The sequence below is a fragment of the Halomonas cibimaris genome (genome assembly GCF_055379665.1).
Window position 1 is genome coordinate 1707978 of the sequence record NZ_AP043828.1, and the last position, 115343, is coordinate 1823320.

Below are 115343 nucleotides of genomic sequence, written 5' to 3' on the forward strand. Positions count from 1 at the left end.
CGCAATTTCGCGCTGCAGCAGCGCGGCGTCAAAGGCGGGCAGGCTGGTCGGGGCCACGCGGTTTTGCAGCTCGGCCAACAGCGCAATGGCGCGGCGGTGCTGGTGCATGACGGCTGTCTGATCGGTAAAAAGCGCCTGCAGCGGCGTGTCGCCCAGGTCTTGTAGCAGCAAAAAGCCGTCGTCAAGGTTGACGGCGTACAGAGCCGGCACCGGAAGGCCCGCGGCGGCAAAGCGCCGGGCCACGGCCACAAACGCGCTGCTGTCTTCCTGCGCGGGCGGGGCGTCCATAACGATCTGGCGAGTGTTGTCCGGCAGCGTCAGGCGAAAATAGCGCCGAGCGCTGGCGTCGCCGCCGGCGGGTGTCAGGTCAAGCTGCGCGGGCGGTACGCCGTGATGGCGCGCCACCCAAGCGGTCAGCTGCGTCCATCTGGAAAGCGGAAACCGGGAAGAGGACATGCAAGCTCCTTGCTGGTCGGGCATCATGCGGGCTGTATAATACGCCTTCTCGACGCCAAGGATAACGAACATGGGCAAGCGATTAATGCGCAAAGCGCCAGTTACGCAAACGCTCGCCGGCAGTGTACTGGTCGGGGCAGCGCTTACGGCGCATGCCCAGAGCGAGCCGCTGGCGGCCGAGGCGCTGGACTGGCAGCCGTGGCGTGGCGAACAGGCCGCCGGCCGGGTGTGCAGCGGGCGCTATGTGATGCCGGCCTACCGGCTGGAAAAACGGGCCGATCCCGACGAGATCGCAGTCGAAACCCGCCAGTCCGACTACTCCGCCGAGGGCGATGCGCTGCTGCGCGGCGACGTGGTGCTGCGCCAGGGAGACACCCAGCTGGAAGCCGAGCGCGTGTTCGTGCCAGGCAGCCGCGAGCGGGCCGACGCCGAGGGCAATCTCGCCCTGCGCGACGGCCGCGCGCTGGTGCGCGGCAGCGAAGCCACCCTCTCGCTTGTCAGCGATCGCGGCCGGGTAGAAAACAGCCACTACGTGCTCTACGCTGAGCGCCTGCGCGGCCAGGCCGAGCGCCTTGAGCAAATCGGCGAGCAGCAGTATCGCCTGCGCGATGCAAGCTTTACCACCTGCGCGCCGGGGGAAAACACCTGGCAGCTGGTGAGCAGCGATATCCGGCTGGATCAGAAAAGCGGCGTTGGCACTGCAAAGCACGCGCGGCTGGAAATCAAGGACGTGCCGGTGCTGTATTCGCCGTGGCTGCGTTTCCCCCTTGACGATCGCCGCCAGACCGGCCTGTTGACGCCGACCATCGGCTTTTCCAGCGACCAGCTGGACATTGCCCAGCCGTTTTACTGGAACATTGCCCCGAGCCGCGACGCCACTATCATCCCGCGCTGGATCAGCGACCGCGGGCTGCTGCTTGGCGGAGAGTATCGCTACCTGAACGAAAACAGCCGGGGCAAGCTGGAAGGCGCCTGGCTCAGCGATGACCGCGGCGGCTCCGGCGGCGATGCCAACCGCTACGAAGGCGAAGATCGCTGGTACGTTGAAGCCCGCCATGCCGGGCGCGTCTCGCCGCGCAGCCGCTATCAGCTGCGCTACGGCGCGGCCAGCGACGGGCGCTACTTTGACGACTTCGGCAGCAAATTCGGAGACAGCGACCGCTACGGCATGGAGCGGCTGGCGCAGATCGACTACCGCGGCGACACCTGGCGGCTTGACGCCCGAGCCCAGGGCTATCAGCGCCTGGATGATCCCTTAAGCGACAGCGACAAGCCCTTTTATCGCTTGCCCAGCCTCACCGCCGACGCCCGCTGGCAGCTGGGCCACGGTTTTTATAGCCAGTGGCACTCCAGCGCCACCTATTTCTGGCGCGACGTGGATGAAACCCGGGTGCCGGTGCGCGAAGCCGCCACCGGCACCCGGGTGCATCTGGCCCCGGCGCTGGGCGCACGCTTTGAGCGCCCCTGGGGCTATGTGGAACCGCGCACTGAGCTTTGGAATACCGCCTATACGCTGGACTACGGCCGGCGCGAGACCCGCCGCGATACCTCGCCCACCCGCAGCGTGGCCGTCAGCTCCATCGACGCCGGCCTGACCTTCGAGCGCGAGCTGACCCTTGGCGGCAACGGCTATCGACAAACCCTTGAGCCGCGGCTGAACTACGCCTTCGTGCCGCGCACCGACCAGCGCGACCTGCCCGAGTTCGACAGCCGCGAGCGGGCGTTTTCCTGGGGGCAGCTGTGGTCGCCCCATCGGTTTTCCGGCCAGGACCGCGTGGGCGATCTCAATCGCCTGTCGCTGGGCCTGCAAACGCGCCTGCTTGAAGACGATAGCGGGCGCGAAAAACTGTCCGCCGGTATCGGCCAGAGCGTGTATTTCGCCGACCGCCGGGTCGGGCTTGACGGCCGCGACGACGCGGTGCGCCCGGTAGAGAATGCCGATGACAATGCCCAGCGCGACTACTATCAGGCCACGCGCGACCGCTCGCCGCTGGTTTCGCGGCTGGACTGGCAGATCAACGGGCGCTGGAGCACCGGTGCCCAGTGGCTTTACGATGACCATCGCGACGCCACCGAGCGCTCAAGCGTCGATGTGCGCTATCGCCACCCGGACGGCCACGTGGTCAACCTGGGCTATCGCTGGGAGATCGAAGGCTTTGATCCCGGCATTGAGCCCGGCGACGACGCCTATAACGACTACGACCGTGAAGAGTGGGATCTTTCCTTTGCCTGGAACGCCAGCCCGGCGATTGATTTGATTGGCCGCTACCTGCACGATCAGACCAACGACCGCCCCCTTGAACAGCTGGCCGGCGTGCAGTGGAACAGCTGCTGCTACGGGCTGCAGGTTGTGTGGCGCCGCTGGGTGGACGACAACGATACCGCACGCATCCGCGACGACTTCAACGACCGCGGGCTGTTTCTGCGCTTTGTGCTCCACGGTCTGGGCGGGGCAGGCCAGAACGCCGACAGCTACTTTGAACGAACCATTCCGGGCTATCGCCCGCCGGCGCTTTAGTCCCGGCGGCCAGGCCCCAAGAGAAAAATACGCTATGACCAAGACAACGCCCCGGCGTCTGCGCGCCGCTTTGTGTATGACAACGCGCCCGGCTTTGCTGGCGGGTACGCTTTCGCTGTGCCTGGGCGCCGGCGGCATGCTCGTGCCGCAGTCCGCCGGCGCCCAGCCGCCAGCGCGCGACGCCCCGGCCAGCACCCAGCGCCAGCAGCTGGACCGCGTGGTGGCCGTGGTCAACGACGGCGCGATCATGCATAGCGAGCTTGAAGATCGCCTCGCCCAGGTGGCCCGGCGGGCCCGGGCTCAGGGCGGCGGGCTGCCGCCGCGTGACGAGCTCAAACAGCAGGTGCTGGAGCGTATGGTGCTGGAAGAAATCCAGCTGCAGATGGCGGTCGATGCCAATCTGAGCGTCGACGATACCCGGCTCAACCGCCAGCTGCGCGGCATTGCCGAGTCCAACGGCTTGACCCTTGACGGCTTTGCTGATCGGCTGGAGGCGGAAGGTTCAAGCCTGGGCCGGGTGCGCGAGCAGGTGCGCCGGGAGATGCTGATGCGCAAGGTGCAGCAGCGCCAGATCGGCCAGCGGGTGTCGATCAGCAACCGCGACGTGGAGCGCACGCTGCAGCGCCAGGGCAGCGAAAGCGGCGTCGTTGAAGAAGTCCGCGCCCGGCATATCCTCATCGAAGTGACGCCCCAGCGCAGCGAGCGCGCCGCCCGAGCGCTGGCCGACAAAGCGCGCCGGCGCATTGCGCAAGGTGAAAGCTTTGCCGCGGTGGCCCGCGAGCTCAGCGATGACGACGGCAGCGCGCTTAACGGCGGCGAGCTTGGCTGGCTGCGCCCGGGCCAGACGGTGCCCGCCTTTGACGATGCCCTGGGTTCGCTGGCAAAAGGCGAGCTCTCTCAGCCCGTGCGCTCCCAGTTCGGCTTTCATCTAATCGAAGTCGAAGACCGAAGGCGCCAGCGCGTCGACCCGCAAGCGCAGCGAGATCAGGCGCGCCAGGCCATCTTTCAGCGCCGCGCCAATGAAGAGCTCAGCACCTGGAAGCGCGAGCTGCGCTCCCGGGCGTTTGTCGATATTCGGCTGTAGGGGGGCGCCATGGCAGAGTCGACAGATGCGCCCTTGCCGGTGGCGATTACCACCGGCGAACCGGCAGGCATCGGCCCGGAGCTGACGCTTTCGCTCGCCGCTGACGCCGCACTGCCGGCGGCAAGCGTTGCCGTGGGTGATCCGGCCATGCTCGCCGAGCGCGCCACCGCGCTGGGGCTTGAGGTAACGCCGGTAGTGTGCCGCCCGGGCGAGCCGCTGCCCGCAGGCCCGGGCGTGCTGCCGGTGTGGCCGGTGGCGCTTCGCGCGCCGTGCACGCCCGGCGTGCTCGACCCGGCCAACGCCGGCTATGTGATCGCCACGCTGCAGGCCGCGGTGGCTGCCTGCCGCGCCGGCCAGGCGGCGGCCATGACCACAGCCCCCCTGCACAAGGGCGTGATCATCGACGGCGGCTTTAGCGGCTTTACCGGCCATACCGAATGGCTGCGCGACGCCTGCGGCGTACACGAAGTCGTTATGCTGCTGGCAACCGATCGCGCTCTGCACGCCAGCCGCGCCGACGGCGGCGGGGCCGATTTGCGCGTGGCGCTGGTCACCACCCACTTGCCGCTGCGCGAGGTGGCCGACGCCGTCACCGCTGAGCGCATTCAGCGCGTAGCGCGGATTCTGGCGCACGACCTGCGCGATCAGTTCGGCATTGCCGCGCCGCGCATCGCGGTGTGCGGGCTCAACCCTCACGCCGGCGAGGGCGGCCATCTGGGCCGTGAAGAGCTTGACGTGGTGATCCCCGCGCTTGACGCGCTGCGCGCCGAGGGGCTGGACATCCGCGGCCCCTATCCGGCGGATACCCTGTTTACCCCGCGCCATCTGGCCGGCGTTGACGCGGTGCTCGCCATGTATCACGACCAGGGCCTGGCGGTGCTCAAGTACGCCGGTTTCGGCAACGCCGCCAACATTACCCTGGGCCTGCCGCTGGTGCGCACCTCGGTAGACCACGGCACCGCGCTGGACCTTGCCGGCAAGGGGGTGGCCTCGCCGTCGAGTCTGGGCGTGGCCGTGGCTCTGGCGCGCCGGCTTGCCGATCAGCGCGCCGGCTGATGCCGGCCCGCTTATTTTTATCGCTATCGTTTATTACCCCGGGAATTTCGCTTCATGTCATCAGCGCTGCATCACCGCGCCCGCAAACGCTTCGGGCAGAACTTTCTCCGCGACACCGGCGTCATCGAGCGCATTGTCGGCGCGATTCATCCGCGCGGCGAAGACCGCCTGGTGGAAATCGGCCCCGGTCAGGGCGCGCTTACCCAGCCGCTGCTGGATGCCGCCGGCAAGCTGGAGGTGATCGAGCTTGACCGCGACCTGATCCCCGGCCTTCGCGTGCAGTTTTTCAACTATCCGGGCTTTGTCATCCACGAAGGCGACGCTTTGAAGGTTGACTTCGCCGAGCTCAAAGGCGACGGCCCGGCGCTGCGGGTGGTGGGGAATCTGCCCTACAACATCTCCACGCCGCTGATTATCCACCTGCTGGGGGCGGGCAGCGCGATTGCGGATATGCATTTTATGCTGCAAAAGGAAGTGGTCGAGCGGCTGGCGGCCGTGCCCGGCGGGCCGAACTGGGGCCGGCTTTCGGTGATGGCGCAGTACTACTGCCGGGTAGAGCAGCTGTTCATCGTCCCGCCCGAGGCCTTTGTGCCGCGCCCGGCGGTGGACTCCGCCATTGTGCGCTTTACCCCCCATGCCGAGTTGCCCCACCCGGCACACGACCCGGCGCTGCTGTTTGATCTGGTCAAGCAGGCATTCGGCCAGCGGCGCAAGACGCTGCGCAACAACCTCAAAGGCCGGGTCAGCGCTGAGACGCTGGAAGCGCTGGGCATCGATCCCGGCCGCCGCCCCCAGACGTTGACGCTGGAAGAGTTTGTGCGGCTGGCCAACGGCGTGGCCCAGAGCGCCGCTCAAGGAGGCCGGCTGTGAACGCCAACAGCGCAGCCAAAGGGAACAGGGCTTCGGCCGGCGCGTCGATTCGCATTAGCGTGACGCCGCGCTACCGCGAGCAGCTGTCCAGCGCCGCCGAGGCGCGCTACGTCTTCAGCTATACGGTGACCGTGCGCAACGAAAGTGACCGCAGCGTGCAGCTGCTGGCGCGCTACTGGAAAATCACCCAGGGCAGCGGCGAGGTCCACGAAGTGCGCGGCAAGGGCGTTATCGGCCAGCAGCCGCTGATCGGCCCCGGCCAGCGCTTTCGCTATACCAGCCGCGCGGTGCTCGACACGCCGGTAGGCACCATGGAAGGCGCCTATACCCTGCTGGACACCACCACCCAGCGGCCCTTTGATGCGCCGGTGGCGCTGTTTCGCCTGGCCCAGCCGGCCGCGCTTCATTAACCCGGCGCTTAGGAGCGATATTACGTGAGTACCTATGTCATCGGCGATCTGCACGGCTGCCACGCATCGTTTGTAGCGCTGCTGGAGGCGCTGTCGTTTGATCCGCGCCGGGATCAACTGTGGCTGGTGGGAGATCTGGTCAACCGCGGGCCGGACTCGCTTGCCTGCCTGCGCGAAGTCAGCGCGCTGGGCGATTCGGTGCGCTGCGTGCTGGGCAACCACGACCTGCACTGCCTGGTGGCGGCGCGCAGCGGCAACGTCAAGCCGCACAGCGCCTTTGGCGATATCGTCGGCGCCGGCGACGGTGCGGCACTGCTGGACTGGCTGCAGTCCCAGCCGCTGACGGTGCGCCAAGACAGCCGCCTGATGGTGCACGCAGGGATTATGCCGGCGTGGAGCCTGGATCAGGCCGTTGCCCTGGCCGCCGAGGTGGAGGCCGCGCTTGCCGGCGAGCAGGCCGGGGCGTTTCTCGCGCGGCTGTTCGGCGATGAGCCGCGGCGCTGGCATGAAGATCTTGAGGACATGGACCGGCTGCGCTGTATCGTCAACGTCACCACGCGCATGCGCTTTATCAGCGCCCGGGGCGAGCTGGACTTTACCGGCAAGCGCGGGCTGGAAAGCGCGCCGCCAGGCTATAAGCCGTGGTTTCAGTTTCCCCGGGATGATAACGCCACGCTGCTGTTCGGCCACTGGGCCGCACTGGAAGGCCAAACGCCGGGGGCGCGGGTGGACGCCCGGGCGCTGGATACCGGCTGCGCCTGGGGCGGCACGCTGACCGCCCTTGAGCTGGAAACCGGCCGGCGCACCGCGGTGCCCGGCCATCACCGCCGGGAGACAACCCCGTGAAGCCATCACCCTCAGCGCGGCAAAAGCGCCCCGAAGACGGGCTTGAGGTGTACCGGGTAGGCGGTGCCGTGCGCGACGCGCTGCTGGGCCGCCCGGTGTGGGATAACGACTGGGTGGTAGTAGGTGCTACGCCCCAGGCCATGCGCCGGCGCGGCTTTACGCCCGTGGGCAAGGACTTTCCGGTGTTTCTCCATCCGGACACCGCCGAGGAGTACGCGCTTGCGCGCACCGAGCGCAAGGCCGGCCACGGCTACTCGGGCTTTACCGTCTACGCAAGCCCTGATGTCACCCTGGAAGACGACCTGATCCGCCGGGATCTCACCGTCAACGCCATGGCCGAAGCCCCGGACGGCACGCTTGTCGATCCCTACGGCGGCCGCGACGATATCGACGCGCGGCTGTTGCGCCACGTCTCCGCGGCGTTCAGCGAAGACCCGCTGCGCGTGCTGCGCACCGCGCGCTTTCTGGCCCGCTACGCGCCGCTTGGCTTTGCCATCGCCCCGGAAACTCAGACGCTGATGCAAGCCGTCAGCCAAAGCGGCGAGCTTGAACACCTGGCCGCCGAGCGCGTGTGGGTCGAAAGTGAAAAAGCCTTGGGCGAGCCGTGCCCTGAAGCCTATTTTCGCGCGCAAAACGACTGCGGCGCGCTTGCCGCCTGGTGGCCGGAGCTGGCCGCAGCCGGGCTTGAAGCCTGCCTTGGCGCCATGCAAACCGTGCCCGACTGGCCGGCTGTGCCGCTGGCCCACTGGCGCTACGCCAGACTTGTCACCCCGCTTGAAAAACGCGCGCGCGAAGCCCTGGCCGAGCGGCTGAAGCTGCCCCGGGCGGTGAGCGATCTGGCCCGCCACAGCGCGGCCACCGCGCGGCTGGTGGCCCGCCCGCTGGCGGCAGAGGACGTGATGGCTTGGCTGGACGGCCAGGACAGCTGGCGCCGGCCCGAGCGCGCCCGGGCCCAGCTTGCGCTGGTCAAGGCGCTGGCACCCGAGCGCCACGCAGCGCTTGAGCAGGCCTTTGAGCAGGCCGCCGCGGTCAGCCCCCGGGCGCTGATGGCCGAGGGCTACAAGGGCGCGGCGCTGGGCAAACAGATCGGCGTGAGCCGGGGCGAGGCCGTGGCCCGGGCGCTGGCCCAAAGCTCGGCGTAGGTTTCACCGCTACGGGGGTGGCGGGCGTGGGGCACAAGCTCCGCCAGCGGGCGCAGCACAAAGGCGTACGCGGTGATTTCCGGGTGGGGCAGGGGAATGGCCCGCCCGCCGGGCCCGGCAAACTCGCCGCACAGCTCGCCCACGGCGAGCAGGTCAATGTCGATGGGATGGGTGGCGGCCCCGGCGCTTTGGGGTAGCCGCCCCTGGGCGCGCTCCTGGGCCTTGCTCCAGCGTTTGATCTCCGCCGGCTCGGCGTCGCTTTCAAACGCTACGGCCATGTTGTGGAAGATCGGGCTGTGAAAGGCCGGCAGCGAGCTCGCCTCAACGCTATTGATATCCGCGCTTTGATACACCGTTGACGCCCGAACGTTGCCAAAGCGCGTCTCCAGGGCGTCCAGGCAGCGGCGCAGATTGGCAAGCGCATTCTCGTTGCTGCCAAGGCCCAGCAGTACCCGCCGCGGCTCGCTCACGCGCCGTCTCTTTCAGATGGAGCCAAGCGGCCCCGGGTTATGTTCAGCCCCACGTTGGCCGCCGCCGGCACCGCGCCAGGCTTGCGCAGGGTAAGCGCCATGCCGGCAATGCCGAACTCTTCGCGCAGGGTGGCGACCAGGCGCTCGGCGAAGGTTTCCACAAGCTCAAAGTGGTGCTCGGCGGCAAAGCGCTGGATGCGCTCGCTGATCGCGGCGTAGTCCAGCGTCAGCGCCAGATCATCGGTGGCCGCGGCGGGGCGGATGTCGGTGGCCAGCTCCAGATCCAGGCTCAGGCGCTGCTTGATGGTGCGCTCCCAATGGTAGACGCCGATCACGGTGTCCACTTCCAGCGCTTCGATCAGTATGCGGTCCATTAGCGCGTCTCCGCGGCGGGGGCGCGCTGCGGGGCGCGTAGCTGCTCCAGCGGCCAGCGCGGGGTGGCCTGCATCTGCCCGGTCTCGTCGCGTTCGCCGGCGGCCAGGCGCTTGGCGCCGACGTAGGCGATCATCGCGCCGTTGTCGGTGCAAAAGCGCCCGCGCGGATAAAACGCGGTGGCCCGGCGTTTGGCGCAGGCGTCATCCAGCCCCTGACGCAGGCGCACGTTGGCGCTGACGCCGCCGGCGACCACCAGCCGTTTAAGGCCGGTTTGATCCAGCGCCCGGCGGCACTTGATGGTCAGCGTATCCGCCACGGCGTCTTCAAAGGCCCGGGCGATGTCGGCGCGGCCCTGTTCGGTCAGCTCGCCGGCGGCGTCCAGCTTGCGGATGGCGGTGAGGGTGTGGGTCTTCAGCCCCGAGAAGCTGAAGTCCAGCCCCGGACGGTCGGTCATCGGCCGCGGGAAGCGAAAGCGCGCAGGGTCGCCCTGCTCGGCCAGCGCGGCCACGCGGGGGCCGCCGGGGTAGGGCAGGTCGAGCATCTTGGCGGTCTTGTCGAAGGCCTCGCCGGCGGCGTCGTCCACGGACTCGCCCAGCAGGCGGTACTCGCCAAGGCCGCGCACCTCCACCAGCTGGGTGTGCCCGCCGGAGACCAGCAGCGCCACAAAGGGAAAGGCCGGGGCCTTTCGCTCAAGCATCGGTGCCAGCAGGTGGCCTTCCATGTGGTGTACGCCAAGGGCGGGAATGCCCAGCGCCCGGGCCATGCCGTGAGCGGTCGCTGCCCCCACCATCAGCGCGCCCACAAGCCCGGGGCCGGCGGTATAGGCAACCCCGTCAAGATCGCCGCGGGCCATGCCGGCCTCACCGAGCACCTGCTCGATCAGCGGCAAAAGCTTGCGCGTATGATCGCGGGAGGCCAGCTCCGGCACCACGCCGCCGTACTCGGCGTGCATGGCGACCTGGCTATACAAGGCGTCGGCCAGCAGACCGTCGCCGCCGTCAAGCGCGGTGTCGTAAACGGCCACGCCGGTTTCATCGCAGGACGTTTCAATGCCCAGTACGCGCATAGCGGATTTTCCTGTGACGTAAAGATCAAAAGGCAAAGGCGGCGAGTCTAGCATTTTCATGCCTTTTCGTTGAGTGAAAACGTCGGGCGCGTTTGCAAAAAACGGGTGTCACTACTAGAATACGGTGCGCTGTAAAACCAGATCGTGCACGAAAGGTGTCTAACGCGCCTTGCGCGTGTACGGACTATCCGAAATCAAGACTCCTTAAGGTAGGTGAGTGCTTAATGCCTTCTGTAAAAGTACGCGATAACGAGCCGTTTGACGTCGCCCTGCGTCGTTTCAAGCGTTCCTGCGAAAAAGCCGGCGTTTTGTCCGAGGTCCGTCGTCGCGAAAGCTACGAAAAGCCGACGGCCGAGCGCAAGCGCAAGGCGGCAGCCGCGGTCAAGCGTCACGCCAAGAAGCTTCAGCGTGAGCGCAAGCGGTTCGAACGGCTCTATTGATCCGTACGGCAAGGGCGCGCTCTGGCCGCTCTTGCCTGGAAGGACTGCGAACGGCCGCCGCTCGGCGGCCGTTTGTATTTACCCGTCAGATGTAATACGCATAATTCCCCGCCGACGGGCTGCGGTGATGCCATGGCGTTCCATGTGGCATCCCCCCAGCCCGGCTGCTTTTATTTTTCACGCTGCTATGGCGCAAACCGGCGTCGCAACGCTTGGAGGCAAGAGTCCATGGCGGGCCGTATTCCTCAGCATTTTATCGACGACCTGCTTGCCCGGGTCGACGTGGTCGAGGTGGTCGGCGCGCGCGTGCCGCTGAAAAAAGCCGGCCGTAATCACGCCGGTCTATGTCCGTTTCACGAGGAAAAATCGCCGTCGTTTACCGTCAGCGCCGACAAGCAGTTTTATCACTGCTTCGGCTGCGGCGCTCACGGCAACGCCCTGCGCTTTGTGATGGAGTACGAGCGGCTGAGCTTCCCCGAGGCCGTAGAGCAGCTGGCCTCAAGCCTGGGCCTTGAGGTGGCGCGCGAAGGCGCCGACGACCCGCACGCCCGCCAGCGCGAACAAAAGCGCAAGCAGGGCGTCAACCTGCTGGAGCTGGCGGCGAGTTTCTACCGCGAGCGCCGTGTGATGTCCGAAGGCCGCCGCGCGCGAAGCTATCTGGAAGAGCGCGGCCTGTCGCCGGAGGTGATCGACGCCTACGGCATCGGCTACGCGCCTGACGGCTGGGAAACGCTCAAGCGCCATCTCACCGAGCGCGGCATAAGCGAGGCGGTGCAGATCGAGTACGGGCTGCTGATCCACAGAGAAGACACCGGGCGCACCTATGACCGCTTTCGCAACCGGGTGATGTTTCCCATTCGCGATTTGCGCGGGCGCACCGTGGCCTTCGGCGGCCGCGTGCTGGGGGACGGAAAGCCCAAGTACCTGAACTCGCCGGAAACCCCGGTATTTCACAAGGGGCGCGAGCTGTACGGCCTGTACGAGGCGCGCAAGGCGCCGGGGAAGCTCGACCAGCTGGTGATCGTTGAGGGCTATATGGACGTGGTGGCGCTGGCGCAGTTCGGCGTTAATAACGCCGTGGCGACGCTGGGTACGGCCACCACCGAAGAGCACTTGAAGCGTCTGTTCCGTATGGTCAGCCGGGTGGTGTTTTGCTTTGACGGCGACCGTGCCGGGCGCCAGGCCGCCAGCCGAGCGCTGGCCACCGCGCTGCCGCAGATGCTCGACGGCCGCGAGGCGCGCTTTCTGTTTTTGCCCGAAGGCGACGACCCCGATGACCTGGTACGCCGGGAAGGCGCCCAGGCATTTACCGACCGGGTGACCTGTGCGGTGCCGCTGTCGGAGTTTTTGTTCGAGCAGGCGGCCGACGGCCAGGACCTGCAAACGGTGGAAGGCCGCGAGCGTTTTGCCAACGATGTGCTGGCGGCGTTGAACCAAATGCCGGACGGCATGCTCAAATCCCTGCTGCTGGAAGAGCTTGCCGAGCGCAGCGGGCTGCGCCAGGCGCGGCTGGAGGCGCTGCTGGCCCGGCGAGATGCGCCGGCGTCTTCGCCTGCCGACGCGCCGAGCGGTGCCTCGCCGGCGCTGCCGGCCAGCGGCGACGATGCCGATGCCGACGGGCACTGGGTGCTGGAGGGGCTTTCGCCCGAGGGGCGCGTGCTGCAGCTGTTGCTGCATGAGCCGCGCCTGGTAGAGACCTTGCCCGACGCGCTGGAATGGCTGCCGGGAAGCCCGGAAGGCCGGCTGTGCGGCGAGCTGGTGGCGCTGCTCAGGGCGGGGCGCTATCGCAGCCCACAGGTGGTGCTGTCGCACTTTCAGGGCAGCGCCCAGGGGCGCACGCTCGCTGCGCTGGCGCGCCGGGAGCTGTTGATTCCCCGCGAGGCGCGCAAAGCGGAGCTGGACGGGCTGGTGGCGCACCTGCGGCGTACGCATCAGTCGCGCTCGCCGCAGCAGGAGTACGAGGATCTGCTGGCCCGCGAGCGGGCCGGTGAGAAGCTGGACAAACCACAGAAACAGCGCCTGGCAAGCCTGCTGGTCGAGCTTGCCGGTGCGCGATGAGCAGCGTGGCCGCGCGGTGCGGGGTTGAATTTACCCGCCTTTGCTACCATATGAGCAGGCAAAGACGCCAAACGCTGGTCTAACCGAACAAATTAACACACCTGAACCGCCGCGCAACCGTACGACGCTGGAACGCGCCCGCCGCCAACGCTATACTCTCTGGCTTTCCGGGCGCTTTTGGCACGTCGTTTGCGCGTCAGGTGCTTCATTCTTCTTCGTCGAGATAGGGTTTCTATGGCTGGAAATGCGCAGCAGCAGTCACGTCTGAAGGAGTTGATCGCGCGGGGTAAGGAGCAGGGCTATCTTACCTATGCCGAGGTCAACGATCATCTACCCGAGGACATCGCCGACCCGGATCAGGTGGAAGACATCATCGGCATGATCAACGACATGGGCATCAGCGTCGTCGAAGTCGCGCCGGATGAAGACACCCTGATGATGTCGGATCAGTCCACAGACGAATCCGCGGCCGAAGAGGCCGTAGCGGCGCTGGCCGCCGTGGAAAGCGACGTGGGCCGCACCACCGACCCGGTACGCATGTATATGCGTGAGATGGGCACCGTCGAGCTTCTCACCCGGGAAGGCGAAATCGAGATCGCCAAGCGCATCGAAGAAGGCACCCGCGAGGTGATGTCGGCGCTGGCGTATCTGCCCGGCGCGGTACGCTCGATTCTCGACGCCTACGATGCCACCCAGGACGAAGAGGCCCCGGGGCGGCTGTCGGATCTGTTTTCCGGCTTTATCGACCCTGACGGCGGTATCCCCGACGTCGCCGAAGCCGAAGAGCCCGAGCCTGTGGTCAGCGACGACCCGGACGCCGAAGAGGAAGAAGAAACCAACGAAGGCGGGCCCAACCCGGAAGAGGCGCGCGCCCGCTTTGAACAGATCCGCGAGCACAACGCCCTGGTGGAAGCCGCGTTTGAGCGCTACGGTGCCGGCAGCGCCGAGCTCAAGGCTGAGCAGGCACGGCTGGCCGAGCTGTTCTCACCGATCAAGCTGGTGCCCAAGCACTTTGAGCGGCTGGTCGGCCAGGTGCGCATCAGCGTCGAGCAGGTGCGCGCCCAGGAAAAGGCCATCATGCAGCTGTGTGTGAAAAAGGCCAAGGTGCCGCGCAAGACGTTCATCAAGGCGTTTCCGGGCAACGAATCGCGCAAGGACTGGCTGGACGACTTTCAGCAGGCCGCACCGCGCTATGCCGACCGCCTGGAGCCGCTGCGCGCCGATATTCGCCGCTTGCAGCGTAAAATCGCCTTTGAAGAAAACATGGTGCGTTTAAGCGTCGGCGAGCTCAAGGAAGTCAACCGCAAGCTCTCCATCGGCGAGGCCAAGGCGCGCCGGGCGAAAAAGGAAATGGTCGAGGCCAACCTGCGCCTGGTGATCTCGATTGCCAAGAAGTACACCAACCGCGGCCTGCAGTTTCTCGACCTGATTCAGGAAGGCAACATCGGCCTGATGAAGGCGGTGGACAAGTTCGAATACCGCCGCGGCTACAAGTTCTCGACCTACGCCACCTGGTGGATTCGCCAGGCGATTACCCGCTCGATTGCCGACCAGGCGCGCACCATCCGCATCCCGGTGCACATGATTGAGACGATCAACAAGCTCAACCGCGTGTCCCGGCAGATGCTCCAGGAAATGGGCCGCGAGCCCACGCCGGAAGAGCTGGGCGAGCGCCTGGAAATGCCCGAAGACAAGGTGCGCAAGGTGCTCAAGATCGCCAAGGAGCCGATCTCCATGGAGACGCCCATCGGCGACGACGACGACTCGCACCTGGGCGACTTCATCGAGGACAGCACCATGATGCTGCCCATTGATCTGGCCACCGGCGAGGGGCTGGTGGAGTCCACGCGCAACGTGCTCGGCGGGCTGACGGCGCGGGAGGCCAAGGTGCTGCGCATGCGTTTCGGTATTGATATGAACACCGACCACACCCTGGAAGAAGTCGGCAAGCAGTTCGATGTGACCCGCGAGCGCATTCGCCAGATTGAAGCCAAGGCCCTGCGCAAGCTGCGCCACCCGAGCCGCTCAGAGCCGCTGCGCTCCTTTTTGGACGAGTAGCGCAAAGCCACCGGCCACGTACAAAAGCCGGGAGCTTTCCCGGCTAGGCCTCCCGGCAAGAAGCCCTCTATCTATTAAGCCCTCTATTCACAGCGCCTGTGGGCGCCCTTCGCGCACGAAAGTGCGCTCCCACCGCCGCGTTTCGCCTCCCTGCGCCCGGGGGACGCCAGAAGCCATGTGCCTTTGCCGCGCCCGGCGAGGCTGCGTCAGCTGCTGGATGTGGCCTGCAGGCGAGCGCGATAGATGCGGCGTGCCAGCAGCAAAAGCTCAATCATGGCGAAAAGAATCAGGGCATAGCCCATCAGTTCCACCACTTCTTCTGCCATGCTTTTGATGCTGCCCAGGTAGCGCTCCTGCATGACGGCCTGCCAGACTTCCTTGCGACCGTAAAGCCGGGAGAACGCATAGGTGGTAAAAAAGCCGGCGGTAAACAGCCCCAGCGAGAAGCTGTTGGCGTACTGGCCAAGCTCGACGGCAAAGCGGCGCCAGTTCATGGCGACCCGCGTCATGCTGGGCAAAATGATCGCGGCAACCAGCACCTTCCAGGCATGTTCGGCCACGTAGGCATCCAGAAAGGCGTCCTGTTCGCGAACCAGCGACGCGCCGAGAAAGGCCAGCAGCAGCAGCGTGACGTTGGGCCAGACGTTCAGGCGCTGGCGCACGTAGAGCAAAATGCCGCAGGCAAGGGTGAGAAAACCTGTTTGAGTGAGCTCGGTAAAAGCCAGTTCGGAAAAGCGCAGATCCGGCAGGTAGGCCGCTTCCAGATAGGCGCCCTGGGCAATCGCGCCGGTTATCAGCAGGTAAAGCGTAGCGCGTAGAAAAAGCGCGCCGATACCGATAGGCCATGCAGAAGAAGTGTGGTGCATCATACGTCCTGACATGCACGCCGGTAAAAGCCGGCGCGCCTTGGTTCATGGATAGGGTTAGCTTTGGTTCATGGGCTAAACATGCAAAGATGTATGCCAGTATATCGCGTTGTATTCGGGCATGCACCACGCGTGCCCAGCAGGGCGATGGGCAACGCCGCAGCCATCGGCGATGAAAGGGGGAGTCATGGCGATTAGCGTATTTGATCTGTTCCGGGTGGGGATCGGTCCGTCGAGTTCGCACACCGTGGGGCCGATGCGCGCTGCGCGTGCCTTTGCCTGTGCCTTGCGCGACCTTGATATCGAACGCATCAGGGTAACGCTGCGCGGCTCGCTGGCCGCCACCGGGGTGGGCCACGGTACCGATCGCGCCGTGGTGATGGGGCTGGCCGGTGAAACGCCGGAGGGCATCGACCCGGACGGCATCGATGCGCGCCTGGCCGCGCTGGACGCCGGCGAGCCGCTGGTGCTGGCGAACGGTCAGCGCGTAGCGTTTTCCCGCCGCGACGATATCGGCTGGGACGACCGCTGCCTTGCGTTTCACCCCAACGCCATGCAGCTTGCTGCCCTGAGCGGCGCTCGCGTAGTGGCGAGCGAAACCTACTACTCGCTGGGCGGCGGCTTTTACATCGATCAGGCCGGCGCCGACCACGGCGGCGCCGGCGACGACACCACCGCGCTGCCCTACGCCTTCGCCAGCGCCGCTGAGCTGCTGGCCCTGTGCCGCCGCCACGGCATGCGCATCAGTGAGCTGATGCTGGCCAACGAGCGCACCTGGCGTGGCGAGGCTGATATTCGCCGCTCGCTGCTGCATATCTGGGCGGTCATGCGCGAAAGCATCGACAACGGCCTGGCCGCCCGGGGGCATCTACCCGGCGGGCTTAACGTGCGCCGCAGGGCGCGCCAGCTCCACGAGCAGCTTCAGGCGCCCCAGGATCAGCGCCTGATCGTTTCCAGCTTTTCATTGATGGACTGGGTCAACCTGTTTGCCCTGGCGGTCAATGAGGAAAACGCCGCGGGGCGGCGCATGGTCACCGCGCCCACCAACGGCGCGGCGGGCATCGTGCCGGCGGTGCTGGCCTACTATCTCAAGTTCGAGCCGGACGCCGGCGACGATGACATCGTCAACTTTCTGCTGACCGCCGGGGCCATCGGTATTCTGTGCAAGGAAAACGCTTCGATTTCCGGCGCTGAGGTGGGCTGCCAGGGCGAGGTAGGCTCGGCCTGCGCCATGGCGGCCGCCGGGCTTGCCGAGGTGCTGGGCGGCAATATCGATCAGGTGGAAAACGCCGCGGAAATCGGCCTGGAACACAACCTGGGGCTGACCTGTGACCCGGTCGGCGGGCTGGTGCAGGTGCCGTGTATCGAGCGCAATGCCATTGCCTCGGTCAAGGCCATCAACGCCGCGCGCATGGCGCTGCACGGCGACGGCGAGCACTTTGTTTCGCTGGACAAGGTCATCCGCACCATGCGCGATACCGGCCGCGATATGCAGGACAAATACAAAGAAACGTCCAAGGGCGGGCTGGCCGTTAACGCCATTGAGTGCTGAGGCTACAAACCTTGCAAGATGTTGTAATATATACGAGATATCACGGAGACAAACCACGGCGCCCGCGCCGGGTCGATAAGCAAGAGGAGTGAAACGATGAAATCACGTGCTGCGGTGGCGTTGGAAGCAGGCAAGCCGTTGGAGCTTGCCGAGATCGACGTAGAAGGCCCGAAACACGGTGAGGTGCTGGTGCGTCTGGTGGCGACCAGCGTGTGCCACACCGACGCCTACACGCTGTCCGGCGCTGATCCGGAAGGCAACTTTCCGGCCGTGCTGGGCCATGAAGGCGCGGGCATCGTGGAAGACATCGGCCCCGGGGTCAGCAGCGTCAAGCCCGGCGATCACGTCATCCCGCTTTATACCGCCGAGTGCGGCCAGTGCAAGTTCTGCCTGTCGGGCAAGACCAACCTGTGCAGCAGCGTACGCGCCACCCAGGGCAAGGGGGTGATGCCTGACGGCACGTCGCGCTTCTCGCTGGACGGCAAAAAGCTGCATCACTACATGGGCTGCTCCACCTTCAGCGAATATACCGTGCTGCCGGAGGTGTCGCTGGCGGTGGTGTCCAAACAAGCGCCGATGGACAAGATCTGCCTGCTGGGCTGCGGCGTCACCACCGGCATCGGTGCGGTGATGAACACCGCCAAGGTCGAGCCGGGCGCGACGGTGGCGGTATTTGGCCTTGGCGCCATTGGTCTGGCGGTGATTCAGGGCGCGCTGATGGCCAAGGCCAGCCGTATTATCGCCATTGACGTTAATCCGGAGAAGTTCAAGCTGGCCGAGCAGTTTGGCGCGACCGACTTTGTCAATCCCAAAGACTACAGCGCTTCGATCCAGGAAGTCATTGTCGATATGACCGACGGCGGCGTGGACTATTCGTTTGAGTGCATCGGCAATGTTAACGTCATGCGCCAGGCGCTTGAGTGCTGCCATAAAGGCTGGGGCGAGTCGGTGATTATCGGCGTGGCCGGCGCCGGCGAAGAAATCGCCACGCGGCCGTTCCAGCTGGTGACCGGTCGGGTCTGGAAAGGCTCGGCGTTCGGCGGCGTCAAGGGCCGCACCGAGCTGCCCGGCTACGTCGATCAGTACATGAAAGGCGAGATCAACATCGACGATTTCATTACCCACAATATGGCGTTTGAAAAAATCAACGAAGCGTTTGATCTGCTGCACGCCGGTGAAAGTATTCGCACCGTGCTGCACTATTGAGCGTAGCGGCTACAGCCACCGGTGCTTGCCTACAAGCGCAAGTATCAGTTTCAATTGCGCGGCTGCAGGCCGCGCACCGGGCGCCAAGGCGCCAGATATCAACGGGAGCCTGCCATGAGTATGAGTGAAACCCTGGAGTTGGTGTCGGAAAACCGCAGTTTCGGTGGCTGGCATAAACGCTATCGCCACTACTCGCGGGCGCTTGATTGCGACATGATCTTTGCCGTCTACCTGCCGCCCCAGGCCGAAGACGGCCGGGTGCCGCTTTTGTGGTGGCTTTCGGGGCTGACCTGCAACGACCAGAACTTCATGGAGAAAGCCGGCGCCCATCGGGTCGCAGCAGAGCTTGGCGTGGCCATCGTCTGCCCGGATACCAGCCCGCGGGGCACCAACCTGCCCGGCGAGCACGATAGCTTTGATTTTGGCTCGGGCGCGGGCTTTTACGTCAACGCCACCCAAGCGCCGTGGAACGCCCACTACCGCATGTACGACTATCTGGTGGAAGAGCTGCCGTCGGTAATGCGCCTGCAGTTCCCGGTCAACGGCCGGGAGTCCATCAGCGGTCATTCCATGGGCGGGCACGGCGCGCTGACGCTGGCGCTGCGCCATCCCGGGCGCTTTTGCTCGGTCTCGGCGTTTGCCCCGGTGGTCAACCCCATGGCATGCCCCTGGGGGCAAAAGGCATTCAGCCATTATCTGGGCGAGGATGTCTCCCGCTGGCGCCAGTACGACGCCTGCGAGCTGGTGGCCAACGGCGCATCGCGCCAGCGGCTCTTTATTGACCAGGGCGAGGCCGACCCGTTTCTTGAAGAGCAGCTCAAGCCTGAAAACCTGGAAGCGGTGTGCGAAAAGCACGACCATCCGCTGACGCTGCGCCGTCAGCCGGGCTACGACCACAGCTACTTCTTCATTGCCTCGTTCATTGAAGATCACCTGCGCTATCACGCCGAGCAGCTGTATAAATAAACCCAAGCCGACACTGCGGCGCGCCGGACGCTCGTCGGGCGACGGCGCGCACCGTTTTTCCGCTGGCCGGCAGGGCGCAACGCCTTGCCGGCCGCGTTCACGTCTGCATCTGGCGATAGCGCGGCTATGGCAGCGGGTAGCGCAGCTTCTATGGCGCTTGGCGCTGGCGTTTGTGCTGGGGTCGCTGGCCCTGGTGCTGGTGTTTCGCGCGGTGCCGCTGCCGGGCTCTATGGTGATGGCCGAGCGCAAAGTGCAAAGCTGGATCACCGGCGAGCCGCTGGATATCGACTATCGCTGGCGCGGCCCAGAGGCGCTCAGCGATGCGGCACGCATGGCGGTTATCGCCGCGGAAGACCAGCGATTTCCCACCCACGGGGGCTTTGATTTCGTTGAAATTCGCCGGGCGCTTGCCGCGCGTCTGGGCGGCGGGCGCCTGCGCGGCGCCAGCACGCTGAGCCAGCAGACCGCCAAGAATGTCTTTTTGTGGAGCGGGCGCAGCTGGCTGCGCAAAGGACTTGAGGCGTGGTTTACGCTGCTGATCGAAATTTTCTGGGGCAAGCAGCGCATTCTGGACGTCTATCTTAACGTAGCCGAATGGGACCGCGGCGTGTTCGGGCTGGAAGCCGCCGCACAGCACTACTTCGGCGTGCCGGCAAGCCGGCTTGACCGCCGTCAGGCAAGCCTGCTGGCGGCGATTTTGCCAAGCCCCCTAACGCGCAGCGCCGCTAGGCCTGCGCCGCGCGTTGAGCAGCGCAGCCGCTGGATTCGCCAGCAGATGCAAAACCTTGGCGGCGCGCGCTACCTCAAGGGTTTGGCCGACGAGTAAGCGCCGGGCTGCCCGGCACTACGCGTACTTGTCGTCGGCGATGTTGGCGATGGCCTCAAACGCCGGGCGCGCAAAGTAGAATCCTTGCTGTATCGGCATGCCCAAATCCGCCAGGCAGCGAGATTCATCGCGGGTTTCCACGCCCTCGGCAACCAGCCCAATGCCCAGGCTCTTGGCCAACATGGCCACGCTGCGCAGCAGCGCCTGGCGGCGGATGTCCGTATCACAGCCCATGACCAGCTCGCGGTCTATCTTCAGCGTGTCCGGGCACAGCTCAGTGAGCAGGTCAAGATTGGCATAGCCGCTGCCGAAGTCATCAAGGGAGGTGGAAAAGCCCATGGCGCGGTAGCTATCGATAATGCGGCGCATGTGCGCGCGATCCTGCATCCACTCGGTTTCGGTAATTTCAAAATTGAGCCGCTCGGTGGGCCAGCCTACCTGCTGTGCGGTGGCAAGCGTCGCTTCGATGCAGGCGCGCGGTTCGTACACCGCGTTGGGCATGAAGTTGATCGACAGGCGCTCTTGTATGCCCAGCCGGCTGGCGAGCTCAATGGCCCGGATACGGCAAGCCTGGTCAAAGCGATACATCAGCTCATCGGTAACCTGGGCGAGTATGCTGCCGGCCGATTCGCCATCGGGGCCGCGGACCAGCGCTTCGTGATAAACGGTTTGACGCTGGTTGACATCCACAATGGGCTGAAACGCCATGCTAAACGTAAACGGCAAAGGCATATCGCAGCGGTTGCAGTGGCCGGCGACGCGTGCGCAATGATGGTTGGACATAGGGAAAACTCGCAGTGAAGGCGCCGAAATATCGTCGGCGTCGATGGTTATCTATTGTTTACCGGCGCCGGTGAGGCCCGCGCGACAAGAATCACGCCGCCGATCGCGATGGCCATACCGACCAGGCCCGGCCAGGGCAGGCGTTCATCAAACAGCCACCAGGCTTGCAGCGCGGTGACCGGCGGTACCAGATAAAACAGGCTGGCTACGCGGGAGGCTTCGCCTTTTTTGATCAGGGCCATCAGCAGCACAATGGCGGCGATGGACAAAACCAGCACCAGCCAGCCAAGGGTTAGAACGAACGTGGGTGTCCAGACGATTTGGCGCGTTTCAAAAAGTCCTGCCCCCAGGGTGAATAGCGTGCCGGCGGCCAGATACTGAATCACCGCCCCCGACAAAAGCGGCATTCGGGTACAAAAGCGTTTCTGGTACAGCGTTCCCAGCGTGATGCCCAGCAGGGCCATGATAACGCTTGTCAGCGCCCCCGGGCCAAACCCCTTGAACAGCGAATCGCTCAAATCGAGCTTGCTGCCCAGCACCAGCGCGATGCCGATAAGCCCCAATAGTAGCCCCAGCCACTGGCGTTTGCCCAGCCGCTCGCCCAGCAGCGGCCCGGCAAAGGCGGCGGTAAGCAGCGGCTGCAAGCCTACCAGCAGCGCGGTCAGGCCGGCGGGCATGCCCAGCGCGATGCTGTAAAACACCCCGGCCAGATAGGCGCCGTGCACCAGCAGTCCGGATACCGCGATATGCCCCCAGAGCCTGGCGCCGGCCGGCCAGGAGGCGCGCATGACCAGCACCAGCGGTAGCAAAACGGCCAGGGTCAGCGCGCAGCGCAGCCATAAAAAAGTAAACGGCTCTGCGTAGGGCAGGCCAAATTTGGCGCCGATAAAGCCGGTGCTCCACAGCAGCACGAATACCGCCGGCATGCTTGCCAGGCCGAGCGCGCCGGGTTGGCGCAGAGGCTGCGTGTTCATTGCGTGCCTCGCCGTAAACGCGCCGGCGTCAAGCGCCGGGTGTGCGGGTAGGCGTCGGTGACGCCGGTCGTTGTTACATTTCGAAACATTAAAACAGGAACCTGTTGGCCAGCGGGTCGTCACACAGAGACATTCATCATGCACCCGTGAGGTTTTATTTCATGCCACGTTTTACTGCATTGTTCTCCGCTGCTTTGCTTGCCACCGGTTTGATGGCGGGCACGGCCCAGGCGCAGCAGTCAACGGACACGGCCCAGAGTCAGGCACCCAGCGCCGAGTCTCAAGCGCAGGACTTCAGCGATCAGCAGCTCCAGCAGTTCGCCGATGCGTCTCAGGAAATCGCCGTGGTGTCCCAAGAGTATACCGAGCGCCTGCAGTCCGCTGAAGGCGAAAAGGCCCAGCAGGAAGTGCGCGCCGAGGCCAACGAGAAAATGATCCAGATCGTCGAGAATAGCGGTCTGGACGTTGACACCTTCAACGCCATTGGCCAGGCCATTCAGCAAAACCCGGAAATGATGCAGCGCGTACAGAAAATGGCAAGCCAGTCGTAACAGCCTGGCGCTTTGGTTGCCCCGCGCATCGGCCATTGCCGGTGCGTAAAGAGCGCACCGCGAAAGCAACGCAGCCAAAGCTGCCCCTCAGGGCGCAGCAGATCCCGGCGTAAAACGCCGGGATTTTTTTGTCGATACAGGATTGCGCTTTACCGGTGTCGGCAGGCGTTCCAGAATACCGGCCTACACCGCAACCGATAACGCCCAGGAGGCCGCATGGATGCCGAGCTGATGGAAGTTCGCCAGCACATGACCCAGTTTCCGCCCTTTGATGCGCTCAGCGAGACGCTGCTGGATACGCTGGCCGGCCAGGTAGAAGTGCGCTACTTCAAAACAGGCAGCGCTATACTGCAGCTTAACGCCAGCGTGCACGAGTTTTGCTACATACGCAGCGGGGCGGTGGAGGTCTATCGGCGGCAGGGAGACCTGTACAACCGCTTGGGCGAGGGCGATATTTTCGGCCATTTCCACTTGCTGCGCGATCACGTAGTGCGTTTTCCGGCCAAGGCCATTGAAGATACGCTGATCTACTTTATTCCCGACGCCGTGTTTCAAAAGCTCTGCAGCGCAGACGAGCATTTCGCCGACTTTGTCGAGCTGGAGCGCCCGCGGCTGGAATCCGTGGCCGAAGAGCAGCGTCAGTCCAACGATATGATGGTCACACGGGTTCGTCGCCTTTTGTCTCGCGGGCCGGTCATGGTCAGCGAAGAAACCAGCGTACAGGATGCCGCCCGGCAAATGAGCGAGGATCAGTCGTCGGCGCTGCTGGTGACGCGCCCCTGCACACAGGATACGTCGCGCTGCTTTTATGACGGCAGCGAAATGCGCCAGATCTGCGGGATCATGACCAACAGCGACTTTCGCACTCGCATCGTCGCCAAGGGCGTGTCGGCGCAGACTTCCGTGGGAGAGGTGGTGTCCCAGGTGCCCATCAGCGTGCAGGCGGACGTGTCGATTAACGAAGCCATGCTGACCATGCTGCGCTATAACATCCACCACCTGCCGGTGCTGCATCGCCAGCGGCCCCTGGGCATTGTTCATCTGTCCGATATTATCCGCTACGAAACCCATAGCGGGCTTTATCTGGTCAGCAACATTTTCAGCCGGCTGAGCGTAGAGGGGCTGGCGCGGCTGGCGCCGGACGTGCGCGCCGCTTTTGTGCGCATGGTGCAGGAAGGCGCCAGTTCCGAGGTGATCGGCAGCGCGCTTTCCACCATCGGGCGCAGCTTCACACGCCGGCTTTGCGAGCTTGCCGAGGCGTCGCTGGGCCCGCCGCCGGTGCCCTATGCGTTTATGGTCAACGGCTCCATGGCGCGCAACGAGCAGGGCATTGTGACCGATCAGGACAACGCCCTGGTGCTTGACAATACCTTTGACCCGGCGCAGCACGATGCGTATTTCCGCCGCCTGGCCGCGTTTGTCAGCGACGGGCTGGACGCCTGCGGCTACACCTACTGCAAGGGCAACATCATGGCGACCAACGCCCGCTGGCGCCAGCCGCTAGCGGTGTGGAAGCGCTATTTCCACAACTGGATCCACGCGCCGACCGCAGAAACGCTGCTGCACAGCTCCATCTTTTTCGACCTGGACAGTGCCTACGGCGAAGCCTGGCTGGTCGAGCAGCTCCAGGACCTGGTTGCAGAGCAGGCGCCGCGCTCCCCGCGGTTTCTTGCCGCCATGGCGCGTAACGCGCTCAATCGCACGCCGCCGCTGGGGTTTTTCCGCACCTTTGTGATGGAAAAGGACGGCAAGCACAACAACTCCATCAACCTCAAGCGCCGCGGCACGGCCCCTATGGTGGATCTGGTCCGCATACACGCGCTGGCCTGTGGCTCCAGCGCCCAAAACACCTTCGCGCGCCTGGACGATATTCACCGGGCGCGGGTACTGGCCTCGGGCGTGAGCGATAAGCTGCGCTATGCCTTTGAATTTTTGTGCATGTCGCGGCTTCGCCATCAGGCGATTGATATCGAAAAAGGCCGAGACGCGGATAACAACATCGAGCCGGAAAACGTTGAAAGCAGCGAGCGCCATACCCTGAAGGATGCGTTTCAGGTGCTGAGCAACGCCCAGAAGTTTCTGAAATTCCGCTATCCCATGCCCTCTAGCCAAACGGAGCGGCGCTGATGTGGGGAGTTCGGCCGCGACAGAAAATCGTTCGGGCCGACTGGGCCGGATATATGCGCTCGCGCGCCGCCGCGGCCCAAAATGATGCCGTCAAGGCGTTTTTCGCCACGCCGGTGCCGGCACCGCAAACCCCCATCGCTGACGTGCCCATGGTCGCGCTGGATATGGAGACCACCGGGCTGGACGAGCGCCGCCATGCCATTGTAAGCGTGGGCGTGGTGCCCTTTACGCTGGCGCGCATCCCGCTGGCGCACCGGCGCTATTGGGTGGTAAAGCCGTCCCGGCCGCTTTCCGGGGCGTCTATTGCCTATCATCACATTACCCATTCGGAAATTGCCGGGGCGCCGGACTTCGAGGCCATCATCGATGAGCTGCTGCCGGCCATTGCCGGCCGGGTTGTGGTGGTGCACTTTCGCAATATCGAGCGCCCCTTTCTGGAAGCGGCGGTGCGGGTACGCCGCGGGGAAGGCGTCGTGTTTCCCATGATTGACACCATGTCGCTGGAAGCGCGGCTGTACCGCCAGAGCCGCTGGGCGCGGTTTCGCCGCTGGCTGGGGCGCCCGCCGGTATCCATTCGGCTCAACGCCAGCCGCGCGCGCTACGGCCTGCCTGCCTATCAGGGCCACCACGCCCTGGTGGATGCGCTGGCGACCGCCGAGCTTTTGCAGGCGCAGGTTGCTACCCACTACCATCCCGAAACGCCGCTGAGCGCGCTATGGTGCTAAGGCAGCGCAGATTGCGCGGCCGATATACGCCGGTGCCGCAATAGAAAAGGGCAGCCCGAGGGCTGCCCTTTGCTTGCTTTTTCAATCGCTTTTTTGCTGCGCTACTGCAGCGGCGTTATACGGAACGCGGCTCGCTCATCAGCGCTTTGATCAGCGTGTAGCAGCCAAATAGCAGCACGACCGTAAACGGCAGGCCGGTAGAAACCGAGGCAGCCTGTAGCGCGCTCAGCCCGCCGCCCAGCAGCAAGGCAATCGCGATGCCGCCTTCAATGATCGCCCAGAAAATACGCTGGGGCTTGGGCGCATCGATCTTGCCGCCGGCGGTAATCGAGTCAATGACCAGCGAACCGGAGTCCGACGAGGTCACGAAAAACACGATGACCAGCACGATGCCCACAAAAGAGGTGATGGAAGAAAGCGGCAGCTGGCCCAGCATGGCAAACAGCTTGAGATCCAGCGTGGCGTCTTGCACCTCGGTGATGCCCTGCGCGACGACCTGATCAATGGCTGTACCGCCGAAAGCCGTCATCCACAGAACCGAGACCAGCACCGGTACCACCAGCACAGCGATCAGGAATTCGCGTACGCTGCGGCCGCGGCTGACCCGGGCAATAAACATGCCGACAAACGGTGACCAGGAGATCCACCAGGCCCAGTAGAAGGCCGTCCAGCCCTGTACGAAGCCGGCATCCTCACGCGCGAAGGGGTTGGCCAGGGCAGGAAGCTTGGTGATGTAGGTGCCAAGGTTAGTGAAAAAGCCGGTAGCGATTGCCATGGTGGGGCCTACGACAATAACAAAGGCCAGCAGCAGAAACGCCAGCGCCATGTTGAGCCGCGACAAGCGCTGTACGCCCTTGTCCACCCCGGCGACGACCGAAAACAGCGCCACCGCGGTGATGCCCAGAATCAGCACCACCATGGTGGTGTTGGTGTTGGGAATCCCGAACAGGTAGTTAAGCCCGGTAGAGGCCTGAGTGGCGCCCAGGCCTAGCGACGTCGCAAGACCAAACAGCGTGGCAAACACGGCCATGATGTCAATTACGTGGCCCGGCCAGCCCCAGATGCGCTCCCCGAGAACGGGGTAGAAAATCGAGCGCATGGTCAGCGGCAGCCCTTTGTTATAGGCAAAGATGGCAAGCGACAGGCCCACAATGGCGTAGGCGCCCCAGGGGTGTAGCCCCCAGTGGTAAATGGACGCGGCCATGCTCAGCGACGTGGCCGCTTCGGGGTTGCCTTCCGCGCCGCCGAGCGGGGCGCCGTCGGTGCCGCCAAGCGATGTGCTGAAGTGGGAAAGCGGCTCGGCGACGCCGTAAAACATCAGCCCGATGCCCATCCCTGCGGCAAACAGCATGGCAAACCAGCCGGCGTAGCTGAAGTCGGGCGTGGCCTTGGCGCCGCCGATGCGTACCTTGCCCAGCGGGGAGAGCACCAGGCCCAGCGCGACCAGCACGAAAATGTTGCCGCCGAGTAGAAATACCCAGCTCAGGTTGCCGGTCAGGTAGCTGAAGGTGCCGTTGAACAAAGGCGCTACCTGATCCTGAAGTGCCAGCGTGACGACGACAAACAGCAGTATAATCAGCGAAGATACGCTAAACACGACGCTGTGAAGGTCAATGGGAACCCCGAGCCGCTTGGTCGCAATGTTATCCTGGCCGACAACGTAGTCGGTATCGATCAGGTTGGCCGCGCCCTCCGGGGCGGGCACACCTTCCGAGGCGGTTTGTTCGTGCGCCTCTGGGTTATCGTGATTATTAGCCACAGGCTAATCTCCCTTGCAGGTGTCAAAGATGACGTTTATGACCAACGGTGGCTGCTTAGGCGCCGGTATCGGTTATTTCCGGCGTGCGTACCAAAAAGATGGAAGTATGCGTGCGAGAGGCGACTCTGTCCCCGTTGGCTGGAATAATCGCGTCCAAAGACTTGGGCAGGTGTGTCGCCATGATCACCAGATCGGCACCGACGTCGTCTACCGCCTCGATCAGCAGGTCGTTCAGGTTGGCGACCGGGTCAGGGGAGTGGTAGACCTTGCCGGCGACGGGGCGGCCGTGAACGGCATGCCGCTGCTGGGCAAAGTCGTCAAGCTTTTTTTGATATTCTTCAGGCGTGCGCGCAATGCTGCTGGGCGTGCTGGTGGTGACGCCCACGTAGGTGATCTTGGCATCGTAGTGGCGTGCCATGTCGGCAACCACCTGCAGTGCCGGTTCCAGCGTTTTCATGTGTGCAAGATCTACCGGCACCATAATGTGCTTGAACATGATGTCTCCTTGGTTGGCTCACATACGCTTGTGGTATCAAAAGAGGCCACGCCGGCAGACGTGGCCTGATACAGCGTGAACCGGGTTTAGCCTTTAAGCCACTCGCTGACCGTTTCCGGGTTGTTTTCGACCCACGTCCTGGCGGCCTCGTAGGGATCGTCGCTGCCTTCCTGCATCAGCATCACCTCGTTCATGTCGTCTGATGACCATTTGAAGGCTTCAAGGATCGCGTAGGCGCGGGGCATGTCTTCTTCGAGCCCCTGGCGGGCGATGGTATGAATCTGCTCGGTGCTGCCATAGGTTCCCTTGGGGTCGTCGAGGAACTTGAGGTCCCAGCGTGCAAGCATCCAGTGCGGAGTCCAGCCGGTAACGGCAATGTTTTCGTTGTTGTCGATGGCGGACTTGAGTGCGGCGGTCATGGTGGCACCGCTGCCGCTGACCAGATCATAGTCCAGGTCGTATTCTTCGATGGTTTTTTCGGTCAGGCGCATCACGCCGGCACCCGGGTCGATGCCGGTAATCTTGCCTTTGAAGCTGTCGGCATGGTCGTTCATGTCGGCGATGGAGTTCACGTCGCTGTATTCGGGAACCACCATGCCGAGCTTGGCGCCTTCAAGGTTGGCACCGACGTCGACCAGGTCATCCTTGAGCTTGGCGTAGTAGTCTTCGTGCGTTGCCGGCAGCCAGCCGGCGAGAAAGGCGTCGGTATCGCCGGTGGCAACGGACTGCCACATTGCGGCGGCGGACAGCGAGGAGGTTTCAACCGTATAGCCGGCCTGTTCCAGAACGACTTTCATCACCTCGGTGGAGGCCACGGTAGAGGCCCACTCAACGTAGGAGAGATTGATCGTTCCCCTGTCCTCGGCATAGGCGGATTCGGCGCTGAGGGCAGCGCCGGTGCCCAGGGCCTGAGCGGTGCCGGCGAGAAGAACCGCGCCGGTGGCAAGGGTCATGCTGGCAAAACGGATGTGTCGATTAAGCAGATGCTTCATGGTGCGTTTTCCTTTTAAGCAGTATGTGAACTGGTCTAATTGGAGCGGACACCCCGGTAAGCCTCATACTGGAGGCATTGGAGGTGTTCATGACCAAGAAGACGCGACGTCGGTACTCTGACGAATTCAAAGCTGAGGCGGTCAACATGGTTCGAGGAGAGGGTTATGCCATCTCCGAGGCTGCCAGGCGGCTGGATATCGATCGCAGCCTGCTGGATCGCTGGTGTCGCCAGCAACGTGACCGGGAGGATGGTGTGACTGACGGCCAGGCAGATGAGCGGGATGCCGAGATCAAGAAACTTCGCGAAGAAGTTCGTAAGTTGCGGATTGAAAAGGAGGTTTTAAAAAAGGCCACGGCCTTCTTCGCGAGAGAGTCGAGCTGAGATACCAGTTCATCGAGTCGGAGAAGGCCTCCTTCCCAGTGGCGGTGCTGTGCCGTGTCATGGACGTCAGCCGCAGTGGCTTCTATGCCTGGCGTCAGCGTGAACCCGATGAGCAGCGCCAGTGCCTGCACCGGGAGGTCAAGGACATCCATGAGCAGAAACGTGGTAGCTATGGGAGCCGGCGAATGGCCAAGGAACTCCATCGCAGAGGTCACACGATCGGTCGTTATCAGGCGCGTAGCCTGATGCAGGAAGCCGGTGTCGCCTGCCGACAGCGTCGCCGCTACCGGCATACGACGGACAGCGACCACGGGCTGCCAGTGGCTCCCAACCTGCTCAAGCGGCAGTTCATGGTGCCTGAGCCCAATCAGGCGTGGGTGGCCGACATCACTGCCATCTGGACTCTGGAAGGCTGGTTGTACCTGGCGGCCGTGCTGGACCTCTACGACCGACAGGTCATCGGCTGGGCCATGGCCGACCATATGAAGACATCACTCACCCTGGACGCCCTGGAGATGGCCATTGGCCGCCGACGGCCTCCCCGGGGAGTGCTCCACCACTCGGATCGTGGCAGCCAGTATGCCTCTCGTGCGTATCGCGAACGACTGGCAAAGCACGGGTTCCAGGCCTCCATGAGCCGGAAGGGGAACTGTTGGGACAATGCGGTCATGGAGCGCTTCTTCGGCTCTCTAAAGAGTGAATGGCTGGAGGGACAGCGGTACTGGACCCGCCAGTCAGCGAGGCGCGACGTCGTGACCTACATCGAGATGGAGTACAACAGCTGCCGGCTCCACTCGACCCTTGGCTACCACGCGCCGAGGGAGATCGAGAAAATCGCGGAAGCAGCTTAATAAAAGTGTCCGCTACGACTTGACCAGAACAATGTACGTCAAGCAGTAGGTACGTTGAGCGGCCTGCACTTTACGCCGTGCGTGCTTTAGACAGTGCGCGCTTTAGACCGTACGCGCTTTAAACCGTATGTACTCTAAACAGTACTCGCGATGCACTATGCACTTTGGCTGCTTATTCCCGAGGTTTCAAGAAAGCGGCGTGCAGCGCCGGCTTCGCCCGGCGGCGCTGTGCGCGTGCTATTTGCGCAGTGACTGGGTCAAGCGATCCAGCAGCATGGCCAGGATGACCACGGCAATGCCGGCCTCAAAGCCATCCCCCGGACGCAGGCGCTGAATGGCGCGCCAGACTTCGCTGCCCAAGCCGTCGGCACCGATCATCGCCGCGATGACCACCATGGAAAGCGCCAGCATGATGGTCTGGTTGATGCCCGCCATCAGCGTCGGCAGGGAAAGCGGCAGCTGCACTTTAAAAAGCTTCTGGCCCCGGGTTGCCCCGTAGGCATCCGCCGCTTCGATAAGGTCTACCGGCACCTGGCGAATGCCCAGGGTGGTAAAGCGGATGGCCGGCGGCATGGAGAAAATCACCGTGGCAAAGATCGCTGAAACCGAGCCGATGCCGAAAAACGGAATCGCCGGAATCAGATACACAAACGCCGGCATGGTCTGCATGAAGTCCAGCAGCGGCATGATGGTCCGATACAGCCGTTCAGACAGCGCCGCGGCGATGCCTACCGGCAGCGCGATGACCACAGCCACCAAAGTGGCGATGACCACCAGGGTCAGCGTCTCGATCATCGGATCCCAAAGGCCCATGTTCCAGATCAGCGCAAGCCCGGCGGCGGCGCCGATGGCCAGGCGAACGGAGGAGGCGCGCCAGCACAGCGCGACAATGATCGCCATCAGCGCCCACTCGGGCAGCCACATCAGCGCGTCGTTCAGCCCGTCTATGCCGGTTTGGGTGATGCCGGAAATGCCCCGGGTGACCACGGAATACTCGCTGGTCAGCCAGTTCAGCCCGCCCTCGATCCAGCCCCCAAGGGGAATGCGTACGATATCCATCATTGCTCTCCTGCCCGTGCGAGTTCGTTCAGAACGCCACCTTTCACCACTACGCCGAGAAGACGCTGCTGGTCATCCTCCACGGCAATGGGGAAGCTTTTCTCGCTGAACATGGCAAACAGGTTCTGCAGCGGCTCATCGGGCTTGACGCGGCGGAAGTCCTGAGTCACGTACTCGGCGATGGTGTCGGCACCCTGATCGGCCGCCTGGCTGGCAGCATCCACTTCCAGCAGGCCCACCAGTTTGCGGTTGCGGTCAGTGACGTAAATGGAGTCAATGCTGTTTTCGCGCATCTTGTACAGCGCGGTGCGCGGGCCGTCGCTTTCCCGAGCGGTTTCACGCACCCGGCGCATGGCGCTTTCTGCGGTAAGAATGCGCGACATGTCCACCCCTTCGATGAAGCGGCGCACGTAGTCGTCGGCAGGGCGGGTCAGGATTTCTTCGGGCGTGCCGATCTGGACAATTTCGCCGTCTTTGAGCAGCACGATGCGATCGCCAATGCTTAGCGCCTCATCCAGATCGTGGGTGATAAACACCGTGGTCTTTTTCGTCTTGGCCTGCAGCTGCATGAGCTCTTGCTGCATGTCCTTGCGAATCAGCGGATCAAGCGCAGAAAAGGCCTCGTCCATCAGCAAAACGCTGGCATCGTTGGCCAGCGCCCGGGCCAGGCCTACGCGCTGCTGCATACCGCCGGAAAGCTGGTTGGGGTAGGCATCTTCCCAGCCGTCAAGCCCGACCTGGTGCAGCGATTCTCGGGCCAGCTTGTGCCGCTCGTCTTTGCTCACGCCGCGAATTTCCAGGCCGAACTCGGCGTTTTTCTGCACCGTGCGGTGGGGGAAGAGGGCAAAGTTTTGAAACACCATGGAAAAGTGCCGGCGACGACACTCCAGCAGGGCCTTGTCGCTTAGCGTGGGGATATTCTCGCCGTCGATGACGATTTCCCCTTCGGTGGTTTCAATCAGGCGGTTGAGACAGCGGATCAGGGTGGATTTACCGGAGCCTGAAAGCCCCATGACCACCAGCAGCTCTCCTTCGTGAACGTCGAATTCGATATTGGAAAGCCCCAGCGTTTGGCCGGTTTTTTCCAGAATTTCCGGACGTTTAAGGCCTTGGTTGCGCAGTTCCAAAGCTTTTTGGGGGTTTTTGCCAAAAACTTTGCTTAACCCGCGCACCTTAATCTTGACGTTTTGTTTGTCGTCCATCGGCGATGCCTGGTTGGTGAGAAGAATACACGCTCATGACAAAAGCACGATCGCCGCCTGCTGAGCCGGATAACCGGTTCAGCCCGACTGGCGCCGAAACCATAATGAAAAAGGCGTGCAATACGTAAGTATTATTAAATTATATTATACACCAATATTTACAGGCTGTCACAACGCCCGGCCGGCGGGGCCTGGCGGCCCTGAATGTAGAGAATAAACGCCGCACTTTGATCGCTGATGTCTAGCCTCGGTTTCATGCATCCGGTATGATGCGCCTCGCACACGGGCCTATAGCTCAGTTGGTTAGAGCAGGGGACTCATAATCCCTTGGTCGGCGGTTCGAGTCCGCCTGGGCCCACCAATAAGAGCAATATCGTACGCCACCATCGTCAAAACACCCTCCGTTAGCTTGAAAGCCGTCACTTGCCATAAACGTCTGGCCCGCTTTTGCTTGCCTATGCCACGTTAAAATAGCGCAGAGAGCTCGTTTACGCGCAGTAAAGCGTGTCTTTTCGCTGTTTTTGCCTTGTCTGGCTTAGGCCCGTTTCTTTTCAGGCAAAGCCCAGTACGGCAGGGGGATTGCATATAGTTAAGGTTTTTCTTATATGATTCTGGCCCCCCTGCATCGCTGGCGTCTTGCCGGCCCCGGGATTGCGCTCATCAGCCTTGTGGGCATCTGGCTTGCCAGCACGCTGGGCGTTTTTCAACTTCCCGATGCCTGGGTGCAGGGGCAGTATCATCGACTTACCCCCGTAGGCAGGCCCACGCCTCGGGTCGTGCTGGTGGAAGCCGACTTTGAACAGCGCCGGCAACCGGCGTGGCGTGCGCTTGTCGAGCGGCTTGAGCGGCTTGACCCGGCCGGCATCGGGTTTTTGCACCCGCCTGCGACGCTTTCCGAAACACAGCGTGCAAGGCTGCGCGAATCTGGCGTGATTGTCGGACAGACGACAGCCCAGACATCAAGCACGGGCAGTGTTCTGACGCTGCCCCCGGCCCAGAGCCTGAGCCGTATGAGCGTGCACGTGCCCCGTATTGTTGAAAACGGCGAGCGCTACGTTACCACCGAGGCAGCGCTGGCGAGCCGTGCCCTGGAGGCAAGAGCGGCTGAGGACGCCTTTCTGATCGATTTTCGTCCGGGGATGAACTATCTGCCGGTACTTCAGACCGAGCGGGTGCTGCGCGGCGATATCACCCGCGACCTGGTTGCGAACCGAGCGGTGCTGATAGGGCGGCGCATGGATCCGACCAATCCGACGCTGTTCACCCCCTTGCCGCAAGAGGCGAGGGTTTCCCGGCTGATGTATGCCGGCTATACGGTGGATACGCTGATGCGCGGCCGGCCATTGCAGCGCACCGCCTGGTGGCAAAATATATTGCTGTCACTCACCGTGCTGGGCGTCTCGGTGCTGTTGTATTTTCGGCTTGGCGTGCGGCATTCTCTGGGGGTTTGTATCGGGGGCGGCCTGCTTTTGCTGGTGGCCGGCTGGCTTTCGCTCCATTTTGTAAGTCGCGTTTTTCCGGTGATTGAGCTGATCGCTTATCATCTGCTGCTTTGGTATTTGCTCTCCCGACGTGAACAGCGCCACGAATCCGCAACCGTGCATACGCTTTTGCGTGCCAGCAGCGGCCGCCTGCATGATCGTTTGCTGCCTTCGGATTTCAACGCCAGCCAGGACCCCTGGGGGCAGATTATTCTGCTGACCACCCAGATACTCCACCTCGACCGCATTATCCTGCTGGAGCGCCGGGGCAGCGCCAAGCATCTGCGCGAGATAAAGGCGTATCGCTGCTCTATTGAAGATATTGACGAGCGCCGTCGCGATTTCGAGCGCACGCCTTACTCGACTGCACTGGAAGAGGGCGGGCCGATTATTCTGTCGAAAACCTTTTTGAAAAACCCCATGCCGGGCGGGCGGCAGTTTCTGGTGCCGCTGGAGTTTAACGGCCAGCTGCTGGGTTTTCTAAGCGGAGAAGTGGACGAACCAACGCTTGACAGTAATCCGCTGTTTTTCTCCTTGCTGCGGGATATCAGCAACCAGATCGGTGAGCTTGTTTATCAGCGTCAGCGCTGGCAGCTTTTTCAGCAGAGAAAAAAGAGCCGCTGGCAGCGCCTGATGCGCCTTGATGCGGTGGAAAGCGAATACGAAGCGCTGGGCGAGACGCTGCAGGTTTTTTCGCGCAGGCTTGCGCTGTTGGAAAATGTTTTCAGCTTGCTTCACACCAGCACGATTCTCTATGACCTTTTCGGGCAGGTCATACAGGTCAATCGCAAAATGGAGGCGCTGGTTACGCGCTCCGGGCTGTCCGTTTTCACCATGACCGCCGCCGATGTTCTGGTCAAGTCGTAGCGGACACTTTTATTAAGCTGCTTCCGCGATTTTCTCGATCTCCCTCGGCGCGTGGTAGCCAAGGGTCGAGTGGAGCCGGCAGCTGTTGTACTCCATCTCGATGTAGGTCACGACGTCGCGCCTCGCTGACTGGCGGGTCCAGTACCGCTGTCCCTCCAGCCATTCACTCTTTAGAGAGCCGAAGAAGCGCTCCATGACCGCATTGTCCCAACAGTTCCCCTTCCGGCTCATGGAGGCCTGGAACCCGTGCTTTGCCAGTCGTTCGCGATACGCACGAGAGGCATACTGGCTGCCACGATCCGAGTGGTGGAGCACTCCCCGGGGAGGCCGTCGGCGGCCAATGGCCATCTCCAGGGCGTCCAGGGTGAGTGATGTCTTCATATGGTCGGCCATGGCCCAGCCGATGACCTGTCGGTCGTAGAGGTCCAGCACGGCCGCCAGGTACAACCAGCCTTCCAGAGTCCAGATGGCAGTGATGTCGGCCACCCACGCCTGATTGGGCTCAGGCACCATGAACTGCCGCTTGAGCAGGTTGGGAGCCACTGGCAGCCCGTGGTCGCTGTCCGTCGTATGCCGGTAGCGGCGACGCTGTCGGCAGGCGACACCGGCTTCCTGCATCAGGCTACGCGCCTGATAACGACCGATCGTGTGACCTCTGCGATGGAGTTCCTTGGCCATTCGCCGGCTCCCATAGCTACCACGTTTCTGCTCATGGATGTCCTTGACCTCCCGGTGCAGGCACTGGCGCTGCTCATCGGGTTCACGCTGACGCCAGGCATAGAAGCCACTGCGGCTGACGTCCATGACACGGCACAGCACCGCCACTGGGAAGGAGGCCTTCTCCGACTCGATGAACTGGTATCTCAGCTCGACTCTCTCGCGAAGAAGGCCGTGGCCTTTTTTAAAACCTCCTTTTCAATCCGCAACTTACGAACTTCTTCGCGAAGTTTCTTGATCTCGGCATCCCGCTCATCTGCCTGGCCGTCAGTCACACCATCCTCCCGGTCACGTTGCTGGCGACACCAGCGATCCAGCAGGCTGCGATCGATATCCAGCCGCCTGGCAGCCTCGGAGATGGCATAACCCTCTCCTCGAACCATGTTGACCGCCTCAGCTTTGAATTCGTCAGAGTACCGACGTCGCGTCTTCTTGGTCATGAACACCTCCAATGCCTCCAGTATGAGGCTTACCGGGGTGTCCGCTCCAATTAGACCAGTTCATTTTGCTGGCGGTGCACGGCTTACTGAAACTTCCGTGGTTTGCCAATAGCAACGTATCCGGGGCGCGCAAGCTTTTCTTTTTCTTCAGCGTAGGGTTTGTTTACAAGCTTTTACTGGGTTACGGTCTGCAGCTTTTTGCGCCCTGGGCAAAAGGCAGTGACTTTTTTGCTTTTGGCTATCTTATTTCGACGCTGCTTGCGCTCAAGATCCATGACAAGGAAATCGGTATCCGGGTTACCCGGGCCACGCTGCAAACGTCGCTGACCGCTGTGGTGGCGGCCAGCTTTGTGGGCTTTGTCTTGAGTTTCATTCCGGCGCAGCGCATGGAAAGCAACGCCGGCGGCGAGGCGCTTGCGGTGGAGCCGGCCGCTGAGGCGACGCTTGGGGATCTGCTGCTGCGTCAGCGGGTGGTGGACTACGGTGTCATCGGCCGGGAGCGCCCGCCGCAGCCAAGCGGTACACAGCTTGCTGAATTCAAAACGGCGCTGCTGGCCTTGAAAAGCTATCAGCGTGAGGGGGCATCAGCGCAGCTGCAGCAGGCGCGACGCCGACTTCGCCGGCTGAACTATACGATTTCCCGAATCGAGGAGCGCTATCTGGTTGTCCGCGAAGTCGGCGTATCGCGCGGGTGGGGCACCTATATCATCGACGTGCGGCCGGAAAGCCGGCTTGTGGTGGAGATACCGGCGGCCATTGAACAGCGGGGCCTGATTGAAGCGGGACTTGCGCTGTTTCGCGATCAGCAGGCGTCGGCCCTTGCCGTAAGCAGCGTGCAAGCGCTTGAAAATAGCGCCGGTCGCATTGATGTGACGCGCAACCCGGGCAGCTTTTTTCATCAGCTCCATCAGACCTTCGGGGCCCGCCATGCGCTGCAGGTGCAGTTGATCACGCGGACGACAGCGCGCGAACTGCCGGGCAGCCGAGCGCCCGAGACATCCGGCCCGCCGGGGATGCCAAGCCAGCTGTTAGTCAAGCAGCAGCTGCCGGAAGACTTGCGGCTGCAAAACCTGGAGCGGCTGCTGGGAGAGGTGGCGCTGCGCTGGGAGTCGCCGGGCATCCCCAACGTGCAGCGTGCCCGCAGCCGAGAGGGCTTTGCTGAACTCTATCTCAACCCTGATGCGCTGCGCCCGCTGCTGGCCCGCAGCCATGGCCAGCGTGGGACTCCGCTGCGTCTCGACAGCCGCGACGGGGCTTTAAGCGACTACCTGTTGGAAAAAACCGCGCTGATTCGCACAGCGGCAGGCCTTGATTTTCGTCAGCCGCGCCTCGACGAGCTGCTGTTTTTTGATATCGAGGTGCTGGGTCCGCTTCTTGAGCTGGCAGCGAGTGGCTCCATCAGCGAGTGGTCGGAAGACGCGCTCAGCGAGCTGCGCTATCTCAACGATCTGGCCCGAGGGCTTGGCTATCACATCGTTCGGTTTCACGATCGCGCCCGCGATCAGCACTATCTGATTTTGGAAAACACGCCGGGAGTGCGGCCATTTCAGCCCTGGGGAACCGTGGTAATGGCCCCGGGCGGCGCGTCATCCCACTTTGTTCAGGTGCCGCGACCGCGCTACGAGCGCCAAACCCTTGAGGCCGGCACTCAGCTGTTCCAGCTTCTTGGCGCCAGGGCGCTGTTGATCGCCGGCAGCCACCCCTTTGTTGACCCGGAGGGCGGCTCGGACGTGCTGAGCCCGCGCAATCAGCGCAGCCTGTTCAATCTTGTGCATCAGGTGTTTGTGCGTGAAGCCCAGGGAACCCCTTTGCTGGTGACCCAGGTACGCGGCATGGGATATCAAGCCGGCATTTCCACGCCGAGCCTGCTGGCCTTCAGGGACGGCCTGCGCCCGGGCGCGCCACCCCTGCCCCTGCGCGAGCGGCTGCGTGACACCCTCAAGGCCATGGGGCTTGACGCCCAAACCGTCCTCGGCGGCGAAGCAACCGCCGGCTACGAGGTGGGCAGCAACGCCCAGACCCGCTATCTGGATGTCGCACACGGCGCGGATTTCGCGACCGTCTGGATCACGCCTGCGGCGCGAGAGGCTTTCCAGCTGCCTTTTGCTAATCGACAGCAGCAGCTGAAATTCCAGGCTTTGCACATCGACACCCTGCACGCGGCGCTAGGCGAGCAGCTAAAGCGCTACAGGGTTTCCTCGGCCTCCTTGCCGGAAAGCGTCGAGACGCTGCTTGAGCATTACGTGGAAACCGGCAATATCGTGGCGTTAAGCGCGCTACAGCGCCGGGGCCATCACCTCGTGCGTGTGCTGGATTCTGCGTCTCGCCAGGCGTTTTTGCTGGTGGCACAGGCCGGCCAGCCCAGCTCGATCATGGCCGTTGCCAACCTCAACCCCATCGGCAAACACGTCGTCGAGTCCACACCCGAGCGTTTGCAAGCGCAGCTTGAGCGCTTTGTCCGCCGCCGGGCCTTTCTACTGCGCGTAAGAGGCGATACATGAGAATACTGGGTCGTCTCCTGGCTGTGTTGCTGTTTGCCGTTGCGGCAGCGTTTGTTTATCAACCCCTGCGTTTGCTGTTTCAGCCGCCGCCGCCCACGCCGGCTGTCGCCCAGCAGCTTGATCTGAAGGCCCGTCCTTCTACGGTCTATTTTCTTCCCCAGGAGGACTGGCTGACCTTTCCCGTTATTGGCCAGGCGGCGCGGCTGCGTATCTTGACGCATGCCGGGGTTGATCCCGAAGCCGAGCGGGACGTGCTGCTGCGCTATGCCCTGGAGTACCAGCTTCTGGACAGCGACATGACGCCGCTGCACAAGGGGCACTACACCCAGCAAACCCGGGTGCCGACGCCGCGGGTCAAGGAAGGCGTGCCGATTGTGCGCAACCTCTATACGGATAGAGCGCTTGCCGTGGCGGCGGGCCAATCGTTTCACGTCCGGCTGGATGGGTTGGCGCGCACGGCCTATGTTCGACTGCGGCTGGCGCCGCTATCGCCGCCGCTGAAAAACGTCGCCGTGCGCGTCTATTACGAGGAGCGGATGAGTGAGCGCCAGGCGTCTGTGGCCTGGGAGCGACTGAGCCGCGCCCAGCAGCAGCGCCTGTCCCGAGGCGCCCTTTATCCGCCGGAGCTGCTGACGCGCCAAGAGCAGCTGAATTTGCTGGAGCGGCAGTGGCAGCCCGTCGGCCCGCTGGGGGTCCATCCTGCCCAGGACACCTTGTTCAACATTGAAGATGCCGGGGTTGAGCGTGATCCGCGGCGGATGCCGCCGCCGCCGGGCCTCTATGCGGGGCCGGATCGGCTGGGCATAGTGCCCATCAAAAAAGCAGGGCGCTATCGCATTCACTTCAAGCCTTTGGAGGACAAGGCGCAGAAAAGCGAGCTGGCGCTTCGCTATGTCACCGAGCAGTTCGAACCGCCTCGGGAAGAAAGGCACCGCTTTGACGGCGAGTCGGCTACCGTAACGCGTGATCTCTTGCCCGGGCTTGTGGTCGTGACGCCGAATCAGCCCGGCATGCTGGATATCCGGCCGGTCAATGCGCCAGAGCAAAGCGCTCTGCCCGAACCGCGTTTTCTGCGTGCGTGGCGAGTAGAGGCCGGCCAGAGCGTCACTTTTCCCCTGTGGCAAAGCGACGATGTGGGCACTTCTCTGCGCTTTGACCTGCGCGCTTACGCCGACGGCGTGCCCTTGCCGAAAGAAAAGCTGCTTCAGGCCGAATATCGACTGCTTGATGCCCAAGGCAGCGCGGTGCAGCAGGGCCGGCTTGAATCTATTGTGAAACCTTCAAGCATTGACCGCATGGCTGATACCCAGCCGGTGGCCGATCTTTCCGACCCGGCGCATTTCTACCTTCGTTTGCCGCCCGAGGCGGCCTCGCTGGAGGTGGCCGCCCGGCAATCGCTGCTGGTTACTGCGTACACCCGCCCGGATGACCTGCCGCATCGCACGCGGGTGCCGGCTGACTACTACGCCTGGCAAGGCGATGACAAAGGCCAGCCGAGCTGGTTTCTTCTGCAGCCGCCCAAAAGCCGTGCGGCAACCTCGCCGCCTCGCCCGGTGCTGCACGTTCAGTCACGCCCGCCGAAGAGAAATCCCGATCTTTTGGCCGGGCGCTACCAGTGGGAAGCCCTTGAGCCTCAGCGGGCGGCACGCGGCGGGCGCATTCTGATGCCCGTGCGCGGCGAGTCGCGTCTGCGCCCGCAAGGGCTGTCCGGCTACTTTCAGCCCCTGACGCCTGGCACCCAGACAATAGACCTGGAAGCGCCCGGCGCGGCTCGTAGCCTTGAGCCACAGCTTATCTATCTGCGCGAGCTGTCCGATCCGTTTCGCCTGGCTTTGGATATCGACGGCCGCACGGTGCGCCATGAGCGCATCGGCAGGCGCGGCGAAATTGACCTGCCGCGGCTTGAACCGGGCCGGCATACCGTCACGCTGCACACCCGCAGCGCAGGCACCTGGCTGATGAACTATCGCTACCCTGACCGGTCGGGTTTTCTGCGCCGCACGGCCTTTCGGCTTGACGATACGCCGCTGCGCTATCGGGTGGAAAAGCGAACGGCCAGCCAGCTTTTCGGTGCGCGCTTTTACTCACTTGGCCGCGCCGGCGATGCAAGCACGGTGCGGGTGCGCGTTATGCCGGAGGCGCGCACAGCCCAGGTGACCCAGGAATGGACGCATCTTGAGCGGCTCTACCGGGTAACGCCTACGGCCGAACAGGCCGGGGTCGGCTACGTGCTCGACCAGCAGCGCGAGCGCCTTGCCTATCCGCAGCCGCTTTTGATGGATCTGGGCGGTGATGTGCCCGAAGGGCCGGTGACGGTTGAGTTTTCGCTGCAGCAGGGGGCGCCGGGCTATCTGATTTTCCACGAAGTGCTGCCGGGGGAGCATGAGCGGGCGCAGGGTTTTCGCGAGGAGAGACAATGAAACAGGGAACGTACACGATACAAGGCGCATTGCTGGGCGCTGCGCTGCTGGTAATGCCCGTTGGCGTGGCGCCGGCCTTTTCTGATGACACGCTCGACGCACGGCTCGACCGGGCGCGCAGTGCCTCGTATGCCTTGCCCGCCGGGGATGCGATCCTGCGGGCGCAAAACGCCTTTACGCGCTGGCTGAAAGCGCCGGACCGGCTTGAGGCGGCGCGCCGCTTGACGCGCACGGGGTTCGACGTTTTTGGCCTTGAGGCCGTGGCGGTCTCAAGGCCGCAAAGCGTTGTACTCATCGAAAAACCGCAAGCCCGCGATGGGCGCGGCCTTTTTGCCACCCGCATTGAAGGGGGCATGCCGCTGCTGATTCAGGCGCCTCATCAGTACTTCGATCGGCGAACGGGCACCCTGGCGCGCCGGCTCTTTATGGAGAGCACGGCCGTCGCTGCGGCGTGGAATACCGTTCACCGCTACCATGGCGACGACACCGACCTTGTGCACATAGCCGATAGCTATCTGCATGCGCTGAGCCGTGCCTTTGCCGATGTGTACCCTGATGGGCGCATACTGCAGCTTCACGGCTTCAGCCGCGACAAGCGCGATACGCCTGCCGGCCGTAGCGCACAGGCCATTCTGAGCGACGGGAGTCGTTCCCCGCCCGAGGCGCTGGCGCGCCTGGCCGGCTGTTTGGCCGACCGGCTGGATATCCAGGCGCGGCTCTATCCTCGGGACGTGCGCGAGCTTGGCGCCACCACCAACACCCTGGCCGCTGATGTACGCCGCCGGGGGTTTAACGGGTTTGTGCATCTGGAGCTTGATGCCTCGCTGCGCAAGCGCCTGATCCGCGATGCCGCGGCCAGAGCGGCGCTTTTGCAGTGCGTTGCGAAGTTCGACTCATGAAGCGGCTGATCATGTTTTTCGCGTTTGTACTGCCTGTAAGCGTGGCGGGCCAAAGCGTGCCCGAGCTGTATCCTTACGGGGCCGATCCGCTTGTTGCGCGTGAACGCGCAGGCCAGGCGCCGCGGCTGATCTGGGAGCATGCAGCGCGGCTGGATCAGGTGAAAAACGCCCGGGTGAAGCTCAGCGCCGGCGAGACGGCGACGTTTGCACTCGACGCGCAGGGGCATTTGCGCCTGCAGACACAAAACGATCAGCCGCCGCCCTTGCTGTGGCTCTCCCGCGATGGCCAGCTTTGGCGGCAAGCGGCCTGGACGCCCAGCGGCGAGCGCGACGAATGGCTTCACGTGCAGGATACCCCCTCGCCGCTGCTTGCCCGCCTGGAGGCCGAAACGGCCTTGAACGGCCGGCTTTTTGTCGCCGCGCTGGATGCGGCCGACCCACCTCGCACTTTTCACGACATTGCGCCGTCTTCCTCTGCTGCGTCGCAGACGCTTGTCGATGACGATGGCCAACGCCGTACTGTTCAGCGCCTGGTGCCAGGCGAGGTGCTTGAGTGGCCCGTGGAAGGGCTGGCGGTGCTGGCCGTGGCCAGCCGGCCCCTGCAGCCGACAGATCAAGCGCAGTATGTTTTGCAACAGTATGTTCTGGAATGGGCAGTGGACGGGGCGCCATGGCAGCCTCTGCGCGTGGATCGAGCCGGGGTAAGCGCTCGTTACCAGATCGCCGACAGCGTCCGGCTACACGGCGGCATGGACCGATACTACCTGGCGCTCTCTGAAGGCGCGCATCGCCTCAAGCTCAAGGCGTCGCAGCCGCTGCTGGTCCGCCTTGAGCAGGCTACGGGGCGCTATGCGCTTGATGCCAACGTGCCCGGGCCGACGGCCGCTGCGCTGGCCCGCGGGCTTGTGCAGTCTCCTCTGACGGCTCACGGCGAGCCGCTTGCGGCAGTGGACGCCCTGCGACGATCGAACCATATTGAGGGCGCGGCCGGCACTGCCCTGGGGTTTCTTCAGCGCCCGCGCCTTGAGCAGGGGGCAAACGCTTTTCCCGGCGCCAGGCCCGAAGGGCCGGGGCAGGCCCTGTCCCGAAATATCGAGCGCCGCCAGCGTTTTTTTCGCAACCTCTATCCCGATGCGCACGCGCAGAAGGCATCGCGCACCATGCACACCGCATGGTTTGCCACCACCAGCCCGCTGGATATCGCAAGCGAGGCGCGCTACTACCTCAGAGAAGGCGTGCTTGAGCGGCTAGGGCACGGCCTTTTCACCACGCTGGATACCGCGCCGCGTGTCTATCCTGTGCCTGCGCGCGCCGGCCCTTCGCGTCTGCGCCTTGCCGTGGCGCGCCTGATGCCCCCCTGGATGCCGCAAACAGCAACGCTATGGGTCCAGTTCGACGATGAGCCGGCCCAGCGGCTCAGCCTGACAGCGCCGGCGTGGCCGGTTGCTCGGCCCGGGCCGGAAGACGCTGCGCTGTCACAGTGCAAGGGCGCGCTGAATATGCCTCCGACGCTGGGAGGCCGCTTTACCGCTGAGCGCACCCCCGGCCACTACTGGCCGACCGCCAGCGTGACGCTGCCCTTGCCGGCGCGTATTGACAAGGTGCGTGTCTGGAGTGATACCGCGCTGCCCGTTGCGCTTCAGTATCGCGCCGGCCAGCCTTTTGCAGTCGGTGAGCATGCCTATCGCACGCTCGTGGAAAAGCGGCCTTCCCGCTCGCTTGTCGAGCGCTTGCATCAGGCACTGCTGGCTGTACCCAAACCGGATAGCGCCCCGCTGCCTTTTGCGCCGACACCGGCGCGCGCGTTGGAAAACCAGTGGTATCCCATGCTGCGCTATCTGCATGCCGCACAGGCGGCTTATCTGGACGGTGCCCGCGCCGAGGCCCTGCCGGCGGCTGCCCGTCTGGATGCGCGCTTGTCGCAGGCGCAACGACAGGCCGCGCGTGAAAACTGGACCGGTGTCATCGAAGCGCTCGGTCGAGCCGGCTACGGCCAGCACCCCCAGGCCTATCGGCTATCGCAACGCGCGCTTGAAAAACTCGGCGAGCACTACCTGGCCGGGCAGCAGCGCACGGCCACGGCGGTCTTTGCGCCAAGTGCCCCGGCAAAGCGCCAGGCAACCGAGGACTTGCTGGCAGAATACGCCGGCTCCCAGGCGTGGGCCCGTCAGGTGGCGCTGCTGGCGGCGCGTTTTCTGCGCGAAGGCGACAGCGCGCTGCTGGCCCCTTTGGGGCAGGCGCTGCATCGCGCGGGAAATTCCCTGTGGGCCAGCCAGCTGGGTGTGCTGATCGCCCGGGAAGGGAAGGCCCCGGCCTGGCTGCCGGAAGCCGCCGAGGCGGCCGGCTGGATACATACCGCCGACCGCGCCGAGCGAACCGTCTCTCGTCAGGCGCTGCGCCGGGGTAACCGTGCCGCGCGGCGCGGCGATGCCGCCAAGGCCATGGCGCACTGGCGCAGGGCCGGCGCTGCAGGCCGAAAACGCATGGCACGCATGCGCAAGGCCCGGGCGATTGCCCGGGCGCTGGGCAGCGCGCAGCCAACCTGCCGTCTTGCCGGCGTTGCGCGCTGGCTGGAGTGGTCGCTGTCTGCCGAGCAGAGCTTTGCCTGGGCGTCGCTGAATCAGCGCCTTGAGCGCAGCCAAGGCTTCTCGACGCTTTTCAGCGAGGTGACGCGCAAGCCCCTGGCCCTGCCGCACGCCAGTGCCGAGGCGCCCTTGGAGCTGGAGGTTGTCGGGCCGACAGTGCTGCGCGCTCAGCTGCGCCGGGTGGCGCCGAAAAGCCGCGAGGCCGGAGAGATCGACTGGCTTTCCGTGGAGCTTGTTGATGCCGCGGGAAAAACGACAGCGCGTAAAAAGCCGCTGCTGGCGCAGGCGAAAAATGCCTATCTTGCGCCGATCAACCGCAACACCGAAATCGCGATCGGCGAGGACACGCTGATCAACGTGCCCCCCGGCCTGCACCGCGTTCGCCTGCGACCGCAAGCGCATGCGTATCTGACTCGGCTTTGGCAGTGGCGGCCCACCCACCCCTGGGCTGTGCTGCCGCCGGTGACGCCTCTGGCCCTTAAGCACCTGCTGCGCGCCCCTGCGGAACAGGCCCGCTTTGTGGCCGCCACAGAGCCCGGCTATTTTCAGGTTCAAGGCGGCGACATCGCGCCGTTGCCGATTATGCCCCCGGCTCAACGCTATACGCGCGGGCTTGCCGATTCTGAGGCGGCTGATCTCAAGGGCATGCTTGCATCGCTTGTTTTTCCGGACCCGGCCAAGGCCGCCGGGCCGGCGGCGGGGCCGACACGTTGGCCGCCGGGCAGCTACGCCGTACCGGTGGATGAGGCGGTGACTGCTGACGTTCCCGAATCTCCCGCACAGGCGTATGCCCAGGCCGTGACATGGCTCTGGCGCCTTGAGCACAGCCCTGACCTGCTGGACCTGGCGATTGCGCGCCTGGCCCAGCTGGCCGAGGCCCACGCCGAAGTCGCGGCCATTCGTCAGCTGGTCAACAGGCGACTCCAGGGGTATCGCTGGGAGCGCATGACAAGCAGTTTCGAAAGTGCCGGGGTGCGCCGGATGCCGCTGCAGGCGCAGATGTATTCGCCGTTCAGGCGCGTGCGTCAAGCCTTGTTGCCCGGGTTTTCCCCTTCTGCGATGCTGTTGAGCGGCAAGGACATCGAAGGCGCGGCGTTTTTTACGCCAGAACCTACCACCGTTGAAGTGCGCCTGGCTCAGCGCGTTTTGCCTCATGCGGCCACGGCGCCCGCCGCGGTGCTCATGCAGCTGGACGACCGCACACCGCGGCGGGTGCGTTTAGCGTCAGGCGAGCGCGTCCAGCGCATTCACGTGGACGCCGGACAGCACGCCTTGCGGCTATGGCTTGATACCCCGCGCCAGCAGCAGTTCGTCACGGCAAAACTCACTCAAGGTGAGCGCCGGGCACCGCTGCTGGACGAACAAACGCGCCGCTACCACATCGCAGCGCCGGGCCGGCCGGCAAGCTTCTACGTTCAAGGGCCGGCCTGGGTGCGGGTGGACGAGTGGTCATCGCACGGCCGTGCGACGTCCTATCGTTTTGTGGCACCCGGCTGGCAGTCTTTGTCTTTCCGCGCAGAAAAGCACAGCGATCGCTACTATCGCCTGTCTGTCTTGCGACAAGCGCCGGCGCCGGGGCCGCTTGAACCCAGCGTACTGCAAGCCCGTCTTGCAGCCCCGGCGAAGGGACCGGCGCCGCCGCCGCGGCCGGCCCCGCCGGTAACGTGGCAGCTACAGGATCACGCTTCGCCCGGTGCCGGCCTCAACAGCTTTGGAGGCTATGTGAGCATGGCCGAGCGCATTGGCACCCCCGAAGGCGACGTAACGCCGGCGCAGGCGAGCCGTGCCGTTGAAACAGGGATTCGCTATCGATTTCGCCAGCCCGAACGGCGGCTGTTCAGCCGCAGCGATCTGCTCCTGCGCCGGCGCGAGGGGGGCGGGGAAACGCTGGGCGCAAAGCAGTGGGTGGACTTTTATCCCGAAGATAGCCGCTGGCAGCTGGGTTTTTTCGGCGAAGCCTACCTTCAGCCCGGCCGGAATGATCCAGGCACCGGCGATTATCCCTGGTCGGCACGGCTTCAGGGCAGCGCCGAGCGCCTCTTTCGCCTCTCGCCCACGCTTCGCCATAAAGCCGGTATCGCCCTGCATCAGCGCTGGCTAAGCCTGGATGCGGTGCCGGAAGACGCGTTGGCGGACATCGATATTGATGTGTTTTCTCCGTATAAACGCGATCACATGCGCCGCTTGAAGCTGTCCGACCGCCTCACCTGGTCGCCCCGTGAAGATCAGCGGGCCTATCTGGAGGGGACGCTTGTCAGCAATGCGTCGCTGAATCCTTTTGATCCGGATTACGCAGAGATCAGTGCCGGTGCGCGGCAGCTGTTTGGCGGCGTATCCGGCGAGGCCGGGGTGCGCTGGCGGCACTATTTCAACGACGCGGATCGCGATGCCAGCGCTGACCGGCAGCGGCTTTTTGTGGGCACCCGCTTGCTGAGCTTTAACCGGGGAGCCAATGCGCTGACGCTGCGCGCGGAGGGCGTTTACGACGTGGAGCGCGGCGCATTCGGGTTTCAGCTGGGAATCGAATTTGAAGCCAACGAGGGACGCTTAAGCCCGGCCAGACGCCCGGATGAGCTTGCGTTTTTGCCCTTGCGCCGCGCGTTGCAGCGTGAGCGTGTGGACGTTAATCGCCTGATACCGCAGTACCGATCCGAGCGCGCCCCGTCTGAGCGTGCCACGGGTACACGCGACGCAGTGCCTGCGTTTCAAAAGGCGCCAAAAACGGGCGCTGCGGTTCAACAAGACGAGGTGCCGCCGGGCAAAATGTGATGAAGCCAAACGCCAAGTGGGAACTCAAAGACGTGCTGACCGAGGAGCTGCAGGCGCCCTGGCAGCGGATGAATCGGCGCCAGATTCAGGCCATTTTGTCCTTTGTGGCTCGAAGCGAGCGCCGCATGCCCAAAGAGGAGCCCGACGTTCGCCATCGGGTGCTGCTGGATGCGCTGCTGGACTGGATCGAGGTGCAGCGCCGTGACCTCGCCCGCCTTCATGCGAACCATCGCGAGTTTACAACGCGCCTGGCAAGCGCCGGGTCGAAGGACGAAATACGCGGGCATGTGCTTGACTATGCGCGCACGCTGGGCGCAAGCCGGCGCCAGCTGCGCGGAGATCAGCGCGCTTTCAGGCGATGGTTTGACATGGATGCGGTCAGCGAGCGCTATCACAAAAAGTTTGCCGACTGTGAACGGCATCTGAGCTTTAGCCTGGAGCGTCTGGGTGTTTTGAGCGCACGCTATATCCGCACGCAGAGCACAGCGCCGAAAGAAAGCATCCGGCGCTGGCGAAAGCTCAACCTTGAAGCGTGTATCGGTGAGCTGCTGGCCTATGAGGGGGATCTGCGCGTGCGCCTCGCCGCTTTTCACGGTCTGGCCCGGGCGGCGCGTTCGCTGCCGCCGGGCGAAGGCGGGCGTTATCTAAGCGATAGCACGCTGACCTACAGCTATCGTCTGGCCATGGACCCGCAGCAGCCGGTGTGGCTGCAGACCGAGGCGCTCTCGCTGCTGAGTGTGCTGGGCTATCCCGCCGTGCTGGACATCATCGAACGCCGCCTGGCCGGCGCTGCCGGAAGCGACGATTTTTTTGTGCGCCAGCATACGCTGCAGGTGCTGGGGGAGCATCGCGAGGATCCGAGATTCGAGTCGCTGCTGAAGACCGCTTTTCAGGACCCAAGCCCGACGGTGCGCCAGGCGCTGGTGGATCTGCTGATCGAGCAGCGCCCGGCCTCGCTTATGCAGCACTTGGCGGGGCTGGCCCTTGACGACAGCGCCCGGGAGGTTCGCGGCTATGCCGTTCACGGTCTGATTCGGCTGGTGGAAAACGATGCCGCCCAGGCGGGCCGCTGCCTTGCGCTGGTCCAGCGCGGGGCCCGCCAGGAACGTCAGCCGATAACGCTGCGTTTTTATTGCCACGTCATACCGGCCATCGCGGCGGTGCTGCTCAGCAAGGGCGAAGAAGCGCCGTTTGCGCACTGGTCAGACACCGGCTTTGCGCTCCTTACAGCGCTGCATACGCAGGCAGACGACCTGCGCGTGCGCCGCTGGGCAGCGCAGGCGCGGGAAAACCTGTGGTGCATGATGGACCCCGAGGCGCGCGCGCTCTACGAGCAGCTCCGCCCCCGGATTGCCGGCGCGCCGCTGCGCAAGCGCCGGCGTGTGGCCGTGCCCGGTGCGGTGAGCGATGACCGGGTGGGCCGAGTGCTTGGCGCCCTGGCTCAGAAGGATTTCGGGCTGGATGCCGACCGCTGTTCGGGCAGGGTTGAGTTTCGCCGCTGGGAGCGCTTTCGTTTTCGCTTCTGGCGGGTTTGGCATGAGCTTCTCCATGCCGTCCCGGACAAGCGCCAGGCGGGCCACCACACGATCGGGCGCGTCTATTACGGCCTCTTGCAGGCCCCTTCAGCGCGGCTGTCGGAGCTAAGCCCGACGCGGGTGCCGGGCGAGCCGCTGCACATCAGCGACGAGGGCGGGTGGCGGCCTTATCTGCCGCTGGTGGACCAGGTGATTTCAAGCCTTGATCAGTCTTGGCCGACCCGGCCGATGAACATTTATACAAGCGAGGGGGTGACCGAACTTACCCCGCCCGGCGGGCTGGTTGCGCGGCTGCGCGCGCGGCTGACGCTTACCTTTCGTTTTGCCCATTACGCACGGCTGCGCAACTGGCAGGCCGACAGCGGAAGGGCGGCGAACGGCTATATGACGGCCCTGCAGGGCCTTGGGTTCACGGTGCGCTTTCGTACCCATACCGATCCGAAGGCCCGCCCGCTGCCCGAAGATCCAGCGGTGCGCCGTTTTTTCCCCGCGCTGGCTTTTCCGCCGCTGCTGATGGGGTGGTGGCAGGAGTACACCGGCTATTTTGTATCCGTCTATCAAAACACCCTGCGTCAGTTGAGCTTCTTTCTGGGAGGGATGCTGGCGCTGTTCGTCGGACGGCACATTTACATCAACCTGAGCACCCGCCGTGCGCGCGACAAGCTGCCGCTGGTTATCGGCGGCTGGGGCACGCGGGGCAAATCGGGCACCGAGCGGCTCAAGGCTGCGCTGTTCAACGGCCTCGGTTTCCACGTCATCTCCAAAACCACCGGCTGCGAGGCGATGTTTCTGCACGGCTATAGCCATCGCGAGCTTCAGGAGATGTTTTTGTTCCGCCCCTACGATAAAGCGACAATCTGGGAGCAGGCGGATCTGGTGAAGCTGTCGCAAAAGCTCGGCGCGGACGTGTTTCTCTGGGAGTGCATGGGGCTCAACCCTTCCTACGTGCGCATACTGCAAAAGCAGTGGATGCGCGACGATATCGCCACCATTACCAACACCTACCCCGATCACGAGGATATACAAGGGCCGGCGGGGGTGAATATCCCGCTTGTCATGACCGAATTTATCCCCAAAAACGCAACGCTGATTACCAGCGAAGCGGAGATGCTGCCCATCTTGCAGCAGGTATCGCAGAAACTCGGTACCGAGTGCCATCATATAGACTGGATCGAGGCCGAATTGCTGCCCGGCGATACGCTGTCGCGCTTTTCCTACGCGGAGCATCCGGCCAACATCGCGCTGGTGCTGCGCATGGCCGATGAATTTCGTATTTCGCATCTTTTTGCGCTCAAGGCCATGGCCGATCATGTCGTACCTGATCTTGGCGTGCTCAAGGTGTATCCGCAGGCCCGCGTTCGCGAGCGGACCCTGCAGTTTACCAACGGCATGTCGGCCAACGAGCGCCTGGGGGCGCTGGACAACTGGAACCGACTGGGCTTTGATCGGCAAAACCCGGAAGCTGACCCCGGTATCTGGGTTTCGACGGTGATCAACAACCGCGCTGATCGGGTGGCGCGTTCGCGGGTATTTGCCGATATTCTGGTCAATGACATCAGCGCCGATCGCCATTTTCTTATTGGCACCAACCTTGAAGGCCTGATGGGCGATATCGAAGCGTCCTGGGCGGCAAGGCGCGAAGACATCACGCTCTGGCCACGCGCTCAGGACCGTCCCGACCCTTCCGTGGAGTGGCACCGCCTGGCCCGCCAGATGCGCGTCTGTGTCACAGAAAAGGCCGTGCTCGGACGGCTGGCGGCCATGCTGGAAGGCTTGGGTATCCCTTTTGACCGCCCGCTGCTGGCGCAAAACCTGGCCGATCCCGGCGCGTATCTTGCCACGCTTTTGCCGCCGGACAGCGCCGAGCAGAACACACCGCTTTTCCGCCATTTTGACGCCGTTATTGCCCAGCATCAGAGGTATTACCGCGAGTGGCAGGCGTTTCGCGCGTTCGATGAGCAGCTCACCGGCGACCCGACACCGTGCGCTGCGCGCAATGCGCAGGCATGCGACATGCTCTGGCACTGGTTTCGCGCGCGCATCGAAACGGTGCGCTCGCCTTTTGTGTCCGGCGAACAGCTGATCAATCTGGTGTGCGATCAGACCCCGCCGGGCTACACCAACCGCATACTTGGCATGCAAAACATCAAAGGCCCGGGGCTTGACTGGGTGTACCGCTGGCAGGCCTGGGACAAGGTGTACACCGCCGGCGAGATGACGCTGAACGGCAACCGCGCCGAGGCGACTCGCGGCCTGCAGTTTCTGGCCAGCTTCCAGGAGTATGGCCTGCTTTCCGCTGAATATATGCACGACGTGCTGGCCCGTGCACGAGCGCTGCCGGTGGCGCAAAGCGAGAGCTTTCAGGCCGAGCTCAAACTGATTGCAGCCAAGCTTGAGGCGTACAGCGGCGCCAAACAAGAAGGGCTTGCGCCCGGTGAGTCTCCTGGCGGTTTCTGGCTGACCCTTGTAAGCGGGGTGGAAAAGTTTCTCGATGTGGGGGATGCCGTGCGCCGCCGGCGCAGGGCCGATCGCATCTACCGCGATATGGTCTGTCAGCGTATCAGTACGGCCCGCGCCGCCGATGAGCTGCAATACCTGACCCGGCGACAAAAGGGCGGCTGGCTGCTCCGGCGCTGAGGGCTTTTCTAATCGCGTCGAGCCGCTGCGGCGTGCAACGGGCAGGCGTCGTTTCCCTTTCTGGCATGCGGTTTTTGACGTAAGATGCGCGTTTTTCGGCGGCGAACGCTCGCGGCCCGGGGCGCCGCTGCGACGGCGCGAAAGCAATCCGCCCGCTTGATGTGCCCGGCCAGAAGACACCGGGCCTGCCTTGAGGACGTAAAGGAGTTGTCATGAAAGAACGACCGGCCGAGCCGCCGAAGCCCGGCATGCGCAATGTGCTGATGTTTATACTGCCTTCGCTGCTGGGCATTTTTTTGTTCATGACGCCGGTCAGCTATCACGGCGATCTCACCATCATGATCGCGGTGCTGGCCAAAAGCCTGCAGGCGGTGCTGGCCGGCGCGCTGCCGAGTATTGTTACGGTATTGATCGTGGCCTCAGCGGTGCTGTCGCTGCTGGTTACGCTGTTCAGGCCAAAGCCGGTGCTTGCCCATCCGTTTTTGAATACTCTGTTCAACGTAAGCCCGGTGTGGCTGGTCAGCCGGCTGGTGGGCGCGACCTTTGTTGTGCTGGTCTACGCGCAGGTCGGCCCTGAGATTTTATACGGCGGCGATACCGGCGGGCTGGTGCTCAACGATTTATTGCCCGTGCTGTTTGCCGTGTTTGTGTTCGCCGGCCTGCTGCTGCCGCTGCTGCTGGATTTTGGCCTGCTGGAGTTTATCGGCACTTTGCTTACCGGCATCATGCGCCCGGTGTTTCGCCTGCCCGGGCGTTCTGCTGTGGACTGCATGGCCTCCTGGCTTGGCGACGGCAGCGTGGGCATTTTGCTCACCAGCAAGCAGTACGAAACCCGCCACTACACCCAGCGCGAAGCGGCGGTGATCGGCACTACGTTCTCGGCGGTATCGATTACCTTTAGCCTGGTGGTGCTGGCGCAGGTAAGGCTGGAGCATCTGTTTTTGCCGTTTTATTTTGCCGTGTGTCTGGCCGGTGTTGCCGCGGCCATTGTCGTGCCGCGCTTGCCGCCGCTCAGCTTGAAAAAGGACGTGTTCATCAACGGCGAACCTCGCCTGCCCGCCAGCGAAGCCACGCCGCAGGGCCATTCGCGGCTCAGCCACGGCTATGCGCTGGCCCTTGCCCGCGCCAACAGGATCGACAGCCTGGGGCTGGTGGTGCGCACCGGCATTCACAATGCCCTGGATATGGTGCTGGGCGTGCTGCCCGTGGTCATGGCGTTTGGCACCACCGCGCTGATCATCGCCGAAACCACGCCGCTGTTTGGCTGGCTGGGCCTGCCGTTTGTGCCGCTTTTGGAATGGCTGCGCATCCCCGAAGCCGCCGCCGCCTCGCAAACCATGGTGGTGGGTTTTGCCGACATGTTCATCCCGGCCATTCTGGCAAGCTCCATCGAAAGCGAGATGACGCGGTTCGTTATTGCCGCCCTCTCCGTCACCCAGCTGATCTACATGTCGGAAGTGGGCGCTTTGCTGCTGGGCAGCAAGGTGCCGGTCAACGTAGCCGAGCTTTTCGTGATTTTTCTGCTGCGCACCCTGGTGACCCTGCCGGTCATCGCGCTGGTGGCGCACGCGGTGTTTTAGCCGCTGAGCGCTGCCTGAGCCTTCAAACCTGCCGACAAACCCGCCCTGCGCGGGTTTGTTGCGTTGGAGCGGTGAAAGCGCGTGCGTGAATTTGGTTCATGGTTACCGTGGCGTCTCAATACGGCCGCATCATTTTACCGTTTACCCTGCTGCGGCGGCTTTTCCGTCAACGGGAGAGCGGCGGCATACTGTGAAGTATGTCGATTGTTGCGCTTCAGGGACACGCCGGCGGCTCGGGGTTGGCGGACAGGCCCAGCCGGGTAAACCAGGCAGTGGCGTCGCCGCCGGCGTTGTCGCCGTCGGTCATCAGCGCCAGGCCGTCAATGCTTGCCGGGCGGCTGGCGAAAAGGCGCTCGTAGTCGTCGCGTACGTTGCGCACTTCAGCCACCCACTGGCCCGCTCGGGCACTGCCGCTTTGCAGGGCCAAAAGCTGCGCGCGGGAGGTAAAGGCGTTAACCCAGCTGGCCCCGGCAGGCTGGGTGGAGGCCCAGACGTAGTTCACCGATTCCACCTGCCAGGGCAAAAGCCCGGTCTTGCGCGCCACGTAGACGCGAGCGGGGTAGTCGTCGCCGGATTTTTGCGTTTCGTCAAGGCCCGGATAAACGCCGGATACCCGCCAGCACCAGTGCAGGTAGGGCGTTTTGCCAAGGTCAATCTCGCGCTTGAGATACTTGGCCGAGGCTTGTTGGCGGGCCCGGGCCTGAAGCAGCGGCGTGCCGTTTTCTTCCACTACTTGATATGCGGTTTCACCCTCAAACGAGCGCGTGGGCCAGGACACAATGTCGTCGGGTGAAAACGTCAGCGCATCGGCGGCCAGTGCGGTTTGAGCCAGCGCGGCGCCGGCCAGCGCGATGCCGGCCAGCAGGGTGAAACGGCATACGGACGCGGAGGGTTGCATGAGCATATGCTCGGTTAAGCCTGAAGTAGCGGCTCGGGCGTGTCGCGAATCACTTTTCCGCCCAGCACGTTGGCGACGTGTTCCAGGGCAAACGCATGGCCGGACGGGTTGAAGCTGGCCACGCCTTTTTCGTGGATCACGATGTCAAAGCCTTTGTTGTAGGCATCAATCGCGGTGTGGAGGATACAGATATCGGTGCATACGCCGACCAGGTGCAGCTCGGTGATGCCGCGCTCGCGCAGCTTGGTCTCAAGCGGGGTGCCGACAAAGGCGCTGTAGCGGGTCTTGTCGAAATAGTGAACGTAGGCCTTGTCGCGATGCCGGGCGTACACCTCGGCCAGTTTGCCGTAGAGCGCCCGCCCGGGCGTGCCGATGATGTTATGGGGCGGAAAGAGCTTGGCTTCCGGATGATACGGGTCGTTTTCTGTGTGGGCGTCGATGGCGAAGAACACCTCGTCACCGGCTTCAATGAAGGCGTCGGTGATATGGACGATGGCGTCTTCCAGCGCCTGGCCCGGCGCGCCGCAGGAAAGCTTGCCGTCGTCGGCGACGAAGTCGCGGGTGTAGTCAATGTTGAGCAGTGCCTGATGGCGCATCGTGGCAGATCTCCTGCGTGGTCTTGTGTCAGCGTGCCCGCCGTTTGCCGGTGGTTTCAGCTACCGGCCGGGGCCAGGCGATACTCTAAAATGTTCTGCGATTGACGCAGATGCGCGGCCAGCCGGGCAATGTTTTGGCGATCGTGGGTTTGCAATACCATATGATAGTGAAACAGCCGGCCGTTTTCGCTGAGCCGATAGCTCATGGTGTTGACCTTGCAGCCGTAGCGGGTAATCAGCTCGCGGACCTTGTCTTCCGGCTCGACGTTGTCGATGGGGTAGCAAAGCTCGTGATCGGCGAACAGCTCGCCTGGAATAAGCGACTCCACCCAGCGAAAAAGCGACAGCGTTAAAAGCGTGGTGACGGTGGCAATCACCGCCGGCAGCATAAAGCCCACGCCGTAGAGAATACCCAACGCCGAGGTCATCCAGATCGAGGCGGCGGTGGTCAGCCCGTGCACCGTCAGCCCTTCCTTGAAGATGACCCCGGCACCCAGAAAGCCAATGCCGGTCATGATGCCCTGTGCCATACGCGTGGGATCTGCACGGATTGACGACATCGGCAGGTCAGGATCCAGCCACTGGCCCTGATGGATGGAAAGCAGCATCAGCAGCGCCGAGGCGGCGCAGACCAGCGCATGGGTGCGAAATCCGGCCGGGCGCCCGTGAAAACTGCGCTCAAGGCCGATCAGGCTGCCCGCCAGCCAGGCGGCGCCAAGGTGAATCAGTAGCGTTGTGGTGTCGTCGGACATGGCCGGCTCCTGAAGCGCGTGCAACAGCGTTACCCAGAAGGTAACGGGCTTTCCTGCAAAGCGTCCAGCATAGTGCTGTGTCAGCCAAAGTGCCATGTCGGCTCAAGTGCTGCGTCGGCCAAAGCGCTGTGTCAGCCGTGCCGCCAGGCCCAGACAAAACGGGCAGCCTTGATGGCTGCCCGAGAAAAACGTGAAAAAAGCCCGGTTACGGCGAGGGCGTCATCGGATTCGGACGCGGCGTGTCGTCGGTGCTGGGCGGCAGTTCAGGGTAGGTGATGCTGGGCATTTCCCCGGTCAGCGTATGCAAAAAGGAGGTGATGTCGGTGACTTCGTCCTCTTCAAGCTCTGTGCCCAGCTGGGCGGTGCCCATCACGGCGACGGCGTCTTCCAGACGCCAGACGGCGCCGGAGTGGAAGTAGGGAGCCGTCAGCGCGATGTTACGCAGCGGCGCGGCGCGGAAGACGTATTCGTCCGAAGCGGTTTCGGTGACCGCAAAGCGCCCCTTGTCGCCGCTGGGCAAAATCTCGCCGCCGGGGCGTGTAACCAGGCCGAACGGGTAGTAGTTCTGCCCGCCCAGGTTGGTGCCGCTGTGGCAGGCGACGCAGCCTTTGTTCATGAACAGGGAAAGTCCGCGCTGCTCTTGTTCGTTGAGCGCATCGGTATCGCCGCGCAAAAACTGGTCGAAGGGCGCATCCGGGGTGATCAGCGTGGCCTCGTATGCCTCGATGGCCGTTGCCATGTTATCAAAGCTGACCGGATCATCCTCGCCCGGGAAGGCCTGGCGGAAACGCTTGACGTATTCCGGCATGCTGCGCAGCGTGTCTTCCACCCGCTGGGGCGTGCTGCTCATTTCCACGCCGGCCTGCACCGGGCCTTTGGCCTGTTCGGCCAGATCGGCGGCGCGGCCGTCCCAGAACTGGGCGACGTTGAACACGGCGTTATAGACCGTAGGCGAGTTGCGCGGGCCTTTTTGCCAGCCGTGCCCGATGGAGGTGGGCAGGTAGTCGTGGCCGCCCATACCGACGTTGTGGCAGGTGTTGCAGCTGATGAGATGGCTTGACGACAGGCGCGGCTCGAAAAACAGCATCTTGCCCAGCGTGACCTTGGCTTCGGTCATTTCGTTGCCGTCGATCACCGGCGGATACTGGGGAATGGGATTGAACTGCTGTGCGGCGCGCTGCTGCAGCTCGTTAGCGCTGGCGCCGGCGGCGACGGCCAGCAAACCAGCGGCGGCCAGCGTGCTTAAAGTGCGGTATACCATGGTGGATCCCCTGTTGATACGTCACGGTCGTGCTTTACGGTCTTTTGCGATACGACGGCTCGCCCGGTAACGACCGGGGCGATGGCCGCTTTGAAATATGGCCGTATTGTTGTAACGGCTGCGCAAGGGTTGCTGTGAAAAGTGGCGGATAGTGCGACGGTCATGCCGGCCTGTGTGGCGGCTGACATGGTCGCCTTTGCGGCCGCTTTTCGCGTTGATGCCCAGGGCAGCTTTAATGACCATGTAACTCTGAAGATAACCCAAAAGAGGTAGGGCCTGTTGACGTTTGATGACAGGAAGATTTGGCAGGATAGAGGCAAGCTCGCAGAATAGTAACTATTCAGGTGGCGTCGGGTGAGACTCGCCAACCCGCTGTTCCTTCAGGCATAGTACCGTCATTCGACTCCCCCACCCAGCAGGCAACATGACCATCAGAGATATCAACGTCGACGAGGCCCTCGAGCGGGTCCGGCAGCAGCTCAAGGAAGACCGCACGGTCTCTCCTTCGCTGCGCGCCGCGATCGACGTCCTGATGCTGCTGGTCAAGCTGATGGCGGACCGGCTGGCGACCAGCAGCCGCAATAGCAGCAAGCCGCCGTCACAGGACCTCAACCGCCAACGCCGCTCCCGGGCAAAGGGCGAGCGTCGCCCCGGCGGGCAACCGGGTCACGAAGGCAGGACGCTGGAGCCGGTTACCGACCCGGATGAGGTCGTATCGTTGCGCGTCGATCGCCGCACTCTGCCCAACAAGGGGAGAGCGTATCACTCGGTCGGCGTTGAGAAGCGTCAGGTCCAGGACATCGTGATCCAGTCGGTGGTGACCGAGTACCAGGCCGAGGTGCTGGAGGATGATCGGGGCCAACGCCATGTAGCGCCGTTTCCCGACGGCGTGACCCGCCCGATCCAGTATGGCCCGCGTCTCAAGGCGCATGCCGTCTATCTCTCCCAATACCAGCTGCTGCCTTATGCGCGCATTCGGGAGCTGCTGACGTCGCAGTATGGCCTGTCACTGAGCACCGGCACCCTGTTTGCCTTCAACCAGGAGGCCTGCCGACGAGCCGAGCCCTTTGCCGAGTGGGTGATCCCGGCGCTACGTGAAGCGGCTACCGTGCATGCCGATGAAACCGGGATGCAGGTCGGTGGCAAGCGCTACTGGCTGCACTGCGCCTCGAATGAAGCCTTGACCTACCTGGCGCCTCATGCAAAGCGCGGCCAGGAGGCCATGGACGCCATCGGCATCCTGCCTTACGTCCAGGGAGTACTGGTGCATGATCATTGGAAGCCCTATTACCGCTACCACGATTGCCGGCACGCGCTGTGCAATGCCCATCACCTTCGCGAACTGACCGGCGTCCGGGACAACGACCAGCAAACCTGGGCGACGTCGCTGCATGATCGGCTGTTGGCCATGAATCGCGCCGTCGATGAGGCGGGAGGCTGCCTCCCGGCAGACGAGGCGCAGCGCTGGCGAGTTCGCTACCGGGACTGCCTGGCGGAGGGTGAGGCCGAATGTCCGCCACCGGCCAGGCCACCCCCCGGAACCCGTGGGCGCACCAGGCGCACCAAAGCGCGCAACCTGCTCGAACGCCTCCGGGCGTATGAGGATGACGTGCTGCGCTTCCTCGAGGATCCTGCCGTTCCCTTCACCAACAACCAGGGAGAGCGCGACCTGCGGATGACAAAGGTCCAGCAGAAGATCTCGGGCTGTTTCCGCTCGTGGGAAGGGGCGGAGATCTTCTGTCGGATGCGCAGTTTCCTCTCGACGGCCGTTAAACAGGGCCTGGCGGCGCACACGGCGCTGGAGCAACTGTTTGCCGGTGAGGTGCCTGCCTTCATGCGAGAGGACGAGCTGGATCAGGCAGCATGAGCTAAATAGTTACGCAGAATAAAGGTTCCTACGCCAACAAACTGCAAGCCTGCCATGCCCCGACAAATGCTCACGGATGAACACTGGTCGAAGCTAAAACCTATCCTGCTTCAACAAGGTATTTATGACAAGGCCGACCTGCGTACCACGGTGGAAGGCATCCTGTATCGGATGCGCACCGGCTGTCCGTGGCGGGACCTACCGGAGGCGTTTGGCCTCTGGAATACGGTCTACAAGCGCTTCAACGCCTGGTCAGCGAGTGGAAAGTTGATGAGGATTTTCAGCTCTCTGGTGGAAGATCCTGATGTCGAGTGGCTGTTCATTGATGGCTCTTACGTCAAGGCACACCAGGACAGCACGGGGGCTGCCACGGAAGACGCCGAAGCCATTGGTAAAAGTCGTGCAGGCAATACCAGCAAAATCCATCTGACCGTTGATGCCTATGGGCTGCCGATTGCCTTCAGGATAACGGGCGGTGAGGTGCATGACAGCAGGGAAGCGTCGGCGTTGATTGACGACTTGCCGGCGGGTGATGCGTTGGTGGCTGACAAGGGCTATGACAGCGAGCGTATCCGTGAGCAGGTCGAAGCCAAGGGCATGGCTGCCGTGATTCCGCGCAAACGCAACTCGAACAAAGGAAATGCCAACCTGGACAGAGGATTATATCGCTACCGGCATCTGGTTGAGAATGCCTTTGCTCGATTGAAGCCGTATCGTGCTATCGCGACGCGTTACGATAAGCTCAAGCGAAACTACGAAAGCATAGTGGCCTTGGCGTGCAGCTTTTTATGGCTGCCAATGTGAAACGTCAACAGGCCCTAGACCGGGCGTTGTCAGCAGGCATAATCCGTCGATTTCTTGACACACATCAATTCATGGCGCTTATACAAAGGGAGATACCGCGGGCGGGCGCGCGCTCGCGTGGCGCACCGGCGGTTGACTCTGCACTAGGCGTCTGCGAAATATGAACGGCCATAATAAAGCTCAATTCATTAAGGGAACCTGCTATGAGTGCAGTCATTGCATTAGCGCTGGGCCTTGGCCTGATGGCGCTCGGGTACTTGGTGTACTCGAAGTTCATCGCCGAGAAGATTTTCCGGCTGGACCCGGATTTCAAGACGCCGGCCCACGAGTTCGAGGACGGCGTGGACTTCGTGCCCACCAACCGCTACGTGCTGTGGGGCCACCACTTCACCTCGGTAGCCGGGGCCGCGCCCATTGTGGGGCCGGCGATTGCGGTGATCTGGGGCTGGCTGCCGGCCTTTTTGTGGGTCAGCCTCGGCACCGTGCTGTTTGCCGGCGTCCACGATACCGGCGCGGTCTGGGCCAGCGTGCGCAACAGGGCCCGCTCGATCGGCGCGCTCACCGGCGACGTGGTGGGCAAGCGCGCGCGCAGCGTGTTCATGATCGTGATTTTCTTGCTGCTGCTGATGGTCAACGCGGTGTTTGCCGTGGTCATCGCCGGGCTGATGATGAAATACCCCAGTGCGGTGGTGCCGGTATGGGGCGCGATTGCGGTGGCGCTGGTGATCGGCCAGCTGATCTACCGGCGGATTCTGGGCCTGGCCGTGGTCTCGGTGATCGGCGTGGTGGCGCTGTACGCGCTGATCGGCATCGGGCCTTCCGTACCGGTGCAGATGCCCGAGCAGGTGGGGGCGATGTCCGGCAACGCGGTATGGATTCTGATCCTGTTCGGCTACGCCGCCGTGGCGTCGCTTTTGCCGGTGTGGATGCTGTTGCAGCCGCGGGACTATATTAACGGCCTGCAGCTGTTTATCGGCCTGATCATTCTTTACGGGGCGCTGGTGGTGTTCAACCCCACGCTGGTCGCGCCCATGGTCAACGCCGACGTGCCGGCGGGGACGCCGTCGATGCTGCCTTTGCTGTTTGTGACCATTGCCTGCGGGGCGATTTCCGGCTTCCACGGTCTGGTCGCCGGCGGCACCACCTCCAAGCAGCTGAACAAGGAAACCGACGCGCGCTTTGTGGGCTACTTCGGCGCGGTGGGGGAAGGCATGCTGGCGCTGGGGGCGATTCTTGCCGCCACCGCAGGCTTTGCCACCTACGGCGAGTGGAGTGCCATGTACGATGCCTTCGGCAAGGGCGGGGTCAACGCCTTTGTGGACGGCGGCGCCTACATCATCAGCAACGGCGTTGGCCTGCCGGAAACCACCGCGGCCACGCTTTTGACCGTGATGGCGGCACTTTTCGCCGGCACCACCATGGATACCGGCCTGCGCCTGCAGCGCTACATCTTCCAGGAGTGGGGCGCGATCTATAACCAGCAGTGGATGAAAAAGCCGGCGATTGCCACCTTGCTGGCCGTGGGCAGCTGTTTGGTGCTGGCCTTTGGCGCGGGGGCAGACGGCTCCGGCGGGCTGCTGATTTGGCCGCTGTTCGGCACCACCAACCAGCTGCTGGCGGGGCTGACCCTGCTGGTGGTGTCGGTGATGCTGATGCGCCTGGGCCGGCCGGTGTGGTACACCCTGGCCCCGCTGATCTTTTTGCTGAGCATGACGGTGCTGGCGCTGTTCGCCCAGCTCAAAAGCTTCTATCAGGCGGAAAACTACTTCCTGCTGGGGCTGGATATCGTGGTGCTGATCGCCTCGATTCTGGTGGCCATGGAGTGCGCCGCCACCCTCAAGCGGCTGCGCCAGGAAAAAGCCGAGCAGGCTGCCAAATAGCGCAGCATAGGCTTGCGCATGTGATGCAAGGCGGCCTGCGGGCCGCCTTTTTTGCGTTACCATGCAAGACGACAGCCACGTTTTTACGCGGGAGAACGCATGTCGGACGATGCCGAAACACCCCGGCGGGAAAAGCTCAAGGCCTGGCTTGGCCGAGCCCGTTATCTTGCCGAAGAGTATTACAGCGCCCCGTACCGCGGGGCGATTGCCCGGGCCAAGCGCGACGAAGACGACCTGTTCATGCTCATGGTGTTTTCCGAGCTGATGGGCGTGCCCAACCCGGTGAGCTACTACACCCTCGAGCTGCAGCCGCTGATGCTGGAGCGCTTTCACGACTGGCATCGGCGCATGGGCATGGAGCATTCGCCGCTGGACGATATGCGCTGCTGCTGACATTTTTCTTGACGGAATAACCCCATGAAACAACTTCTAAAGCGCCGCCTGCTGTGGGTAGGCGGCAAAGGCGGGGTGGGCAAGACCAGCGTCTCAGCGGCGCTGGCGCTGCTGGCCGCGCGGCGCGGGCGGCGGGTGCTGGTGGTTTCCACCGATCCTGCCCACAGCCTGGGCGACGTGTTTGACCGTGAGCTGGGCGATGCGCCGCGCCGGCTGGCGCCGGGGTTGGACGCCATGGAGATCGACCCGGACGCCGAGGTCGAGGCGCACCTCAAGCGCGTCACCAACCAGATGCGCCGCTTCACCGTGCCGCGGATGATGGACGAAATGGAGCGCCAGATGCGCCTGTCGCGCCAGTCGCCGGGCACTCAGGAGGCCGCGCTGCTGGAGCGCATCGCTCGCCTGGTGGTGGATGAAGGCGACGCCTACGACCTGATCGTGTTCGACACCGCTCCCACCGGCCACACCCTGCGTCTGCTGAGCCTGCCCGAGGCCATGGCCGCCTGGACCGACGGGCTTTTGTCCCATAGCCGCAAGTCCGAAGAGCTGAGCAAGGTGCTCAAGCACTTGACGCCAAAAGGCGGCCAGGACGTGGCCTCGCCCTTTGCCGACCCGGCCAGCGAAGACGACAGTGACCTGGACGACCGCGCCCGCTCGATTGCCGAGACGCTCAAGGACCGCCGCCGGCTGTTCATGCAGGCCCGTCGCGCGGTGGAAGATAAAAGCGTAAGCAATTTTGTATTCGTGCTGACGCCGGAGCGGCTGCCGATTCTGGAAACCGTGCGCTCGGTGGCCGCGCTCAAGGAGGCGGGCATTCCCGTGGCGGCCACGCTGGTCAATCGGGTGATCCCGGAAAACGCTGACGGCGAGTTTCTGCGCCGCCGCCGAGAGCAGGAAGGGCAGTATCTGGCGCGTATCGACCGCGAGCTTGCCGGCTACCCGCGGCCGCGGCTGCCGTGGCTGGCAACCGATATTCAGGGCATTGAGGTGCTTGAAGAGCTGGCCGGCCACCTGGAAACCGCCGGGTTCTAGAGCCCGGCGGCAAGAGAGGAAAGGCGAGGTAGCGAGAGCCGGGCAAGAGCCGGGTTAAAAATGCTCCGCCCGGGCGATGTCCCAGGCCTCGGCGTATTCTTCCGGTAGCTCGCCTTTGATAAACGCGCCGGAGGCCACCTGAGGATGAAGGAAGCGACAGGAGCGCGACGGGCCCTTCATCGAGCGGCGGAAAATATGCTGCGGGCCCAGCTCGTCGGGGCTTTCCAGCCCCAGCGTACCCACGATGTCCATAAACGAGGCCACTGTGGCCCTGTGGTAGTTATGCACCTGTTTGGATTTGCTTTCCACGTCCAGTGAGCGGCTGCGCGCCGGGTCCTGGGTGGCCACACCGGTGGGGCAGGTGTTGGCGTGGCAGCGCAGCGCCTGAATGCAGCCTACCGAGAACATAAACGCCCGGGCGGCGTTGCACATGTCCGCGCCCAGAGCGAGCTTTTCCACCATGTCAAAGCCCATGGCCACCTTGCCGCCGGCAATCACGGTGACCTCTTCGCGCTTGCCGATGCCCACCAGGCAGTTGTGCACAAACGGCAGTGCTTCGTTGATGTAGGTGCCGATAAAGTCGGAAAACTCCGTGGGTGCCGCCCCGGTGCCGCCTTCCGCGCCGTCCACGGTGATGAAGTCCGGCACGATGCCGGTTTCCAGCATGGCCTTGCACACTGCCATGAATTCGTGATGGCGGCCCAGGCACAGCTTGAAGCCCACCGGTTTGCCGCCGCTGAGCTCGCGCAGGCGCTGAAGAAAGCGCAGCATGCCAACGGGCGTGTCGAACGCCGGGTGGGAGGCCGGCGAGGCGCAGTCCTGTCCTATGGGAATTTCCCGGGTGCTGGCAATTTCCCGGTTGACCTTGCTGCCCGGCAAGAACCCGCCGTGTCCGGGTTTGGCCCCCTGAGAAAGCTTGAGCTCGATCATCTTGACCTGCTCGCGGGTGGCCTTTTGCGCGAAACGCTCGGCGTTGAAGGTGCCGTCGTCGTTGCGACAGCCAAAGTAGCCGCTGGCGATTTCCCAGATCAGATCGCCGCCGTGAACCTCGTGGTAGGGGCTGATCGCACCTTCGCCGGTGTCCTGGGCAAAATCGCCGAGTTTGGCCCCCTTGTTCATCGCCTCCACGGCGTTGCCGGAAAGCGAACCGAAGCTCATGGCGGAGATGTTCAGCCGTGAGGAGCTGTAGGGCTTTGAGCACTGGGCGTTGCCGATGGTCAGCCGGGCGTGGCGCGCGTCCACGACTTGGGGCACCAGCGAATGCTGGACAAAGTGAAAACCGGTGTCTTCCATGTCGCGGCGGGTACCGAACGGCGAAGTATCGCCCTCGCCCCGGGCGCGGGCATTGACGATTTCGCGCTGGGCGCGGTTAAACGGCCGGCCGCTGAGATCGGATTCAAAGAAATACTGGCGCATTTCCGGGCGAATGAACTCGAACAGATAGCGCATGTGGCCGATAACGGGATAGTTACGCAGCACGTTGCGGGTGGACCTCAGGTCCCGGGCGCCGAGCCACGCCAGTAGCGGCATGACGCTCCACAGCCATAGCCACTGCGGCGCCAGCAAGGCCAAAAGGCCACCCAGCAAAGCCGTTAAAGCCAGAAACGCGTAATACACCGCCAGGGGATTGCCAAACATGGTGGGCCTCTTGTTGATCGATTGCAGGGGAGATGACCGATCATGGTGCGCGTCTCGGTCACAACCTGCAATTCGCGGTTATTTGGCCATAAAAAAGCGGCCGCCGGGGCCGCCTGGTTCACTTCGAGGAAGTCGTTAGATCAGAGCTGGCCCAGCATAAGCTGGCTGGCCGCGCCGCCGCCAACGACGAGCAGGACAAACAAAATAAGCCCGAGGATAAAAGGGCGAACGCCCAGCGCCTTGAGCTTGTCAATGCGGGTTTCAAAGCCAAGGGCTGCCATGGCCATGGTCATGCCGATCTGGCCGCCGAGAATCAGCGTATCGTGCAGCGCGCCGGGCAGGGTGATGACGCTGTTGACGCCCACCATGGCCATGAAGCCGAAGGCAAACCAGGGAATGGTCAGCCGGGCCGCTTCGCCCACGGCGCTGCCATCCGCGCCGCTCTCGGCGTGGGCGGCCTGCCTGCGCAGCCACCACTGGCCAACGATCAGCAGGAAGGGTACCAGCAGCATCACCCGCACCAGCTTGACCACAATGGCGTTGGTCAACGCCTCGGGGCCTACGGCCTCGCCGGCGGCGACCACCTGGGCCACCTCATGGACGGTCGCGCCGATGTAGACGCCGTACAGGCCTTCGCTTACGTGCAGCACGGAGTACAGCAGCGGGTGGATCAGCATGGCCAGCGAGCCGAACAGCACCACGGTGGCCACGGCCATGGACGCCGCCGCCGGGCGTGAGCGAATGGTGGATTCCGTGGCGAGCACCGCCGCCGCGCCGCAGATGGCGCTGCCGGCGCTGGTCAGCAGGGTGGTTTCACGGTCCATGCCCAGCACCCGGGTGCCGATAAAGTAGCCCGCGGTCACCACGCAGCTGATGACGATGGCGTCCAGCAGGATGATTTTCGGCCCCAGGGCAAAGATCTGCTGCACGGTGAGCGAAAAGCCGAACAGCACGATGCCGCCGCGCAAAAGCCAGCGGGTGGCAAAGCCAAGGCCGGGTTTGGCCGCGCCGGCAAGGCCTCGGGCGGCGGGCAGGTTACCCAGCACCAGCCCCAGCAGCAGCGAGAACACCAGCGGGCTGACGCCGCTTTGGCTGATGCCCGGCAGCACCGAGATGCCAAATCCTGCCAGCGTGAGGGCGGCGCACAGAAACAGGCCTTGCCACATGGCGTTACTCCTTGAGGGGAAATCCACGCCATTCTAAGCGCCCGGCGGCGCTGTGATGATCGTGAAATCATCATATAACTGTTCGGTACAGCCGATAGAGCGATAACGGCTGAACGCATTTTCACAATAGAAGGAGTCGCAATGGAAACAACCGCAATGGAAACAGCCGCAATGGAAACAGCTGCAATGGAAACAGCCGCAGGGGAAAACAGTCGCCGGCGCTGGCCGCCAGCGGTAGCATAGCGTACGCCACCTCGGCCGCTACAGGCGGGCCGGAGTCTTGCCGCCACCAGGGAGCACAATGCCATGCGCCACGCCGTTACCTTTCGTCAGCTGGAAGTTTTTGTGGCCGTCACCCGGGAAGGCACGGTGGTGGCCGCGGCGCGGGCGCTGCGCCTGTCGCAGTCGGCTACAAGCCAGGCCCTGGGGGATCTGGAGCGCCATCTGGGCGTGGCGCTGTTTGAGCGGCTGGGGCGGCGCGTATGCCTTAACGACATGGGGCGAGCGCTGCTGCCCCGGGCCGAGCGCTTGCTTGACGGCATGGCGGAGTTTCTCGCCGCCGCCGAAGAGCCGGGCGGCACCCTGCAGGGCACGCTGAACGTCTCGGCCAGCGCCACCGTCGGCACTTATCTGTTGCCGACGCTGGCCGGGCGCTTCAGCGACGCCCACCCAGGCGTTGATCTGCGCTTGAAGCTGCGCAATACCGGCGAGGTCATCGGTGATCTGCTGCGTTTTGACGCCGATCTGGGGCTGATCGAAGGGCGCTGCCACGAGCCCCGGCTGCAAAGCGAAGCCTGGTGCGAAGACCGGCTGGTGATTATTGCCGCACCGGGCCACCCGCTGGCGCAAAAGCCGGCCGCTACCGTGACCAACGCCGAGCTGGCCGGCGCCCAGTGGATTTTGCGTGAGAACGGCTCAGGCACGCGAGAAATCTTCGAGGCGGCGGCGCTGGGCCACGTAAAGCAGCTCAACGTGCGCATGGAGCTAAGCCAGCACGAGGCGATTAAACAGGCGGTCAAGGCCGGGTTCGGGCTGGGCTGTTTGTCGCAGCTGAGCGTGGCCGGCGAGCTGGCCCGGGGCGAGCTGGTGGCGCTTGAAAGCGAGCTTGCGCTGATGCGGACGTTTTCGCTGGTGTGGCACCCCGAGCGCTATCGAAGCCCTTTGTGGCAGGCGTTCAAGGTGTTTTTAGTGGAGCAGCGCCGCAGCGTGCTACCGGCATAGAGCGCGATAGCCGCCCCACAGCCGGGTGGCCGCGGTGAGCAGGCAGGCCAGGGCAAAAAGCGTGGCCAGCCAGGCAAAGTGCCCGGGCAGCAGGCAAAAAAGCGTAAGCGCGATCACGGTTTCGGTGCCCTCGGTCAGCCCTTCCATATAGTAAAACGCCTTTTGCGGAAAGCGCGGGCGCTTTATGCCGCGCCGGTGGGCGGCAATGGCAAAGGCCAGAAACGACGTTGCCGTGCCCATAAAGGCAAACAGCAAAAACGCCGCGGCCAGCGCGTTGGCCGCCGGGTCGGCCAGCGCAAAGCCCAGCACCACGGCGGCGTAGAAGACGAAATCCAGCCCGATATCCAAAAACCCGCCGGCATCGCTTGCCTTGCCGGAAAGCCGTGCAAGCGCGCCGTCAAGCCCGTCGCCCAGGCGGTTGAGCGCAATCGCGACAAGCGCGGCGCCATAGTGCTCAAACGCCAGCAGCGGCAGTGCCGCCATGCCGATAACAAACGCGCCCAGCGTTACCTGATCCGGGGTTAGCCGGCCGTGAAACCGGCGCGCAAGGCGCGCCAGCGGGCGGTGGGTCAGCGGCATGGTAAAGCGGTCAAGCATGGCGGAAATCCTGTATTCTACGCGGCAAAAGGCGCAAGGCGCCGTGTACGATACATCACTTACAGAACGCGAAGGAGCCGGGATGCGCCTATTGCACACCGCCGACTGGCATCTGGGCCGGTTATTGCACAATCTTTCGCTGCTGGACGACCAGCGCGCCGTTCTCGACCGGCTGCTGGAGGTGGTCGACCGTGAGCGGGTGGACGCCGTGCTCATCGCCGGCGATATCTTTGACCGCTCGGTGCCGCCGGCGGCGGCGGTGGCGCTGCTTGACGAGGTGCTGCACGCGCTGTGCCAAACGCGCGGCGTGGCCGTGGTGATGATTAGCGGCAACCACGACGGCGCCCGCCGGCTGGGCTTTGGCGCGCGCCAGCTGCGAAAGTCCGGGTTGCATATTCTTTCTACGCTGGACGCTATTGCCGACCCGGTGACGCTTACCGCCGGCGGCGTCGAAGTTGACGTGTACGGCATTCCCTACGCCGACCCCGAACACGTGCGCAGCCGCTTCGGCGTTGACGTGCGCGACTTTGACGCCGCCCATCGCTACCTGGTGGAACGCATTGAGGCGCAGCGCGACCCCGAGCGCCGGGCGGTGCTGATGAGCCACTGCTTCGTCGCCGGCGGCAGCGCCTCGGATTCCGAACGGCCCTTGAGCCTGGGCGGCGCGGAAAGCGTGGCCTGGGAGCCCATGCGCGGATTCGACTACGTGGCGCTCGGCCACCTGCACGGCCCCCAGCAGCGCGGCGAGGCGCACATTCGCTACAGCGGCTCGCTGCTCAAGTACAGCTTCTCCGAGGCGGCCCACACCAAGGGCGTTACCCTGGTGGATATCGACGCCCGCGGCGTGCGCCGCATCACACCGCAAGCGCTTGTGCCGGTGCGCGAGGTGCGCGTGCTGGAAGGCGAACTGGACGACGTGATCGCCGCGGCGGCGGACGATCCGGCCGCCGACGACTACCTGCTGGTACGCCTGACCGACCGCCACGCCATCCTCGATCCCATGGGCAAACTGCGCGCGGTCTACCCCAACGTGCTGCACCTGGAAAAGCCCGGCATGCTGGCGCCGAGCGGCGAAGCACCGCGGGCCCGCCGGCACGGCGGCCTGGATGCGCTGGCAATGTTCGGGGATTTTTTTGAGCAGGTCAGCGGCCAAGCGCTGGACGCCGATCAGAAAGCCGCCGTGGCCGAGCTGATCACCGCTTTGGAGCGCGACCAGGAGGATACGCAATGACCCCGCTGTCGCTGACGCTGCAGGCCTTCGGCCCCTTTGCCGGCACCCAGACGCTGGACTTTGCCGCGCTGGGGCAAAGCCCGCTGTTTTTGATCAACGGGCCCACCGGCGCGGGCAAAAGCTCGCTGCTCGACGCCCTGTGCTTTGCGCTGTACGGCCAGACCACGGGCAACGAGCGCGAACCCGCGCAGATGCGCTGCGACCAGGCGGCGGCGGACCTGCTCACCGAGGTCACCCTCGACTTTCGCCTGCGCGGGACGAACTACCGGATCCGCCGGGTGCCCCAGCAGCAGCGCCCCAAGGCGCGCGGCGCAGGCACCACCACGCACCAGCCCGAAGCCCAGCTGTGGCGCCTTGACGCCGGCGGCGAGGTAGGCGAGTGTCGGGTCGCGCGCAAGGTAAACGACGCCACCGCCGAAGTGCAGGCGCTACTGGGGCTGGATGCCAAGCAGTTCCGCCAGGTCATGGTGCTGCCCCAGGGGCAGTTTCGCGAGCTGCTGCTGGCAAGCTCCGCCGAGCGCGAGCAGATCTTTGCCCGGCTGTTTCAAACCCACCTTTTTTCCCGCATTGAAGACCGGCTCGGCGAACGTGCCCGGGGCATTACCCGGGAGGTGAACGACCACTGCCAGCGCATGCAGGGCATTCTTGACGCCAGCAAAGTGGAAAGCGACGCCGCGCTGGACGAGGCCCTGGCAACCCTTGCCCCCGAGGAAAAAGCCGCCGCTGACGCCCTGGGTGCGGCGCGCTCGGCGCGCCAGCACGCCGAGCGCAATGAGCGCACCGGCGCCGAGCACCAGGCGCTTTTCGACGAGCAGCGCAAGCGAGAGGCGGCGTACGCTGAGCACCTCAAGGACGCAGCGCGGATCGAAACCGCCCGGGAACGGCTCAGGGCCCACGAGCAGACTCGGGCGCTGGATGCGCCGTTTACCGAGCGCCAAAGGGCCCGCCGGGAAGTTGCCGAGGCCGAGCAGGCGCTTGAGCAGCAAAGCGCCAGCGCCACCGCGCGCAATAAAGACAGCGACAGCGCCCGGCAGGCGCTGGCTGCTGCACGTCACGATTACGACGGCCTGGACGCGCTGCGCGAGCGGATGCAGGCGCTCACGCAAGCACTTAAACAGCGCCGGGACCTGGCGCAGAACGAGGCGCAGTGCGCTGCTGCAAAGGCCGAATGGCGCCGGCAGGCTCAGCGCTACGAGGCGCTGGACACCCAGCGCGAAGCCATCGAACAGCAAGGCGAGCAACGCAGAGAGGCGATTCGCCAGGCCGGAGACGAGCAGCAGACACTTGCCGGCAGCGAAGAGGCGCTGGGGCATCTTCAGGCGCAGTATCGCCGCCGCCACCGGCTGGACGAGCACGACGGCCGGCGTCCGGCGCTGGCCGCCGCGCTGAAACAGGCGGTTGGCGAGGCACAGAAGCGCGCCGCCGAGTCGGCCCGCGCCGACGAGCATGCCAAACGCCTGGCATTGCGCTGGCATCAGGGGCAGGCGGCGGCGCTGGCGGCCCGGCTGGAGCCGGCGTCGCCGTGCCCGGTGTGCGGCAGCCCCGATCATCCCGCCCCGGCCAACCAAAACGGCGAGGCAGTGAGCGAAGACGCCGTCCGCCAGGCGCGCGTTGCCCACGAAGAGGCGCTGGGCGCTGAATACCGGGCGAAGCAACACGCGCAGCTGATAGAGCAGCGCCTTGAGCATCACGACGCTCGCCGCGACGAATACGCCGCCGAGCTTGGCGAGCGCGCGGAGGCCTCCCTTGAGGCGCTGGCCGGCGAGTGCGAGGCCAAGCGCTGTGACAGCGCGCGCTATACCGAGCTTGGTGAGTACGTGGCGCAGCAGCAGCAGGCGCTGAACGAGCTGCGCCGGAACTGGTGCGAGCAGGACGCAGCGCTTAAAAAGCTTGCCCCGGCGCTGGAGGCGGCCAAGGCCGACTACCAGCAGTGGAAAGGCAAGTGCGAACAGCTGCGCGCCGCGCTGGCCGACGGCGATACCGCGCCCGAGGCGCTGGCACAGCAGCGCGACGGCGTAGGCGAAGAGATCACCCGGCGGGAAAACGCCTGGCAGCAGGCGCAGGAGCGCGCGCACCGGGCCGCCACTGCCTTGGCCGGGGCCGAGGCCGCCCGCGCCGCCGCCGAGCAGCGCGCCCGCGCCGCCGCCGCTGCGCTTGACCGGGCAGACACCGCCTGGCAGCAGGCGCTGGCCGAGAGCCCTTTCAGCGATGAAGAGGCGTTCTGGCTGGCACGGCTGCAAGCCGGTGAAAGTGAACGGCTAAGCGCTGAGGTCGAGCGCTACCGCGACCGGCTGAGCCGGCTGGAAAGCCTGCTGGAAACCGGCCGCGCGCGCCTTGAAGGTGTGGCACCGCCGGACCTTGACGCGCTCAAGGCGCGCACCGGCGAGGCGGCTGCCGCCGAAGCCCGGGCCGACGGCGAATGGCGCCGGCTAAGCGCCCGGCTCGGCCAGCTGCGCCAGGCGCGCCAGCAGCTTGACCAGGCCCGAGAGCAGCAGCAAGTGCTGGAAGACGAATACCGCGTGTGGGGCACGCTCAGCGAAGTGGCCAACGGGCATACCGGCCAGCGCGTGAGCCTGCAGCGGTTTGTGCTGGGCGTGCTGCTTGACGACGTGCTGATACAGGCGTCCATGCGGCTATCGCGCATGAGCCGCGGGCGCTATCAGCTGATACGCCGGGAGGAGCCGAGCAAGGGCAACCGCGCCTCGGGCCTTGAGCTTGACGTCACCGACACCTATACCGGCAAAAACCGCCCGGTGGCGACGCTGTCCGGCGGCGAATCGTTCATGGCGGCGCTGGCGCTGGCGCTGGGGCTTTCCGACGTGGTCCAGGCATGGGCCGGCGGCATTCAGCTCGACACTCTGTTTATTGATGAGGGCTTTGGCAGCCTTGACCGGGACGCGCTGGATCAGGCCATTGCCACTCTGGTGGAGCTGCAGCGGGGCGGGCGCATGATCGGCATCATTTCTCACGTCAGCGAGCTCAAAGAGCAGATGCCGCTGCGGATCGAAGTCAGTGCCGGTCGTTGCGGCAGTACGGTGGCGATTCGAGGCGCGTGACGCTGCGGTGCCGCCGGGCGCAAAGAGAAAAGGCCACAGGAAAAAGGAAAAAAGACAAGCCATATGGATACGCTTAATTTATGGCTGGCAACGGGGTTCGGCGTCGGTTTCATGCCGCTAGCGCCGGGAACGTGGGGCTCGCTATGGGGGCTGGCGCTGGCGTGGTGGCTGGGCAAGCAAAACCCCGGCCGTCAGGCGGCGGCGATCGCCGCGCTGGCGCTGCTGGCGGTGCCGGTGTGCCACCGGGCGTCAATGCAGTTTTTTATCGGCGATGACGCCGGCGGCATCGTGCTGGATGAAATCATCGCACTGCCGCTGGCGCTGCTGGGGCTCAGGCTTTGCCCGGGGCCGCCGGCGCGGCGCTGGCCGTGGCAGGTCGTGGCGTTCGGGCTGTTTCGCGGTTTCGACGCCTTCAAACCGCCGCCGGTCGGCTGGGCCGAAGCGCTGCCCGGCGGCTTGGGCATCGTAGCCGATGATCTGGCGGCCGCCGGGCTTGCCGGGCTGTGCCTGGCCGCACTGCTGGTTCTTTGCAGGCGCCTGCGCTTGGGGGCGGCGTAACCCGGTGATCAACGGCGGTCACTCAAAGGTAGGGCCGCCGGCCTCGTCGCCCCAGACCGCTTCCAGGCGATCGTCGCGGCCGCAGCGAAAGCGATAGAACTTGTAGCGCAGCGGGTTTTTTTCGTAGTAGTTCTGGTGGTAGTCCTCGGCGTCCCAGAACGTGCCGGCGGCGGCGAGTTCCGTGGCGATGGGCCGGTCGAAACGCTTTTGCATCTCGGCCAGGGACGCCTCGGCGAGTTCGCGCTGGCGTTCGTTGCGGTAAAAAATCGCCGAGCGGTACTGTGAGCCGCTGTCGCAGAACTGGCGATCTTCGGCGAAGGGGTCGACGTTGCGCCAGAAAATTTCCAAAAGCTGTGCGTAGCTGATGGTGTCGGGGTCGTAGGTGATCGCCACGGCTTCGGCGTGGCCGGTGCCGCCGCGCGAAACCTGCTCGTAGCCGGGGTCTTCCAGCTCGCCGCCGATATAGCCTGAAGTGGTGGCCTCTACCCCGGGCTGGCGATCGTAGGGCGGCTCCATGCACCAAAAGCAGCCGCCGGCGAAAATGGCCGTGCTGAGCCCGTCATTGGCGGTGCTTGAGGGGTCGGCGGCGTGGGCCGTGGCAGCGGCCAGGCCGGCGGCAAGCAGGCCGGCAAGCGGCAGAGAGCGGGCAGGTATCAGCATAAGTGTTCCTATAGCGTGGGAGCCCAAGGCTCGAAGTATGGTTGGCCGTCGGCCGGCGTGAGGCCGTCAGTGCAACTTCTTGGATGCGCCGTTCGTGTACGGGTTCCATAGGCTGTATCATTTTTGTCCATAAAAAAGGCCGGCCCACAATATTTTACGGTTTGTGTTGACGCGCGTTCGGGGAAAGGCCATGATGGCGTCAGTTGGTTAGCAAGTCGAACGTTGTCAGCAGCATCGAAGCGCCTTATGCGTTGAGTCTGGTGAAAGTTTCTTGTTCTACCCACTGCAACTCGGGTATTTCCCGGCTCTATATTTCGCTACATCGAGGATTTCGATCATGGCAACTGGTACCGTTAAGTGGTTCAACGACACTAAAGGCTTCGGCTTCATCTCTCCGGACGACAACGGTGACGATCTGTTCGTACACTTCTCCGAAATTCAGGCTGACGGCTTCAAATCCCTGCAAGACGGTCAGAAGGTTTCCTTCGACGTCACTCAGGGCAAGAAAGGCCTTCAGGCGTCCAACGTCGTAGCAAACGATTAATCGCTACGCCGTTTATGGCCGGCACCCACGCCGGCCAGCTGAAAAACCCCGCCACGGCGGGGTTTTTTGTTGTCCGGCTTTTGGCCGGCCGAGCATTGCGCTAGGGTACGTGTAACGCGCATCAGACGGGAAAAAGGTAAAGCGATGACACAGCAAAAGGAACGGATTATCGAGCCGTCGTCAGGGCGGCCGGCCAACGCCTGCGTGCTGATTCTTCACGGGCTGGGCGCGGACGGCCATGACTTTGCCCCGCTGATACCCCAGCTCGATCTTCCCACCGGGGCCGACGTGCGCTTTATCATGCCGCACGCCCCCAGCCTTGCGGTAACCGTCAACAACGGCATGATCATGCCGGCCTGGTACGACATTCTGTCCGCGGATCTGGCACGCAAGGTGGATACCGCGCAGCTGGCAGATTCCGCCGCGCGTATCCACCGGCTGCTCCATGAACAGATCGACCGGGGAATAGAGAGCCGGCGCATTATCGTGGCCGGATTTTCCCAGGGCGGGGCGGTTGCCTACCAGGCGGCGCTGACCTTTGGCCGGCCGCTGGGCGGGCTGCTGGCCATGTCGACCTATCTGGCCGACCCTGAAGTGCCGGGCCCGGGCGAAGGCGCTGCGCTGCCTATTGAGGCGCATCACGGCACTGCCGATCCGGTGGTGCCCGAAAGTCTCGGCCGCCAGGGGGCGGAGGCGCTGCGCGCGCTGGGGTACTCGGTAACGTATCGTACCTATGACATGGCCCATGCGCTGTGCCCCGCGCAGATCACCGATATCAGCCGGTTTCTGCGGGCGCAGCTGGGCTAGCCGGTGAAGAGCATGCGGCGAGGGCGCAGCGCTTGGCACCCCGAGCAGATACCGCAGCGCGGCTGGCGCGATGTCGCCTGGCGTGTCTACCGCGAAGCCGGCCAGCATCGCATTACGCTGCTGGCGGCGGGCGTGGCGTTTTATGCGCTGCTGGCGCTGTTTCCCGCCATTGCCGCGGTGGTTTCCATCGGCGGGCTTTTGTTTGATCCCTACGAGGCCGGCCAGCAGCTGCGCGAGCTTAGCCGCTTTATGCCGCCGGATGCCGCCGGGCTGATTGCCCGCCAGGCGCAAAAGGTGGCCGAAACCGCAGAGCAGCGCAGCGGCGTTGCCGCCCTAATCAGCGGAATAATTGCCATGGCCGTGGCGACCAAGGGCGTACGCGGGCTGATTACCGGGCTTAACGCGGTATACGGCGAAGGCGACTATCGCAGCCGAATGCGCCACGGCGCCATGGTCATGGCGCTGACGCTGGGGCTTTTGGCGATGACCCTGGTGACCCTGGGATTTATCGCGCTGATACCGTTTGCCGTGACGTATATGCCGCTGTCATCGCTGGTGGAGCGGCTGCTGTACTGGCTGCGCTGGCCGGTGCTGCTGGTGGTCATGAGCCTGCTGATTGCCCTGCTGTACCGCTTTGCGCCGTACCGTCGGGCGCCGCGCTGGCAGTGGCTGAGCGTGGGTACGCTGCTGGCAACGGTGCTGTGGCTTTTAGGCTCCGGCGGGCTTTCGCTGTATGCGCGCTATTTTTCCCGCTTCAGCGAGCTTTACGGTTCGCTGGGCGCGGTGGTGGTGCTGATGCTGTGGTTCTGGCTGTCCGCCTACGTGGTGCTGCTCGGGGCTGAGGTCAACGCCCAGCTGGAGCGCCAGACGTGCCGAGATACCACCGTGGGCCGCGAAAAACCGATGGGCCGCCGCCGTGCCTGGGCGGCGGATACCCTGGGGGCAGAACACCCCTGGCACCGCCCGGATGAACAAGGAGGCGACGATGACACCGGCCGTTGACGCCGCCAGAAAGGCGGGCATCGCGTTTACAACGCACACCTACGTTCATGAGCCAGGCGTTTCGTCCTACGGCCTTGAAGCCGCCGAGAAGCTGGGCGTTGCCCCCGAGCAGATTTTCAAAACGCTGGTGGCAAGCCTTGACGGCAAGCGCCTTGCGGTAGGCATCGTGCCGGTAGAACGCCGGCTTGGCCTAAAGCAGATCGCCCGGGCGGCGGGGGCAAAAAAGGCCGCCATGGCCGCGCCGGAGGAGGTGGAGCGCGCCACCGGCTACGTGCTGGGCGGGGTGAGCCCGCTGGGGCAGAAAAAGCGCCTGCCGACGTTTATCGACGCCTCCGCCGAGGCGCTGGGTGCAATCTACGTCAGCGCCGGCCGGCGCGGTCTGGATATCGCACTGGCGCCGGCGGACCTGGCCGCGCTGACGGCCGCTGATTTTGTGCCGCTGGCCGTGTAGCCGCGGGCTTTTCTGGTAAACTGCAGGTATTGGCGGCGGGCCGTTTTGGCGGCAGCCGCTCCCTTCTTCAGCTGTCCTTTTTCAGGTATTCCCTTGTCAACCACTTCCTTTTCGCGTCTGGCCCTGCCCGACGCTTTGCTGGCGAATCTCGATTCGCTTGGCTATCGCGCCATGACGCCGGTGCAGTCGCGCGCGCTGCCCGCCGCCCTTGAAGGCCGCGACGTGCTGGCCCAGGCGCAAACCGGCTCGGGCAAAACCGCCGCCTTCGGCCTTTCGCTTTTGGCGCGGTTGGATCTGGCATCCTCCCGGATTCAGGGGCTGGTGCTGTGCCCCACCCGGGAGCTTGCCGATCAGGTAGCCGAGGCGCTGCGCGCCCTTGCCCGCCGGCTGGCCAACGTCAAGGTGCTCACGCTTTGCGGCGGCGCACCCTTTGGCCCCCAGCTGGCCTCACTGGAGCACGGCGCGCACATCGTGGTGGGCACGCCCGGCCGGGTGGAAGACCACCTGCGCCGCGGCACGCTGCACCTTGGCGGGCTGGCCACGCTGGTGCTGGACGAAGCCGACCGCATGCTGGACATGGGCTTTCAGGCCGCGATTGACGATATCGCCGCGCAAACGCCGTCGCGCCGGCAGACGCTGCTGTTCAGCGCTACCTATCCGGCTGAGGCGGCCGAGGGCGGGCTGGCCGGCTTTACCCGGGGGCTGCTGCACGAGCCGCATATCGTGCGGGTGGAAGACACCCACAATGATGCGACCATCGAGCAGCACTTTTATGTGGTGGCGGACGAAGCGGCGCGCCTGGCCGCGCTGCGCCGGCTGCTGCTGTACTACCGGCCGGCAAGCGGCGTGGTGTTTTGCCATACCAAGCGCGACACCCACGCCGTGGCGGACGACTTGAACGCCGCGGGCATGCAGGCGCTGGCGCTCAACGGCGATCTCGAACAAAAGGACCGCGAGCGCATTCTGGTGATGTTTGCCAACCAAAGCGTTACGCTTTTGGTGGCCACCGACGTCGCCGCCCGGGGGCTGGACATCGACGGCGTCGACGCCGTGTTTAGCTTAGGCGTTGCCCACGAGCTGGACGTTCACACCCACCGGGTAGGGCGCACCGGCCGCGCCGGCAAGCAGGGCGTGGCCTGCACGCTGATCAGCGAGAAGGAGCGCTTTCGTCTGCTGCAGCTAAGCGAGCAGCAGGGCGAGGAATACGAGCCGGAACCGCTGCCGGAGGTGGCGGACACCACGCCGCTTGCCGCGCCCATGGCCACGCTGCAGCTGGGCGCGGGCAAAAAGGACAAGCTGCGCCCGGGGGATATTCTCGGCGCGCTCACCGGCGACGGCGGCATTGCCGGCGATCAGGTGGGCAAGATCAAGGTGCTTGCCCGCAGCGCCTATGTGGCGGTCGCGCGTGGCGCAGCCAGGCAGGCGCTGGCCAAGCTTGAACGCGACAGGCTCAAGGGGCGTAACGTCCGCGTGCGCCGCGTGACTCAATAGAACCTGGGAGACACTGACCGATTCATGAAAATTCCCAAACGACTCCAGCCGCTGATCGACGACGGCCTGATCAGCGCAGTCGAGCAGCAGCTGATGAGCGGCAAGGAAGCCCAGGTGTACGTGGTGCGCTGCGGCGACGAGCGGCGCTGCGCCAAGGTATTTAAAGAAGCCAAAAAACGCAGCTTCAAGCAGGCGGTGCAGTATCAGGAAGGCCGCCGGGAGCGCAACAGCCGCCGCGCCCGGGCCATGGCCAAAAAGACCCGCTACGGCCAGCAGCAGCAGGAACAGGCCTGGCTCACCGCCGAGGTGGACGCGCTCTACCGGTTGGCCGCTGCCGGCGTTCGCGTGCCCCAGCCCCACGGTTTTGTCGACGGTGTGCTGCTGATGGACATGATCACGGACGCCGAGGGCAACGTTGCGCCCAGGCTTGACGACGTGGCGCTTGACCCCGACACCGCCCGAGCCTATTACCAGAGCGTTCTGCGCGACGTGGTCAGGATGCTCTGCGCCGGGCTGATTCACGGCGATCTGTCCGAGTTTAACGTGCTCGAAGACGCCCAGGGGCCGGTGATTATCGACCTGCCCCAGGCGGTAGACGCCGCCGGCAACAACAGCGCCGAAGCCATGTTCAAGCGCGACGTGAACAACATGCGCGGCTACTTTGCCCGCACGGCCCCGGAGCTTGCCGAGACCTACTACGCCGAGGAAATCTGGGCGCTGTACGAGTCAGGCGAGCTGCACCCCGAGGCCGTGCTGACCGGCGAGTTCACCTTTGCCACCCACCTGGCCGACGTTGAGGAAGTGCTGGACGTGATCGACGACGCCAAAGAGGAAGAGGCCGAGCGTTTGGCGCGCCTGCGCGGCGATGATGAAGACGACGAATTCCGGTAGCGCTATAAGGAGTACGCGGTTTCATGTATGACACTCTGAGCACGGTTGCCGGCCAGTTCTTTGGCCTGACAGCGCTGCTACTTAGCGTGCTGGCTTTTTCCAGCCGCCGGGACGACCGGCTGATGGTGCTGCTGCTTGCAGCCAACGTAGCCTTTGCGCTGCAGTTTGCCGTGTTTCAGAGCTGGACGGCGGCGGCACTTTCGCTGCTGGTGCTTGTGCGCATTGCGCTTGCCCGCCGCTATCCGCGCAACACAGCCGTTATGGCCGCTGTGCTGACGGCAAGCCTCTTAGCCGCCGTGCTCACCTGGCAAGGCTGGGCCGACCTGCCTGCCGTGGCGGCCATGGTGCTGGGCACGGTGGGCATGTTTTTGCTTCGCGATATCCCCATGCGCGTCTTTTTGGGGCTGGCGGCGGTGGCCTGGACGCTTAGCCACCTCATCGTGGGGTCGGTTGGCGGGGCGCTGGCCGAAATGATGATTATCGTGACCAACGCCGTTACCGTTTATCGCCTGTACCGCGCCAGACGGCGCTACCCGGGCGTGTTCGACTAGCCGCCGGGACGAGCGTTTATTTTCCACAGGAGAGCCCATGTTCAGGCGTGTGTTGCAGCCGCTGTTTGACTATTTTGAAACGCGCATCTATCCGTATCCTGAAGGCAATGTGGCCACGCCGCCGCGCGGGCTGTTGCCGTTTCTCTGGCACTTTTCCCGCCCTTTGCTACCCATGCTGCTGTGGATGTCGCTGGCCACCGCGCTGGTGTCGGCCTCCGAGGTGGTGTTTTTCCACTACATGGGCGAGCTGGTGGACTGGCTTTCAGGCGTTGAGCGCGAGGGTTTCTGGCAGGCCCACGGGCTTACGCTGATCGGCGTCGGGTTTTTGGTGCTGATCGGGCTGCCGCTTCTGGTGCTTTTGCAGTCGCTTGTGACCAATCAGAGCATTTTCGGCAACTACCCGATGATCGGGCGCTGGATTTCCCACCGCCACATGCTCAGCCAGAGCCTGGCGTTCTATCAGGACGAGTTTGCCGGGCGGGTGTCGCAGAAGGTGATGCAAACCGCACTTGCCATGCGCGAAACCGTGACCAAGGTGATGGACCTGCTGGTCTACGCCATTGTTTATTTTGCCGGCGCGGCGGTATTGCTGTTTCAGGCCGACGTCTGGCTTGCCGTGCCGCTGCTGGCGTGGCTGGTGGGATATCTGGCGATCATGCGTTTTTTCGTTCCGCGCCTGCGTCAGGTCTCCATGGCCCAGGCCAACGCCCGGGCGCAGATGACCGGCCGAGTAGTGGACAGCTACAGCAACATCCAGACCATCAAGCTCTTTGCCGATACCCGCCACGAGCAGAACTACGCCCGGGAAGCCATGCGGGGCTTCATGTCCACGGTGCACGGCCAGATGCGCCTGGTGACGCTTTTGAGCGTGTGCTTGACGCTGCTTAATACGCTGCTGCTGGTGGGTATGGCGGCGACGGTGCTGGTGGCCTGGTATACTCAGGTTATCTCGCTGGGGGTGCTGGCCATTGCCATTGCCCTAGTGATGCGCGTGCGCTTTATGTCCGACTGGATTCTGGACGAAGTCGCCCGGCTGTTTGAAAACATCGGTACCGTCCAGGACGGCATGAACACCATTGCCAATACGCCCCAGGTTCAGGACGCGCCCGATGCGGGCGAGCTTGCCGTACCCCGAGGCGAAATCCGCTTTGAGGACCTGCACTTTGGCTACGTCGAGGCGGACGGCGACTACAAGGCGGTGTTCGACGGGCTGGATCTGACCATTGCCTCGGGGGAGAAAGTCGGGCTCATTGGCCGCTCCGGCGCGGGCAAGTCGACGCTTGCCAACCTGCTGCTGCGCTTTTTTGATCTTCAGGGCGGGGCGATCCGCATCGACGGGCAGAACATTGCCGAGGTCACCCAGTCCTCGCTGCGCCACCAGATCGGCATGGTCACCCAGGACACGTCGCTTCTGCACCGCTCGCTGCGCGACAACATCCGCTACGGCAGCCCCGAGGCCAGCGACGAGGCCGTCTGGGCCGCCGTGCGCCAGGCCCACGCCGACGAGTTCATCGATGATCTGGTGGATCCCCAGGGGCGCCGCGGGCTGGATGCCCACGTTGGCGAGCGCGGGGTGAAGCTTTCCGGCGGCCAGCGTCAGCGCATCGCCATTGCTCGGGTGCTGTTGAAGAATGCGCCGCTTTTGGTGCTGGATGAAGCCACCTCGGCGCTGGACTCCGAGGTCGAGGCGGCGATCCAGGAACAGCTCGAGCACCTGATGCAGGGCAAGACGGTGATCGCCATTGCCCATCGGCTATCCACGATCGCCATGCTCGATCGGCTGCTGGTAGTGGACGAGGGGCGCATTGTCGAGGCCGGCACCCACAGCGAGCTGCTGGCCAAAGGCGGTATCTACGCCCGCCTGTGGAAGCACCAGTCGGGCGGATTTATCGGCCTGGATGAAAATGGCCAGGGCGAAGAAGAGCGAGGCAGTGAGGAAAGCGCTTAGGCCCTGGCGCTCGCGTCGTCATCCTCGGGAAATTCGGCGTTGTGGTAGATATTTTGCACGTCGTCGAGGTCGTGGAGCATCGCCAGCAGCTTTTCCAGCGCCGCCACGTCGTCGCCCTCCACCGGCGTGGTGGTCTGGGGCAAAAACTGGATATCGTCGGCTTCGAAGTCCAGCTCGCCGAAGGCGTCCACCAGCGCCTGGCGCGCCTGGGCATATTCGGTGTGCGGGGCAAAGACGGTAATCTGCCCGTCTTCGCACTCGATGTCGGTAACGTCGACGTCGGCTGCCATCAATGCTTCCAGCACGGCCTCTTCGTCCTCGCCGGCGAAGGCGAAAATCGCGCAGTGGTCAAACAGGTGGCTGACGCTGCCCGGCGTGCCGATCTTGCTCTTGGCCTTGGTGAAACAGCCGCGAACGTCGCCGATGGTGCGATTGGCGTTGTCGGTCAGGCACTCGATGATGAGCATCGCATTGCCCGGGCCGAAGCCTTCGTAGCGCGCCGGGGAAAAATCCTCGCCGCCGGCGCCGGCGGCTTTGTCCAGCGCCTTGTCGATGACGTGGGCGGGCACCTGGTCCTTCTTGGCGCGGTCGAGAAGGGCACGCAGCGCCAGGTTGCTGTGAGGGTCGGGGCCGCCGGACTTGGCGCAGACGTAAATCTCGCGCCCGTACTTGCTGTACACCTTGGTCTTGGCGTCGGCCGTTTTGGCCATGGATTCCTTGCGGTTCTGAAAAGCCCTACCCATGTTGCAGTCCTGTGTTGGTTCAACGCGGCGGCCGGGATCGGCACGGCATAAAGGACCCTTGATTTTACGCCACAAGCGACGGCGAGGCCATGCCGGCGCCTTGTTGGCCGCCGACCGATGCGCTATGGTCAGGCCTGGATGACACGGGGTGTCCCGCCACACGCGGGGCTGAGACCACACCCGCCGAACCTGATCCGGCTCATACCGGCGAAGGGATGTCAGCGCAGTGCTCGGCCGAGCGCTCGGCGTGCGCCCTTCGTCGTGCTGGACTTCACCAAAAGGGCTACATGATGAGTACTGCTTCTTCTCCTGTCGCGCTGCCGCTTGAGCAGCAGGTTGTGCTGGTCACCGGCGCCGGCCGCGGGCTTGGCGCAAGCCTGGCGCGCGCTTTCCTCAATACCGGCGCCCGAGTCGTTATCAACTACCGTAACAGCGCTGCGGGTGCCGAAGCCGTGGCGGCGGAAGCGCCGGACCGCGCGCTGGCGGTCCAGGCCGACGTCTGCGACGCCGCTGCCGTTAACGCCATGTTTAACGCCGCCGCCAGGCATTTCGGCGCGCCGGTGACGACGGTGATCAACAACGCGCTGCCGGATTTTTCCTTCAACGGCGACAGCCGCCCGGATGCCGATTCGCTCACCTGGGAGCACCTGGAGCAGCAGTTCAGGGGGGTGAACCAGGGTGCGCTCAACGTCATTCAGGCGGCCCTTGCCGGCATGCGCGAGCAGGGCTTTGGCCGCGTGGTCAACGTGGGCACCAACCTCTTCCAGAACCCCATCGTGCCGTACCACGACTACACCGCAGGCAAGGCCGCGCTGCTCTCGCTGACGCGCACCTTCGCCCACGATCTGGGGCCTGACAACATCACCGTCAACATGATTTCCGGCGGGCTTTTGCGCACCACCGACGCCTCCGCCGCCACGCCGGATGAGGTCTTTGACCTGATTGCCGCCAGCACACCGCTGCGCCGGGTGGTCACCCCCGATGAGTTTGCCGACGCCGCGCTGCTGTTCGCCTCGCCCTGGAGCCGGGCGGTCACCGGGCAGAATCTGGTGGTCGACGGCGGACTGGTGAAAAACTGATGTCCATGCATCTGAACCTTTTCATCATGGGCTGCGGCCACCACCGCGCCGCTTGGCGCCACCCGCAGTCCGCCGCCGAGAAAATGGGCGATATTCGCCACTTCGAGGCGCTGGCGCGCACCGCCGAGCGGGGCAGGTTCGACGCCGTCTTCTTCGCCGACGGCCACGCCGCGGGCAACGTCGCCGGCGGGCCGCTGTGGTTTCTTGAGCCCTTGACCGCGCTTTCCGCCATGGCCCGGGCCTCCGAGCATATTGGCCTGATCTCGACGATTTCGAGCACTTTCTATACGCCGTTTCACGCCGCCAGGCTGCTCGCCTCGCTGGACCATATTTCCGACGGGCGCATGGGCTGGAACCTGGTCACCTCAATGTTCGACACTGAGGCGCGCAACCACGGCTATACGGCCATGCCTCCCCACGCCGAGCGCTACGCCAGGGCCGAGGAGTTTGCCGATACGCTGCTGGCGCTGTGGGACAGCTGGGGCGACGACGCCCTGCGTCTTGACCGCGCCGGCAGCTTTGCCGATCCGGACAAGGTGCGGCCGATTAACCACCGCGGCGAGCACTTCCTGGTGGACGGCCCGCTCACCGTGCCGCGTTCGCCCCAGGGCCGGCCGGTGCTGTTTCAGGCGGGCGCCTCCGACCAGGGCTGCGACCTAGCCGCCCGCTACGCCGAGGCGATCTACGCCGTGGCCTACGATCTGGAATCGGCGCAGGATTATTACCGCGATATCCAGGCGCGGGTCGCCGCCGCCGGGCGGTCGCCGGTGCCGGTCATGCCGGGGCTGGTGACTTACGTGGGCTCTACCATGGACGAGGCCCGCGCCCGCCAGCGCGAGCTTGACGAGCTGTTGCCCATGGCGGATTCGCTCCATCAGCTGGGCACCTTCATCGGCCAGGATTGCAGCGACTGGGAGTTGGATGCCCCCATGCCCCAGCTGCCGCCGCTTGAGGAATTTACCGGGCCCAAGGGGCGCTACGCGACCATTCTGCGCATTATCGAGTGCGAGCAGCCCACGCTTCGCCAGCTGCTCGGCCGGCTCGCCGCCGGCGGCGGGCACTGCACCATGATCGGCACGCCGGAGAGCATCGCCGACGAAATGCAGCGCTGGGTGGAGCAGGGCGGCGCCGACGGCTTCAATCTGATGCCGCCGTCGCTGCCGTCGAGCATCGACGACTTCGTCGATCAGGTGGTGCCGGTGCTGCAAAAGCGCGGGCTCTTCCGCCGGGAATATACGGCAAGCACTCTGCGCGGGCATTTGGGGCTGGAGCGCCCAGGGGCGTGAGATTTTGTGTTCTGTGTCATTGCAAGCACTTACTCCGCTGGGTCATTGCGAGCGCAGCGAAGCAATCTCGGGGTTGGTTGCTACCGGCACAGTAAGAGATCGCCACGTCGCTTCGCTCCTCGCGACGACGGTAGTGGGAAAAGTGCATACGCCCCCTATGTCATTGTGAGCATGTAACTATTTAGCTCATGCTGCCTGATCCAGCTCGTCCTCTCGCATGAAGGCAGGCACCTCACCGGCAAACAGTTGCTCCAGCGCCGTGTGCGCCGCCAGGCCCTGTTTAACGGCCGTCGAGAGGAAACTGCGCATCCGACAGAAGATCTCCGCCCCTTCCCACGAGCGGAAACAGCCCGAGATCTTCTGCTGGACCTTTGTCATCCGCAGGTCGCGCTCTCCCTGGTTGTTGGTGAAGGGAACGGCAGGATCCTCGAGGAAGCGCAGCACGTCATCCTCATACGCCCGGAGGCGTTCGAGCAGGTTGCGCGCTTTGGTGCGCCTGGTGCGCCCACGGGTTCCGGGGGGTGGCCTGGCCGGTGGCGGACATTCGGCCTCACCCTCCGCCAGGCAGTCCCGGTAGCGAACTCGCCAGCGCTGCGCCTCGTCTGCCGGGAGGCAGCCTCCCGCCTCATCGACGGCGCGATTCATGGCCAACAGCCGATCATGCAGCGACGTCGCCCAGGTTTGCTGGTCGTTGTCCCGGACGCCGGTCAGTTCGCGAAGGTGATGGGCATTGCACAGCGCGTGCCGGCAATCGTGGTAGCGGTAATAGGGCTTCCAATGATCATGCACCAGTACTCCCTGGACGTAAGGCAGGATGCCGATGGCGTCCATGGCCTCCTGGCCGCGCTTTGCATGAGGCGCCAGGTAGGTCAAGGCTTCATTCGAGGCGCAGTGCAGCCAGTAGCGCTTGCCACCGACCTGCATCCCGGTTTCATCGGCATGCACGGTAGCCGCTTCACGTAGCGCCGGGATCACCCACTCGGCAAAGGGCTCGGCTCGTCGGCAGGCCTCCTGGTTGAAGGCAAACAGGGTGCCGGTGCTCAGTGACAGGCCATACTGCGACGTCAGCAGCTCCCGAATGCGCGCATAAGGCAGCAGCTGGTATTGGGAGAGATAGACGGCATGCGCCTTGAGACGCGGGCCATACTGGATCGGGCGGGTCACGCCGTCGGGAAACGGCGCTACATGGCGTTGGCCCCGATCATCCTCCAGCACCTCGGCCTGGTACTCGGTCACCACCGACTGGATCACGATGTCCTGGACCTGACGCTTCTCAACGCCGACCGAGTGATACGCTCTCCCCTTGTTGGGCAGAGTGCGGCGATCGACGCGCAACGATACGACCTCATCCGGGTCGGTAACCGGCTCCAGCGTCCTGCCTTCGTGACCCGGTTGCCCGCCGGGGCGACGCTCGCCCTTTGCCCGGGAGCGGCGTTGGCGGTTGAGGTCCTGTGACGGCGGCTTGCTGCTATTGCGGCTGCTGGTCGCCAGCCGGTCCGCCATCAGCTTGACCAGCAGCATCAGGACGTCGATCGCGGCGCGCAGCGAAGGAGAGACCGTGCGGTCTTCCTTGAGCTGCTGCCGGACCCGCTCGAGGGCCTCGTCGACGTTGATATCTCTGATGGTCATGTTGCCTGCTGGGTGGGGGAGTCGAATGACGGTACTATGCCTGAAGGAACAGCGGGTTGGCGAGTCTCACCCGACGCCACCTGAATAGTTACGTGAGCATTTACCCCGCTGAGTCATTGCGAGCGCAGCGAAGCAATCTCGGGGTTGGTTGCTACCGGCACAGTAAGAGATCGCCACGTCGCTTCGCTCCTCGCGACGACGGTAGTGAGAAAAGTGCACTCGCCCCGGTGTTATTGCGAGTGCAACGAAGCAATCTCGGGGTTTCTTGCCAGAGGCACTGCAAGGAGACCGCCACGCTTCGCTCGCGGTGACACGTAGCGTCAGGCGTGTCGCAATCTAGTGCGTCACGACTGCCGCCCAAACCGGCGCACCAGGGTGGCCAGCTGGGCGAAGTCGTAGTGCTCGCGGGCGGGCATCGCGCGCATCAGCACCGCAGAGGTGGCCACCGGCACCAGGGCGGCGAGCAAAAAGCTTTCCAGCAGCGTCTCGGTGCCGGCTCCCGGGGCGGGGAAGACGACAAGCCCCGCGACCAGCCCGCAGGCGGTGCTGACCACGGCGTGGCGGCCGTCGTAGCGGCGGCTGAACAGCCCGAAGAACACCGGGAACGCCGCGGCCGAGCACAAAAGATCGGCGAGCAGAAAGAGGTAGAGCACGCTGAAGCCCTGGGCGGCGACCCAGGTAATCGGCACCGCGGCGGCGACGATCAGCCAGCGGGCCAGGCGCATCAGCGTGGCTTCGCTTGCCCGGGGCAAAAGCCGGTGCATGTCCACGGCGATAATGCTTGAGGTGGCGTTGATGGTGGAGTCGGCGCTGCTCATCACCAGCGCCAGCCCCAGCGGAATCAGCGCCAGCGCAAACCACAGCGGCACGCTGTCCAGCAGCACGCTGAACAGTGCCACCGAGCCGTCGCCTTCCAGATCCAGTCCCACAAAGGCCAGCCCGAAAAGCCCCATCATGACGATGATCGGCAGGTTCAACAGCCCGCTGATCCAGAAGCTTCTGCGCAGCACCCGGACGTTTTTCGCCGCGTAGATGCGCTGCCAGGTGCCCTGGTAGAAAAGCCCGGTGAGCACCACGGCGATAAAGAACGTCAGCCCCGCGCGTACGCCGCCAGCGTCGGTCATGTCCAGCAGCTGGGGTGCGTGTTGGGCAAGCCCGTCAAGGGTTGGCGCTGCGCCGCCGGCGGCCTGCCAGCCAAAGAATAAAAGGCACGCGAGCAGCGGCAGGATCACCACCATCTGCACCTTGTCGGTAAAGATCGAGGCGCGAAGCCCGCCGTAGAAGGTGTAAAGCACCGTGGCCAGCATCACCACGCCGGCGGTGAGCCACAGCGGAATGGGAGCGAGCAGGGTAACCATCCGGGCCACGGCGGTGAGGCTCGCGGCCAGGGAAATAAACAGGTAAAACAGCATGATTGAGAGCGTAAAGGCGTACATGACGCGACCGTAGCGGTGGATCACAAACTCGGTCAGGCCGTGGCCCTCGGGGATCAGCTCGCGCATGCGTCGGCCCAGCGGGATCATGATCAGCCGGGGCACGCAGGAACCCAGGGCATAGCCCAGAAGCGCGCTGATGCCGCCCCAGGTCGCCGCCTGGGCGGGGCCAAACAGCACCCAGGTACCCAGCGTGGTGGCCAGCAGGGTGCTCACCGTGGCTCGGGTGCTTTGGGTATTGCGCGCGGCGATGTAGGTATCCAGGTCGTCGCGCTGGCGGCGAGCGTAGAGCAGGCCGGGAACGGCAAAGGCAGCGGCGCAGAACAACAGCCAAAGGGCCGTCCAGACAGGATCAAGCAGCATGGTGATAGGTCCTCTATCCTTGTGGCGGCCGGGTCTTGGGCGGGCGTCTGGCAGACGACAAGGGAGAGGCGAGGCGGCGTGTGCTTTCCTTCCCTTCGCCGGTATGACCCGGATCAGGTTCGAAGGGTTACCGGCGCAAAAGCGGCGGATTCTCAGCCCGTCAGGGCTCCCCCAGGAGAAGATAGAGCCTAGGCAGGCGCGTCGGCGTTGTCAAACTGCCTTGTGGGCTATCGGTCGAAGGTGTCTGCAAGTTTTTAGCTATCAGCTATCGAAAGGATAGCGCACTTTTGGGTGGGAAAAGAGTAGTCTGTGGGTATGGCAGCGGCAACCGGCTGCCTGGCGACAATGACTCACAAGGAGGCGCTAACGTGTCCGAAGACAATCGCAAGCCGACCACTACCGATGCCGGGATTCCCGTGGCCAGCGACGAATATTCGCTGACCGTGGGGCCGAACGGGCCCATCGTGCTTCACGATCACTACCTGATCGAGCAGATGGCCCAGTTCAACCGCGAGCGCATTCCCGAGCGCCAGCCCCACGCCAAGGGCAGCGGTGCCTTCGGCCGCTTTGAGGTGACGGAAGACGTTAGCCGCTACACCCGCGCCGCCGTGTTTCAGCCCGGTACCAAAACCGAGGTGCTGATGCGCTTTTCCACCGTGGCCGGCGAGCGCGGCAGTCCCGACACCTGGCGCGATCCGCGCGGCTTTTCCATCAAGTTCTACACCACCGAAGGCAACTACGACATGGTGGGGAACAACACGCCGGTGTTCTTCATCCGTGATCCGATGAAGTTTCAGCACTTCATCCGCTCGCAAAAGCGCCGCGCCGACAACAACCTGCGCGATCACGACATGCAGTGGGATTTCTGGACGCTGTCGCCGGAGTCGGCCCATCAGGTGGCCTGGCTGATGGGCGACCGGGGCATCCCCAAGACCTGGCGGCACATGAACGGCTATTCCAGCCACGCCTACATGTGGGTGAACGCTGAAGGCGAGAAGTTCTGGGTGAAATACCACTTCAAGACCGACCAGGGCATTGAATGCTTGACCCAGGAAGAGGCCGACCGCCTGGCCGGGGAAGACGGCGACTACCACATGCGTGATCTCTACACCGCCATTGAGCGGGGCGAGCATCCCAGCTGGACGCTGTACATGCAGATCATGCCGTTCAAGGATGCCGAAACCTACCGGATTAACCCGTTCGACCTGACCAAGGTCTGGCCCCACGACGACTATCCGCTGATCAAGGTGGGCACGCTTACGCTGGACACCAACCCGGTGGATAACCATGCCCAGATCGAGCAGGCGGCGTTTGAGCCCAACAACCTGGTGCCGGGCATCGGCCTTAGCCCGGACAAGATGCTGCTGGGCCGCGTGTTTTCCTACGCCGATGCCCACCGCCACCGGCTGGGGGTGAACTACAAGCAGATTCCGGTCAACGCGCCGAAGTCGCCGGTCAACAGCTACAGCAAGGACGGCGCCATGCAGATGCACACCGTCTCTGACCCGGTGTACGCGCCCAACTCCAAGGGCGGCCCGCAGGCCGACGGCGAGCGCTACCCGGACGACGCGACCTGGGAGTCCGACGGTGACATGGTGCGCGCGGCCTACACCCTGCGCCCCGACGACGACGATTTTGCCCAGGCCAACGCCTTGATCAACCAGGTGATGGACGAGCCGGCCAGAGAGCGGCTGGTCAACAACGTTGTCGGCCACCTGCTGGGCGGGGTAACCGAGCCGGTGCTTGAGCGCGCGTTCGACTACTGGCGCAGCATCGACGCCGACATCGGCGAGCGCATTGTTCAGGGCGTACGCGCCAAGCAGGCCTGATCGTTCAAGCGCTTTTCATGCACTGACGGCTACAAAGCAGCCCGCCGGCAACCGCCGGCGGGCTTTTTGTCAGGAGGCACACATGGCGTTTTCACTGTGGCTTTCGCTGGCCGCCGTTTGCGCGGCCGGGGCGATCTCGCCGGGGCCGAGCCTGGCGCTGGTGCTGCGCCATACCCTGGGCGGCGGGCGCGGGCCGGGCGTCGTGGCGGGGCTTTTTCATGCGCTGGGCGTAGGGCTTTACGCGCTGCTCACGGTGCTGGGGCTGGGGGCGGTGATGGCGCGCTTTCCGCTGGCGTTCGAGGCCATTACCGTAGCCGGGGCCGGGTATCTGGCCTGGCTTGGGTTCAAGGCGCTGCGCGCCGGCCGAGCGGCGGCGTTGAGCCCCGGCGTAGCCTATACCACTCGGCGCCAGGCCGCCCGGGAGGGCGTGCTGGTGGCGCTGGCCAATCCCAAGCTGATTTTGTTTTTCGTCGCGCTGCTAAGCCAGTTTGTCCACCCGGAGATGAGTGCCGCGGCCCGGATGATCATCGTCGCCACCGCCATGAGCATCGATGCCGGCTGGTATGTGCTGGTGGCGGTGGCGCTGTCGCAGTCCGGGGTGCTGGAGTGGCTGCGCCTGCGCGCGCAGTGGATCAATCGCGCCACCGGCGTGATACTGATCGGCCTGGCGCTGCGCGTGGCCTGGGGGCTGGTGGCGTAGCGCTTCAGCTCGGCTCGCCCCGGGCGACCAGCAGCCGGTTCATCAGCTCCGCCCAGCGATGGCGCACCATCATGGTGGTCAGCCCGGAAAACAGCGCCCAGCCCCTGCGCCGCCAGCCTTTCAGCCGCAGGTTGTGGCCCACCAGCTGTTTCATCAGGCGATAGTCGTCGAACTGGCGCCATTCGCTGGTGATCGACAGCTGGTGGCGCGACATCACCGGCGCCAGCTCCAGGCGAAAAATCCACTCCAGCTGGTGCAGGCTAAGGCCGTGGTGTTCGATGGTGCTGACCATGATGGCGTAGTCGCGCTCGCCGGGCTCGCGGTCCAGCCACAGCGGCGCCAGGGCAAGCCATAGATCGCCGCGTTCGTCGACCAGTTGCTGTGCGTTCATGTGGGCCTCGGGTTGTATGCCCGGCCGTGCCGGGTAGAAAATACGCTTGTCTGGCCGGCTATTATCATGGCGCAAAGGCCCGGCTCGCAAGCCGGCCAAGCCCGGCTGCGCCAGGGCACAAAGGCGGACAGCGCGCGCCCGGGCCGCTACAATGCGGCCGGCGGCCATGTTTTACTGCCCGATCAACGACTGAAACAGCGAGGTGCTACGTGATTATCAAGCCCAAGGTGCGCGGTTTTATCTGCACAACGACCCATCCCCAAGGCTGCGAGCACAACGTGCGCGAGCAGATCGAAGCCACCCGCGCACGCGGGCTGGACAAGCGCCGGGGGCCGAAAAAGGTGCTGGTGGTCGGCGCGTCCAGCGGCTACGGCCTGGCCGCGCGCATTACCGCGGCCTTTGGCTACGGCGCCGATACCCTGGGCGTGTTCTTTGAAAAGCCCGGCACCGAGAAGCGCCCGGGCACCGCCGGCTGGTACAACGCCGCGGCGTTTGACAAGTTCGCCAAGCAGGAAGGGCTCTACAGCAAAGCCATCAACGGCGATGCTTTCTCCCACGAGGCCCGGGAAAAGGCCATCGAGCTGATCAAGCAGGACCTGGGCGAGGTGGATCTGGTGGTGTATTCGCTGGCGTCCCCGGTGCGCAAGCTGCCCGACAGCGGCGAGGTCAAGCGCTCGGCGCTCAAGCCCATCGGCGAGGTCTACCGCGCCACGGCGATCGATACCAACAAAGACGCGATCATCGAAACCGAAGTTGAGCCTGCCACTCAGCAGGAAATCGACGACACCGTGGACGTGATGGGCGGCGAAGACTGGGAGCTTTGGATCAAGGCGCTGGACGAGGCCGGCGTGCTGGCCGAAGGCGCCAAAAGCGTGGCCTTTAGCTACATCGGCACCGAAATCACCTGGCCGATCTACTGGCACGGGGCGCTGGGCCGCGCCAAGGAAGACCTGGACCGCGCCGCCGGCGAGATCGACAAGCGCCTGCGCCAGCACGGCGGGGGCGCCAACGTCGCGGTGCTCAAGTCCGTGGTGACCCAGGCAAGTGCGGCGATTCCGGTGATGCCGCTCTACATCGCCATGGTCTATCGCATCATGAAAGAAGAAGGGCTTCACGAAGGCACCATCGACCAGCTCAACCGTCTGTTCGCCGAGCGCCTGTACGCCGACGGCGCCGTGGAAACCGACGAGCAGGGCCGGCTGCGGCTGGACGACTGGGAGCTGCGTGACGACGTGCAGCAGTCGTGCAAGGCGCTGTGGCCGGAAGTGACCACCGACAACCTGTTCGAGATCACCGACTACTCCGGCTACAAGCACGAGTTCTTGAAGCTGTTCGGCTTTGAGCGCAGCGACGTGGACTACGACGCTGACGTAAGCCCGGTGGCCGAGTTCGACGTGGTCAACCTCTAGGCGCTCTCGACGGCGCGACGCGTCATGGCTGATTGCCCCCTGGTTGCCTTGCCGGCCGATACCCGCTGCCGGGTCGCATTTTTGCTGCTTCCCGGTTTCTCGCTGCTGGCCCATGCCTGCGCGCTTGAGCCGCTGCAGCTGGCCAACCAGCTCAGCGGGCGTATGCTTTACGCCACTTGCACGCTGGGGCTTGAAGCCGCCGGCGTGCGCAGTGCCGGGCCGCTGGCGCTGAGCGTCGCCGACGGGGCGGAAACGTCCCCGGACGAGATCGACCTGCTGCTTGTGTGCGCGCCGACGCCGCTTTCCTACCCGCTGCCGGCCCGGCTGAACGACTGGCTGCGCCGCCTGGACAGCCGCCGTGTGGTGCTGGGCGGCATTGCCGGCGGCACCGAAGTGCTGGCGCGCTGCGGGCTGCTGGAGGGCTATCGCGTAACGCTGCCCTGGCCGCGCTTTGACGCCTTTGCCCAGGCCTACCCCGAGGTAACGCTGTCGCGCCAGCTCTACGCGCTGGACCGCGAGCGGCTGACCTGCGGCGCCGGCACCGCCGCGCTGGACATGATGCTGAAGCTTATCGCCCTGACCCACGGCGCTGACCTTGCCGGCCGGGCCGCCGAGCATCTGGCCTGCGAGCGCATTCGCCCGGCCGGCGAGCCGCAGTACGTACCGCGGCAAAACGGTATCGGCCATGCCCCGCAAAGCCTGCGCGACGCCGTGGCGCTGATGGCGGCCAACGTCGAAGAGCCGCTTTCCACCCTGGAGCTGGCCGAGCACCTGGGTATTTCCCGCCGGCAGCTGGAGCGTTTGTTCAAAAAACATCTGCAGACGGTGCCCAGCCGCTACTATCTGGATCTGCGCCTGCAGCAGGCGCGCCGCCTGCTGCGCCAGGGCCGCGCCCCGGTGGGCGATATCGCCCTGGCCACGGGCTTTTCATCCGGGGCGCATTTTTCCACCGCCTACCGTCAGCGTTTTGGCCTTGCCCCGCGCGAGGAGCGTCTGCTCTAGCTGCGCGCTTTTGGCAACTTAACGTCACATTGCTGAAAGCAGGGTGGCCGCTGCGCACCGTATACTCCCTTTCACTGCCTTTTTTTATGGCCCACGCCGATACCAGCGGAGAGACATCCATGAGCGCTACCCCGACCCGGCACGATTTCGACCAGTACATGATGCCCAACTACGCGCCCCAGCCGGTGATTCCGGTGCGCGGCGAGGGCAGCCGCCTGTGGGATCAAAACGGTCGCGAGTACATTGATTTTGCCGGCGGCATTGCCGTCAACGCGCTGGGGCACTGCCATCCGGTGCTGGTCGAGGCGCTCAAGTCCCAGGGCGAGACGCTTTGGCATCTGTCCAACGTGTTCACCAACGAGCCGGCGCTCAAACTGGCCAAACGCCTGGTGGAGCGCACCTTCGCTGACAAGGTGTTTCTGTGCTCATCGGGCGGCGAGGCCAACGAAGCCGCGCTCAAGCTGGCCCGGCGCTACGCGGTGGATCATCACGGCGAGCACAAAGACAAGATCATCTCGTTTTCTCAGTCGTTTCACGGGCGTACCTTCTTTACCGTCAGCGTCGGCGGCCAGCCCAAGTATTCCCAGGGCTTCGGCCCGGTACCGGGCGGCATTCTCCATGCCGAGTACAACGATCTGGACAGCGTGCGCCGGCTGATGGGCGATGATACCTGCGCGATCATGGTCGAGCCCATGCAGGGCGAAGGCGGGCTGATTCCCGCCGACCCTGACTTTCTCCAGGGCCTACGCGATCTGTGCGATGAGCACGACGCGCTTTTGGTCTTCGACGAAGTGCAAACCGGCGTGGGCCGCACCGGCAAGCTCTACGCCTACCAGCACTACGGCGTGACGCCGGACATTCTGACAAGCGCCAAGGCGCTGGGCGGCGGTTTTCCCATGGGTGCTGTGCTCGCCACCGACAGCGTGGCCCGCTCGCTGGTGATCGGCACCCACGGCTCGACCTACGGCGGCAACCCGCTGGCATCCGCCGTGGCGCTGGCGGCGCTGGAGGTTATTGATACCCCCGAGGTGCTTGCCGGCGTGCAAAAGCGCCACGACCGTCTGCGCGGCCACCTGGAGCGGATCAACGCCAAACACGGCGTATTCAGCGACATTCGCGGGCTGGGCCTGCTGATGGGCGCGCAGATGGCCGAGGCCTGGGCCGGGCGAGCGAAGGAACTTCTGCCGCTGGCGATCGAAGAAGGCGCCATGGCGCTGATCGCCGGGCCCGACGTGCTGCGCCTGGCGCCGTCGCTGGTGATGCCCGAGGCCGATATCGACGAAGGCATGGCCCGGCTTGAACGCGCCGTTGAACGCCTGGTTGCCAAGGGCTGAGGCCCCCGCCAAAAGGAGCTGGCGATGCTGATCATTCGACCCGTAGAGCCTGCGGACCTGCCCGCGCTGGAAGCGCTGGCGCGCCAGGCCGTGCCGCCGCTGACCAACCTGCCGGCCAACCGCGAGCGCCTGGAGCAGCGCGTGGCGCGCTCCCAGGCCGCGTTCAACGACGAGGTGGACTACCCCGGCGACGAGCAATATACCTTCGTGCTGGTCAACACCGCAGCCGACGCCGCCGAGCGTGTGCTGGGTACCGCCACCGTGCGGGCCCGGGCCGGCGCACGCGAAGCCTATTACACCTACCGTCAGGAAACCCTGATTCACGCCTCCCAGCAGCTTAACGTGCGCCGGGAAGTGCAGACGCTGGCGCTGTCCCACGAGGTGTCTGACGCCACGCTGCTGTGCGCCATGTCGGTCCATCCGCGATATCAGGGCACCAGCGCCGAGAGCCTGCTGCGCCGGGCCCGGCTGATGTTTGTGGCCCAGTATCCCGAGCGCTTTGCCGACGTGCTGGCAGTGGCCTTTCCCGGGCATCTGGAAGCCGGCGGTGCATCACCGTTTTGGGAAAGCGTGGGCCGGCATTTTTTTGCTCGCAGCTACCAGGACATCAATCGCATTGCCGGGCTGCGCTCAAAAAGTTTCATCGCCGAGGTGATGCCGCAGTTTCCGCTGTATCTGCCGCTGCTGACCCCGGCGGCGCGGGCGGCCATCGGCCGCGAGCACCGGGCCCATGAGCCGGCGCTGAACGAAATGCTTGCCGAAGGCTTTGCGCGTTCGCGCCATGTGGATATCTTCGATGCCGGCCCGGTGATCAAAGCCGATCGCAGCGGGCTTGCCACCGTGCGCCGGGCGGCCTGGCATCCGGTGCGTATTCGCCCCGAGCACGCCCTGCCCGCCGCCGAGCCGGCGCTGGTGGCCAACCAGCAGCGCACCGGCTTTCGCTGCGTGGTGGCGCGCTATGCGCGCTCGCCCACCGGCCAGCTGATGCTCACCGCCGAGCAGGCCGAGGCGCTGGGCGTGGAGAAGGGCCGCGCCGTGCTGGCGGCACCGCTTTCACTGCCTGCCGCCGAAGACCGGCTCGACGAAGGAGAAATGTAATGCGCATTCGACCTATTGCCCGCGGCGATCTGGACGAGCTGCAGGCGCTTGCGCAGCAGGCCGGGGTGGGCTTTACCTCGCTGCCGGACAACCGCGAGTTCCTTGCCGGCAAGATCGAGTCGGCGGTGAACGCTCTTGACGCGGGCCGGGGCCGAGAAAGCCAGCTTTACTTTTTTGTCCTCGAAGACGAAGTGGGCGGCGAGCTGGCCGGCTGCTGCGCCATTGAAGGGCAGGTCGGCCACGACGTGCCGTTTTATCACTATCGGCTGGGCACGCTTGCGCACTCGTCGGTACAGCTGGATCTGCACCGCACGCTGGACACGCTGTTTTTAAGCTCGGATCACACCGGCAACGCCGAGGTCTGCTCGCTGTTCGTGCGCCCGGAATACCGCGGCGAGGCCAACCGCCACCTGCGCTGCGGTGCGCTTTTGTCCAAGGCGCGCTGGCTGTTTATCGCCGAGTTTCGCGAGCGTTTTCCCGACAAGGTATTGGCGGAAATGCGCGGGCTTTTCAACGACGACAACAAAAGCCCGTTCTGGGAAAGCCTGGGCCGGCACTTTTTTCCCATGGACTTTGACGAGGCCGACCGCCTGACCGGGCTTGGCCAGAAAAGCTTTATCGGCGAGCTGATGCCGCGCTTTCCCATCTACACCACCTTCATGCCCGAAGCGGCGCGCGCCTGCATCGGCCAGGTGCACCGGGATACCCGCCCGGCGCTTGCAATGCTGGAAAAAGAAGGGCTGCGCTGGGAAGGCTACATCGATATCTTCGACGGCGGCCCCACGGTAGAGGCCTACATTGACGACGTGCGCGCGGTGCGCGACTCAAGGCGCTATGGCGTTGAGGTAGACGCCGGCGCCGAGCAGGAAAGCACCGGCCGCTGGCTGGCGGCCACCACCGCGCTGCAGGGCTTTACCGCCGCCTGGATCGGCCGCGCTCCCGGCGCCGAGCACGTTGTGCTGACCCCCGCCGAAGCCCGGCGGCTAAACGTTGGCGCAGGCGACACCCTGCGCCTGCTGCAAACCTGACGCTGATACACTGAGCCGCTTACGGCCAAGGGAGACGGATATGCACGCCACGCAGCAGCAGCTGATCAACGGGGCATGGATCGACGGCGCCGCGCCGACGTTTGCCAAACACGACGGCGTTTCCGGCGGGCCGCTGTGGCAGGGCGCCGCCGCCGACGACGCTCAGGTCGCGACGGCGGTGAGCGCGGCCCGAAACGCCTTCGCCGGCTGGGCCAAAACGCCCTTTGCCGAGCGCCAGGCGCTGGCCGAGCGCTTCGCCGAAGTGCTCAACGCGCGCAAGGAGGTGCTTGCCGTCGCCGTTGCCAGCGAAACCGGCAAGCCGCTGTGGGAGGCGCGCACCGAGGTCGGGGCGATGATCGGCAAGGTGGGGCTGTCGCTTCAAGCCTATGCCGAGCGCACCGGCGAGCGCGAAAAACCCGCAGGCGAGGCCCGGGCGGTGCTGCGCCATCGCCCTCACGGGGTCATGGCCGTTTTCGGCCCGTACAACTTCCCCGGGCACCTGCCCAACGGCCATATCGTCCCGGCGCTGTTGGCGGGCAATACCGTGGTGTTCAAGCCCAGCGAGCAGGCCCCGCTCACCGCGGACTTGACCCTGCAGTGCTGGCTTGAGGCCGGCCTGCCCGACGGCGTGATCAACCTGGTGCAGGGCGGGGCGCCGGTAGGCCAGGCGCTGGCCGGTGACCCGGCCATCGACGGGCTTTTGTTTACCGGCAGTGCGGCGGTGGGCCGCATGCTGCACCGCCAGTTTGCCGGCCAGCCGGGCAAGATTCTGGCGCTGGAGCTTGGCGGCAACAACCCGCTGGTGGTGAAAAGCGTGCCCGACCAGCGCGCCGCGGTGCTGACGATTCTGCAGTCGGCGTTTGCCTCCGGCGGCCAGCGCTGCACCTGCGCTCGGCGCCTGCTGGTGCCCGAAGGCGAAGTGGGCGACCGGCTGGTCGAGGCGCTGGTGGACGCCGCGGGCAAGCTGCGCGTGGCCGAGCCCTTCGACGAGGCCAACCCGCCGTTTTACGCCGGCCTGGTCAGCGCTGCTGCCGCCGACGGCCTGCTGGAGGCCCAGCAGGCGCTGGAAGCTAAAGGTGCTACGGTGCTCCGGCGCATGGAGCGCCTGGCCGACGGTACCAGCCTTTTGAGCCCCGGCCTTCTTGACGTCACCGGGCTTGACGTGCCCGACGAGGAGCACTTCGGCCCGCTGCTCACCGTGCAGCGCTATGCCGGCTGGGACGAGGCCATTCGCCTGGCCAACAACACCCGCTACGGGCTTTCCGCCGGGCTGATCGGCGGCGAGCAGGCCGACTGGGACGATTTTCTGCTGCGCATTCGCGCCGGCATCGTCAACTGGAACCGCCAGACCACCGGCGCCTCGGGGGATGCGCCTTTCGGCGGCGTGGGCGACAGCGGCAACCACCGCCCCAGCGCCTACTACGCCGCGGACTACTGCGCCTACCCGGTGGCCTCCATGGAAACCGAGACCCTGGCGCTGCCCGAGCAGCTGCCGCCGGGGGTGAGGCTATGATCAGCGCGCGAGATAGCGACAGCGCCGTCGGGGTTAACGTCTGCGAAGTGAATTTTGACGGCCTGGTCGGCCCCACCCACAACTATTCGGGGCTGGCGGCGGGCAACGTGGCCTCAAGGCGCCACGCGGGATGGGTGGCCAACCCGCGGGAGGCCGCGCTGCAGGGGCTTGAGAAAATGCACGCGCTGTACCGAGCCGGCTACGCCCAGGGCGTGTTGCCGCCCCAGCAGCGCCCGGATACGGCCTTTCTGCGCCGGCTGGGCTTTGCCGGCAGCGACGCTGACGTGCTGGCCGCCGCCGCGCAGCGGGCACCGGCCATGCTGCGCGCGGCGTGCTCGGCCTCCAGCATGTGGACGGCCAACGCCGCCACGGTGACGCCAAGCGCAGACGCCCGGGACGGGCGGGTACATTTCACGCCGGCCAACCTGCAGTCCGGCCTGCACCGCTGCCTGGAGCCGGCCACCACCGGGCGTATGCTGCGCGCCATATTTGCCGATCCGGCGCATTTCGCCCACCATGCGCCGCTGCCGGCCACCCCGGCGCTGGCCGATGAAGGCGCGGCCAACCATACCCGGCTCGGCGCCGACTACGGCGCGCCCGGGGTGCATCTGTTCGTTTACGGGCGTGACGCCTTCGGCCTGGAGCCGGCGCCGGCACGCTTTACCGCCCGGCAAACCCGGGAGGCCAGCGAAGCCGTGGCCCGCCAGCACGGCCTGAATGAAGCGCAGACGGTGTTTGCCCGCCAGCACCCGGACGCCATTGATGCCGGGGTGTTTCACAACGACGTGATCGCGGTGGGTAACGGCCCGGTGCTGCTCTATCACGAGTATGCTTTTGCCGACGAGCAGGCCGTGCTTGACGCGCTGCGGGCGAAAATGCCCGAGCCGCTGATCCCCGTGCGCGTGCCGGCAGAGGCAGTAAGCCTCGACGCCGCCGTGGCGACCTACCTGTTCAACTCCCAGCTGCTGAGCAATCCCGACGGCAGCATGACGCTGGTCGTGCCCGGCGAGTGCCAGCACCATGAAGCCGTGTGGCGCACGCTGCAGGATTTGGTCCTGGCCGGCGCCAATCCCATCGGCGAGGTTATCGTCAAAGACGTCAAGCAAAGCATGCAAAACGGCGGCGGCCCGGCCTGTTTGCGCCTGCGGGTAGCGCTCAGCGGCGCCGAGTGCGCCGCGCTGTCCGGCCGTGTTTTGATGACCGACGAGCTTTATGCCGCGCTTGCCGGCTGGGTCAAACGCCACTATCGCGACCGTTTAGCGCCGGAGGATCTGGCCGATCCGCAGCTGGTGGCGGAGTCGCTTACCGCGCTGGACGAGCTGACGACCCTTCTGCAGCTGGGCGCGATCTATCCGTTTCAGCGCAGCGGCTGAGCGGGCAACGGGCATCAAGGAGTACAACGCGTGAGCCAACTGGTGTACTGGCTGGATCTGGCCGGGGTGATTGTCTTTGCGCTTTCCGGGGTGGTGCTGGCGTGTCGCAAGCGCATGGACCCGGTAGGCATGCTGGTTTTGGCCGCGGTGACCGGCATCGGCGGCGGTACGCTGCGCGATCTGGTGCTGGGCGTGCGTCCGGTATTCTGGGTGGACGACCCGACGTATCTATGGGTGATCGTGGCCACGGTGGCGCTTTCTCTGGTCGGCTTTCACTATATTCATCGGCTGTCGCGCGGGTTCATGCCGGTGGCCGATGCCTTCGGGCTTGCGATCTTCACCGCGCTTGGCAGCCACAAGGCGCTGGCGCTGGGCTATACCGGCGAGGTCGCCACGCTGATGGGCATGATGACCGGAGTCGCCGGCGGCATGATCCGCGATGTGCTGGCCCGGCGCGTGCCGATGGTGCTGCGCGAAGAGATCTACGCCACCGCGGCGTTTGCCGGCGGCGTGGCCTATGTGGTGCTGTATAGCCTGGGCGCCCCCACGGTGCTGACCATCGGCGCCTCGCTTGCCGCCACTCTGGGCCTGCGGCTGGCCGCCATTTACTGGGGGCTGGCGCTGCCGGTGTTTGCCTGGGTGACCATACCGACCAGGCCAGCGGAGGAGGGCCGGGCGGCAGCGCAAAAGGCCAAAGAGCGGGTGCGAATGATTCAGCGTCAGCGCAAGCGCCGTTGACCCCGCCGCTTTCGCGGAAAGTCGCTGCTGTTGGCCGGTGTTTTGTGGCATTATGCGCGGCGTTGGTAGCGACAGACTTTCAATGACAACACCAGGCAGGCAGCGAACGCCATGTTCAAGGATTTTTACACGCAGCGCGGTGATACCGTCGTTATCTCCGCCGAGCAGGCCAGCCGCTTCGCCAAGGGCGTGGCCGGTGATTACAATCCGATCCACAACCCTGATGCACGCCGCTTTTGTGTGCCCGGTGACCTGCTGTTTGCGCTGGTGCTGGAGCGCTTCGGGCTTTCCCAGCACATGGAGTTTTATTTTCTCAGCATGGTGGGGGCGGACACGCCGCTGACGTTTCGCCCGTCGGCCAGCGGCGATATTCACGTTATCGACGACGCCGGAAGGTGCTATCTGGAAGTGGTGCGCAGCGGCGAGACCACCTTTGAAGCGGAAGCGGTGGATGCTTTTACCCGCTGCTACGTGGCGTTTTCGGGCAAGAACTTTCCGCATTATTTAAAGCCTTTGATGCAAGCCCACGGCGTGATGTTCAATCCTCGCCGGCCGCTGGTGATCTACCACAGCATGGGGTTTACCCTGGAACGGCTGGACGGTTTTGCGCCGGGGCTGTCTCTGGCGCGCTCGTCGCTTGACGTTCAGGGCAAGCGTGCCGATGCGCTGCTGGAATTTACCATTGAATCGGCCGGAAAGCCGCTGGGCGTGGGCTCGAAAAAGCTGGTGGTCAGCGGCCTGTGCGACTACGACGCCGGGGAAATGGACGCCATTGTGGACGAGTTCTATCGCCTCAAGGCGGCCTGGGAAGCCGCCTGACGCGCCGGCGTGCCGGACGCCGGCGGCGCGCGCATCCCCGAACGGCCTGATCATCGGGCGCTGAAAAGCAATGGCTATATAAGTTGGCGCTGTGATAGCTTAACGGTTTGTGTTTTTTCTTTACCCATCAGCGCGTAAAGCATCGCCCCATGCGGGCGGTGATAAAAGCGCGCACCGCAACGCGGTGCCGGGGTTGAAGGTTCCATTACCACCTGATATTTATACAAAATGAAGAAACGCGCCTACAAGGAACGGTCTTATCCGACGCCCGAACAAGCCGCCTTGCTGGCGCAATCGTTTGGCTGCGCGCGTTTTGTCTGGAACAACACCCTGGCCTATCGCACCGAAGCGTATCAGCAGCGCGGGGAAACGCTCACCCACTCGGCAGCGGAAAAGCGGCTGGTGGCCCTCAAGGCGGAATATCCGTGGCTGAGGGACGTGTCCAGCGTGATCCTGCAACAAGCCCTGCGCGATCAAAAAGCGGCCTTCGATAACTTCTTCAACACCAAGCTCAAGGCGCGCTATCCGCGCTTCAAAGCCAAGAATGGCCGGCAATCCCTCCGGCTGACCAAGGCTGCCTTCCGCTATCGGGACGGCGAGATCACTATCGCCAAAACGAAAACACCGCTACCGATCCGCTGGAGCCGCCCATTGCCTGGCGCTCCCTCCAGCGTCACCCTTTCACGCGACCGTGCAGGCCGCTACTTCATTAGCTGCCTGTGCGAATTCACGCCCGAGCTGTTGCCGTTCTCTCCTAACACCGTGGGTATTGATCTGGGGCTGACCGACCTGTTCATCACCAGCCAGGGGCAAAAGTCAGGCAACCCGCGCTACCTCAAACGGTACGCCGCCAAACTGGCCTACCTGCAACGCCGATTGAGCAAAAAGCAGCGAGGCTCGAACAACCGCCACAAAATGCGCCGCAAGGTGGCGCGTCTGCACGCCAAGATAGCGGACTGCCGCCGCGATTCCATGCACAAGGCCACTCGAACGCTGATCAACGAAAACCAAGTGATCTGCGTCGAGACGTTGAACATTGTCGGCATGCTAAAGAACAAAACGCTGGCCAAAGCCATCAGCGATGCGGGCTGGGGCGAGTTCCTGCGCCAGCTGGCCTACAAGGCCGACTGGGCGGGCCGCCAGCTCATTCAGGTCAGCCGGTGGCTGCCCAGCAGCAAGACGTGCCACCATTGCGGCCACAAGATCAAAAAGCTGCCGCTATCGCAGCGCCACTGGCACTGTGACGGCTGCGGCCAAGCCATTGACCGCGATATCAATGCGGCCAGGAATATCGAAACCGCCGGACGGGCGGGGGTAGCCTGTGGAGCGACTGGATCGGGGGCTGTGGCCTAATCGTCACGGTCTAGTGAAGGCGTGTTGAAGCAGGAAGGTTCTCGGGGTGACCCTGGAACTCTCGCCCAAGGCGCAGTGCGCGGCGGGCGGGGAGTGTCAGACGCCATCAACATGAAGGCCATTGCCATGACGTTATCTAATAATATGCACGCCGGCAGCGCCGCCACTCGCCGGGAATCCGACCTGCTGGGCCACCTGGACGTGCCGGCATCCGCGTATTACGGCATTCAGACGCTGCGCGCGGTGCACAACTTTACGCTTAGCGGCGTGTCGCTTTCCCACCATCCCCGCCTGATTATGGCGCTGGCCATGGTCAAGCAGGCCGCCGCCGACGCCAACCATCGCCTGGGCAACCTGGAAACCCGTCGCTTTGAGGCCATCGAGCACGCCTGCCAGCGGATTATCCACGGCGAATACCACGACCAGTTCGTGGTCGACATGATTCAGGGCGGGGCAGGCACCTCGACCAACATGAACGCCAACGAAGTCATCGCCAACGTAGGGCTGGAATTTCTGGGGCGCGCCCGGGGGGACTACCAGCACCTGCATCCCAACAACGACGTCAACATGGCGCAGTCCACCAACGATGCCTACCCAACGGCGATTCGTCTGGGGCTGATGCTTGGCCACGATGACCTGCTGGAAAGCCTTTCCGGTCTGTGCCGGTCGTTTTCGCGCAAGGGCGATGCGTTCGCCGACGTGCTCAAGATGGGGCGCACCCAGCTGCAGGACGCCGTGCCCATGACGCTGGGCCAGGAGTTTCATGCCTTTGCCACAACGCTTGGCGAAGACCATGATCACCTCAAGCGCCGGGTGCCGATGCTTTTGCGCGCGGTCAATCTGGGCGGCACGGCCATCGGCACCGGCATCAATACCGATGCGCGCTATCAAAAAATCGCCGTCGAGCGCCTGGCCGCCATCAGCGAGCACGACGTGGCGCCGGCGCACGATCTGATCGAGGCCACCTCGGACATGGGCGATTTCGTCATGTTTTCGGGGATGCTCAAGCGGCTGGCGGTGAAGCTGTCCAAGATCTGTAACGACCTGCGCCTGCTTTCCAGCGGTCCGCGTACCGGCTTTAACGAGATCAATCTGCCGGCGCGCCAGCCGGGCAGCTCGATCATGCCGGGCAAGGTCAACCCGGTGATTCCCGAGGCGGTCAACCAGGTGGCGTTTGACGTTATCGGCAACGATCTGTCGCTGAGTCTTGCCGCCGAGGCCGGCCAGCTGCAGCTTAACGTCATGGAGCCGCTGATCGTCTACAAGATCTTTGACTCCATTCGTCTGCTGACCCGCGCCATGGATATGCTGGGCACGCTGTGCGTGGACGGTATTACCGCCAACGAAGCACACTGCCGGGAACTGGTCGAGCGCTCCATTGGCCTTGTGACCGCGCTCAATCCGTATATCGGCTACGACAACGCCACGCGCATCGCGCAAAAGGCGCTGACCACCGGGCGCGGCGTGCTGGAGCTGGTGCGCGAAGAAAACCTGCTGGACGACAACACTCTGACCGAGGCGCTGCGCCCGGAAAACATGGTCATGCCGCGCTAGGTCGCGGCGTAAAAAGCCTGCTGCCGCCGCCAGGCGGGGACTAGAGAGGGTGAAACAGCGAGGTCGTATCTTCCAGCAGCTGCTGGAACGGTTTGAGCTGGCTTTCGTGGAGAATCAGCCGCGTCTCTTCCCGGGCGGCTGCGCTGTGCGGGGGCAGCAAAAAGGCAAACTCGCCTTCTTCCAGATGAAACTCGTGAATTTCACGTAGCCCGGCATCGGTCTGGCACCGGCTGCTGCGATAGAAGTCGTCTTCGCCGTACACCAGACGGTGATACATCTTGAACAGGGTATACAGCGTCAGGCCATGGGCAAACGCCGGCCAGCTGGCGGGATGCGCGATGATTGCATCGTCCAGCGGCTGGCCGCCGCGCCTGGCGGTGGCAATGGCCTGGGCCAGCGGCGGGCCGAGCAGCGGGTGCGAGGTGGCGCTGCGTTCGCCGTAGAAGTCCGCCACCGCGGCGTTGAACGCCTCAAGGCTGCCCAGCGGGTAGTCGGTACAGATAAGCGCCTGGGGGTCGTCGTTGCCGTTTTCCCAGCCGTGGAGCACGCGCAGGGTCAAAAGGCCGCGCTCCATGGGGCAAAAGGCCAGCAGATAAAGCATGACCCGTATATGCAAAAGCCGTTCCTGGCTGTCGTTGTCAAACGCTGCATAGGGGTCGCTGAACAGATCGTGAAGACGACCCTGAACGTGCTCCTTGGCTTCGGTGTAGTGCATGGCGATCCCTTTATACGTGGCAGGAAAATGCGTAAGCCCTCAGGGTAGACCAAGAGCAGGGACTCGCCAAACATGGGGCCCTAATGGAGCTCTATGGGGAGCGCTAGCGGCCAAAAAGCCGGTCAGCCTCGCCCTGGCCGGCCTCGTGGGCCAGCAGCCACTGCTTGCGTGCAAGCCCGCCGGAGTAGCCGGTCAGCCGGCCGCCCGCGCCCACTACGCGATGGCAGGGCACGATAATGGCCAGCGGATTCTTGCCGTTGGCCATGCCCACCGCCCGGGCGGCGGTGGGTTTGCCCAGCGCGGCGGCAATCTCGCCGTAGGTGCGGGTCTCGCCGTAGGGAATGGCCTGGAGCTGGCGCCACACTGCCTGCTGAAACGCCGTACCCTCTGCGGCCAGCGGCAGGTCAAACTCTCTTCGCGTGCCGGCAAAGTATTCTGCCAGCTGCTGCTTGCAGCGCTCCAGCAGAACATGCGAGCGCGGCGTATTGGCCAGGGCGCGGGCAAGCCCTCGGGAAAAGTCCACGCGGGTAATGCCGGACGCATCGGCCGTCAGGGTTAGCCGCCCCAGCGGTGACGCCGCCGGCGGGTCGAAATGATCCAGATACATGGGCTAGGGCTCGGTTGGCAACGTATGGGCTAACGTATGGGCTCAGGGGGTGACCTTGCCGCGCAGGGCCTTGGTTTGGCCTCGGCGGGTTTTGTTGTCTGTGCGCTTGCGCCTGGCACTGCGGCTGGGGCGCGTGGGGCGGCGCTTTTTATGCACGGCGGCTGCGCTTTGGATCAGCGCTTGCAGGCGCGCCAGGGCGTCTTCCTTATTGCGCTCAAGCGTGCGGTGCTTTTGCGCCTTGATGATGATCACGCCGTCCTGGGTGATGCGCTGGTCGGAAAGCGCCAGCAGCCGCTCTTTGTAGAAGGGCGGCAGCGTCGAGCGGTGAATAGCAAAGCGCAGGTGCACGGCGGACGCCACTTTGTTGACGTTCTGCCCGCCGGGGCCCTGGGCGCGCACCTGCTCAATGTGAATTTCCCAGTCGGCAAGCGTTACGTTGTTGGAAATGCGCAGCATAAAAGCTCCTTGCACGTTCTGGCGCGATGCCGGCCTGATCAACGCGGATGCAGCCGCGCCTTGAGCGATGCAAGAAAGGTGTGAATCCGGGCGGCGTTGGTGCCCACGTCGCTTTTGCCAAGCCTTGAGGCCGAGCGCATGTCCACCCGGGTTTGGCCGTCTTTTTCACTCAGGCGCACCACCACGTCGTCCTTGAAGCCGAACCAGCGGGTGGTGGCCGTGGCTTCGACGCGCCTCGGCCCCACATCAGCAATGTGCCAGCCGGCATTTTGCATTTCCGTTTGAACGGCGGCAAGGACCGTGCCGGGCGGTGCATCCACCGTCAGCGGCTGGATCTCCGGGTAGGCGGCGCGCTGCTGCTCGGCGGTGCGCGCGCCGGGATAGTCCACGGCGTTGGGCGCTTTTCTGCGTGCATTCGCCACGGCCTCAAACGCCGGCGGGTTGGTCATATCGGTGGTGATGTCGTGAATCGCCGGCACCGCCTGGGCGCGCTGCCAGTGCTGCCAGGGTACGTACAATAGCGCCACTGCGGCGGCCATCACCAGCACGGCGACAGTGCCCGGACCGAAACGGCGCTTCACTGCGGCTGCAATCAGCGTCACAAGCCCCAGCGCGGCGGCGGCCACCGCGGCGTAGGTGGCGTAGCGCAAAAGGCTAAAGGCATCGCCCAGCGGCAGCATTTCCATGCGGTAAGCCGGGCCCGCAGCGGCGATCAGCACGGCGGAAGCCAGCAGCAGCGCGACGCTCAGCCAGGCCAGCCGGCGCGGCCAGCGAGGCCTTTTTGCGCGCTGGATAATCGGTTGGTGTGCCATGCAAGCCCCCTGTAAAAGTGAAGAATTGTATAGTTGATGGTTCAATCATGTACAGCTTGGCAGCCGGCTGCCAGAATTGCACGCAGCCGTATTTACGGCCGCCTATTTCATCAGGAGACTACGCTATGAGCCAGGTACATGCCTACGCCGCCCACGCTGAAGACGCGCCGCTTGTGCCTTTGACCATCGAACGCCGGGCGCTGCGCGACGACGACGTGGCCATTGATATTCACTACTGCGGCGTGTGCCACAGCGACCTGCACGTGGCGTATAACGACTGGGGCTCGACGCGCTATCCGATCGTGCCCGGCCACGAAATTGTCGGCAAGGTCACCGCCGTGGGCAAAAACGTCACCCGCGTGGCCGTGGGCGACGCGGTGGGCGTGGGCTGCATGGTGGATTCCTGCGGCAGCTGCGCGGCGTGCCACGACGGCGTGGAGCAGTACTGCTTAAACGGCGTGACCATGACCTACGGCAGCGACGACCGCATCGACGGCACCAAGACCCAGGGCGGCTACTCCAGCGCCATTGTCACCCGGGAAGATTTCGTGCTGACAATGCCCGAGGGCATCGAGCTGGCTTCGGCCGCGCCGCTGCTCTGCGCCGGCATTACCACCTACTCGCCGCTGCGCCATCACGGCGTGGGCAAGGGCCATAAAGTCGGCGTGATCGGCATGGGTGGGCTTGGCCACATGGGCGTGAAGCTGGCCCGGGCGCTGGGCGCGGAAGTGACGCTGTTCACCCGCTCCGAGGCCAAGGTGGAAGAGGCCAGGCGCAACGGCGCCCACCACGTGGTGGTGTCCACCGACGAGGCGCAGATGGAAGCCGTGGCCGAGACCTTTGATTTCATGCTCGACACCGTGCCCGTGGCCCACGATATCAACCCCTACCTGGACGCGCTCAAGTACGACGGCACGCATATTCTGGTAGGGCTGATCGAGCCCGTTGAGCCGGCCATCCACGGCGCCCGGCTGATCGGCAAGCGCCGCGCCGTGGCCGGCTCGCTGATCGGCGGCATTGCCGAAACCCAGGAAATGCTGGATTTCTGCGCCGCCCAGAAAATTACCTGCGACGTGGAAATGCTTGATATCAAACACATCAACGAAGCCTACGCGCGCATGCAGAAAGGCGACGTGCGCTACCGCTTTGTGATCGACATGGCGACGCTTGACGCCTAGTCCGCGCGCGCGGCCTCAATCCGGCTTGCGTAGCGCCGGGCGAGAAACGCGCCGACCAGAATCTGGATCTGGTTGTAGCACATGATCGGCAGCACGATCATGCCAAACCCCGGGTGGCCCGCGAACAGCACCTTGGCCATGGGCAGCCCGGAGGCGAGGCTTTTCTTCGAGCCGCAAAACACCACGGCGGTTTCGTCGGCAAGGCTAAAGCCCAGTCGCCGCGAGACGATCTGTGCCAGCCCGATCACCGCCGCCAGCAGCAGCGCACACAGGCCGATGGCAACCATAATCGCCAGCAGCGGCAGCTTCTGCCACAGCCCGTCGGCCACGGACTGGGAAAACGCGGTGTAGACGATCAGCACAATCACGCCCTGGTCGTAGCGGGTGGTCAACGTCTTGCGGCGGTTGAGCCACCTGCCCAGCACCGGGCGCATGGCTTGGCCGGCGGCAAACGGCACCAGCAGCTGCAAAAAGATATCGCGCAGGGCGTCGGCCACCGCAAAACTCCCGCCCGAAGAGCTCACCAGCAGAATCAGCAGGAAAGGCGTGAGCATCATGCCGAACACGTTGGACGCCGCCGCGCTGCAGATGGCGGCGGGCACGTTGCCTCGCGCCATGGCGGTAAAGGCGATCGACGACGACACCGCCGAGGGCAGCACGCCCAGATACAAAAAGCCCACCGCCAGGTCTTCGGGAATCAGCCCCGGGGCGAGCAGCGTAATCGGCAGCACCAGCAGCGGAAAGACGATAAACGTAAGCGCGGTGATGACCAGATGCAGCCGCCAGTGCATGGCGCCGTTGAGCACTTCGCCGCGCGAGAGTGCCGCCCCGTGCAGGAAAAACAGCAGCGCGACGGCTGCGACGCCGGCGCGGTCCAGCCAGCCGGCAAGGGGCGGGCCGGCAGGGAAGAAGGACGCCAGCGCAACGGTGGCCAGCAGTACCAGCGTGAAAGGGTCAAGACGTAGGCGCATAAAGGCAGCGACTCCTGGGTTCCAGGCGGTTTCAGGCGCCGGCAGCGCAAAGCCCTGCGGGTCCTTTGACTGGCCCGGAACGGGCGGGTAGGCGTGGTACGCTTGAGACAGTGCGTATGCACTGGATGAGCGTTCACCCTAAAAAATTTCCTGCTTGAAGGCCAGCGCTACCCGGCGGCTTTTGGCTCATGCCCGGCGATCGGTGCGCCGCGGGGCAGCTGTTGCCGGTGGCGCAGGTTGCCAGTAACCTTTCTGCAGCCTTTGCTGTGCCGGCAGAGGTGTGCGTCCGGCAGAGATGTGCGCTCTGTATCCGGCAGGCTCTACCCCAAGTGACCGCACTCGACCGTGAGTATAACCAACATGACTGATACCCAAGACGCCTCCCGCCGCCATTCCTCGAAGGTCGTCGACGGCCCGGGCAAGTCCGCCAGCCGCGCCATGCTGCGCGCGGTGGGCTTTAACGACGACGACTTCACAAAGCCCCAGGTGGGCGTGGCCTCGACCTGGAGCATGGTGACGCCGTGCAACAGCCACATCAACGAGCTGGCCGAGCACGCCCGGGACGGAGCCGACCGCGCCGGCGGCAAGGGCGTGATTTTCAACACCATCACCATCTCCGACGGCATTGCCAACGGCACCGAGGGCATGAAGTACTCGCTGGTCTCTCGCGAGGTGATTGCCGATTCCATCGAAACCGTGGCCGGCTGCGAGGGCTTTGACGGCATGGTGGCCATCGGCGGCTGCGACAAGAACATGCCCGGCTGCATCATGGGCCTGGCGCGGCTCGACCGCCCCGGCGTCTTCGTCTACGGCGGCACGATTCTGCCGGGCAAGAACCACACTGACATCGTCTCGGTGTTCGAGGCCATGGGCGCGCACTCCCGGGGTGACATCGACCGCATCGAGCTGAAAAACATCGAAGAGACGGCGATTCCCGGGCCCGGCTCCTGCGGCGGCATGTACACCGCCAACACCATGGCCTCGGCGATTGAAGCGCTGGGCATGAGCCTGCCGGGAAGCTCGGCGCAAAACGCCGTGTCCAACGACAAGCGCGACGACTGCGAAGCCGCCGGCGAAGCGGTCCTGGAACTGCTCAAGCGCGACATCAAGCCCTCCGACATCATGACCCGGGCAGCGTTTGAAAACGCCATTACCATCGTCATTGCGCTGGGCGGCTCCACCAACGCCGTGCTCCACCTGGTCGCCATGGCGCGCACCGTGGGCGTGGACGTGGCGCTTTCCGACTTCACCGAGATCGGCAAGCGCGTGCCGGTGGTCGCCGACCTGCGCCCCAGCGGCCACTACATGATGAGCGAGCTGGTCGCCATCGGCGGCATTCAGCCGCTGATGAAGCTGCTGCTCGACGCCGGCCTGCTCCACGGCGACTGCCTGACCGTCACCGGCAAGACCCTGGCGGAAAACCTTGCAGGCGTTGAGGGCTACCCGGACGCGCAGGAGATCATCGCGCCGCTGGACAAGCCGCTGAAGGCGGAAAGCCACCTGCGGATTCTTTACGGCAACCTCGCGCCGGAAGGTGCGGTGGCCAAGATTACCGGCAAGGAAGGCACCCACTTCCGCGGTACGGCGCGGGTGTTCAACTCCGAGGAAGAAGCCCAGGCGGGCATCAACGACGGCACCGTGGTGGCCGGCGACGTGGTGGTGATTCGCTACGAAGGCCCCAAGGGCGGGCCGGGCATGCGCGAAATGCTCACGCCGACCTCGGCGATCATGGGCCGGGGGCTGGGCAACGACGTGGCGCTGATCACCGACGGGCGCTTCTCCGGCGGCAGCCACGGCTTTGTGGTCGGCCACGTCGCGCCCGAAGCCTTTGACGGCGGGCCGCTGGCGCTGGTGGAAGACGGCGATATCATCACCATCGACGCCGAGGCCAACACCATTGACGTGGCCATCGGCGGCGAAGACCTCGAGCAGCGCCACGCCGCCTGGCAGCGCCCGGCACCGCGCTATACCAAGGGCGTGCTGGCCAAGTACGCAAGGCTGGTCAGCTCGGCCAGCACCGGGGCGGTGACCGACGAGGACTGACGCGCTCGGGCGTCAGTCCCGCGCTGGCGCCCGATTCAACCCTCCACGCGGCTGATCCGAACGGGCAGCCCCTGGCGCACGGCGGCGCCGCTGACGCCTTCCAACCAGGTGCCCGCCACCTCGCGGGTGGGATCGGCAAAGCCCAGATCGTTGATGTTGATGCCGGCGCCGATCCACGGGTTGCCGGAGAACGCCTGGCCGTCGATCTCGTGCTGGCTGGCGCCCAGCTCGGTATGGCCGAAGCTGTGCTCGATGCCCAGCGCGCCTTTCATCACGCCGTCGCTGACCAGCGCCAGCGCCTTGACGGCCCGCCCAGGGCTTTCGATGCGCACGGTATCGCCGTGGGCAATGCCGTGACGCGCGGCGTCGTCGGCGTGCAGCAGCACCGGGTTGTACGGCTTGATCATGCGCAGCCGCTCAAGGCCGATGGCATAGGAGTTCATCACGTTGGACTTGTAGGAAAACGCCAGCAGCGGCCATTCATCCTGCGGGTACACCTCGCGCATGGGCGTGCCGTCGGCCATGTTCGCCGCCTGCAGGCAGGGCGTGCCGGACAGACGCTTGCCGGTCTGGCTGTCGACGGTGGTGCCCACCTGGGGGTTGTACACGCACAGCGCCCGGGACCAGGCGTGGGCGAGCTTTTTACCGTCGCCGAAGGCGTCTTCGTGGTCTTCAAAGCGCCCGCCCCGGGCGTACAGATAGGCCACTCGGCCGCGCTCTTCCGCCGGCAGGGTGCGCGTGAGCTTGGGCAATAGCGGTTCGATGCCGCTGTGCATTACGTCGCTTTTGTCCGCTTCGGGCAGCGGTTCACCCATGTAGGCGATGTTGGCCGCCGCGCGCAGAAAGAAGTCCTCGGCGCGGTTTAATGGATAGAGCTTGCCGTCGGCGCCGGGAATGGCGTCGTCGCCGAAGCCCGGCAGCCCCAGCCGCTTGGCCGTCGCGATGAAAAAGCTTTCCATGCTGATGGGCTCGCCGTCCTCGGTCTTGTCCTGGCGCGGCTCGACAATCGGCCAGCAGGCCGTGGTCATTTTGGTCAGGGTGCCGCTCCAGGCGCCGGTAAAGCCCCAGACTTCATACATCACCGAGTCCGGCACAATGTAGTCGGCAAAGCGGTTGGTTTCGTTGATAAAGCCGTCTACCGCCACGTAAAGCCCGAGGTGTTTGGGGTCCTTGAGCTTGTCGATAATGGTGTCGTGCAGCCCGGCCTGGCCGTACAGCGGGTTGGCCATGCAGCCGATCACCGCCTTGATGGGGTAGGGGTAGCCGTCCAGCGCTGATGCCAGCTGCTCGGTGAGAATCGGCGGGGCGAGCGGGCGCCAGGGGGCCTTGGCCGGGTAGGGGTTCTCGCCGGCGTCGATCTTGCGCTGGTACTCCGAGGTGTCCTCGTAGGCAAAGCGCGTGCGCGAGACAAACACGCCCTTGGGGCCGCGCTTGCCGGGGAAGTCGGCGAGATCGTAGCGCGGGCCGCTGCCGGTGCCGTTGAACTTGCCGCCGCCGAGCGCGGCACCGCCCTGGCGGTTGAAGCTGCCGGCGAGCAGGTTGAGCATCATCAGCCCGTAGGCGCCGTAAAAGCCGGTGGCCGACATCATGCCGCCGTGGGTATCCACCACGGCGTCGCGGCCGTAGGCGGCGAAGCGCTCGGCGATGTGCTTGATCACCCGGGCCTCGATGCCGCAGTGCTCGGCGTACTCTTCCAGGCTGTGCTCGTTGGCGGTATCGCGCAGTTTTACCAGGCTGCTTTTGACGCTGACGGTGCCGTCTGTCGTTTCAACCTCGCGCTCAACAAACAGCTCGGCCTTGCGCACCTCGCGGCTGGGCTTCAGTTCGCCCTCGGGATTCACGACCATCACGTCGTCGGCGTTGCTGCCGGCCTCCACGCCGTCTTCAAGGTCCGAGCGGCGCAGAAAGTGGCCAAAGCGCGGATGGTCTGCGTTTTCGATGACCAGGTGGGTGGCGTTGGTGTGGCCGTTTTCACCCGCGGCGTCCACCGCTTCGGGGCTGGGCATGGCCAGGTAGTCGGCGGCGTAGGCTTCGTGCTCGATGAGCCACTGGATCATCGCCATGGCGAAGGCGGTGTCGCTTGCCGGGCGAATGGGCACCCAGCGGCTGCGCTCGCCGGCGGCGTGAGAGGCGCTGGCGTTAAGCCCGGGGTCGATGACCACGTAGTCCAGGTTGCCGGTAGCGCGTGCCTCGGCCAGCAGCCGCCCCTGGCGTTTGAAGGGGTTGCCCGCCTGGCTGGGAGCGGTGCCGATAAACAGCGCGAATTTCGCCCGGGTATAGTCGGGCTTGACGTGGGCAAACTTGGCCATGTCGTCGAGCAGCGCACCGGAGCCCATGCGAAACGCGAGCCCGCAGTAGGAGCCGTGGTGGCCGTAGTTGCGGGTGCCGAAGGCGTTAAAGCCGAAGCGCTTCAAGATCGCCGAGCGGCCGTAGTCGGTGGCCTCCATCATCAGCAGCTGGTTGGCCTTGGGGCCGTACTCGGGATTGTCGGCGTCGACCGGCTCATCGTGGTTGTGAATCGTGCGCAGGCCGTCAACGTGGCCTTCGCCGAACAGGTCGCCGCCTTCGCAGATTTCCTCGATGAGCTTTTCAAAGGAGATGCGCTCCCAGCGCCGCTCGCCGCGCCCGCCTGCGCGCTTTAAGCAGTGGGTGACGCGGTGGGGGCTGGTGATCTGGCCGATCATGGCGTTGCCCCGGGCGCAGGCGGTGGAGCGGCCGGCCAGGCCCTGCTCGTCATGGCCGCTTACGTGCTTGAGCGCATCAACGACCGGGGTGCGCATGGGCAGGTGCGGCTCGCTGGAGAGCGGATGGTAGGGGTTGCCCACGGTGCGCAGCACTTCGTCGGTGTTGCTGTCCACGCGTACCCGCACGCCGCACTTGGTGGTGCAGCCGTAGCACACGGTAAAGGGCATGCGCTGATCGGGGTTCAAGGTCAGCTCGCCGGAGTCCTGATCGACGGTATACTCCGGCGCCAGGGCGTTGCCGTAGATGTTGTGTTCGGGCTTTTCCCCGGCGCTGCCGGAGACGCCCTTGGCCATCTTGGTCAGCGGGCCGGAGTAGCCGGCAACGAAAGCCGCAGCGCCGCCGGTGGCAGCGGCGCCCTTGAGCAGGCGACGACGTGAATTATCCATGGCGGACTCCTTGCGAAGCGGGAGAAACGGGCGACGCGGCAGAGGCAAAAGCGCCGGCGGCAGGCGCGTCGCGCTGCGGGTCGAAAGAGGCCTGGCGCCAGGGCACGAACAGCTCAATGACCAGCAGGGCGGTGAGCCAAAGGCCGAAAATGCCGATGATGCCGGTCAGCCCGTACGAACCGAAGGCGACGTGGTAGTCGTGAAAGCCGGCGCTGTTGCGGGCCACGGTCTGCACGTTCATCAGCACCACCCAGCGGAACATCCACGCCACGTGCAGGGCGAGCAGGCCCAGCACCCAGCCGAACAGCCGGCGGCGCGCGTGGCCGCGGCGTGCGACAAAGGCCAGCACGGCCAGCAATACGCCGGCGGTGATGCCCTCAACGGCGGTGGCGCGCCAGGCCGGGCTCTGGTCGACGGAGTCCAGCGCGGCGGCCACCGAGCCGGACACCGCATTGGCGCCGTCAAGAAACCAGGTGAGTGCGATAAAGCCCGCAGCGATGCAAGCGCCGACCAGAATCGCCAGCATCTGGCGGTTGGTGTCGGGGCTGCGCATGCCGGACATTCGGTTGAGCAGCAAAATCAGTCCGCAGACGCCGATGACGCCGGTGGCGACAAACATCGGCGGCAGCCAAGCGGTGTGCCACAGCGGCCGGCCCTTGACGATGGCCACTTCGGCGCCGGTGTAGAGCATCATGCCCATTGAGGTGGCAAGGGCGGCGAGCCCGACCAGCACCATGACTTTGCGCGAAGCCTGCCAGTCGCCCCAGGCGATCCAGCCGGCAATGCGCGAAAACCAGCCGTCATTCGACCGGGCGCGAGATTTCAGCGCCGGGCGCCAGGCAAGCCAGGCCAAAAGCACCGTGGCGACCAAGTGCAGCGGGAGCAAAAAGCTGCCGATGGACATCCACGACCAGGGCGTGGGGTGAGCGTAAAAGTGCCAGAAGCGCAGCGGCTGGTGCAGATCGGCGAGAAGCGCCACCGGCGCGACCAGCGTGGTGGATACGCAGGCAAGCAGTGCCAGCCGCGAAGTGGCCAGCCAGTGCTGCTTGCCCAGAATGATCCCCGGCGCGGCGACCCAGAGACTGGTGTAGGAAAGCGCAATCAAAAAGAAGTACTGCACCGCCCAGGGGTACCAGGCAATGCCGTAGCGCGGCACGACCACTTCAGTGACCAAACTCATAGTCCAGCTCCTTGCCCGCTTCGTTGATAACGTCCCAGATGCCGGGTTTGGCTTCCGGGCGGTGGGTAAAGCGCTCGTCCATGCCAAGGTAGAAGACCTGGGGGTGAGTGCCTTTCTCCGGCTGCAGCACCATCAGCTCGTCGCGGTGTTCGGCCATCATGCGGCTGATCTGGCTTTCAGGGTCGCGCATATCGCCGATGATCCGCGCCCCGCCCACGCAGGATTCCACGCAGGCGGGCAAAAGCCCGGCCTCCAGGCGGTGGGCGCAGAAGGTGCACTTGTCCGCGGTCTGGGTTTTTTCGTTGATAAAACGGGCGTCATAAGGGCAGGCGTTAACGCAGTAGGCGCAGCCCACGCAGCGGTCGCTGTCCACCACGACGATGCCGTCTCGGCGCTGGTAGGTGGCCTGTACCGGGCAGACCGGCACGCAGGGCGGGTTTTCGCAGTGGTTGCAAAGTCTTGGGAGCATGAAGGTGGCAAGCTGGCCGGTGCTTTCCTGCTCGACCTCAAACTGTGAGACAACGGTGCGAAAGTTGCCCAGCGGGGCATCGTTTTCAATATGACACGAAACGGTACAGGCCTGGCAGCCGATGCACTGGCGCAGATCAATGAGCATTCCGTAGCGTTTTTCCGGGTCGCCCTCTCGGCGCGGCGGCTGATCGTTGATGCCGGCGCTGGCGACGCTTGATAGCGGCACCATGGCCGCACCGGCGCTTAGGCGCGCCAGCTGGCCGAGAAGGGAGCGGCGTATGGGATCCATGGCGCCTCCTTGGTAGGGCAGCGCAGCGGCTGCGATGAATCGTCGGGACAGATTCATTGTACCCTGCGCCCTGACAGGAAAAGTTGATGCCCATCAAGGGGTTATAGGCCGTTTTTTAATGCTGCCTTAATCCTGTTGAGACAACTGCTTGTTTATTCGCCTATTTATGAGAACGGGTGTGCCGGCGAAGGGCGAGGACGGCGTGCCGGGGAATTATCGGTATGGGTGTGCCGGCAAAAAAAGGCAGGGCTATAAAAAAACCGGCCCTGACAGGGCCGGTTTTCGCGATGCGAACAGCTGCTTTCTGGCCGTTTGCATCGTGCGGTGTCTCAGTGAGCCGAAATCACTGCAGCGGCGTTTCCGGCTCCAGCGTACGGTGCAGGACATTAAGCTCGTCGGCGTTTAAGTGCTCAAGCTTGCCGGCCAGCAGGTCGCTTACCTTTTGCACGGGCAGCCCGGCGCGGCGCGCGATATCGCGGCTGCCAAGCTCGGATATGGCCATTAGCCGAGTAATGATGCGCATCAGGCGCGTGCGTTTTTCCAAATCCCTGACGTCAAAATCGTCAGGGCCGGTTCGCGGAGGTTCGGTCAGTTCTGCATGCGCAGAGGAGCGTGCCGTGCTCATGGGTCTCCATCGGTGGGAAATGGCAACATCAACAATGCCGATAAGCGCACGGGTTTTCAATGCCCGCCGCGTTAAAATTTCCCGCCGCGACAATGTCCGCCGGCAAGGCGGTACTGGTAAACTCTGTGGCTTCTTTTCAGGGCTGCTGATTCGGCGGTCTGTTTTCATTTTTGTCAGTGCAAGTCCAGCCAGGGAGCAAAGCAATGGCGTCAGCAAGCCCACCCGTTGTTGGAGTTATCATGGGGTCGCAGTCGGACTGGTCGATCATGGAGCATACCGTTGCCATGCTCGAACGGCT

The 115343-nt window shown here is 64.4% G+C and carries 92 protein-coding genes, 1 tRNA gene, 2 pseudogenes and 2 riboswitches (2 of these 97 cut by a window edge); of the genes and pseudogenes, 61 read left to right on the top strand and 34 right to left on the bottom strand.

Annotated features, from left to right (window positions below):
* Positions 1-456 carry the beginning of an aminoglycoside phosphotransferase family protein gene (locus ACZ415_RS07975; protein WP_344704966.1) on the bottom strand. Its footprint begins 576 nt before the window's first position, so 456 of the gene's 1032 nt are visible here — the first part of the coding sequence; the start codon lies at positions 454-456; its stop codon lies off the left edge, out of view.
* A 70-nt stretch (positions 457-526) separates the two neighbouring features.
* Here ACZ415_RS07975 and ACZ415_RS07980 point away from each other — a divergent pair, with 70 nt between their 5' ends.
* The 7 genes from ACZ415_RS07980 to ACZ415_RS08010 are packed head-to-tail and all read left to right on the top strand — an operon-like array spanning position 527 to position 8382.
* Positions 527-2974 carry an LPS-assembly protein LptD gene (locus ACZ415_RS07980; RefSeq protein WP_344704965.1) on the top strand — a complete coding sequence of 816 codons (2448 nt, stop codon included), beginning with the start codon at positions 527-529 and terminating at the stop codon, positions 2972-2974.
* Between the two features lie 34 nt (positions 2975-3008).
* On the top strand, positions 3009-4058 hold the full coding sequence (locus tag ACZ415_RS07985; protein ID WP_344704964.1) for a peptidylprolyl isomerase: 1050 nt from the start codon (positions 3009-3011) through the stop codon (positions 4056-4058).
* A 9-nt stretch (positions 4059-4067) separates the two neighbouring features.
* The gene (gene pdxA, locus ACZ415_RS07990; RefSeq protein WP_344704963.1) at positions 4068-5114 is read left to right on the top strand and encodes a 4-hydroxythreonine-4-phosphate dehydrogenase PdxA; all 1047 of its coding nucleotides are present in this window, start codon (positions 4068-4070) and stop codon (positions 5112-5114) included.
* A gap of 54 nt (positions 5115-5168) precedes the next feature.
* Positions 5169-5984: a 16S rRNA (adenine(1518)-N(6)/adenine(1519)-N(6))-dimethyltransferase RsmA gene (gene rsmA, locus ACZ415_RS07995; protein WP_344704962.1), complete on the top strand. Its 816-nt coding sequence runs from the start codon at positions 5169-5171 to the stop codon at positions 5982-5984.
* A gap of 47 nt (positions 5985-6031) precedes the next feature.
* Complete coding sequence (apaG, locus tag ACZ415_RS08000; RefSeq protein WP_425552771.1) at positions 6032-6394, top strand: Co2+/Mg2+ efflux protein ApaG; 363 nt, start codon at positions 6032-6034, stop codon at positions 6392-6394.
* Between the two features lie 24 nt (positions 6395-6418).
* Positions 6419-7240 (top strand): symmetrical bis(5'-nucleosyl)-tetraphosphatase, encoded by an 822-nt coding sequence (locus ACZ415_RS08005; protein WP_344704960.1) that lies wholly within the window; start codon positions 6419-6421, stop codon positions 7238-7240.
* Positions 7237-8382, top strand: coding sequence for a polynucleotide adenylyltransferase (locus ACZ415_RS08010; protein WP_344704959.1), 1146 nt, complete (start codon positions 7237-7239; stop codon positions 8380-8382). The genes ACZ415_RS08005 and ACZ415_RS08010 overlap by 4 nt, the downstream gene beginning before the upstream one ends.
* Here the strand turns inward: ACZ415_RS08010 and ACZ415_RS08015 are convergent.
* The 3 genes from ACZ415_RS08015 to tsaD are packed head-to-tail and all read right to left on the bottom strand — an operon-like array spanning position 8298 to position 10293.
* A complete protein-coding gene (locus ACZ415_RS08015) occupies positions 8298-8852 on the bottom strand; it encodes a 2-amino-4-hydroxy-6-hydroxymethyldihydropteridine diphosphokinase (protein ID WP_344704958.1) in 555 nt (184 codons plus the stop codon). The two genes, ACZ415_RS08010 and ACZ415_RS08015, sit on opposite strands and share 85 nt — an antisense overlap.
* Positions 8849-9226 (bottom strand): dihydroneopterin aldolase, encoded by a 378-nt coding sequence (gene folB / locus ACZ415_RS08020; protein WP_344704957.1) that lies wholly within the window; start codon positions 9224-9226, stop codon positions 8849-8851. The genes ACZ415_RS08015 and folB overlap by 4 nt, the downstream gene beginning before the upstream one ends.
* On the bottom strand, positions 9226-10293 hold the full coding sequence (gene tsaD, locus ACZ415_RS08025; protein WP_344705153.1) for a tRNA (adenosine(37)-N6)-threonylcarbamoyltransferase complex transferase subunit TsaD: 1068 nt from the start codon (positions 10291-10293) through the stop codon (positions 9226-9228). The genes folB and tsaD overlap by 1 nt, the downstream gene beginning before the upstream one ends.
* 224 nt (positions 10294-10517) lie before the next feature.
* Between tsaD and rpsU the strand changes: the two genes are divergently transcribed.
* The 3 genes from rpsU to rpoD all read left to right on the top strand — a co-directional run bounded on the left by rpsU (position 10518) and on the right by rpoD (position 14849).
* On the top strand, positions 10518-10733 hold the full coding sequence (gene rpsU / locus ACZ415_RS08030) for a 30S ribosomal protein S21 (RefSeq protein ID WP_017430978.1): 216 nt from the start codon (positions 10518-10520) through the stop codon (positions 10731-10733).
* 228 nt (positions 10734-10961) lie between these two features.
* Positions 10962-12791: a DNA primase gene (gene dnaG / locus ACZ415_RS08035; RefSeq protein ID WP_344704956.1), complete on the top strand. Its 1830-nt coding sequence runs from the start codon at positions 10962-10964 to the stop codon at positions 12789-12791.
* Between the two features lie 234 nt (positions 12792-13025).
* On the top strand, positions 13026-14849 hold the full coding sequence (gene rpoD, locus ACZ415_RS08040; protein ID WP_344704955.1) for an RNA polymerase sigma factor RpoD: 1824 nt from the start codon (positions 13026-13028) through the stop codon (positions 14847-14849).
* 206 nt (positions 14850-15055) lie between these two features.
* On the opposite strand, the gene ACZ415_RS08045 is transcribed toward rpoD, so the two are convergent.
* Positions 15056-15715, bottom strand: a complete 660-nt coding sequence (locus ACZ415_RS08045; RefSeq protein ID WP_344704954.1) for a hypothetical protein — start codon at positions 15713-15715, stop codon at positions 15056-15058.
* A gap of 187 nt (positions 15716-15902) precedes the next feature.
* Between ACZ415_RS08045 and ACZ415_RS08050 the strand changes: the two genes are divergently transcribed.
* From ACZ415_RS08050 to mtgA, 4 genes are all read left to right on the top strand, one after another.
* Positions 15903-17267, top strand: a complete 1365-nt coding sequence (locus tag ACZ415_RS08050; RefSeq protein WP_344704953.1) for an L-serine ammonia-lyase — start codon at positions 15903-15905, stop codon at positions 17265-17267.
* Positions 17268-17363: 96 nt separating this feature from the next.
* Entirely contained in the window at positions 17364-18473 is a 1110-nt protein-coding gene (locus ACZ415_RS08055) for an S-(hydroxymethyl)glutathione dehydrogenase/class III alcohol dehydrogenase (protein WP_344704952.1), read from the top strand.
* A gap of 114 nt (positions 18474-18587) precedes the next feature.
* Positions 18588-19439: an S-formylglutathione hydrolase gene (gene fghA / locus ACZ415_RS08060; protein ID WP_344704951.1), complete on the top strand. Its 852-nt coding sequence runs from the start codon at positions 18588-18590 to the stop codon at positions 19437-19439.
* A gap of 115 nt (positions 19440-19554) precedes the next feature.
* Positions 19555-20265 (top strand): monofunctional biosynthetic peptidoglycan transglycosylase, encoded by a 711-nt coding sequence (gene mtgA, locus ACZ415_RS08065; protein ID WP_344705151.1) that lies wholly within the window; start codon positions 19555-19557, stop codon positions 20263-20265.
* Positions 20266-20283: 18 nt separating this feature from the next.
* Here mtgA and ACZ415_RS08070 read toward each other — a convergent pair whose 3' ends face one another.
* On the bottom strand, positions 20284-21048 hold the full coding sequence (locus tag ACZ415_RS08070) for an EAL domain-containing protein (protein WP_344704950.1): 765 nt from the start codon (positions 21046-21048) through the stop codon (positions 20284-20286).
* Positions 21049-21095: 47 nt separating this feature from the next.
* Complete coding sequence (locus ACZ415_RS08075; RefSeq protein WP_344704949.1) at positions 21096-22022, bottom strand: DMT family transporter; 927 nt, start codon at positions 22020-22022, stop codon at positions 21096-21098.
* A gap of 161 nt (positions 22023-22183) precedes the next feature.
* On the opposite strand from ACZ415_RS08075, the gene ACZ415_RS08080 reads away from it, so the two are divergent.
* The 3 genes from ACZ415_RS08080 to ACZ415_RS08090 all read left to right on the top strand — a co-directional run bounded on the left by ACZ415_RS08080 (position 22184) and on the right by ACZ415_RS08090 (position 25425).
* Positions 22184-22573 (top strand): DUF4168 domain-containing protein, encoded by a 390-nt coding sequence (locus ACZ415_RS08080; protein ID WP_344704948.1) that lies wholly within the window; start codon positions 22184-22186, stop codon positions 22571-22573.
* Positions 22574-22789: 216 nt separating this feature from the next.
* Positions 22790-24700 (top strand): putative nucleotidyltransferase substrate binding domain-containing protein, encoded by a 1911-nt coding sequence (locus ACZ415_RS08085; RefSeq protein ID WP_344704947.1) that lies wholly within the window; start codon positions 22790-22792, stop codon positions 24698-24700.
* On the top strand, positions 24700-25425 hold the full coding sequence (locus tag ACZ415_RS08090) for a 3'-5' exonuclease (protein ID WP_344704946.1): 726 nt from the start codon (positions 24700-24702) through the stop codon (positions 25423-25425). Before ACZ415_RS08085 ends, ACZ415_RS08090 begins: the two co-directional genes overlap by 1 nt.
* A 115-nt stretch (positions 25426-25540) precedes the next feature.
* Here ACZ415_RS08090 and ACZ415_RS08095 read toward each other — a convergent pair whose 3' ends face one another.
* From ACZ415_RS08095 to ACZ415_RS08105, 3 genes are all read right to left on the bottom strand, one after another.
* On the bottom strand, positions 25541-27184 hold the full coding sequence (locus tag ACZ415_RS08095; protein ID WP_344704945.1) for a BCCT family transporter: 1644 nt from the start codon (positions 27182-27184) through the stop codon (positions 25541-25543).
* 55 nt (positions 27185-27239) lie between these two features.
* Positions 27240-27680 (bottom strand): universal stress protein, encoded by a 441-nt coding sequence (locus ACZ415_RS08100; protein ID WP_344704944.1) that lies wholly within the window; start codon positions 27678-27680, stop codon positions 27240-27242.
* 86 nt (positions 27681-27766) lie between these two features.
* Positions 27767-28672: a glycine betaine ABC transporter substrate-binding protein gene (locus tag ACZ415_RS08105; RefSeq protein ID WP_344704943.1), complete on the bottom strand. Its 906-nt coding sequence runs from the start codon at positions 28670-28672 to the stop codon at positions 27767-27769.
* A gap of 89 nt (positions 28673-28761) precedes the next feature.
* Between ACZ415_RS08105 and ACZ415_RS08110 the strand changes: the two are divergent.
* Positions 28762-29906, top strand: a pseudogene (locus tag ACZ415_RS08110) (IS3 family transposase).
* Positions 29907-30143: 237 nt separating this feature from the next.
* Here the strand turns inward: ACZ415_RS08110 and ACZ415_RS08115 are convergent.
* Both ACZ415_RS08115 and ACZ415_RS08120 read right to left on the bottom strand, forming a co-directional pair.
* The gene (locus ACZ415_RS08115) at positions 30144-30965 is read right to left on the bottom strand and encodes an ABC transporter permease (protein WP_344703158.1); all 822 of its coding nucleotides are present in this window, start codon (positions 30963-30965) and stop codon (positions 30144-30146) included.
* Positions 30965-32167 carry a quaternary amine ABC transporter ATP-binding protein gene (locus ACZ415_RS08120; protein WP_344703154.1) on the bottom strand — a complete coding sequence of 401 codons (1203 nt, stop codon included), beginning with the start codon at positions 32165-32167 and terminating at the stop codon, positions 30965-30967. Before ACZ415_RS08120 ends, ACZ415_RS08115 begins: the two co-directional genes overlap by 1 nt.
* Before the next feature lie 284 nt (positions 32168-32451).
* On the opposite strand from ACZ415_RS08120, the gene ACZ415_RS08125 reads away from it, so the two are divergent.
* Both ACZ415_RS08125 and ACZ415_RS08130 read left to right on the top strand, forming a co-directional pair.
* Positions 32452-32528 (top strand) — tRNA-Ile (locus tag ACZ415_RS08125).
* A gap of 244 nt (positions 32529-32772) precedes the next feature.
* The gene (locus ACZ415_RS08130; RefSeq protein WP_344703156.1) at positions 32773-34515 is read left to right on the top strand and encodes a CHASE2 domain-containing protein; all 1743 of its coding nucleotides are present in this window, start codon (positions 32773-32775) and stop codon (positions 34513-34515) included.
* Positions 34516-34527: 12 nt separating this feature from the next.
* Here the strand turns inward: ACZ415_RS08130 and ACZ415_RS08135 are convergent.
* Positions 34528-35672, bottom strand: a pseudogene (locus ACZ415_RS08135) (IS3 family transposase).
* Between the two features lie 65 nt (positions 35673-35737).
* Here ACZ415_RS08135 and ACZ415_RS08140 point away from each other — a divergent pair.
* From ACZ415_RS08140 to ACZ415_RS08165, 6 genes are all read left to right on the top strand, one after another.
* On the top strand, positions 35738-38173 hold the full coding sequence (locus ACZ415_RS08140; protein ID WP_464387715.1) for a hypothetical protein: 2436 nt from the start codon (positions 35738-35740) through the stop codon (positions 38171-38173).
* A complete protein-coding gene (locus ACZ415_RS08145) occupies positions 38170-40593 on the top strand; it encodes a hypothetical protein (protein WP_344703344.1) in 2424 nt (807 codons plus the stop codon). Before ACZ415_RS08140 ends, ACZ415_RS08145 begins: the two co-directional genes overlap by 4 nt.
* The gene (locus ACZ415_RS08150; protein ID WP_344703342.1) at positions 40590-41492 is read left to right on the top strand and encodes a hypothetical protein; all 903 of its coding nucleotides are present in this window, start codon (positions 40590-40592) and stop codon (positions 41490-41492) included. The genes ACZ415_RS08145 and ACZ415_RS08150 overlap by 4 nt, the downstream gene beginning before the upstream one ends.
* An 11-nt stretch (positions 41493-41503) precedes the next feature.
* On the top strand, positions 41504-46846 hold the full coding sequence (locus ACZ415_RS08155; protein ID WP_344703340.1) for a hypothetical protein: 5343 nt from the start codon (positions 41504-41506) through the stop codon (positions 46844-46846).
* Positions 46846-51018 (top strand): HEAT repeat domain-containing protein, encoded by a 4173-nt coding sequence (locus ACZ415_RS08160; RefSeq protein WP_344703338.1) that lies wholly within the window; start codon positions 46846-46848, stop codon positions 51016-51018. The genes ACZ415_RS08155 and ACZ415_RS08160 overlap by 1 nt, the downstream gene beginning before the upstream one ends.
* 212 nt (positions 51019-51230) lie before the next feature.
* Positions 51231-52598, top strand: coding sequence for a YjiH family protein (locus ACZ415_RS08165; RefSeq protein WP_344703336.1), 1368 nt, complete (start codon positions 51231-51233; stop codon positions 52596-52598).
* A 214-nt stretch (positions 52599-52812) separates the two neighbouring features.
* Here the strand turns inward: ACZ415_RS08165 and ACZ415_RS08170 are convergent, their stop codons facing one another.
* The 4 genes from ACZ415_RS08170 to ACZ415_RS08185 all read right to left on the bottom strand — a co-directional run bounded on the left by ACZ415_RS08170 (position 52813) and on the right by ACZ415_RS08185 (position 56105).
* Positions 52813-53496 carry a DUF3047 domain-containing protein gene (locus tag ACZ415_RS08170; RefSeq protein ID WP_344703334.1) on the bottom strand — a complete coding sequence of 228 codons (684 nt, stop codon included), beginning with the start codon at positions 53494-53496 and terminating at the stop codon, positions 52813-52815.
* A 14-nt stretch (positions 53497-53510) separates the two neighbouring features.
* Positions 53511-54092 carry a cysteine hydrolase family protein gene (locus tag ACZ415_RS08175; RefSeq protein ID WP_344703332.1) on the bottom strand — a complete coding sequence of 194 codons (582 nt, stop codon included), beginning with the start codon at positions 54090-54092 and terminating at the stop codon, positions 53511-53513.
* 56 nt (positions 54093-54148) lie between these two features.
* Positions 54149-54940, bottom strand: a complete 792-nt coding sequence (locus ACZ415_RS08180) for an MgtC/SapB family protein (protein WP_344703330.1) — start codon at positions 54938-54940, stop codon at positions 54149-54151.
* Positions 54941-55049: 109 nt separating this feature from the next.
* Positions 55050-56105: a cytochrome-c peroxidase gene (locus ACZ415_RS08185; RefSeq protein ID WP_344703328.1), complete on the bottom strand. Its 1056-nt coding sequence runs from the start codon at positions 56103-56105 to the stop codon at positions 55050-55052.
* A gap of 424 nt (positions 56106-56529) precedes the next feature.
* On the opposite strand from ACZ415_RS08185, the gene tnpC (ACZ415_RS08190) reads away from it, so the two are divergent.
* From tnpC (ACZ415_RS08190) to ACZ415_RS08210, 5 genes are all read left to right on the top strand, one after another.
* Positions 56530-57972 (top strand): IS66 family transposase, encoded by a 1443-nt coding sequence (tnpC, locus tag ACZ415_RS08190; RefSeq protein WP_464387713.1) that lies wholly within the window; start codon positions 56530-56532, stop codon positions 57970-57972.
* Between the two features lie 54 nt (positions 57973-58026).
* Positions 58027-58776 (top strand): IS5 family transposase, encoded by a 750-nt coding sequence (locus ACZ415_RS08195; RefSeq protein ID WP_344703115.1) that lies wholly within the window; start codon positions 58027-58029, stop codon positions 58774-58776.
* Positions 58777-58979: 203 nt separating this feature from the next.
* Positions 58980-60656, top strand: coding sequence for a carbon starvation CstA family protein (locus ACZ415_RS08200; RefSeq protein ID WP_344703440.1), 1677 nt, complete (start codon positions 58980-58982; stop codon positions 60654-60656).
* Between the two features lie 99 nt (positions 60657-60755).
* Positions 60756-61049 (top strand): cory-CC-star protein, encoded by a 294-nt coding sequence (locus tag ACZ415_RS08205; RefSeq protein WP_344703442.1) that lies wholly within the window; start codon positions 60756-60758, stop codon positions 61047-61049.
* 24 nt (positions 61050-61073) lie between these two features.
* Complete coding sequence (locus ACZ415_RS08210) at positions 61074-62081, top strand: ArsA family ATPase (RefSeq protein WP_344703444.1); 1008 nt, start codon at positions 61074-61076, stop codon at positions 62079-62081.
* Positions 62082-62135: 54 nt separating this feature from the next.
* Here ACZ415_RS08210 and ACZ415_RS08215 read toward each other — a convergent pair whose 3' ends face one another.
* Both ACZ415_RS08215 and ACZ415_RS08220 read right to left on the bottom strand, forming a co-directional pair.
* A complete protein-coding gene (locus tag ACZ415_RS08215) occupies positions 62136-63719 on the bottom strand; it encodes an FMN-binding glutamate synthase family protein (protein WP_344703446.1) in 1584 nt (527 codons plus the stop codon).
* A 140-nt stretch (positions 63720-63859) separates the two neighbouring features.
* The gene (locus ACZ415_RS08220) at positions 63860-64885 is read right to left on the bottom strand and encodes a YeiH family protein (RefSeq protein WP_344703448.1); all 1026 of its coding nucleotides are present in this window, start codon (positions 64883-64885) and stop codon (positions 63860-63862) included.
* Between the two features lie 306 nt (positions 64886-65191).
* Between ACZ415_RS08220 and ACZ415_RS08225 the strand changes: the two genes are divergently transcribed.
* Positions 65192-66106, top strand: a complete 915-nt coding sequence (locus tag ACZ415_RS08225) for a LysR substrate-binding domain-containing protein (protein WP_344703450.1) — start codon at positions 65192-65194, stop codon at positions 66104-66106.
* On the opposite strand, the gene ACZ415_RS08230 is transcribed toward ACZ415_RS08225, so the two are convergent.
* Positions 66095-66703, bottom strand: coding sequence for a CDP-alcohol phosphatidyltransferase family protein (locus ACZ415_RS08230; protein WP_344703452.1), 609 nt, complete (start codon positions 66701-66703; stop codon positions 66095-66097). The two genes, ACZ415_RS08225 and ACZ415_RS08230, sit on opposite strands and share 12 nt — an antisense overlap.
* Before the next feature lie 82 nt (positions 66704-66785).
* Here ACZ415_RS08230 and ACZ415_RS08235 point away from each other — a divergent pair, with 82 nt between their 5' ends.
* The 3 genes from ACZ415_RS08235 to ACZ415_RS08245 all read left to right on the top strand — a co-directional run bounded on the left by ACZ415_RS08235 (position 66786) and on the right by ACZ415_RS08245 (position 71548).
* Positions 66786-67934: an exonuclease SbcCD subunit D gene (locus ACZ415_RS08235; RefSeq protein WP_344703454.1), complete on the top strand. Its 1149-nt coding sequence runs from the start codon at positions 66786-66788 to the stop codon at positions 67932-67934.
* Positions 67931-70990 (top strand): SMC family ATPase, encoded by a 3060-nt coding sequence (locus ACZ415_RS08240; RefSeq protein WP_344703456.1) that lies wholly within the window; start codon positions 67931-67933, stop codon positions 70988-70990. The genes ACZ415_RS08235 and ACZ415_RS08240 overlap by 4 nt, the downstream gene beginning before the upstream one ends.
* Positions 70991-71053: 63 nt before the next feature.
* Positions 71054-71548, top strand: a complete 495-nt coding sequence (locus ACZ415_RS08245) for a phosphatidylglycerophosphatase A family protein (protein WP_344703458.1) — start codon at positions 71054-71056, stop codon at positions 71546-71548.
* 18 nt (positions 71549-71566) lie between these two features.
* Here ACZ415_RS08245 and msrA read toward each other — a convergent pair whose 3' ends face one another.
* Positions 71567-72208: a peptide-methionine (S)-S-oxide reductase MsrA gene (gene msrA, locus ACZ415_RS08250; protein ID WP_344703460.1), complete on the bottom strand. Its 642-nt coding sequence runs from the start codon at positions 72206-72208 to the stop codon at positions 71567-71569.
* Between the two features lie 337 nt (positions 72209-72545).
* On the opposite strand from msrA, the gene ACZ415_RS08255 reads away from it, so the two are divergent.
* From ACZ415_RS08255 to ACZ415_RS08290, 8 genes are all read left to right on the top strand, one after another.
* Entirely contained in the window at positions 72546-72752 is a 207-nt protein-coding gene (locus ACZ415_RS08255; protein ID WP_344703463.1) for a cold-shock protein, read from the top strand.
* Positions 72753-72896: 144 nt separating this feature from the next.
* Positions 72897-73559, top strand: coding sequence for an alpha/beta hydrolase (locus ACZ415_RS08260; protein ID WP_344703465.1), 663 nt, complete (start codon positions 72897-72899; stop codon positions 73557-73559).
* Positions 73560-73571: 12 nt separating this feature from the next.
* On the top strand, positions 73572-74561 hold the full coding sequence (locus ACZ415_RS08265) for a YihY/virulence factor BrkB family protein (protein WP_344703467.1): 990 nt from the start codon (positions 73572-73574) through the stop codon (positions 74559-74561).
* The gene (ybaK, locus tag ACZ415_RS08270) at positions 74545-75012 is read left to right on the top strand and encodes a Cys-tRNA(Pro) deacylase (protein WP_344703469.1); all 468 of its coding nucleotides are present in this window, start codon (positions 74545-74547) and stop codon (positions 75010-75012) included. The genes ACZ415_RS08265 and ybaK overlap by 17 nt, the downstream gene beginning before the upstream one ends.
* A 93-nt stretch (positions 75013-75105) precedes the next feature.
* Complete coding sequence (dbpA, locus tag ACZ415_RS08275; RefSeq protein ID WP_344703471.1) at positions 75106-76503, top strand: ATP-dependent RNA helicase DbpA; 1398 nt, start codon at positions 75106-75108, stop codon at positions 76501-76503.
* Positions 76504-76527: 24 nt separating this feature from the next.
* Positions 76528-77394, top strand: a complete 867-nt coding sequence (locus tag ACZ415_RS08280; RefSeq protein WP_344703473.1) for a PA4780 family RIO1-like protein kinase — start codon at positions 76528-76530, stop codon at positions 77392-77394.
* A gap of 23 nt (positions 77395-77417) precedes the next feature.
* Complete coding sequence (locus tag ACZ415_RS08285; protein WP_344703475.1) at positions 77418-77945, top strand: YgjV family protein; 528 nt, start codon at positions 77418-77420, stop codon at positions 77943-77945.
* A 37-nt stretch (positions 77946-77982) separates the two neighbouring features.
* The gene (locus ACZ415_RS08290) at positions 77983-79893 is read left to right on the top strand and encodes an ABC transporter ATP-binding protein (RefSeq protein ID WP_344703477.1); all 1911 of its coding nucleotides are present in this window, start codon (positions 77983-77985) and stop codon (positions 79891-79893) included.
* On the opposite strand, the gene ACZ415_RS08295 is transcribed toward ACZ415_RS08290, so the two are convergent.
* A complete protein-coding gene (locus tag ACZ415_RS08295; RefSeq protein WP_344703479.1) occupies positions 79890-80636 on the bottom strand; it encodes a YebC/PmpR family DNA-binding transcriptional regulator in 747 nt (248 codons plus the stop codon). The two genes, ACZ415_RS08290 and ACZ415_RS08295, sit on opposite strands and share 4 nt — an antisense overlap.
* Positions 80637-80770: 134 nt before the next feature.
* Positions 80771-80869, top strand: a riboswitch (TPP riboswitch).
* A gap of 57 nt (positions 80870-80926) precedes the next feature.
* Here ACZ415_RS08295 and ACZ415_RS08300 point away from each other — a divergent pair.
* Both ACZ415_RS08300 and ACZ415_RS08305 read left to right on the top strand, forming a co-directional pair.
* Positions 80927-81715, top strand: a complete 789-nt coding sequence (locus ACZ415_RS08300; RefSeq protein WP_344703481.1) for a 3-oxoacyl-ACP reductase — start codon at positions 80927-80929, stop codon at positions 81713-81715.
* Positions 81715-83001: an LLM class flavin-dependent oxidoreductase gene (locus ACZ415_RS08305; RefSeq protein WP_344703483.1), complete on the top strand. Its 1287-nt coding sequence runs from the start codon at positions 81715-81717 to the stop codon at positions 82999-83001. Before ACZ415_RS08300 ends, ACZ415_RS08305 begins: the two co-directional genes overlap by 1 nt.
* Before the next feature lie 186 nt (positions 83002-83187).
* On the opposite strand, the gene tnpC (ACZ415_RS08310) is transcribed toward ACZ415_RS08305, so the two are convergent.
* Both tnpC (ACZ415_RS08310) and ACZ415_RS08315 read right to left on the bottom strand, forming a co-directional pair.
* A complete protein-coding gene (gene tnpC, locus ACZ415_RS08310; protein WP_464387713.1) occupies positions 83188-84630 on the bottom strand; it encodes an IS66 family transposase in 1443 nt (480 codons plus the stop codon).
* A 344-nt stretch (positions 84631-84974) separates the two neighbouring features.
* Positions 84975-86426 (bottom strand): sodium:solute symporter family protein, encoded by a 1452-nt coding sequence (locus ACZ415_RS08315; RefSeq protein WP_344701561.1) that lies wholly within the window; start codon positions 86424-86426, stop codon positions 84975-84977.
* A gap of 73 nt (positions 86427-86499) precedes the next feature.
* Positions 86500-86609, bottom strand: a riboswitch (TPP riboswitch).
* A 185-nt stretch (positions 86610-86794) separates the two neighbouring features.
* Between ACZ415_RS08315 and ACZ415_RS08320 the strand changes: the two genes are divergently transcribed.
* Both ACZ415_RS08320 and ACZ415_RS08325 read left to right on the top strand, forming a co-directional pair.
* Entirely contained in the window at positions 86795-88255 is a 1461-nt protein-coding gene (locus ACZ415_RS08320) for a catalase (protein WP_344701559.1), read from the top strand.
* An 82-nt stretch (positions 88256-88337) separates the two neighbouring features.
* The gene (locus ACZ415_RS08325; protein WP_344701557.1) at positions 88338-88955 is read left to right on the top strand and encodes a LysE family translocator; all 618 of its coding nucleotides are present in this window, start codon (positions 88338-88340) and stop codon (positions 88953-88955) included.
* 4 nt (positions 88956-88959) lie between these two features.
* On the opposite strand, the gene ACZ415_RS08330 is transcribed toward ACZ415_RS08325, so the two are convergent.
* Positions 88960-89346, bottom strand: coding sequence for a DUF7079 family protein (locus ACZ415_RS08330; protein WP_344701555.1), 387 nt, complete (start codon positions 89344-89346; stop codon positions 88960-88962).
* 209 nt (positions 89347-89555) lie between these two features.
* Here ACZ415_RS08330 and fabV point away from each other — a divergent pair, with 209 nt between their 5' ends.
* The 11 genes from fabV (at position 89556) to ACZ415_RS08385 (ending at position 102567) form a co-directional block, all read left to right on the top strand.
* Complete coding sequence (gene fabV / locus ACZ415_RS08335) at positions 89556-90755, top strand: enoyl-ACP reductase FabV (RefSeq protein WP_344701553.1); 1200 nt, start codon at positions 89556-89558, stop codon at positions 90753-90755.
* A 24-nt stretch (positions 90756-90779) separates the two neighbouring features.
* Positions 90780-91757 carry a GlxA family transcriptional regulator gene (locus ACZ415_RS08340; protein WP_344701552.1) on the top strand — a complete coding sequence of 326 codons (978 nt, stop codon included), beginning with the start codon at positions 90780-90782 and terminating at the stop codon, positions 91755-91757.
* A 119-nt stretch (positions 91758-91876) separates the two neighbouring features.
* Complete coding sequence (locus tag ACZ415_RS08345) at positions 91877-93091, top strand: aspartate aminotransferase family protein (RefSeq protein WP_344701550.1); 1215 nt, start codon at positions 91877-91879, stop codon at positions 93089-93091.
* Between the two features lie 24 nt (positions 93092-93115).
* The gene (locus tag ACZ415_RS08350) at positions 93116-94189 is read left to right on the top strand and encodes an arginine N-succinyltransferase (protein ID WP_344701548.1); all 1074 of its coding nucleotides are present in this window, start codon (positions 93116-93118) and stop codon (positions 94187-94189) included.
* Positions 94189-95217, top strand: a complete 1029-nt coding sequence (gene astA, locus ACZ415_RS08355) for an arginine N-succinyltransferase (protein ID WP_344701546.1) — start codon at positions 94189-94191, stop codon at positions 95215-95217. Before ACZ415_RS08350 ends, astA begins: the two co-directional genes overlap by 1 nt.
* Positions 95218-95257: 40 nt before the next feature.
* Positions 95258-96730 carry a succinylglutamate-semialdehyde dehydrogenase gene (astD, locus tag ACZ415_RS08360; RefSeq protein WP_344701544.1) on the top strand — a complete coding sequence of 491 codons (1473 nt, stop codon included), beginning with the start codon at positions 95258-95260 and terminating at the stop codon, positions 96728-96730.
* On the top strand, positions 96727-98103 hold the full coding sequence (gene astB / locus ACZ415_RS08365) for an N-succinylarginine dihydrolase (protein WP_344701543.1): 1377 nt from the start codon (positions 96727-96729) through the stop codon (positions 98101-98103). The genes astD and astB overlap by 4 nt, the downstream gene beginning before the upstream one ends.
* A gap of 30 nt (positions 98104-98133) precedes the next feature.
* Complete coding sequence (locus ACZ415_RS08370; RefSeq protein WP_344701541.1) at positions 98134-98841, top strand: trimeric intracellular cation channel family protein; 708 nt, start codon at positions 98134-98136, stop codon at positions 98839-98841.
* Positions 98842-98952: 111 nt separating this feature from the next.
* Entirely contained in the window at positions 98953-99660 is a 708-nt protein-coding gene (locus ACZ415_RS08375) for a DUF3581 family protein (RefSeq protein ID WP_344701539.1), read from the top strand.
* 228 nt (positions 99661-99888) lie between these two features.
* Positions 99889-101013: an RNA-guided endonuclease InsQ/TnpB family protein gene (locus ACZ415_RS08380; RefSeq protein WP_464387716.1), complete on the top strand. Its 1125-nt coding sequence runs from the start codon at positions 99889-99891 to the stop codon at positions 101011-101013.
* 144 nt (positions 101014-101157) lie between these two features.
* Entirely contained in the window at positions 101158-102567 is a 1410-nt protein-coding gene (locus ACZ415_RS08385; RefSeq protein WP_344701563.1) for an aspartate ammonia-lyase, read from the top strand.
* A gap of 40 nt (positions 102568-102607) precedes the next feature.
* Here the strand turns inward: ACZ415_RS08385 and ACZ415_RS08390 are convergent, their stop codons facing one another.
* The 4 genes from ACZ415_RS08390 to ACZ415_RS08405 form a co-directional block, all read right to left on the bottom strand.
* Positions 102608-103282 carry a hypothetical protein gene (locus ACZ415_RS08390; protein WP_344701535.1) on the bottom strand — a complete coding sequence of 225 codons (675 nt, stop codon included), beginning with the start codon at positions 103280-103282 and terminating at the stop codon, positions 102608-102610.
* 103 nt (positions 103283-103385) lie between these two features.
* Entirely contained in the window at positions 103386-103889 is a 504-nt protein-coding gene (locus ACZ415_RS08395) for a methylated-DNA--[protein]-cysteine S-methyltransferase (RefSeq protein ID WP_344701533.1), read from the bottom strand.
* Positions 103890-103931: 42 nt separating this feature from the next.
* On the bottom strand, positions 103932-104345 hold the full coding sequence (gene arfB / locus ACZ415_RS08400; RefSeq protein ID WP_344701531.1) for an alternative ribosome rescue aminoacyl-tRNA hydrolase ArfB: 414 nt from the start codon (positions 104343-104345) through the stop codon (positions 103932-103934).
* Between the two features lie 38 nt (positions 104346-104383).
* Positions 104384-105157 carry a DUF1499 domain-containing protein gene (locus ACZ415_RS08405; protein ID WP_344701530.1) on the bottom strand — a complete coding sequence of 258 codons (774 nt, stop codon included), beginning with the start codon at positions 105155-105157 and terminating at the stop codon, positions 104384-104386.
* A 125-nt stretch (positions 105158-105282) separates the two neighbouring features.
* Between ACZ415_RS08405 and ACZ415_RS08410 the strand changes: the two genes are divergently transcribed.
* The gene (locus ACZ415_RS08410; RefSeq protein ID WP_344701529.1) at positions 105283-106335 is read left to right on the top strand and encodes an NAD(P)-dependent alcohol dehydrogenase; all 1053 of its coding nucleotides are present in this window, start codon (positions 105283-105285) and stop codon (positions 106333-106335) included.
* On the opposite strand, the gene ACZ415_RS08415 is transcribed toward ACZ415_RS08410, so the two are convergent.
* Complete coding sequence (locus ACZ415_RS08415; protein WP_344701528.1) at positions 106332-107306, bottom strand: bile acid:sodium symporter family protein; 975 nt, start codon at positions 107304-107306, stop codon at positions 106332-106334. The genes ACZ415_RS08410 and ACZ415_RS08415 overlap by 4 nt on opposite strands.
* A 360-nt stretch (positions 107307-107666) precedes the next feature.
* Between ACZ415_RS08415 and ilvD the strand changes: the two genes are divergently transcribed.
* Positions 107667-109349, top strand: coding sequence for a dihydroxy-acid dehydratase (gene ilvD, locus ACZ415_RS08420; RefSeq protein WP_344701527.1), 1683 nt, complete (start codon positions 107667-107669; stop codon positions 109347-109349).
* A 35-nt stretch (positions 109350-109384) separates the two neighbouring features.
* Here ilvD and ACZ415_RS08425 read toward each other — a convergent pair whose 3' ends face one another.
* The 4 genes from ACZ415_RS08425 to ACZ415_RS08440 form a co-directional block, all read right to left on the bottom strand.
* Positions 109385-112480 carry a molybdopterin dinucleotide binding domain-containing protein gene (locus ACZ415_RS08425; RefSeq protein WP_344701526.1) on the bottom strand — a complete coding sequence of 1032 codons (3096 nt, stop codon included), beginning with the start codon at positions 112478-112480 and terminating at the stop codon, positions 109385-109387.
* The gene (nrfD, locus tag ACZ415_RS08430; RefSeq protein WP_344701525.1) at positions 112473-113660 is read right to left on the bottom strand and encodes an NrfD/PsrC family molybdoenzyme membrane anchor subunit; all 1188 of its coding nucleotides are present in this window, start codon (positions 113658-113660) and stop codon (positions 112473-112475) included. Before nrfD ends, ACZ415_RS08425 begins: the two co-directional genes overlap by 8 nt.
* Entirely contained in the window at positions 113644-114420 is a 777-nt protein-coding gene (dsrO, locus tag ACZ415_RS08435) for a sulfate reduction electron transfer complex DsrMKJOP subunit DsrO (protein WP_344701524.1), read from the bottom strand. The genes nrfD and dsrO overlap by 17 nt, the downstream gene beginning before the upstream one ends.
* A 343-nt stretch (positions 114421-114763) precedes the next feature.
* Positions 114764-115045, bottom strand: coding sequence for a hypothetical protein (locus ACZ415_RS08440; protein WP_344701523.1), 282 nt, complete (start codon positions 115043-115045; stop codon positions 114764-114766).
* A 203-nt stretch (positions 115046-115248) separates the two neighbouring features.
* Here ACZ415_RS08440 and purE point away from each other — a divergent pair, with 203 nt between their 5' ends.
* A protein-coding gene (gene purE, locus ACZ415_RS08445) for a 5-(carboxyamino)imidazole ribonucleotide mutase (RefSeq protein ID WP_344701522.1) crosses the window boundary here: on the top strand, positions 115249-115343 show its 5' portion. 412 nt of this gene lie beyond the right edge of the window; 95 of the gene's 507 nt are visible here — the first part of the coding sequence; the start codon lies at positions 115249-115251; the stop codon falls past the right edge of the window.

What these genes read in the sequence shown, in the direction of transcription:
- ACZ415_RS07980 (WP_344704965.1), top strand. Translation starts at nt 527, where the DNA reads ATGGGCAAGCGATTAATGCGCAAAGCGCCAGTTACGCAAACGCTCGCC.
- ACZ415_RS07985 (WP_344704964.1), top strand. Translation starts at nt 3,009, where the DNA reads ATGACCAAGACAACGCCCCGGCGTCTGCGCGCCGCTTTGTGTATGACA.
- pdxA (WP_344704963.1), top strand. Translation starts at nt 4,068, where the DNA reads ATGGCAGAGTCGACAGATGCGCCCTTGCCGGTGGCGATTACCACCGGC.
- rsmA (WP_344704962.1), top strand. Translation starts at nt 5,169, where the DNA reads ATGTCATCAGCGCTGCATCACCGCGCCCGCAAACGCTTCGGGCAGAAC.
- folB (WP_344704957.1), bottom strand. Translation starts at nt 9,226, where the DNA reads ATGGACCGCATACTGATCGAAGCGCTGGAAGTGGACACCGTGATCGGC.
- tsaD (WP_344705153.1), bottom strand. Translation starts at nt 10,293, where the DNA reads ATGCGCGTACTGGGCATTGAAACGTCCTGCGATGAAACCGGCGTGGCC.
- rpsU (WP_017430978.1), top strand. Translation starts at nt 10,518, where the DNA reads ATGCCTTCTGTAAAAGTACGCGATAACGAGCCGTTTGACGTCGCCCTG.
- dnaG (WP_344704956.1), top strand. Translation starts at nt 10,962, where the DNA reads ATGGCGGGCCGTATTCCTCAGCATTTTATCGACGACCTGCTTGCCCGG.
- rpoD (WP_344704955.1), top strand. Translation starts at nt 13,026, where the DNA reads ATGGCTGGAAATGCGCAGCAGCAGTCACGTCTGAAGGAGTTGATCGCG.
- ACZ415_RS08045 (WP_344704954.1), bottom strand. Translation starts at nt 15,715, where the DNA reads ATGCACCACACTTCTTCTGCATGGCCTATCGGTATCGGCGCGCTTTTT.
- ACZ415_RS08050 (WP_344704953.1), top strand. Translation starts at nt 15,903, where the DNA reads ATGGCGATTAGCGTATTTGATCTGTTCCGGGTGGGGATCGGTCCGTCG.
- ACZ415_RS08055 (WP_344704952.1), top strand. Translation starts at nt 17,364, where the DNA reads ATGAAATCACGTGCTGCGGTGGCGTTGGAAGCAGGCAAGCCGTTGGAG.
- fghA (WP_344704951.1), top strand. Translation starts at nt 18,588, where the DNA reads ATGAGTATGAGTGAAACCCTGGAGTTGGTGTCGGAAAACCGCAGTTTC.
- ACZ415_RS08070 (WP_344704950.1), bottom strand. Translation starts at nt 21,048, where the DNA reads ATGTCCAACCATCATTGCGCACGCGTCGCCGGCCACTGCAACCGCTGC.
- ACZ415_RS08075 (WP_344704949.1), bottom strand. Translation starts at nt 22,022, where the DNA reads ATGAACACGCAGCCTCTGCGCCAACCCGGCGCGCTCGGCCTGGCAAGC.
- ACZ415_RS08080 (WP_344704948.1), top strand. Translation starts at nt 22,184, where the DNA reads ATGCCACGTTTTACTGCATTGTTCTCCGCTGCTTTGCTTGCCACCGGT.
- ACZ415_RS08085 (WP_344704947.1), top strand. Translation starts at nt 22,790, where the DNA reads ATGGATGCCGAGCTGATGGAAGTTCGCCAGCACATGACCCAGTTTCCG.
- ACZ415_RS08090 (WP_344704946.1), top strand. Translation starts at nt 24,700, where the DNA reads ATGTGGGGAGTTCGGCCGCGACAGAAAATCGTTCGGGCCGACTGGGCC.
- ACZ415_RS08100 (WP_344704944.1), bottom strand. Translation starts at nt 27,680, where the DNA reads ATGTTCAAGCACATTATGGTGCCGGTAGATCTTGCACACATGAAAACG.
- ACZ415_RS08105 (WP_344704943.1), bottom strand. Translation starts at nt 28,672, where the DNA reads ATGAAGCATCTGCTTAATCGACACATCCGTTTTGCCAGCATGACCCTT.
- ACZ415_RS08115 (WP_344703158.1), bottom strand. Translation starts at nt 30,965, where the DNA reads ATGGATATCGTACGCATTCCCCTTGGGGGCTGGATCGAGGGCGGGCTG.
- ACZ415_RS08120 (WP_344703154.1), bottom strand. Translation starts at nt 32,167, where the DNA reads ATGGACGACAAACAAAACGTCAAGATTAAGGTGCGCGGGTTAAGCAAA.
- ACZ415_RS08130 (WP_344703156.1), top strand. Translation starts at nt 32,773, where the DNA reads ATGATTCTGGCCCCCCTGCATCGCTGGCGTCTTGCCGGCCCCGGGATT.
- ACZ415_RS08145 (WP_344703344.1), top strand. Translation starts at nt 38,170, where the DNA reads ATGAGAATACTGGGTCGTCTCCTGGCTGTGTTGCTGTTTGCCGTTGCG.
- ACZ415_RS08150 (WP_344703342.1), top strand. Translation starts at nt 40,590, where the DNA reads ATGAAACAGGGAACGTACACGATACAAGGCGCATTGCTGGGCGCTGCG.
- ACZ415_RS08155 (WP_344703340.1), top strand. Translation starts at nt 41,504, where the DNA reads ATGTTTTTCGCGTTTGTACTGCCTGTAAGCGTGGCGGGCCAAAGCGTG.
- ACZ415_RS08160 (WP_344703338.1), top strand. Translation starts at nt 46,846, where the DNA reads ATGAAGCCAAACGCCAAGTGGGAACTCAAAGACGTGCTGACCGAGGAG.
- ACZ415_RS08165 (WP_344703336.1), top strand. Translation starts at nt 51,231, where the DNA reads ATGAAAGAACGACCGGCCGAGCCGCCGAAGCCCGGCATGCGCAATGTG.
- ACZ415_RS08170 (WP_344703334.1), bottom strand. Translation starts at nt 53,496, where the DNA reads ATGCAACCCTCCGCGTCCGTATGCCGTTTCACCCTGCTGGCCGGCATC.
- ACZ415_RS08175 (WP_344703332.1), bottom strand. Translation starts at nt 54,092, where the DNA reads ATGCGCCATCAGGCACTGCTCAACATTGACTACACCCGCGACTTCGTC.
- ACZ415_RS08180 (WP_344703330.1), bottom strand. Translation starts at nt 54,940, where the DNA reads ATGGCACTTTGGCTGACACAGCACTATGCTGGACGCTTTGCAGGAAAG.
- ACZ415_RS08185 (WP_344703328.1), bottom strand. Translation starts at nt 56,105, where the DNA reads ATGGTATACCGCACTTTAAGCACGCTGGCCGCCGCTGGTTTGCTGGCC.
- tnpC (WP_464387713.1), top strand. Translation starts at nt 56,530, where the DNA reads ATGACCATCAGAGATATCAACGTCGACGAGGCCCTCGAGCGGGTCCGG.
- ACZ415_RS08195 (WP_344703115.1), top strand. Translation starts at nt 58,027, where the DNA reads ATGCCCCGACAAATGCTCACGGATGAACACTGGTCGAAGCTAAAACCT.
- ACZ415_RS08200 (WP_344703440.1), top strand. Translation starts at nt 58,980, where the DNA reads ATGAGTGCAGTCATTGCATTAGCGCTGGGCCTTGGCCTGATGGCGCTC.
- ACZ415_RS08205 (WP_344703442.1), top strand. Translation starts at nt 60,756, where the DNA reads ATGTCGGACGATGCCGAAACACCCCGGCGGGAAAAGCTCAAGGCCTGG.
- ACZ415_RS08210 (WP_344703444.1), top strand. Translation starts at nt 61,074, where the DNA reads ATGAAACAACTTCTAAAGCGCCGCCTGCTGTGGGTAGGCGGCAAAGGC.
- ACZ415_RS08215 (WP_344703446.1), bottom strand. Translation starts at nt 63,719, where the DNA reads ATGTTTGGCAATCCCCTGGCGGTGTATTACGCGTTTCTGGCTTTAACG.
- ACZ415_RS08220 (WP_344703448.1), bottom strand. Translation starts at nt 64,885, where the DNA reads ATGTGGCAAGGCCTGTTTCTGTGCGCCGCCCTCACGCTGGCAGGATTT.
- ACZ415_RS08225 (WP_344703450.1), top strand. Translation starts at nt 65,192, where the DNA reads ATGCGCCACGCCGTTACCTTTCGTCAGCTGGAAGTTTTTGTGGCCGTC.
- ACZ415_RS08230 (WP_344703452.1), bottom strand. Translation starts at nt 66,703, where the DNA reads ATGCTTGACCGCTTTACCATGCCGCTGACCCACCGCCCGCTGGCGCGC.
- ACZ415_RS08235 (WP_344703454.1), top strand. Translation starts at nt 66,786, where the DNA reads ATGCGCCTATTGCACACCGCCGACTGGCATCTGGGCCGGTTATTGCAC.
- ACZ415_RS08240 (WP_344703456.1), top strand. Translation starts at nt 67,931, where the DNA reads ATGACCCCGCTGTCGCTGACGCTGCAGGCCTTCGGCCCCTTTGCCGGC.
- ACZ415_RS08245 (WP_344703458.1), top strand. Translation starts at nt 71,054, where the DNA reads ATGGATACGCTTAATTTATGGCTGGCAACGGGGTTCGGCGTCGGTTTC.
- msrA (WP_344703460.1), bottom strand. Translation starts at nt 72,208, where the DNA reads ATGCTGATACCTGCCCGCTCTCTGCCGCTTGCCGGCCTGCTTGCCGCC.
- ACZ415_RS08255 (WP_344703463.1), top strand. Translation starts at nt 72,546, where the DNA reads ATGGCAACTGGTACCGTTAAGTGGTTCAACGACACTAAAGGCTTCGGC.
- ACZ415_RS08260 (WP_344703465.1), top strand. Translation starts at nt 72,897, where the DNA reads ATGACACAGCAAAAGGAACGGATTATCGAGCCGTCGTCAGGGCGGCCG.
- ACZ415_RS08265 (WP_344703467.1), top strand. Translation starts at nt 73,572, where the DNA reads ATGCGGCGAGGGCGCAGCGCTTGGCACCCCGAGCAGATACCGCAGCGC.
- ybaK (WP_344703469.1), top strand. Translation starts at nt 74,545, where the DNA reads ATGACACCGGCCGTTGACGCCGCCAGAAAGGCGGGCATCGCGTTTACA.
- ACZ415_RS08280 (WP_344703473.1), top strand. Translation starts at nt 76,528, where the DNA reads ATGAAAATTCCCAAACGACTCCAGCCGCTGATCGACGACGGCCTGATC.
- ACZ415_RS08285 (WP_344703475.1), top strand. Translation starts at nt 77,418, where the DNA reads ATGTATGACACTCTGAGCACGGTTGCCGGCCAGTTCTTTGGCCTGACA.
- ACZ415_RS08290 (WP_344703477.1), top strand. Translation starts at nt 77,983, where the DNA reads ATGTTCAGGCGTGTGTTGCAGCCGCTGTTTGACTATTTTGAAACGCGC.
- ACZ415_RS08295 (WP_344703479.1), bottom strand. Translation starts at nt 80,636, where the DNA reads ATGGGTAGGGCTTTTCAGAACCGCAAGGAATCCATGGCCAAAACGGCC.
- ACZ415_RS08300 (WP_344703481.1), top strand. Translation starts at nt 80,927, where the DNA reads ATGAGTACTGCTTCTTCTCCTGTCGCGCTGCCGCTTGAGCAGCAGGTT.
- ACZ415_RS08305 (WP_344703483.1), top strand. Translation starts at nt 81,715, where the DNA reads ATGTCCATGCATCTGAACCTTTTCATCATGGGCTGCGGCCACCACCGC.
- tnpC (WP_464387713.1), bottom strand. Translation starts at nt 84,630, where the DNA reads ATGACCATCAGAGATATCAACGTCGACGAGGCCCTCGAGCGGGTCCGG.
- ACZ415_RS08315 (WP_344701561.1), bottom strand. Translation starts at nt 86,426, where the DNA reads ATGCTGCTTGATCCTGTCTGGACGGCCCTTTGGCTGTTGTTCTGCGCC.
- ACZ415_RS08325 (WP_344701557.1), top strand. Translation starts at nt 88,338, where the DNA reads ATGGCGTTTTCACTGTGGCTTTCGCTGGCCGCCGTTTGCGCGGCCGGG.
- ACZ415_RS08330 (WP_344701555.1), bottom strand. Translation starts at nt 89,346, where the DNA reads ATGAACGCACAGCAACTGGTCGACGAACGCGGCGATCTATGGCTTGCC.
- ACZ415_RS08340 (WP_344701552.1), top strand. Translation starts at nt 90,780, where the DNA reads ATGGCTGATTGCCCCCTGGTTGCCTTGCCGGCCGATACCCGCTGCCGG.
- ACZ415_RS08345 (WP_344701550.1), top strand. Translation starts at nt 91,877, where the DNA reads ATGAGCGCTACCCCGACCCGGCACGATTTCGACCAGTACATGATGCCC.
- ACZ415_RS08350 (WP_344701548.1), top strand. Translation starts at nt 93,116, where the DNA reads ATGCTGATCATTCGACCCGTAGAGCCTGCGGACCTGCCCGCGCTGGAA.
- astA (WP_344701546.1), top strand. Translation starts at nt 94,189, where the DNA reads ATGCGCATTCGACCTATTGCCCGCGGCGATCTGGACGAGCTGCAGGCG.
- astD (WP_344701544.1), top strand. Translation starts at nt 95,258, where the DNA reads ATGCACGCCACGCAGCAGCAGCTGATCAACGGGGCATGGATCGACGGC.
- astB (WP_344701543.1), top strand. Translation starts at nt 96,727, where the DNA reads ATGATCAGCGCGCGAGATAGCGACAGCGCCGTCGGGGTTAACGTCTGC.
- ACZ415_RS08375 (WP_344701539.1), top strand. Translation starts at nt 98,953, where the DNA reads ATGTTCAAGGATTTTTACACGCAGCGCGGTGATACCGTCGTTATCTCC.
- ACZ415_RS08380 (WP_464387716.1), top strand. Translation starts at nt 99,889, where the DNA reads ATGAAGAAACGCGCCTACAAGGAACGGTCTTATCCGACGCCCGAACAA.
- ACZ415_RS08385 (WP_344701563.1), top strand. Translation starts at nt 101,158, where the DNA reads ATGCACGCCGGCAGCGCCGCCACTCGCCGGGAATCCGACCTGCTGGGC.
- ACZ415_RS08390 (WP_344701535.1), bottom strand. Translation starts at nt 103,282, where the DNA reads ATGCACTACACCGAAGCCAAGGAGCACGTTCAGGGTCGTCTTCACGAT.
- ACZ415_RS08395 (WP_344701533.1), bottom strand. Translation starts at nt 103,889, where the DNA reads ATGTATCTGGATCATTTCGACCCGCCGGCGGCGTCACCGCTGGGGCGG.
- arfB (WP_344701531.1), bottom strand. Translation starts at nt 104,345, where the DNA reads ATGCTGCGCATTTCCAACAACGTAACGCTTGCCGACTGGGAAATTCAC.
- ACZ415_RS08405 (WP_344701530.1), bottom strand. Translation starts at nt 105,157, where the DNA reads ATGGCACACCAACCGATTATCCAGCGCGCAAAAAGGCCTCGCTGGCCG.
- ACZ415_RS08410 (WP_344701529.1), top strand. Translation starts at nt 105,283, where the DNA reads ATGAGCCAGGTACATGCCTACGCCGCCCACGCTGAAGACGCGCCGCTT.
- ACZ415_RS08415 (WP_344701528.1), bottom strand. Translation starts at nt 107,306, where the DNA reads ATGCGCCTACGTCTTGACCCTTTCACGCTGGTACTGCTGGCCACCGTT.
- ilvD (WP_344701527.1), top strand. Translation starts at nt 107,667, where the DNA reads ATGACTGATACCCAAGACGCCTCCCGCCGCCATTCCTCGAAGGTCGTC.
- ACZ415_RS08425 (WP_344701526.1), bottom strand. Translation starts at nt 112,480, where the DNA reads ATGGATAATTCACGTCGTCGCCTGCTCAAGGGCGCCGCTGCCACCGGC.
- nrfD (WP_344701525.1), bottom strand. Translation starts at nt 113,660, where the DNA reads ATGAGTTTGGTCACTGAAGTGGTCGTGCCGCGCTACGGCATTGCCTGG.
- dsrO (WP_344701524.1), bottom strand. Translation starts at nt 114,420, where the DNA reads ATGGATCCCATACGCCGCTCCCTTCTCGGCCAGCTGGCGCGCCTAAGC.
- ACZ415_RS08440 (WP_344701523.1), bottom strand. Translation starts at nt 115,045, where the DNA reads ATGAGCACGGCACGCTCCTCTGCGCATGCAGAACTGACCGAACCTCCG.